Below are 101,082 nucleotides of genomic sequence, written 5' to 3'. Positions count from 1 at the left end.
GTGTTTCCGGCCGCTCCGCTTCCGTTTCGGGGGCTTCGGGCCGTCCTGCGTCAGGTTCGAGTGCCTCTGGCCGCCCTGCCCCGGCCACGGGCGTTCGCGGCGGTCCCGGGTCCGCGTCCGCCCCGGGTGTCTCCGGCCGCCCGACCCCGCCGGCTACGGGTGTTCCCGGCGGTCCCGCTTCGGGCCCGGGTGTTTCCGGCCGCTCCGCTTCCGTTTCGGGGGCTTCGGGCCGTCCTGCGTCAGGTTCGAGTGCCTCTGGCCGCCCTGCCCCGGCCACGGGCGTTCCCGGCGGGCCTGGGTCCGCGTCCGCCCCGGGTGTCTCCGGCCGCCCCGCGTCCCCGACGGGAGCTCCCGGCCGTCCCGCCGCCGGCTCAGGCGCCACGGGAGCCCCGAGCCGTCCCGCTTCCGAGCCGGGGGTTCCTGGTCGGCCTGCGGGCGGGTCGAGCGTGCCGGGCCGGTCTTCGGGTGCGTCGAGCGATTCCGGTCGTTCCTCGGGTGAGGTGCGCGGTCCCGGTCGTTCCGCTGGCGAGTCGGATGCCTCCTCCAGGCGTCCCTCCGTCTTCGGTGAGTTCGGAGACGGAGGGACGGGCGCCTCCTCCGGTCGGCCTCCCGCCGCACCGAACACGCCCCCGCGCCCCACCGTCGCGCCGGACCCGTTCGCCGCGCGCTCCGCCGAGCAGCCGGGGCCCACCACCCGCCCCACCCCCGCACGCCCCACCACCCCACCCGTCACCCCCGCCGAGCCGCCCCTCGCAGCTGGTGTCTCGCCGGATCCCGCTCTCTCCTGGAGCGCTCCCATGGCTCCGGGGAAGGCACCCGGTGCCACCCGGCCCGTGGTGACCTTCGCGCGGCCCGAGGGGATCGGGGAAGCCGGGCGGCGCGGGCGCGTTCTCGTGGCCGCCGCCTGCGTCGTCCTCGGGCTGGGGCTCATCGGCGGTGCCGTCACCGGGAGTTGGCTCATCGGGGACGCGGAGGGAAGCGGCGCGCGGGACACGTACGCCGCCGCCGGCGGGCTGTGGCACAACGTTCCCGTCGACGACCTCTTCCCGGTCACCATCGACGGCCAGGGCGCCGGCCCCGGCGGAGCCGACCGCACCTGGACCCGGATCGCCGTCGCCCCGGACAGCGGCTGCGCCGACGCCTTCGACCCGCTGCTGCGCCAGGCCCTCACCCCGGTCGGCTGCCAGCGGCTCCTGCGCGCCACCTACACCGACGCCACCCAGAGCTACGTCACCACCGTCGGCCTGCTCTTCACCACCGCCGACGCGGCCACCATGCGCGCCCTCGACACCCGCTTCGACAAGGAAGGCCTGGCCCGCCGCACCGACCTGATGCCGAAGCCGTACGCAGCGAAGGGCACCGCCGCCGCCTCCTTCGGCGACAAGCAGCGCGCCTCGTGGACGGTCTCCGTCCTCACCGACGCCCCCGTCGTCGTCTACGCCGTCTCCGGCTGGGCCGACGGCCGTACCGTCGACAGCCCCGAGCCGGCCGCCCAGGCCACCGCCTCCGGCTCCACCACGGCCCCCGCCCAGGCCGGCCTCGGCAACGAGGCCCGGGGCCTCGCCGACCGTATCGAGCGGAGCCTGCGCAAGACCGCCGTCACGCCGCCCTCGGAGCAGCCCTCATGAGCCGCCGCAGCCCGCGCAGCCGTCGTACCCGCAGGGCCGGGCTGCTCTGCTGCCTGCTCGCCGGTTCCGTCGCCCTGCTGCCCGCCGCCCCCGCGTACGCCGACGGCATCCGCGCCCAGCAGTGGGCCCTCGACGCCATGCACACCCAGGAGGCCTGGCAGACCACCAAGGGCAAGGGCATCACCGTCGCCGTCCTGGACACCGGCGTGGAGGCCGACCACCCCGACCTGGAGGGCAACGTCCTCGAAGGCAAGGACATGGTCGGCTTCGGCGCCAAGGAGGGCGAGCGGCCCTGGGCCCGGCACGGCACCGCCATGGCCGGCATCATCGCCGGTCACGGGCACGGCTACGGCGACGAGGACGGGGTCATGGGCATCGCGCCCGAGGCCAGGATCCTCCCGGTCCGCGTGATCCTGGAGGATGACGACCCCCAGCGCACCAAGGCCCGCAACAGCCGCGGCAACGCCCTCGCCGAGGGCATCCGCTGGGCCGCCGACCAGGGCGCCGACGTCATCAACCTCTCCCTCGGCGACGACTCCGCCTCCGCCCACCCGGAACCGGCCGAGGACGAGGCCGTGCAGTACGCCCTGAAGAAGGGGGTGGTCGTCGTCGCCTCGGCCGGCAACGGCGGGGACAAGGGTGACCACATCTCCTACCCGGCGGCCTACCCGGGCGTGATCGTCGCGACCGCCGTCGACCGCTACGGCACCCGCGCCGCGTTCTCCACCCGCCGGTGGTACGCCACCGTCGCCGCCCCCGGCCAGAAGGTCGTCATCGCCGACCCCGACCACAAGTACTACGAGGGCTGGGGGACCAGCGCGGCCTCCGCCTTCGTCTCGGGCGCGGTCGCGCTCATCAAGGCCGCCCACCCCGGGCTCACCCCGGCGCAGATCAAGACGCTCCTGGAGGACACCGCCCGCAACCCCCCGGCCGACGGCCGTGACGACTCCCGTGGCTTCGGCTTCATCGACCCCGCCGCCGCGATCCGCGCCGCCGCCGACCTCGAGCCGGAAGGCCTGAAGTCCGCCTCCTACGGCAAGAAGTACTTCGGCGCGGGCCCCGACGCCGCCCGCGCCGACGACGACTCCTCCAGCTGGGCCGCCCCGCTCGCGGGAGGGGCCGGAGTGGTGCTCCTGCTCGGCGCGGTCGTCCTGTGGCGCGGCCGCCGCGAACCGGACGGCTTCGGGACCTACGAGTCGTACGAGACTTACGACGTGTGAGAGGCGTCCGGGTCGGCTAGTCCGTGGCCGTCGTCGTCGCCGACGCCGTGTCGTCCGCGAACGCCGACACCGCCGCCTTCGCCGCCGTCTCCACCAGCGAGATGCCCTTCGCCTGCGTCGCGTTGCCCTTCGACAGCACCGCCACCAGGTACGTGCGCCCGCCGGACGACACCCGTCCGATGCTGTTGATGTCCCACAGCCCGGTGGTGCTGCGGGCCAGCCAGCCGTTCTTCAGCGCCCAGGACGAGCCGTCGGCCGCCGCCGAGACACCCCAGTGCTGGTCCGTCGCGATCTGCTGCATCAGGCCCTGCATGTACGCCTGCGACGCCTCGCTCAGCTCCGAGTCGTCCCCGAAGACCTGCCGGAGCAGCCGGAGCTGGTCGGCGGCCGTGGTCTGGGTCAGCCCCCACAGCATGTCGTCGCCACCGTCGGTGTTCGTGAGCCCGAACCGCTCGTTCGCCGCGTCCAGGCCCTCCGCCTTGCCGATGATCCGCCACAGCTCCGAGGCCGAGGTGTTGTCGCTGTTCTCGATCATCGCGGTGGCGTACGTCTTCTCGGTCGTCGTGAGATCCCGGCCCGCGTCCTGCGCCTGGAGCAGCAGGGTGGCCAGGATGTCCACCTTCACGATGCTGGCCGTGTCGAACGCGGCGGAGCCGTAGGTGGCGCTGTCCCCGGAGTCCACGTCCAGCACCGCCACGGACACCTTCGCGTCCGCCGGCACGGTCACCGCGTCCATCGCCTCGGCGAGCAGCGCGTCGTGGTCCACCTCGGGTGCCGCCACCGACTCCACCGTCACGCCTCCGTCCGCCGACCCCGACGCGGACGCCGACGGCTCCGCGGAGGACGACGATACGGCCCCCTCGCCGGAGTGCGCCTGTGCCTTCACATAGACGGTGCCGCCCGCGGTGGCGCCGAGGACGGCCACCGTGGCGAGCGCCGTGTAGAGGAGGGGGCGACGCCGGGACGGGCGGGCGCGGCGGCCGTTGCGGGCTCTGCGAGACTCCATGCCCGTGATGGTGGTGGCGCCGACTGTGCGGGCCGTTAGACGTACGTAAGAGGTACGTCAGCGAAGGCTGAGAATCCTGTGAAAGCCGTCTCGCTCGCGTTTCGGGCCCCGCACAAGCCCAGCAGCATCCCCCCGATAAGGTCGGTGACCGTGGCGAACAAGAACATTCCCGACCCCGGTTACTCCGACGACGACGGCTCCGCCGACCCCCGGCTGAGCGCGGCGCTCGCCGCGTGGGCCGAGGACCGCACCGCCGTCGGCCCCGTCCTGGAGGCGCTCGAGGGCACCCGGCTGCTCGTCCCGGTGGTGGCCGTGCTCGGTGAGGTCGAGGAGGACGAGAACGGGCTGCGCCGCGAGAAGACCAGCGACATGGCCGTCCCCACCCTGAAGGCCGGCGGCCGCACCGCCCTGCCCGCCTTCACCTCCACCGACTCCCTCGCCCGCTGGGACCCGGCGGCCCGCCCCGTCGCCGTACCCCTGCACCAGGCGCTGCGGGCCGCCGCGCACGAGAAGGCGGACACCGTGGTGCTCGATCTGGCGGGGCCGGTGGCGTTCGAACTGACGGGGCCGGCGCTGCGGGCGCTCGCGGAGGGCCGTACGACGACCGATCCGCTCGCCGATCCGGCCGTACGGGAAGCGGTGCGCGCGGCGGTGGCCGCCGAGCCGGACGTCGTCCGGGCGCACCTCGGTCCGGGGCAGGCGGACGGCACCCTGGCCCTGGTCCTCGACCCGGCGGCCGCGCCCGCCGATGCCGCCCGCGCGGTGGCCGGCCGGCTGGCCGCCGACGAGACGCTGAGGGCCCGCCTGGTGCGGGGTCTCGACCTGGCACTGCTGCCGGCCGGGACCACCCCTCCGGGCGAGCCCCTGTACGTACGCGGTTGAGCGGTTGGGCGACTGAACGGATGAGCCCGCGGACTAGCCGTAGACGGGTCCGGTGTACTTCTCACCCGGCCCCTGACCCGGCTCGTCCGGGACGATCGACGCCTCGCGGAACGCCAGCTGGAGCGACTTCAGGCCGTCGCGCAGCGGGGCCGCGTGGAAGGAGCTGATCTCGGTCGCGCTCGCGTCGAGCAGTCCGGCGAGGGCCGTGACCAGCTTGCGGGCCTCGTCCAAGTCCTTGTACGTGTCGCCCTCCTCGGTCAGACCGAGCTTCACGGCGGCCGCGCTCATCAGGTTGACGGCGACCGTCACGATCACCTCGACGGCCGGGACCTCGGCGATGTCGCGGGTCATCTCGTCGAAGTCGGTGGAGGCGGGGTCCGGGGAGCCGGCGGGGGAGGTCTCACTCATGCCCCACACGATAGGCGCAGGCCGCCCGGACCCCCGTACCGAGGCTCGATTCGCCGTTCCCGGCACGGGCTGGTAATCTCGATTAACGACCGGTCGGACACGCGTGCCACCCAGCAGGCGGGCCCGGCCCACAAGTGGAGGCTCCGAACTCCCACCCGACCGCCCCTCAGGGACGGCGGGTCACCCCGGTCAGGCGGCCGCCATCGTTCCGTACGGACGATGGAGTCGCCCGGTAGTGCGCCCCGCGATCCCCGCGACGGTGCTCCGGTAGTGCTTGGAGCCCCCGCATGTGATCGTTCGGGGCATTTTTTGTGCTTCGGCGTGGTTATAGGTCTAACGACACAAGACGTTACGCGGCCGTCCGCCAGACCGTCGCGTGGTGCTATCGAGGAGGATCCATCAGCGCCGAGCCCCGCATCAACGACCGGATTCGCGTTCCCGAGGTGCGACTTGTCGGTCCCAGTGGCGAGCAGGTGGGCATCGTCCCCCTGGCCAAGGCACTGGAGCTTGCGCAGGAGTACGACCTGGACCTGGTCGAGGTCGCGGCGAACGCCCGCCCGCCGGTCTGCAAGCTCATGGACTACGGGAAGTTCAAGTACGAGTCGGCCATGAAGGCCCGTGAGGCGCGCAAGAACCAGGCGCACACGGTCATCAAGGAGATGAAGCTCCGGCCGAAGATCGACCCGCACGACTACGACACCAAGAAGGGTCACGTCGTCCGGTTCCTCAAGCAGGGCGACAAGGTCAAGATCACGATCATGTTCCGTGGTCGCGAGCAGTCCCGGCCCGAGCTGGGCTACCGACTGCTGCAGCGTCTCGCGGAGGACGTCCAGGAGCTCGGGTTCGTCGAGTCGAACCCCAAGCAGGACGGCCGAAACATGATCATGGTCCTCGGTCCGCACAAGAAGAAGACCGAGGCGATGGCCGAGGCGCGTCAGGCGCAGGAAGCCCGCAAGGCAGAAGCGAAGGCCAACCCCGGCCGCTCGCAGAACCCCGCGGACGCCGAGTACACCGACGCCGAGGTCACCGAGACCGCCGAGGCCCCTGCCGAGGCTTCCGCCGAGGCGTGATCCGAGGGACGTACGTCCCCTGGATGCAACCCACACAGCAGCGACGCTCCACCCAGTGCCCGGTTTCACGACCGGGCACCGGAGCGCCACCGACGAGGAGAGAACGGCGCTATGCCGAAGAACAAGTCGCACAGCGGTGCCAGCAAGCGCTTCAAGGTCACCGGCTCCGGCAAGGTGCTCCGTGAGCGCGCCGGCAAGCGCCACCTGCTCGAGCACAAGTCGTCCCGCGTGACGCGTCGCCTCACCGGCAACGCCGAGATGGCCCCGGGCGACGCCGCGAAGATCAAGAAGCTTCTCGGCAAGTGAGGCCGGGCGCCCAGCGCCTGACCCTCGCACACCGGGACCCAATCGATTCCGGGCCGTGTGACGACACCCACGGCCCCGCTACAAGGAGTTAACAAGTGGCACGCGTCAAGCGGGCAGTCAACGCCCACAAGAAGCGCCGGGCGATCCTCGAGGCGGCCTCCGGCTACCGCGGTCAGCGTTCGCGCCTGTACCGCAAGGCCAAGGAGCAGGTCACCCACTCGCTGGTCTACAACTACAACGACCGCAAGAAGCGCAAGGGCGACTTCCGTCAGCTGTGGATCCAGCGCATCAACGCCGCTGCCCGCGCCAACGGCATCACGTACAACCGCTTCATCCAGGGTCTGAAGGCCGCGAACGTCGAGGTCGACCGCAAGATCCTGGCCGAGCTCGCCGTGAACGACATCAACGCGTTCGCCGCGCTCGTCGAGGTCGCGCAGAAGGCGCTGCCGTCGGACGTCAACGCGCCGAAGGCCGCGTGACGCTGCGCTCGCTCTGAGCCGACGTGATCGAAGGACCCGCAGGTTCCATCCTGCGGGTCCTTTGCTGCTGACGCTCGCCGAGGCCGCCGTTCGGGTGCGGGCCGGTCCGTGGCCGGTCGCGCCCACGCGGCGGAGCCGCACATCGGTAGAGTCCCGCGCCCCTTGAAACCACCGAGCTTCCGAAGGTGAACCAGAACATGCCCCCCGCCAGCCCCGAGCCGATCTCCCCCCGCTCTCCCCGTGTGGCCGCCGCGCGGCGGCTCGGGCGGCGGAACTTCCGGGGGAAGGATCGGCTGTTCCTCGCGGAGGGGCCGCAGGCCGTGCGGGAGGCGGCGGGGTACGGCGAGGGGACGCTGGTCGAGCTGTTCGTCACCGTCGAGGCCGCGGAGCGGTACGCCGACATCGTGGGGGAGGCCCGCGCCGCCGGCGCCCGCGTCCACCTCGCCGACGAGCAGGTCATCGCCGACATCTCCACGACCGTCACCCCGCAGGGGCTGGTCGGTGTCTGCCGGTTCGTCGACACGCCGTTCGAGGAGATCCTCGCCGCCCGCCCGAAGCTCGTCGCCGTCCTCGCGCACGTGCGCGACCCCGGCAACGCCGGCACCGTCCTGCGCTGCGCCGACGCCGCCGGCGCCGAGGCCGTCGTCCTGACCGACGCCTCCGTCGACCTGTACAACCCCAAGGCCGTCCGGGCCTCCGTCGGGTCGCTGTTCCATCTGCCCGTCGCCGTCGGCGTCCCCGTGGAGCGGGCCGTGGCCGGGCTGAAGGAGGCCGGGGTGCGGATCCTCGCCGCCGACGGGGCGGGCCGGGACGACCTCGACGACGAGCTCGACAAGGGCACCATGGGCGGCCCCACCGCCTGGGTGTTCGGCAACGAGGCCTGGGGGCTCCCCGAGGAGACCCGCGCCCTCGCCGACGCCGTCGTCCGCGTCCCGATCCACGGAAAGGCCGAGAGCCTGAACCTGGCGACCGCCGCGGCCGTATGTCTCTACGCATCGGCCCGTGCACAGCGCGCCTCCGGAGGGTGCCGCTCCGTCACCGAGAGCTAGTAGGGTGACGGGCTCGGGGAGCCTCTTCCGGAGGGATGGGAGATGAGGTACGGGGATGAGTGTCGGCACGAGCAGCGCACCGGGAGCGGCCCGCCCTGCCGGTGACCTGGCCGAACTCGGCATCGACCCCGACGATCTGCCCGACGGGCTGGTCGTCGCCGACGAGCACGGCCGGGTGATCTGCTTCAACGCCGCCGCCGCCCGCATCACCGCCGTGGCGCCCGAGGAGGCCCTCGGACAGCGGCTGGAGAAGGCCCTGCCGTTAGAGGACCTCGAAGGCCGCCGCTGGTGGCAGCTCACCGACCCCTACGGGGGGCTCGCCATCCGGACCGGCCAGCCCGAGCGCAACCTCCTGCTGCCCGGCGGCCGCGAGGTGCTCGTCACCGCCCGGTACGTCCGCACCGCACCCACCGGACCCGTCCGCCGGGTCGTCGTCTCCGTGCGGGACACCGAGGCCCGCCGCCGCACCGAGCGCAGCCACGCCGAGCTGATCGCCACCGTCGCCCACGAACTGCGCTCCCCCCTGACCTCCGTCAAGGGCTTCACCGCCACCCTCCTCGCCAAATGGGCCCGCTTCACCGACGACCAGAAGCGGCTGATGCTGGAGACGGTGGACGCCGACGCCGACCGCGTCACGCGGCTCATCGCCGAACTGCTCGACATCTCGCGGATCGACTCCGGGCGGCTGGAGGTGAGGCGCCAGCCCGTCGACATAGGCGCCGCCGTCGGACGGCACATCCAGGCCTACGTCGCCGCCGGGCAGCCCGCCGACCGCTTCCTGCTCCGTATCGAGCAGCCGCTGCCCGCCCTGTGGGCCGACCCCGACAAGGTCGACCAGGTCCTCAGCAACCTCCTCGAAAATGCGGTGCGCCACGGCGAGGGAACCGTCACGATTGACGTCACGCCCGCCGCGTCCCCCCGGGAAGGGGAGGACACCGGCACGTCGGTCACCGTGAGCGACGAGGGTGCCGGCATCCCGGAGGAGTCCATGAACCGCGTCTTCACCCGCTTCTGGCGGGGCAGCAAGCGCGGCGGCACAGGCCTCGGGCTGTACATCGTCAAGGGCATCGTCGAAGCCCACGGCGGCACCATCACGGTCGGCCGCGCCCCCGACGGCGGCGCCGAGTTCCGATTTACGTTGCCCGTGGGCGCCCCGGCGTATCTCGCCTGACGGCCCGCGGGCTCTTCGTTCACCTCCACCCCGTTAGACTCGGCCTTTGGCACCTTTGTGTCCCGGAAACCATGACGCACTGGCCAAGAGCACTGTCCATGAGCCGGTGACGGGGACCATCCGCCAGCAATCGGAAGCACGGGAAGAGATGTCGGCACCGAATAAGTCGTACGACCCTGTCGAGGTCGAGGCGTTGAAACCGGAAGAGATCGAGCGCATGCGGGACGAGGCGCTCGCCGCCTTCGCCGCCGCGGACTCCCTCGACGCGCTCCAGGAGGCCAAGGTCGCCCACACCGGCGGCACCTCCCCGCTGGCGCTCGCCAACCGCGAGATCGGCGCGCTGCCCCCGCACGCCAAGGCAGCCGCCGGCAAGGTGGTCGGCCAGGCCCGCGGCGCGGTGAACAAGGCCCTCGCCGGCCGCCAGGAGGAACTGGAGGCCGAGCGGGACGCCCGCGTGCTGGTCGAGGAGGCGGTGGACGTCACCCTGCCGTACGACCGCGTACCGGCCGGCGCCCGCCACCCGCTCACCACGCTCTCGGAGCGCATCGAGGACATCTTCGTGGCCATGGGCTACGAGGTCGCCGAGGGCCCGCAGGCCGAGGCCGAGTGGTTCAACTTCGACGCCCTCAACATCGGCCCCGACCACCCGGCGCGCGGCGAGGCCGACACGTTCTTCGTGCAGGGCCCGGACGGCGGCACCGAGTCCGGGGTCGTACTGCGCACCCACACCTCGCCCGTGCAGATCCGCTCGCTGCTCTCGCGCGAGCTGCCGGTCTACGTGATCTGCCCCGGCGTCGTCTACCGCACCGACGAGCTGGACGCCACGCACACCCCGGTGTTCCGCCAGGTTGAGCTGCTCGCCGTGGACGAGGGCCTGACCATGGCCGACCTCAAGGGCACCATGGACCACATGGTCCAGTCGCTGTTCGGCGAGGGCATCAAGACCCGGCTGCGGCCCAACTTCTTCCCGTTCACCGAGCCGTCCGCCGAGATGGACATGGTGTGCTACGTCTGCCGCGGCGAGTCCGTCGGCAACCCCGACCGCCCCTGCCGCACCTGCTCCTCCGAGGGCTGGATCGAGCTCGGCGGCTGCGGCATGGTCAACCCCAAGGTGCTCACCGCCTGTGGCGTCGACCCCGAGAAGTACAGCGGCTTCGCCTTCGGATTCGGCATCGAACGGCTGCTGATGTTCCGCCACAACGTCGAAGACATGCGAGACATGGTCGAGGGTGACATCCGGTTCACCCGGCCGTTCGGGATGGAGATCTGATGCGGGTCCCGCTTTCCTGGCTGCGGGAGTACGTCGACCTCCCCGCCACCGAGACCGGCCGTGACGTACAGGCCAAGCTGGTGTCCGCCGGCCTCGAGGTCGAGACCGTCGAGCAGCTCGGCGCCGACCTCAAGGGCCCCCTCGTCGTCGGTCAGGTGCTGACCATCGAGGAGCTGGAGGGCTTCAAGAAGCCGATCCGCTTCTGCACCGTCGACGTCGGCACCGCCAACGGCACGGGCGAGCCCCAGGAGATCGTCTGCGGCGCCCGCAACTTCGCCGCCGGCGACAAGGTCGTCGTCGTCCTCCCGGGCGCCGTCCTGCCCGGCGGCTTCGCCATCGCCGCCCGCAAGACGTACGGCAGGACCTCGCACGGCATGATCTGCTCCAGCGACGAGCTGGGCATGGGCGACGACGGCACCAAGGGCATCATCGTGCTGCCCCCGGAGACCGAGGTCGGCAAGGACGCCATCGAGCTGCTGGAGCTGGTCGACGAGGTCCTCGACATCGCCGTCACCGCCAACCGCGGCGACTGCCTGTCGATCCGCGGCGTGGCCCGCGAGGCCGCCATCGCCTACGGTCTGCCGCTGCGCGACCCGGCCCTGATCGACGTACCGGCCCCGAACGCCTTCGGCTACCCCGTGCGGGTCTCCGAGCCGCTCGGCTGCGACCGCTTCACCGCCCGCACCGTCACCGGTCTGAGCCCCGAGGCGCGCTCCCCGATCTGGCTGAAGCGCCGGATCCAGAAGGTCGGCATGCGCCCGATCTCGCTCGCCGTCGACGTCACCAACTACGTGATGATGGAGCTGGGCCAGCCGCTGCACGCCTACGACCGCGCGCTGGTCCAGGGCACCATCGGGGTCCGCCGGGCCGCGGAGGGCGAGCGGATCGTCACCCTCGACGGCGTCACCCGGAAGCTGCACGCCGAGGACCTGGTCATCACCGACGACCGCGGCCCGATCGGCCTCGCGGGCGTCATGGGCGGCGCCGACACCGAGATCGCCGACCACGACGACACCGAGCAGTCCACCGGCGACGTCGTGATCGAGGCCGCCCACTTCGACGCGGTGTCCATCGCGCGCACGGCCCGCCGTCACAAGCTGTCCTCCGAGGCCTCGCGCCGCTTCGAGCGCGGCGTCGACCCGGCCGCCGCGGCCGCCGCCGCCCAGCGCACCGTCGACCTGCTGGTGCTGCTCGCGGGCGGTACGGCCGACGCGGGCGTCACCGAGGTCGTCACCCCGTCCGGCCCGCACACGATCAGCGTGCCGGCCGACCACCCCGACAAGGTCGCCGGTGTCGGCTACGGCCGGGAGACCGTCGTACGCCGCCTCCAGGAGATCGGCTGCGACGTGTACGGGCAGGACGAGCTGATCGTCACCGTCCCGTCCTGGCGGCCCGACCTCACCGAGATCAACGACCTGGCGGAGGAGGTCATCCGCCTGGAGGGCTACGAGAACCTGCCCTCCACGCTGCCCAAGCCCCCCTCGGGCCGCGGCCTCACCCACCGCCAGCGCCTGCACCGCCGCGTCGGCCGCGCCCTGGCCGGCGCCGGTTACGTCGAGGCCCCGAACTACCCCTTCATCGGCGAGGGCGTCTTCGACCAGCTCGGCCTAGCCGCCGACGACCCGGCCCGCCGTGTCGTCAGGCTCACCAACCCGCTCAACGACGAGGAGCCCGCGCTCCGCACGTCGATGCTGCCGGGCCTCCTGGGCGCCCTGCGGCGCAACGTCGGCCGGGGCGGCCACGACCTCGCGCTGTTCGAGACCGGCCTGGTCTTCCACCCGCGCGAGGGCGCCGGCGTCGCCGGTCACCTCCCGGTCGACCGCCGCCCGAGCGACGAGGAACTCGCGGCGCTCGACGCCGTCCTCCCCGAGCAGCCGCGCCATGTCGCCGCCGTCCTCACGGGCGCCCGCGAGCAGGCCGGCTGGTGGGGCAAGGGCCGTCCGGCCGACTGGGCCGACGCGGTCGAGGCGGGGCGCGCGGTCGCCCGCGAGGCCGGTGCCGACCTGATCGTGCGCAGCGGCCAGTACGGGCCGTGGCACCCCGGTCGCTGCGCCGAGTTCGTGGTCGTCGCCGACGGCGCCGAGCGGGTCGTCGGGCACGCGGGCGAGCTGCACCCCCGGGTGCTGAAGGCGCTGGGCCTGCCCTCGCGCACCTGTGCGATGGAGCTGAACCTCGACGTTCTGGAGGCGGTCGGCGACGACACCCCGCAGGCGCCGAGCATCTCCACGTTCCCCGTGGCCACGCAGGACGTCGCCCTCGTGGTCGACTCCTTCGTCCCGCACGCGGACGTCGAGGCGGCGCTGCGCGAGGGGGCGGGTGAACTGCTCGAGGGGATCCGGCTGTTCGACGTGTACGTCAACGACGAGCAGCTGGGGGACGGGAAGAAGTCGCTCGCCTACGCGTTGCGCTTCCGGGCGGGGGACCGGACGCTGACGGTGGACGAGGCTTCGGCCGCTCGGGACGCCGCGGTTGCCCTTGCGGGGGAGCGGACGGGGGCGGTCCTGCGGGGCTGACGTCGTGCGCCGGGTGCGGGTGGGTTGTGGCTTGTCGCGCAGTTCCCCGCGCCCCTGAAAGAACGTCACTCATCCGAGTGGCAATGTGAGGTGACTGGTCCTTCTGGGCCATCCCCTCGACAGAATCGGACCGGCCTTTCGGGGTCGGTCCGATGTGCTGTGCGGCCTGGGACGGGGGGCCAACGACCATGTTCGGCATCAGGTAGGCCGTTGGCCTGGGGCGCCCTGGCGATCGCGTACAAGCTGAGCTGTCCGCCGGCCCGGCAGGACGGGCTCGGCGCCAGGATCGCCACGTGCGCCGTGTTCTTCGCGGTCGGCACCGGGCTCGTCCTCCAGGTCAGGCGGGCCCTGCTGCGCGAGCTGAAGCAGGTCGGCGGGCAGATCCCACGACGACATGGCCCTGCTGGCCCTGCGCAGCGAACGGCTGACGCCGCACACCGCTCCCGACCCCGCCCCGCAACGCCGGACCGCCGCTTATTGAGGGGGAGCCGACGGCCCGGCGAACCTCTTGCGAGGCATCCCAGTCAACCGGGCGGAAACTCTCCGCGACAGCGCGCACACAGCACGGATACGCGCATTCCGTTCACACCCCGTGTGAAGACGCACCCACTACTCTGGCCGCACCGAGGTACCGGGGGGCACCCAATGCAGCCCAACACTCTGCTCGACGCGATCCTGGACGAGGCGGGCATCTCGCACGCGGGCCTCGCCGCCCACGTCAACCAGGCCGGCCGGGCACGCGGACTCGCCCTGCGCTACGAGCACACGGCGGTCGCCCGATGGCTGAAGGGACAGCGGCCGCGCGGCCAGGTGCCCGATCTGATCTGCGAGGTCCTCGCGGTCAGGCTGCACCGGCCGGTCACCCTCGACGACATCGACCTCGGTGTGCCGGGTGAGCCGTCCGCCCCGCACGGCACCTCCCTGTCCGGCTTCGTCGAGCGGGCCACCGCCCTGTGGCGCTCCGACGAACAGCAGCGCCCCCATCTCCTCGGCGCCCCCGCCGTGACCGGGACGCCCGCCGTGATGCCGGTCTGGGAGTGGGAGAACCCGCCCGAGGACGTCGACGTCTCCCGGGGCGGCCGGCACCGCGTCACCTCCGCCGACCTCGAGATGCTGCGGGCCGCCCGCACCCACTACGAGCAGATGTACCGCAAGGCGGGCGGCATCGCGACCCGCAGCCGTATCGTCGGCTTCCTCAACGCCGAGGCCGCGCCCCTGCTGCGCGGCAGCTACACCGACGAGACGGGGCGTCAACTGCACCGGGCGACCGGCGGGTTGGTGGCCGTCGCCGGGATCTGCGCCTATGACTCCGACGCGCACGGCCTCGCCCAGCGCTACTTCCACCAGGCCCTCAGACTGGCCAAGGCCAGTGGGGACCGGGGACTCGGCGCGTACGTCATCGCGCTCCTCGTCAACCAGTCGCTGTACATGCGGGAGTACCGGCAGGCCGTGGCCTTCGCGGAGGCCGCGCTGCGTGCCGCGGGCAGGCACATCACGCCCGCCCTGTCCTCCGATCTGTACGCGATGCAGGCCAAGGCGTACGCCCACCTCGGCGACGGTACGAGCGCGCTGTCGTGCATCCGGCGGGCGGAGACGGCCGCCGATCGCATCCGGCGGGGCGTCGAGCCCGACGAGACCGGCTATGTCCAGCCGGGTCTGGTCAATGTGCAGGTGGCGGAGGCGCTGCTCAGCCTCGGCGAGGTCGCCGCGGCCGCCGAACACGCCCGGGCCGCCGTCGGCACGCCCGCGCACGACCGCGGCCGGGTGCACCGGCTCGCCATGCTCAGCACGATCGAACTGCGCCAGGGCCATGCCGACCAGGCCGTGGTCACCGCCGTCCAGATGGCCGAACAGGCCCGGGGAATGGAGTCCCAGCGGCTGCGCGACAGACTCCGGGCGGTGCGCGAACACCTGGTCCGCAGCGGCTGTTCGGGCACCGCCGAGGCGGCCGAACTCATCGACGGAGCACTGCGCGTACCGCTCTAGAGCTCCGGGGCGCTCCACAGTCCCTGCTGCGATATTGCCACTCACCCGACGGAAGGTGGCAGAACCGTGCAGTGGACGAAACAGAACGAACAAACTGTGTATGAAAACCGCTGGTTCAGCGTCAACCTGGCCGATGTCGAGCTGCCGGACGGCCGGCACCTGGACCACTTCCTCATACGGCTGCGGCCCGTCGCCGTGGCCACGGTGGTCAACGAGGCGAACGAGGTCCTGCTCCTGTGGCGCCACCGCTTCATCACCGACAGCTGGGGCTGGGAACTCGCGGCCGGCGTCGTCGAGGACGGCGAGGACATCGCCCGCGCGGCCGCCAGGGAACTGGAGGAGGAGACCGGCTGGCGGCCGGGGCCCCTGCACCACCTCATGAGCGTGGAACCGTCCAACGGTCTCACCGACGCCGTGCACCACATCTACTGGTCGGACCGGGGCGAGTACGTGGGACACCCCGTGGACGACTTCGAGTCGGACCGGCGGGAGTGGGTCCCCCTGAAGGTCGTACCCGACCTGGTCGCCCGGGGGGAGGTCCCGGCCGCCAACATGGCGGCCGCGCTGATGCTGTTGCACCATCTCAGGCTGACGGGGGAGTAGCGGCGGCTAGCGGGCCAGCGCCTGCCAGAGCGTCACGACGAGGGCGCCCAGCGCGGTGAGCGCCGCGAGCGAGGGCAGCGGCCAGCGTGCGTGTTCCAGCGAGACCATACGGGTGTTCAGCTCGTCCAGTTCCTTGGCGGTCTCCTCGGCGCGATGGGTGATCAGGGCCAGCCCGCCCTCGACGCGGGCGTAGGCCACGTCCAGCCGGCGACGTAACTCTGCGAGTTCTCCATGGACGACGGGATGCTCGGGATCGGCGGTCACGTGTCCGCTCCTTTCCGTGGTCGGCTCACATCCCTGCATGAGCATGGTGAGTCAACCCCCCTGGTGGGCCGGTGGGGAGCGTGTGCGCGCGGCATATGCGGGCCCGCCGCGCACACGGTGTGTGAAACACGCGGGCCCGGCACTCCGTGGAGCGCCGGGCCCGTGCCGACCACGGTGGGTCACCGGGGTCAGTCAGTAGCTGTCGTCAGTAGCTGTCGTCAGTAGCTGTAGAACCCCGAGCCGGTCTTGCGGCCCAGCCGGCCCGCGTCCACCATGCGCGCCAGCAGCGGGGGAGCGGCGTACAGCGGCTCCTTGTACTCGTCGTACATCGACTGCGCGACCGAGGCGACGGTGTCCAGGCCGATCAGGTCGGACAGCTTCAGCGGGCCCATCGGGTGGGCGCAGCCCATCTCCATGCCGTTGTCGATGTCCTCGCGGCTGGCGATGCCCGTCTCGAACATCCGGATCGCGGACAGCAGATACGGGATCAGCAGCGCGTTGACGACGAAGCCGGACCGGTCCTGGGCGCGGATCGCGTGCTTGCCCAGCACCTTCTCCGCGAACAGCTGGGCCCGGCTCAGCGTGCCCTCGGAGGTGGTCAGGGCCGGGATCAGCTCGACCAGCTTCTGCACGGGGGCCGGGTTGAAGAAGTGGATGCCGACGACCTGGTCGGGGCGCGAGGTGGCGACCGCCAGCTTCACCAGCGGGATGGAGGAGGTGTTGGAGGCCAGGATGGCGTCCGGGCGGCTCACCACCTGGTCGAGGACCTGGAAGATCTCCGTCTTGACCTGCTCGTTCTCCACGACGGCCTCGATCACGAGGTCCCGGTCGGCGAACTCGCCGAGGTCCGTGGTGAAGCTCAGCCGCGCCTGCGTCGCGTCCCGCTCCTCCTCGGAGATCTTGCCGCGCTCGGCGGCCTTGGCCAGGGAGCCGAACAGCCGGGTCCGGCCGAACTCCAGGGCCTCGCCGGTGGTCTCGGCGACCTTGACGTCGAGTCCGGCGCGGGCGCACACCTCGGCGATGCCCGCCCCCATCTGGCCGCAGCCCACGACTCCGACGCGTTCGATGTCCGTCACATCGTCCCCTTCGCTGACTTTGCCTGTGACAGGTCTGCCGGGTCCCGGTCGGCCTGCTCCGATCGTGCACGTTACTAGCAAGTATCGATGATCGATCACCGGGGGCGGTGCATGCTGTCCGCGGAGACGATCCGTGACCGAGCGGATCCATGGCGTGACACAGGGATGTGCGATGGGGCGACTGAACCGGAGGGCGTTCGCGCTGGCGGCGCTGTCGGCGTTCACCACGACGGGCGCGGCGGGCTCGGCGGCCCCCGCTCCCGCAACGGATCCCGCACCGGGCGGAGCGGGGCGGGGCCGGGCGGCGGCCGAGATGCGCGGCATGTGGCTGGCCACGGTGGCGAACCGCGACTGGCCGTCGAAGCCGGGGCTGACGGCCGCACAACAGCGCAAGGAGCTGACCGACTGGCTGGACCTGGCGGTGCGCGACCGGCTCAACGCGGTGGTCTTCCAGGTCCGGCCCACGGCCGACGCGCTGTGGCCCTCCCCGTACGAGCCCTGGTCGCAGGTCCTCACCGGCACCCAGGGCAAGTCCCCGGGCTGGGACCCGCTCGGCACCGCCGTCACCGAGGCCCACGCCCGCGGCCTCGAACTGCACGCCTGGTTCAACCCGTACCGGGTCGCCACCCACGCCGACCGCTCCCGGCTGGTCGCCGCCCACCCGGTCCGCAAGCACCCGGACTGGGCGGTGGAGTACGGCGGCAAGCTCTACTACAACCCGGGCCTGCCGGCGGTCCGCGCCTTCGTCCAGGAGGCGATGCTGGACGCGGTGAAGAAGTACCCCGTCGACGCCGTCCACTTCGACGACTACTTCTACCCGTACCCGGTCGCGGGCCAGAGCTTCGACGACGACGAGGCGTACGACGCCTACGGCGGCGCGTTCACCACCCGGGCCGCCTGGCGCCGGGACAACGTCAACAAGCTGGTGCAGGAGATGGCCGCCCGGATCAAGGCCGCACGCCCGGGCACCCAGTTCGGCATCAGCCCGTTCGGGGTGTGGCGCAACGCCTCCACCGACTCACGCGGCTCGGACACCCGCGCCTTCCAGTCGTACGACGAGATCTACGCCGACAGCCGCACCTGGGTGAAGGAGGGCTGGCTCGACTACGTCGTCCCCCAGCTCTACTGGGAGATCGGCAACTCCGCCGCCGACTACGCCAAGCTCGTGCCCTGGTGGGCGGAGCTGGTCAAGGGCACCCGGACCCGGCTCTACCTCGGCGAGGGCCTGTACAAGGCGGGCGCCTCGGGGCAGCCCGCCGCCTGGTCGGCCAAGGCAGAGCTGAGCAGGCACCTCACGCTGGCCAAGAAGTACCCGCAGGCGCGCGGGCACGTCTTCTTCGCCGCCAAGGACGTAAGGACGGACGGGATCGGGGCGATGGCGCGGGTGGTCGCCGACCACTACGGGCAGTCGGCGAAGCCCCCGCGCTGATCTACCGCCGTTCCTCGGACGTGGTCCGGTGACGGATCTCGGTGTCGGGGCCGGGTGAGCACACGCCCACGTGCCCGTCGGTGAAGCGGACGCGGAACGGCGGGTTGCCGTCCTGGCCCAGTACTTCGACGATCTCGCCGACCTTGTCGTGTTGGCCGACCACCCTGCCGTGCTGGACAAACTGGTCGCCCGCGGTTGCACGCATCTGCGGGGCCTCCTCGCCGTGTGGACTCGCCGTGTGGAAGGGAGCAGTGGTCCGTGGTGTCGATTCCCGTGGCTGCCGCCCGGCTCGCGCCGGGGTGACGTGCCGCGCCCTAGCTCCGCGTCCGCTGGGTGACGGCGATGCAGACCAGTACCGCCGCCGCGGTCAGCGGTGCGGCGGGCGTGAGGTGTTCGCCCAGCAGCAGCACCGACCACACCAGTGTGAGCAGCGGCTGCGCCAACTGCAACTGGCTGGCCTTCGGGATGCCGATGGCCGCCATGCCCCGGTACCAGACGACCAGGCCGAGGAACTGCGAGCCGGCCGCCACCCACACCAGCCCGGCCACGCTGTGCGCGGTCGCGGTGACGGGCTCGTGGGCCAGCGCGAGGGCGGCGGCGGGCACCCCGAGCGGCAGACAGAGGACCAGCGCCCAGCCGATCACCTGCCAGCCCGGCATCACCCGGGCCAGCCGGCCGCCCTCGGTGTAGCCGGCCGCGCAGACCAGCAGCGCCCCGAACACATAGAGATCGGCGCCGGTCAGCGCCCCGCCGCTCTGCTGCACGGTGAACGCCACCACCGCGGCGGCCCCCGCGAGCGCCGCCGACCAGAAGGTGCGCGAGGGCCGGATGCCCATGCGCAGGGCGGACAGCAGCGCGGTGGTCAGCGGCAGCAGGCCGACGACGACGGCGGCGTGCGCGGTGGTGGAGGTCCGCAGCGCGAGGGTGGTCAGGAGCGGGAAACCGACCACCACCCCGCCGGCGACCACCGCGAGTCCCGCCCAGTGCCGCCGCTCGGGCACCGGTATCCGCAGCGCCAGCAGACACCCGCCCGCGACCACCGCGGCCAGCACACTGCGCACTGCCACCAGCGACCAGGGACCGAAGCCCTCCAGTCCCCAGGCGGTGGCGGGGAAGGTGAGGGAGAAGGCGACGACCCCGAGGGCCGCCTGGAGGGTGCCGGAACCGCGGGCGGGCGGAGTGCTGACCGCTATCGTGGGCGATGCGATAGCGCTACTCTGTGTCTTCATGCAAGAGCGTAGCAGTGTGGGTGAACTGGCGGATCGCCTGCGAAGGGAGCTGGACCGCTACTCTCCCGGTGGAAAGCTCCCCTCCAGCCGGGCCCTGGTCGAACGGTTCCGGGTGAGCCCGGTGACCGTCTCGCGGGCGCTCGCCCAACTGGCCGCCGAGGGACTGGTGGTGACCCGCCCCGGGGCCGGCGCCTTCCGGGCCGGGCCCCGCCCCGCGACCGCGCCGGCCGGGGACACCTCCTGGCAGGAGGTCGCCCTCAGCGCCGACGGCGCCGCCGACCGCGTCCCGCGCTCGGTCGACGCCACCGGCGTCACCGTCTCCCTGGCCGTCCCGCCGCCCGGTGTGGTCGAGTTCAACGGCGGCTATCTGCACCCCTCGCTGCAACCCGAACGCGCCATGTCCGAGGCGCTCGCCCGCGCCGGACGCCGGCCCGGCGCCTGGGGACGGCCCCCGATGGAGGGCCTGCCCGAGCTGCGGGAGTGGTTCGCCCGCACCATCGGCGGAAGCATCGGCGCGGCCGAGGTGCTGGTCAGCGCCGGCGGTCAGGCGGCGCTCACCACCGCCCTGCGCGCCCTCACCCCGCCCGGCGCCCCGGTCCTCGTCGAGTCCCCGACCTATCCCGGCATGCTCGCCATCGCCCGCTCGGCGGGCCTGCGCCCGGTCCCCGTCCCGGTCGACGCCGACGGGGTGAGACCCGACCTGCTCGCCGACGCCTTCCGGGCCACCGGCGCCCGGGTGTTCGTCTGCCAGCCGCTCTTCCAGAACCCGACCGGTGCCGTCCTCGCCCCCGCCCGGCGCGGCGAGGTGCTGCGCATCGCCCGCGAGGCGGGCGCCTTCGTCGTCGAGGACGACTTCGTACGGCGGCTCGCCCACGAGGACGCGGGGCCCCTGCCGCGCCCGCTCGCCGCCGACGACCCCGACGGAGTCGTCGTCCACGTCGGCTCGCTCACCAAGGCGACCTCGCCCAGCTTCCGGGTGTGTGCCCTCGCCGCGCGCGGACCGGCGCTGGAGCGGCTGCGCGCGATCCAGGTCGTCGACACCTTCTTCGTGCCCCGCCCGCTCCAGGAGGCGGCCCTGGAACTCGTCGGCTCGCCCGCCTGGCCGCGCCATCTGCGGACCGTCGCCGCCGAACTCCGCACCCGCCGGGACGCGATGACCTCCGCGCTCCGGCTGCGCCTGCCCGAACTCGCCCTCCCGCACATCCCGTCCGGCGGCTACCACCTGTGGCTCCGGCTGCCCGACGGCATCGAGGAGACCGTGTTCACGGCCGCCGCCCTGCGCGCCGGTGTCGCCCTGACCCCCGGCCGCCCGTACTTCAGCGCCGAACCCCCGGCCGCCCACGTCCGGCTCAGCTTCGCGGCCGTCGCGGGCACGGAGGAGATCGCGGAAGGCGTACGACGGCTGCGCGTGGCCTGCGACGAGGCGTTCCCGGCAAATCGTTCGACATGACGCGCCGCCCGCTGTGAGGATCCGGCCATGAACGCCGTCACACCCCTCGCCGAGGGCTACGAGATCTCCGCCGACCCCGCCCGCATCGACGCCGGACGCGTCCACCGCTGGCTGTCCACCGACGCGTACTGGGCGCTCGGGCGCGAGCGCGAGAAGCAGGACCGGGCGATCGCCGGGTCGCTGAACTTCGGGGTCTACGACTCCGCCTCCGGCGAGCAGGTCGCCTACGCGCGCGTGGTGACCGACCTCGCGACCTTCGCCTGGCTGTGCGACGTGTACGTGGACCCGGCGGCGCGCGGCAAGGGCATCGGGACCTCGCTCGTCGCCGCCGTACGCGATCACCTGCTGCCGCACGGGCTGCGCCGGATCCTGCTCGCCACGCACGACGCCCACGGGGTGTACGAGAAGGTCGGCTTCGAGGCGCTGGAGGAGCCGGACCGGTGGATGGCGCTGATCTTCGCGAGGCTCGGAGTGGCGTGAGGCCCGCGCGAGGCTGGCTGAGACCTGGGTGCGGCTCGTTTTCGCAGGACTTGTCCGGCACTTCCTGACTCGCCGGTAAGAATTCCGGTGCCCGTCGCCCGGCGCCCCTTGACCTGCTCAGTTGGTCGGCTCACCATCACCGCATGCCACTTCGGGTGACGTTCGTCGCAGCCGCGCGCAGCTCGCCCCTGCTCGCGGAGCGCTTCGAGGACGACCGGCCGCTGGACCAGGCGGGCTGGGACGAGGTGCAGCGGGTGGTCCCCGACCTCCTGCCCCTCGCCGCCGCCGAGCTGCGCTACTGCTCGCCCACGCCGAGCAGCCGGATCACCGGTGACGCCCTCGGCTATGCCCCGCTCGTGCAGCTCGCCCTGCGTGACTGCGCCATGGGCCGCTGGCGGGGCCTGACCCTGGGGGAGGCGATGGCCCGTGAGCCGGCCGCCGTGGACGCCTGGCTGGCCGACCCGCTGGCCACCCCGCACGGCGGCGAGTCCCTGCTGGACTTCATCACCCGGGTGGGTGACTGGCTCGACACCCGGCCGCTCGGGGACGGCGACCGGATCGTGGCGGTCGCCGAGCCCGGCGTGATCCGCGCGGCGGTGGTGTACGCGCTCAAGGCGCCGCCGTCGACGTACTGGAACATCGATGTGCGCCCCCTGTCGACGACCACCGTCACCGGCCGGGGCGGGCGCTGGAACCTGCGTCTGGAAGGGGCGTCGGTTCAGCCCACGCGTGCGTAGTCCGTGGTGAGCAGCAGATCCTTGGCGGGGCCGCCGACGCGCCACACCGTGCGCCAGTGGTCCGCGTCCCGGACGGTGAACTCGCCCCGGTAGAGGTCCGCGGCACACGGGTGGCCGGCGGTGTGCCGGCCGGTCCTCAGGTCCAGGTCGTGGAAGGGCCGGCCGTCGGCGAAGCGGACGTCCGCCGTGCCCGGCACCAGCCCGGGCAGGAAGCGCAGGGTGCGCTCGGCGGGCCGGTCGACCCCCTGCCAGGTGAACGTGCCGGACTCCTCGTGCAGCAGACCCCCGCCGTCCAGCGGGCTGAACAGGGTGGTGCCCCGGAAGCGGCCCCCGTCCCCGCTCGTCGGATCCCGCACCACGCGCTCCACCCGCCACCGCCCGGCGAGATGGGCGAGGACGTCCGGAACCGGCCGGAACACCTCCACCGCCGTCACCCCCTCCTCGGCCGGCGGCGCCATCCGTCGGGGGAGTCGGTGGGCGCCCTGCGGTCGGCCTGGGCCCGGATCTCGTAGTGCGAGGCGTGGCCGGTGGCGCGGAAGGCCTCCTCGTAGGCGGCCAGTGCCCCGCTCATACCGGCCCCGGCGCCGCCGCGCCGCCGGATCAGCCGTGCCGCCCAGGTGAGGAGCCCGAGAACGGCGGCGAAACCGCCGAGCACGACGAAGGGCACGAGTGCGTCCATGCCCCGACGATACGTGCACGCCCCATTGACGCGCTCATGCCCCGTCTCTATCTTGCCGTTCGAAGTGTTGACCAGTGTTCAGTATACCGAACAGCGACCCACCGAACAGCGACCCACCGAACAGCGACACACCGACCCCCAGAGCCGCGGAGCGTACATGCCACGCACCACCCGCAACCGTCTGAGACTCGCCCTCGGAGCAAGCGCTTTCCTCCTGGCCGTCGCCGGAGTCCCCGCCACCCCCGCCGGGGCCGCCGACACCACCGACTACACCCTCACCGTCGACCCCGCCGCCAAGGGCGCGAAGATCGACGACACGATGTACGGCGTCTTCTTCGAGGACATCAACCGGGCCGCCGACGGCGGTCTGTACGCCGAGCTGGTGCAGAACCGGTCCTTCGAGTACTCCACCGTCGACAACCGCTCGTACACCCCGCTGACCTCCTGGACGGTCTCCGGCTCGGCGAACGTCGTGAACGACGACGGCCGGCTCAACGACCGCAACCGCGCCTACCTCTCCCTGGGCGCCGGTTCGTCCGTGACGAACGCCGGTTACAACACCGGGGTCCGCGTCGAGGAAGGCAAGAAGTACGACTTCTCGGTGTGGGCCCGCGCCGCGGCCGGCACGGCACTGACGGTCTCCCTCCAGGACACCGACGGCACCCTCGCCACCGCCCGCCGGGTCGCCGTCCGCACCGGCGGCTGGGCCAGGTACAAGGCGACCTTCACCGCCACCCGCACCAGCAGCACCGGCCGGCTGACCGTGGCGTCCTCGGAGGCCGCCGCGCTCGACATGGTGTCGCTGTTCCCGCGCGACACCTACAAGCACGAGCCCAACGGCCTGCGCAAGGACCTCGCCGAGAAGATCGCCGCCCTGCACCCGGGCTTCGTCCGCTTCCCCGGCGGCTGTCTGGTCAACACCGGCTCCATGCAGGACTACAGCGAGGCCTCGGGCTGGCAGCGCGCCCGCTCCTACCAGTGGAAGGACACCGTCGGCCCGGTCGAGGAGCGGGCCACGAACTCCAACTTCTGGGGCTACAACCAGAGTTACGGCCTCGGCTACTACGAGTACTTCCGCCTCGCCGAGGACATCGGCGCGATGCCGCTGCCCGTCGTCCCGGCCCTGGTCACCGGCTGCGGCCAGAACAAGGCCGTCGTCGACGACGCCCTGCTCGAGCGGCACGTCCAGGACACCCTCGACCTCATCGAGTTCGCCAACGGCCCGGTGACCTCCACCTGGGGCAGGCTGCGCGCGAAGATGGGCCACCCGAAGCCCTTCCACCTCACCCACATCGAGGTCGGCAACGAGGAGAACCTCCCCGAGGAGTTCTTCGCCCGCTTCACGCAGTTCCGCACCGCGATCCAGGCCAAGTACCCCGGTATCACGGTGATCTCCAACTCCGGCCCGGACGACGCCGGTTCCACCTTCGACAAGGCCTGGCAGCTCAACAAGGACGCCCAGGTCGACATGGTCGACGAGCACTACTACAACAGCCCCCAGTGGTTCCTGCAGAACAACGACCGCTACGACTCCTACGACCGCAGCGGCCCCAAGGTCTTCCTCGGTGAGTACGCCTCGTGGGGCAACGCCTTCAAGAACGGCCTCGCCGAAGCCGCCTTCATGACCGGCCTGGAACGCAACGCGGACGTCGTGAAACTCGCCTCCTACGCCCCGCTGTTCGCCAACGAGGACTACGTCCAGTGGAGCCCGGACATGGTGTGGTTCAACAACCACGCCTCCTGGAACTCCGCCAACTACGAGGTCCAGAAGCTGTTCATGACCAACGTCGGCGACCGCGTCGTCCCCTCCACGGCCACCGGCACCCCCTCCCTTCAGGGCCCGATCAGCGGCGCCGTCGGTCTGTCGACGTGGGCGACGACGGCCGCGTACGACGAGGTGAAGGTCACGGACGCCGACGGGGCCACGCTCCTGAGCGACGACTTCTCCGGTGACGCCGCGCAGTGGAACCACACCGGCGGCGGCAGCTGGACCCTCCAGGACGGCCAGTACGTCCAGACCGACGTGGCCGCCGAGAACACCATGGTCTCCGCCGGTGACGTGAACTGGCACGACTACGACCTGCATGTGAAGGCCACCAAGAAGTCCGGCAAGGAGGGCTTCCTCGTCGCCTTCGGCGTCAAGGACACCGGCAACTACTACTGGTGGAACCTCGGCGGCTGGAACAACACCACCACCGCCGTCGAGCAGGCCGTGGACGGCGGCAAGTCCACCCTGATCTCCAAGGCCGGGACCATCGAGACGGGCCGCGCCTACGACGTCGACATCAAGGTGCGCGGCCGCCAGGTCACCCTCTACCTGGACGGTCAGGAGTGGGGCAGCTTCACCGACGACAAGCCGGCCGAGCCGTTCCGTCAGGTCGTCACCAAGGACAAGCGGACCGGCGACCTGATCGTCAAGGTCGTCAACGCCCAGTCCGCCGACGCCCGTACGGCCATCGACCTCGGCGGCGCGAAGGTCTCCGCCAAGGCCCGGGTGACGACCCTGACCGCCGCCCCGAACGCCGTCAACACGGAGACGGCGACCCCGGTCGCCCCGGTGACGTCCACCTTCACCGGCGTCGCCGACCGGTTCACGTACACCTTCCCGGCGAACTCGATCACCTTCCTGAGGATCAGGCAGAGGTAGCCGGCCCGGGCGCGTGCGGCCGGTCCGTCCGGCCGCACCCGCCCCTCAGCCGCCGTCGGGGGCGCCGTCGAGGGCGTCGTCGTCCCAGGGGTCGAACCGCGCGAACTCGACCGGATCGTCCTCCTCGTCCGGCCTGCACAGTCCGGGCCCGCCGAGCCTGCCGCGCTGCCAGGCCAGCAGGGTGTCGATCAGCCCCCGCTCCAGCGGTGGCCCCTGGTCCGCGTGGCGCGGCCAGAACACCAGCGGCCAGGCGTCCGGGTCCTCGCCCTCGGTCAGCCAGCCCAGATGGTCCCCGTCGATGGAGTCGGCGAACGGCAGGAAGCCGCCCTGGGCGGGGAAGGTCGCCAGCGGATACAGCTCCGCGTAGCCGCCCCGCAGCGACTCGTACGCCTCCAGGACCTCGTCGACGTACGCAGTGAAGCGCGGTGCTCTCGTGCGCAGCGGCGCGGGGAAGCGCAGCCAGCCGCTCCAGGTGCCGCAGCCGTATGCCTCCATGACCTGCGTGTACTCGCCCGGGAGCCGGACGCCGAGCCGCTCGGCGAGCTGGTCCCAGGTGCCGTCGCCGAGGTGCGGACGGGCGGGCGGCGGGGTGAGCAGGCGCAGGGCGTCGAGTCCCGTGCCCGTCTCCAGGGCCCGCACGCGGTCGGCCGCGGTGAGGCGGGGCTCGACGGGGGCGGGCGGGGTCCACGGTCCGGCGCCGGGCAGGAAGGCGGTACGGGCGACGGTGCCCGGCAGCGGGCCCGGCAGCGGGCCGGGCGGGGAGGGGAGTTCCCAGGTGTCGCGGACGGTGTGCCGCAGATACGCGGTGAGGGTGAGGTCGTAGCGGTGCCAGGGGAGCAGCCCGCTGCCCGGGACGCCGTCCGTGTGCCGCACGACGACCGTCCACGCGTCGGGGTCGTCCGAGACCGAGGTGTCCCAGAAGAGGTCGTCGGTGCCGCGGCTGCATCCCCAGGCGAGCAGTCCGCCGGGCTCCGGGTGGACGGCGAACCGTTCCTCCCGCGGCAGGTCCCGCAGGGAGATCCGGGCGTCCCGGTGCGTCCGGGCGAGCCAGGTGCCGTAGTCGAACCGCTCGTCGGCGCACGGCACGTGGATCCACAGGTACTGCCCGAAGTCCAGCGGCCCGTGGCGGTCGGCGAGCCGCTTGTAGTCGGCGGGCAGCCGGGTGCCGAGCCACTCCTCCACGGCCGCCCAGTCGACGGGGACCGGTACGGGCGGGCGCCGCGCGTCCGGTGCGGTGAAGTCGGCCAGATCGTCGAGCACTGAGTCCTCCGCCTCCCGGGCATGATCACGGAGTGACCGATTCTGTCATCGACGGGGCACGGGCCCCTGTACGGATCACGCATGGATTGCATAAAAGTGCAGCGAAACGTATAGTCATGCCATCAAGGAGGAGGAGTCCATGGCGGTACGTGCGGCAGTGGCCGGAGCGAGCGGGTATGCGGGCGGCGAAGTGCTGCGCCTGCTCCTCGCGCACCCCGAGGTCGAGATCGGCGCCCTGACCGGCAATTCCAACGCGGGCCAGAAACTGGGCGGACTCCAGCCGCATCTGCTGCCGCTGGCCGACCGGGTCCTCCAGGAGACCACCGCCGAGGTCCTCGCCGGACACGATGTCGTCTTCCTCGCCCTCCCGCACGGGCAGTCCGCCGCCGTCGCCGAACAGCTCGGCCCGGACGTCCTCGTCGTCGACATGGGCGCCGACTTCCGGCTCGCCGACGCGGCCGACTGGGAGAGGTTCTACGGCTCCCCGCACGCCGGGACCTGGCCCTACGGCCTCCCCGAACTGCCGGGCGGCCGCGCCGCGCTGGAGGGGTCCAGGCGCATCGCGGTCCCCGGTTGCTACCCCACGGCCGTCTCGCTCGCGCTCTTCCCGGCCTACGCCGCCGGCATCGCCGAGAACGAGGCCGTGATCGTCGCCGCCTCCGGCACCTCCGGCGCGGGCAAGGCGCCCAAGACGCATCTGCTGGGCTCCGAGGTGATGGGCTCCATGTCGCCGTACGGCGTCGGCGGCGGCCACCGGCACACCCCCGAGATCGTGCAGAACCTCAGCGCGGCGGCGGGCGAGCGGATCTCCGTCTCCTTCACCCCCACCCTCGCGCCGATGTCCCGCGGCATCCTCGCCACGTGCAGCGCCAAGGCGAAGCCCGGCGTCACCGCCGAGGCCGTCCGCGCCGCCTACGAGAAGGCCCTCGCCGACGAGCCCTTCGTGCATCTGCTGCCCGAGGGACAGTGGCCCGCCACGGCGTCCGTCCACGGTTCCAACGCCGTTCAGATCCAGGTCGCGTACGACGGGACCGCGGGCCGCATCATCGCGATCAGCGCCATCGACAACCTCACCAAGGGCACGGCCGGTGGTGCCGTCCAGAGCATGAACATCGCCCTCGGGTTCCACGAGAACACCGGGCTTTCCACGATCGGAGTCGCACCGTGAGTGTCACGGCAGCCAAGGGATTCACGGCGGCGGGCATCGCCGCCGGGATCAAGGAGAACGGCAACCCGGACCTGGCCCTCGTGGTCAACACCGGGCCGCGCCGCGCCGCCGCGGGCGTCTTCACCTCCAACCGTGTGAAGGCCGCGCCGGTCCTGTGGTCCGAGCAGGTGCTCAAGAGCGGTCGGCTCGCCGCCGTGGTCCTCAACTCCGGCGGAGCCAACGCCTGTACGGGACCCAAGGGCTTCCAGGACACCCACGCCACCGCCGAGAAGGCCGCCGACGTACTGGGCGTGGGCGCGGGCGAGGTCGCCGTCTGCTCCACCGGCCTCATCGGCGTCCTGCTCCCCATGGACAAGCTGCTGCCCGGCGTCGCGACCGCCGCCGCCCAGCTGTCCGAGCACGGCGGCGAGAAGGCCGCCATCGCCATCAAGACCACCGACACCGTCCACAAGACCTCCGTCGCCCAGGGCGCCGGCTGGACCGTCGGCGGCATGGCCAAGGGCGCGGGCATGCTCGCCCCCGGCCTCGCCACCATGCTCGTCGTCCTCACCACCGACGCCGACGCCGACAGCGAGACCCTGGACAAGGCGCTGCGCGCCGCCACCAAGGTCACCTTCGACCGCGTCGACTCCGACGGCTGCATGTCCACCAACGACACCGTGCTGCTGCTCGCCTCCGGCGCCTCCGGGGTCACCCCGGAGTACGAGGAGTTCGCCGCCGCCGTACGCGCCGTCTGCGACGACCTCGGCCAGCAGCTGATCCGCGACGCCGAGGGCGCCAGCAAGGACATCAAGGTCGAGGTCGTCAACGCGGCCTCCGAGGACGACGCCGTCGAGGTGGGCCGCTCCATCGCCCGCAACAACCTCCTCAAGTGCGCCATCCACGGCGAGGACCCCAACTGGGGCCGGGTCCTCTCCGCGATCGGCACCACCCAGGCCGCCTTCGAGGCCGATCGGCTCAACGTCGCCATCAACGGCGTCTGGGTCTGCAAGAACGGCGGCGTCGGCGAGGACCGCGACAAGGTCGACATGCGCTACCGCGAGGTGCACATCGTCGCCGACCTGGCCGCGGGCACCGAGACCGCCACCATCTGGACCAACGACCTCACCGCGGACTACGTCCACGAGAACAGCGCGTACTCCTCATGAGCAACGGACCCACGCGCAAGCACACCGCGCTCCCCAAGGCCCAGATCCTCATCGAGGCCCTGCCCTGGCTCACCCGGCACAACGGCAGGACCGTCGTCATCAAGTTCGGCGGCAACGCCATGGTGAACGAGGAGCTGAAGTCCGCGTTCGCCCAGGACGTCGTCTTCCTCCGCCACGCCGGCCTCAACGTCGTCGTCGTGCACGGCGGCGGCCCGCAGATCAGCGCCGCCCTCGACAGGCACGGCATCGTCAGCGAGTTCAAGGCGGGCCTGCGCGTCACCACCGAGGACGCCATGGACGTCGTACGGATGGTGCTCGCCGGACAGGTCCAGCGCGAGCTGGTCGGACTCCTCAACCAGCACGGACCCCTCGCCGTCGGTCTGACCGGCGAGGACGCGCACACCATCACCGCCACCAAGCACCGGCCCGAGATCGACGGCGAGCTCGTCGACATCGGGCGGGTGGGCGAGATCACCGCGATCGACACGGGCGCGATCGAGGCCCTGCTCGCCGACGGCCGGATCCCGGTCGTCTCCTCCATCGCCCGCTCCCAGGACGACGGACATGTCTACAACGTCAATGCTGATACGGCGGCTGCGGCACTCGCTGCGGCACTGGACGCGGAGACCCTCGTGGTCCTCACGGACGTGGAGGGCCTCTACGAGAACTGGCCCGAGTCCGACGAGGTGATCAGCCGCCTCACCGCCTCCCAGCTGGAGAAGCTGCTGCCGGACCTCAGCGCCGGAATGGTCCCCAAGATGGAGGGCTGTCTGCACGCCGTACGCAACGGGGTGCGCACCGCCCGGGTCATCGACGGGCGGGTCCAGCACTCGATCCTGCTGGAGATCTTCACCGACGAAGGAATCGGCACGATGGTCGTGCCCGACGAGCAGCAGGGGGAGTCCGCGTGAGCAACCAGGAACTGACCACCCGGTGGCAGGGCTCGCTCATGAACAACTACGGCACCCCGCGGCTGCCGTTGGTGCGCGGCGAGGGCGCCCGGCTGTGGGACGCCGACGGCACGGAGTACGTCGACTTCGTCGGCGGCATCGCGGTCAACGCGCTCGGCCACGCCCACCCGGCCGTCGTCGAGGCGGTCAGCCGGCAGATCGCCTCCCTCGGCCATGTGTCGAACCTGTTCATCGCCGAACCCCCCGTCGCCCTCGCCGAGCGGCTCCTGCAGCACTTCGGCCGGGACGGCAAGGTGTTCTTCTGCAACTCCGGCGCCGAGGCCAACGAGGGCGCCTTCAAGATCGGCCGGCTCACCGGGCGGCCCCACATGGTCGCCACCCACGGCGGCTTCCACGGCCGCACCATGGGCGCCCTCGCGCTCACCGGCCAGCCCGGCAAGCAGGAGCCGTTCCTGCCGCTGCCCGGCGACGTCACCCATGTCCCGTACGGCGACGCGCAGGCGCTGGCCGCCGCGGTCACCGAGGACACCGCCCTGGTGATCATCGAGCCGGTGCAGGGCGAGAACGGCGTCGTCGTGCCCCCGGCCGGCTATCTGAAGGCGGCACGGGCGATCACCGCGGCCACCGGCTCGCTCCTCGTCCTCGACGAGGTGCAGACCGGCATCGGCCGCACCGGGCAGTGGTTCGAGTACCAGGCCCACGAAGGCGTCCTGCCGGACGTCGTGACCCTGGCCAAGGGGCTCGGCGGCGGACTGCCGCTCGGCGCGACCGTCGCCTTCGGGCGGGCCGCGGAGCTGCTCCAGCCCGGCCACCACGGGACGACCTTCGGCGGCAACCCCGTCGCCTGCGCGGCCGGCCTCGCCGTCCTCGACACCATCGAGAACGAGGGGCTGCTGGAGAACGTCAAGCGGCAGAGCGAGAAGCTGCGGGGCGGAATCGAGGGTCTCGGCCACCCATTGATCGATTATGTCCGGGGCGCGGGGCTGCTCCTGGGTATCGTGCTCTCCGAGCCGCTCGCGCCCCAGGTGCAGCAGGCGGCTCAGGAGGCCGGATTCCTCGTGAACGCGCCCGCCCCCGACGTCGTCCGGCTGATGCCGCCGCTGAATCTCGGCGACGACGCGGTGGAGGCGTTCCTCGCGGCGCTGCCCGGCATCCTCGACACAGCCAGCGGGGACGGATCCGGGGAATGAGACGACGATGAGCCAGGCGCAGGACCACGAGCAGGCCGGGGCGAACGGGCCCGCCGTGCCGCAGACCCGCACCGCCCGCCACCGCCGGATCGTGGACATCCTCAACCGGCAGCCCGTGCGCTCGCAGAGCCAGTTGGCGAAGCTGCTCGCCGACGACGGGCTGAGCGTCACACAGGCGACGCTGTCGCGGGATCTGGACGAGCTGAACGCGGTGAAGATCCGCAACACCGACGGCGATCTCATCTACGCGGTGCCCAGCGAAGGGGGTTTCCGGACCCCGCGGGCACCGCTCGGGGGGTCGGCGAAGGAGGAGCGGATGCGGCGGCTGTCCCAGGAGCTGCTGATCTCCGCGGAGGCCTCCGCGAACCTCGTGGTCCTGCGTACCCCGCCGGGTGCGGCCCAGTTCCTCGCCTCCGCGATCGACCAGGCGGAGCTGCACGACATCCTGGGGACGATCGCCGGCGACGACACGCTGCTGCTCATCAGTCGGGAGCCGACGGGTGGGCAGGCGCTGGCGGACCACTTGCTGAGGCTGGCTCAGAACGGCCACTGAGGGGGGCGGTTGCGGGGATCGGCCGACAGCGGGTGGTGCGTGGCTGGTCGCGCGGTTCCCCGCGCCCCTGAAAAACCCTGGCTCAGCCCAGACGCCGGGCCAGTCCCCCCGTGCACCGCACCTCGTCGCCCGCCGTGATCAGCAGGGCCTCGACGTCCGGCAGGGACTCCAGCCAGGCCAGCGCCTCCCGTGAACCCATCGCGAACGCCGCCGTGGCCCAGCAGTCCGCCCAGGTGAGGCGGGGCGCGACCACCGTGACGGCGACCAGGTCGGTCACCGCGGACCGGCCCGTGCGCGGGTCGACGATATGCGCCCCCCGCTCGGCCGTCCCCGATGTCGCGACCGCCAGCTCGTCCGCCCCCGCCGCCGACACGACCGCGGCGAGACCACCGGGCCGCAACGGGTCGGACACGCCGACCCGCCAGGGCCGCTCCGGCCCGGGCACGCCCAGCAGCTGCACGTCCCCGCCGCCGTTGACGCTGACGCCACACACCCCGGGCACCCCGGAGATCAGCCGCGCCGCCCGCTCGGTGGCCCAGCCCTTCACGATCCCGGTCGGGTCGAGCCGGCCCTCGTAGCGCATGCTGAACCAGCCGTCGCTGGCCCGCTCCGCCTCGGCGCCCAGCTCCAGCACCTCGGCCACCTCGGGATCGCACTCCCCGACGGTCAGCTCACCGCGCGCCATCCGGGAGACCTGACTGTCCTCGCGGTAGGTGCTGAACACCTCGTTCACCCGGTGCAGCGAGCCCACGGCCTCGTCCAGCGCCGCGCGCACCGCCTGCGGTTCCCCGCCGCGGACGTCGAAGGAGAAGACGGTCCCCATGACCTCCTCCGCGTGACGCACCGCGGCGGGAGCTGCTGCCGACTCGGCCACGGTGTCAGTCACCGGCCTGGTCCAGCGCCGACTGCAGGGACTGCTTGTAGCCCTCGCTGGTGTAGGTGGCCCCGGAGACGGTGTCGATGTCGGCGCTGCCGGCCTTCACCGCGGCCTGGTTCAGCTTCGGGACGGAGAGCTCCGTCTTCTGCGTGCTGGTCCCGCCCGAGGGCGCCTGGACCGCCTCCGCCTTGGTGATCTTGCCGCCCGCGACGGTGATCCGGACCTGCACCGGACCGTACTGCGTCTGCGCCACCGTGCCGGTGAAGGTCCCGGAGGCCTGCGCCGCACCCGAGCCGGAGCCCGAACCGGAGCCGGAGCCCGAACCGGAGCCCGACCCCGAACCGGAGCCCGAGCCCGAGCCCGACGACGAACCCGCGCTCGACTTCGCCGCCTTGTCCAGCGCCGACTGGAGCGACTTCTTGTAGCCCTCGCTGGTGTAGGTCGCCCCGGAGACGGTGTCGATGTCCGCGCTGCCGGCCTTCACCGCGGCCTGGTTCAGCTTCGGGACGGAGAGTTCCGTCTTCTGCGTGCTGGTCCCGCCGGACGGCGCCTTGACGGCGTCCGCCTTGGTGATCTTGCCGTCGGCGAGCGTGATCTGCACCTGGACGTCGCCGTACTGGGTCTTCGTCACATCTCCGGTGAAGGTCCCGGAGGCCTGCACCGCGCCCGAGCCGGAGCCCTGGGAGGAACCCGCGCTCGCGTTCGCCTTGTCGATCGCCGACTGGAGGGACTTCTTGTAGCCCTCGCTGGTGTAGGTCGCGCCCGACACCGTGTCGATGTTCGGACTCTGCTTGGCGACGACGTCCGCGTTCAGCTTCGGGATCGCCAGCTCGGACTTCTGGGTACTGGTGCCCCCCGACGGCGCCTTGACGGCCTCCGCCTTGGTGATCTTGTTGTTGACGACGGTGATCCGGACCTGGACGTCGCCGTACTGGGTCTTGACGGCGTCACCGGTCATCGTGCCGGTCACGGGCGCCCCGGCCCCGCCCTGCGCGGCCTCCTGCGCCGCCGTTCCGCCGGCCCCCGCCGCCTGGGTGGACGTCGGGTCGGTCGCCGGCTTCAGCGACAGCAGCAGCACGATCCCGGACACGGTGGCGGCACTGGCCAGCACGACCCGCCGGAGAGGGTGGCTCTTCCTCATCTGCTCCTGAGCTCCTGATTCAAGTAGAAGGCCACGTCACGGGCCGGGAGTCGTGCCGCTCACATCTCGAACGACTCGTGATGGATACGGCGGGCCGGGACCCCGGCGCCGCGCAGTGCCTCGTACACGCCCTGGGCGAAGCCGTTCGGCCCGCACATGAACACGTCGTGGTCGTCGATGTCGGGGATCTTGCGCTGGAGGGACTCCGCCGAGATGTCGGGGCGCTCCCCGTCGGGGCTGTTGACGGCGTACATCAGCCGCGCCCCGCGCTCGTCGGCGATCTTCGCCAGCTCGTCCCACAGCGCCAGGTCCTGCGTGCTGTTGGCCCGGTAGAGGAGCGTGATGTCACCGGGCGCGCCCGGCAGTGTCTCGAACAGCGTCCGCATCGGCGTGATGCCCACACCGCCGGCGACCAGCAGCACCTTGCCGCGGCTGCGCCGGGAGGCGGTCATCGCGCCGTACGGGCCCTCGGCCCACACCTTGGTGCCGGGCCGCAGCTCGCGCAGCGCCGCGGTGTGGTCGCCGATCGCCTTGACCGTGATCCGCAGCAGCTCGGGGCGCGGGTTCGCCGACAGCGAGTACGGGTGGGAGCTGAACCGCATCCCCGGGGCGAGGAACCGCCACCGGAAGAACTGCCCCGCCTCCGCGCCGATCCGGTGCAGCTTGCGGCCGCCGATCAGGACGGACACGATGCCCGGCGTCTCCTCGATGACCGCCTCGACGTACATGCGGTGCCGCAGGTTCAGCCGGATCGGGGTGAGGATCCGGTACCAGACCACCAGCGCGGTGACCGAGCCGTACAGCCCGTACCAGACGGTCTTCGCGGCGGGCTCGACGGCGAACTCGTTGCCGGTGGTGAGCTGGTGCCAGAAGGTCAGGAACACCGCGGCGTACGTCATCAGATGGATGTGGTACCAGGTGTCGTACGGCATCTTCCGGCGGACCGGGCCGATCGACACCAGGCCGATGACCAGCAGCAGACCGGTGCCGATCGCCGCCTTGCCCATGTCGGGAAGCTGGTTGATGGAGTCCATCGTCTGCTGGACGATGTCACCGAGCGTCTTGCCGGCCTGGAGCGCGTACCCCCACATGATGAGGAACACGTGCGCGAAGGTCAGACACAGCGTGTACCGGCCGCTCATCGCGTGCCAGCGTGCCACCCGGTCCGAGCCCACCCGGCGCTCCAACGCCGGCACCCGGGCCATCTGGAGCACGACGAGCGCCATCAGATAGCCGGCGAGCAGACCGGTGATCCGCCCCGCGTTGAGAATCTTGCTGTCGTTGTCCGCGATGTTCGGCGTATTGCTCCACCACAGCCACAGCACGCCCGCCGCGCCCGCCCAGACGGCGAGCAGCAACGGAACGGCGGGGGATCGGCGCGGGCGGATGCGGCGCATCGTCTGGCGGCGGGCGGCGCGTCCGCCTGCGATCGTGGTGGTCACGGTTCCTCCGTGGGGACTTGACCCTGGCGCCCACAGATACGTGCCTCGACCGCTTTGTGTTCAGAGCGGTTCAGAGCCCCGCCGAGTCCAGCGCGGACTGGAGTGACTGGCGGTAACCGTCACTCGTGTACGTCGCTCCGGAGACGGTGTCGATGTCCGCGCTCTGCGCCTGGAGCGCCTCGCTGCGCAGCTGGGGGATGGCGTACGCGTTGATCTGCTGGTCGCGCGGATTGTCCTGGGGGTAGGTCACCGCCGTCACGTCCGTGATCTTCCCGTTCCGGACGGTGACCCGGACCTGGACCGGCCCCCAGCGGGTCTGCACCGAGTCGCCGGTGACGGTCGTGGCGCCCTTGCCCGTGGAGGCCGAGCTGCCGGCGGAGGGCGCCGGGGACGCCACCGCCACCTCGGGGGCCGTGTGCGGCTTGAGCGCCAGCAGCATCACCACGGCGGAGACGGTGGTGGCGCTCGCCAGCATGATCCGGCGCAGGGGGCGGTTCTTCTTCAGGGGATGCACTGCTACGACCTCACAACTCTCACAGCTCTCACAGCTCGAACGACTCGTGGTGGATCCGCCGGTCCGGCACCCCGGCGGCGCGCAGGGCCTCGTACACGTCCCGGGCGAAGCCGTGCGGCCCGCAGAGGTAGACGTCGTACCCGGCCAGATCGGGCACCGCCGCGCGCAGCGACCCCGCGCCCAGGTCCGGGCGCTGTCCCTCGGGCCCGTTGAGCGCGTACAGCACCCTCGACCCGCGCCAGCGCGCGATCGCCTCCAGCTCCGCTCCCAGCGCGAGGTCCTCCGCCGAGCGGGCCCGGTACAGCACGGTCACCTCGCCGGGCAGCGTCTCGAACAGCGCCCGCAGCGGGGTGATGCCCACCCCCGCCCCGATCAGCAGCGACTTCGGCGCGGTACGCCGGTCGGCCGTCATCGCGCCGTACGGCCCCTCGGCCCACACGCGCGTGCCGGGCCGCAGCAGCGCCACGCGCGCGCTGTGCCCGCCGAGCGCCTTGACCGTGATCCGCATCCGCCCCGGCCGGGGCGGCGCCGACAGGGAGTACGGCGTCGAGGTCCACGCCAGCCCCGCCCCGAGGAACCGCCACCGGAAGAACTGCCCGGCCCGCGCCCCGAGTTCGTCCAGCCGCCGCCCCTGGACGACGACGGAGTACACCCCGGGGGCCTCCCGCTGCACGGACTCCACCCGCAGCCGGTGCCGCAGGTTCAGCCGTACGGGGACCAGGACCCGGAACCACAGCACCAGCCCCGCCGCCCCGAGGTAGAGCGCGTACCAGGCGGCCGTGGCGACCGGCCTGCCGTCGAGGTCGTTGCCGAGGGCCAGCTGGTGGCCGAAGGCGAGGAAGACGGCCGCGTAGGTGAGGAGGTGGACGTAGTACCAGAACTCGTAGCCGGTGCGGCGGCGCACGGCCCGCACCGAGGTCACCCCGACCGCGAGGAGGATCACCGTGCCGGCGGTCGCCTTCAGCATCTCGGGGTAGTCAAGGACCACCGTCAGCGTCTCGTCCACGAGCGAGCGGCGGTCCTGGGCCGCGTACCCGGCGAGGATCAGCACGATGTGCGCCACCAGCAGACAGACCGTGTAGCGGCCCGCCATCGCGTGCCAGCGCGCCACCCGGTCGGAGCCGATCCGCCGCTCCAGCAGCGGCACCCGCGCCATCAGGGCGACCAGCACCGCGCAGGCGTACCCGCACAGCAGCCCGGCGATCCGCCCGGCCCCCGTCAGCCAGCCCGCCGCCCCGACGACCGAGCCGGTGCCGGACCACCACAGGGCGAGCACGGCCACGGCCCCCGCCCACAGCACGGCGAGCACCGGACCCGCGGGGGAGCGCGGGGGAGCCGGCGCCGCCGGGGGTGCCGCCCGCCGCTCGTGCACGGTGGTCATGAGGAGGTCCTTTCGCCGGTCAGGGGCCCACTGTGCGCGGCGAACTTCTGAGACCGCTCTGAGCGGGCGCCCCGCACGGGGGACTCAGAGGGAACTCAGAGCATCCGCAGAGCCCGTTCCACCCGGCCGGGAGCGATCCTGGAAGCAGCCATGAACACCACCCGCTCCGGCCGCCCCGCCCTCACCCGCCCCGACGGCACCCCGCTGCGCGTCCTCGTCGTCGACGACGACCCCGACCTCGCCGAGGTGCTCTCCGGCGCCCTGCGCTACGAGGGCTGGCAGGTCCGCGCGGCGGGCGACGGCGCCTCGGCCCTCACGGCGGCCCGGGAGCTGATGCCCGACGCGGTCGTGCTGGACGTGATGCTCCCCGACACCGACGGCTTCGCCGTCCTGCGCTCCCTGCACACGGTGAAACCGGACGTCTGCGTCCTGTTCCTCACCGCCCGCGACGCGGTGGAGGACCGGATCGCCGGCATCACGGCGGGCGGCGACGACTACGTCACCAAGCCCTTCAGCCTGGAGGAGGTCGTCGCCCGGCTGCGCGGACTGCTGCGCCGCGCCGGCATGGCCCGCCAGCAGGAGGAGGGGCCCCGGCTGATCGTCGGCGACCTGGTCATGGACGAGGAGGCCCGCGAGGTCACCCGCGCGGGCGAGCTGATCGAACTCTCCCCGACCGAGTTCGAACTCCTGCGCTTCCTGATGCGCAACCCGCGCCGGGTGCTCAGCAAGACCCAGATCCTCGACCGGGTGTGGTCCTACGACTTCGGCGGCCGCGCCCATGTCGTCGAGCTGTACATCTCCTACCTGCGCAAGAAGGTCGACGCGGGCCGCGAGCCGATGATCCACACCGTGCGCGGGGCCGGGTACGTGCTGAAACCGGCCGTGTCATGAGCCGGCTGCTGCCCCGCACCCTGCGCGCCCGCCTCACCGCCGGGCTCGTGGTCCTGCTGGCGCTCGGCTGCGCGGCGGTCGGCGTGGCCGCGGTCGTGGGCCTGAACGGCTTCCTCACCGGCCGGCTGGACGAACAGCTCGCCGAGGTCGGCAACCGCTTCCCGGCCAGCCTGGAACACGGCGGCCGGCTGCCTGCGGGCCATGACGATCACGACGGTGACGAGCACGGCGACACCCGGCGCCAGTCGGCCGGCACCCTGGGCGCACGCCTGCTGAACGGGACCGTCACCAACGCGGCCGTGGTCCCCTCCTCCGGCGCCGAGACCACCGACCTCACGGTCACCCTGACCACCGCCGACCGGCACGCCCTCGCCGCCGTCCCCGTCGACGGCCGGGCCCACACCCTCCACCTCTCCGCCCTCGACGAGTACCGGGTCCGCGCCACCGAGGGCCTGGACGGGGACGTCCTGATCACCGGTCTCCCGCTGGAACCGGTGGAGTCGACGGTCCACCGCCTCGAACTGGTCGCGGGGATCGTCTTCGGCGTGACCCTGGTCATCGCCGGTGTGGCCGGAGCGCTCTGGGTGCGCTGGTCGCTCCGCCCGCTGAGCCGGGTCGCGGCGACGGCCACCCGGGTCAGCGAACTCCCCCTGGCCTCCGGCGAGGTGGCCCTGCCCCCACGGGCCCCCGAGCCGGACCCCCGCAGCGAGGTCGGCCGGATGGCCGGGGCCTTCAACCGCATGCTCGGCCATGTCGAGGACGCCCTCACCAAACGCCACGCCAGCGAGGAGAGGCTGCGCAGCTTCGCCGCCGACGCCAGCCATGAACTGCGCACCCCGGTCGCCTCGGTCCGCGGCCACGCCGAACTGGCCCTGCTCCACCCCGGCCCGGTCCCCGCGGAGGTGACCCGGGCCCTGGAACGCATCGCCGCCGAGTCCTCCCGCATGGGCGAGATGGTCGACGACCTGCTCCTGCTGGCCCGCCTGGACGCGGGCCGCCCGCTGGAGCGCGGCCCCGTGGACCTCACCCGGCTGGTCCTGGACGCGGTGACCGACGCGAGGGCGGCGGGCCCCGGCCACCGCTGGACCCTGGACCTCCCCGAGGAACCGGTCACCGTCACCGGCGACGCGCACCGCCTCCACCAGGTCCTCGCCAACCTCCTGGCCAACGCCCGCCTGCACACCCCCGAGGGCACCCAGGTCACGGTCACCCTGGAGACGGACCCCGCGGCGACCCGCCTCCGCGTCCACGACGACGGCCCCGGCATCCCCGAGGACCTCCAGCCGAGGATCTTCGACCGCTTCACCAGGGCCGACCACCGCCGCACGAAGACGGGCACGGGCCTGGGCCTGTCGATCGTGTCGGCGGTGGCGGAGGCCCACGGAGGAACCGTGACCCTGACGAGCCGCCCGGGTTCGACGACGTTCACGGTGGAACTGAGGGCGGGCGGTCCCACCTAGGGGCGCGGGGCTGTATCGATGTGCGGCTCCGCCGCGTGGGCGCGAGAAACCACGACGCACCCGCACCCTCACAACGAACCCGCTCACCCCAACGGATTCAGCAGCTCACCCTTCCCCTCGAACGCGTACAACAACAGGTCCGTCATCTGGAAGACGCCCGCATCCCGCCGCGCGTCCACCGGACTCAGGAACGGCCGCCAGAACGGATCCCGCACGATCGAGTACCGGCTCCCCTCCATCGCCCGATGGAACGTCTCGGCCACGATCCGCCCCCCGACCCCGGTCAGCCGTCCGCCCCCGTTCACCTCGGCCTCCCGCAGGACGTAGAACCACAGCGGACAGTCCGCGGCCACCCGCCTGCGCAGCGCCTCGCTCAGCTGCGCCCCGTCCCGGTTCTCGAAGTCGGACGCGTTCAGCGGCTTGACCCCGACCCCCTTGGCCATGAGGTGCTTGGCCATCTGCTGCCCGGAGGCGAGCCGCAGCATGGTGCTCCGGGTGAGGTTGCGGAAGGCGAGGTTGCGCTCGATGTCGTCGGGCGTCGTCCCGCGTCCGCCGAAGGAGCCGAGCGGCAGCTTGGCCAGCGGGTTGACCAGCAGGGTGTCGATGCGTTTGGCGACATTGGCCTGCGCGTCGGTCACCCCGAGGTCCGCGCGTCCGGCCTCGCGGAAGTCGAACAGCCGGCGCAGATCGGCGATCCAGTTGCTGGGCAGCCGCTCGAACGCGCCCGCCTCGGGGTCGTCCGGGCTGTCCGGCGGAGGCGACAGGATGCCGCTGGTGCCGGTGAACTGGAACAGCAGCGCCAGGGTGCCCCGGCCGTTGTCGAAGACGCGGTTCCAGTTGTAGGCGCCGCGCACCATGCTGTGGCCGAGCCGGTACGCGGCCACCGAGAACTCGATCGGCATGGCCGGGAAGTCGTGCTCGCCGGGCGTCGGGTCGACCACCTTGCGGCCCTTGGCGAAGACGTCCTTGACGATCGTCTCGTCGACGATCCTGGGCAGGAAGTCGGTGCGCAGCATCCACTGGTAGTGCTTGACGACGGCCTCGCGCGCCGACTCGAACAGCACCGCGCTGGAGACGCCCTTGTCGGCGAGTTCGGTGGCCAGCCGGTTGTGGAACCGGATGAAGGCGCAGTGGATCTGGGCGACCGCGAGGTTCTCGTCGTTGCGCGGGTCGGGGATCAGGGGGCGGCGCCGCTCGGACTTCAGCGAGCCGATGCCCACCCGGGGCAGGTCGAAGCCGGCGAGCGGCTGTCCGGTGATGTCGGTGGCGCCCGGGATGCCCTGGGTGGTGCCCGTCTTGAGATGGATGCCGTCCGCGTCGTAGAACCGTCCGTCGAAGCGGTGGTCCGGGCCCAGGCCGTACAGCGAGTCGAGGTCGAGGGCGGGCGAGCGGCCTTGGAGGAGCTGGCGGACGGTGATGTCGTCCTCGAGCTGCGCCGCCGTGGCGTCCAGGGTGAGGTCGTGGTCCACGAACTGGCCGAGGTAGGTGAACCCGGCGGGCACCTTCGGATTGGCCGAGTCGGGCTGGGTCCGGGTGGTGTCGGTCATCGCCTGGGCCAGCTCGGTGCGGGCGGCCCGGTCCAGCTGCCGCTCCGGCTTGGCCTGGGGGCCCAGCCGGGAGAACTGGAACCTGCGCAGCGCCTCGACGGTCGAGGCGGTCAGCGGCTCGGCGGGCTGCTTGTCCCGGGCGTCGGCGAGGACACCCTCACCGACGACGTAGTACGAGGACCTGACGTGACGTTTGCTCTGTGGTTCGCGTGCGGGTCGGAACATGATTCCCCCATGTGTTCCCGAGGTCGCGCGGGTGGATGGGGGCCACGCTAGGCGACAAGTGGCCCGGAAGGGGAAATTCCGTCACATCATCTGATGATTGATTATTTCTGTACAATCAGTCAAATCACGTAAACCGGACACGGGTCGGGGATGGGGGGTGGGGGTTGCGCGCCTGTTCACGGTGTCGGCGGAAGGGGCAGCGGCAGCCCGGGAAGGCCGTCGATGCTGCTCGCGATGTACTCCTTCTTGCCGAAGTAGGCGTCCAGCGAGGCGTCGTCCTCCCGTGCGAACCGCTTCCCGTGCAGATCCCGGTCCTGTTCGTACGTCATGAAGGGCACCGCGTATCCGCAGGTGTCCCGGACCAGCTCGGCGTGGACGACGATGACCGCCCGCAGTCCGTGCGGGGTCGGGTCGATCCCGGGGAAGTGGCGCAGGAGTTCCTTGAAGCGGGGATCGTCCCGGAAGACGGGCTCGCCCCGGCCGTGCACCCGCACGATGTTCGGCGGCCCCTGGAACGCGCACCACATCAGGGTGATCCGCCCGTTCTCCCGCAGATGCGCGACGGTCTCCGCGTTGGACCCGGCGAGGTCGAGGTAGGCCACGGTGAGTTCGTCGATCACCGCGAACGAGCCCTTGAGGCCCTTGGGGGAGAGGTTGACCGTGCCGTCGCCGGACAGCGGAGCGGTCGCGGTGAAGAAGAGCGGCTGCTCCTCGATGAAGGTGCGGAGCCGGCCGTCGATGCGCTCATAGGTCTTTCCCATGTCTAACGATTATTCGGGAAAGTGTTCCTTCGGGAAAGCATGCGTGTGGACATGCCGCAGTGGCCGCCCCGGCCGGCGCTTCCTCGGGGCGGCCACCACGCCTGTCACGTCACTTGTTCAACGTGCAGGCGGCCAGGGCCTCCAGGCCCTGCGGCTTGGTGCCGGCGCGGCCGATGGAGATGGCGATGCGGTCGATCGTGGAGACGCGCTTGTCCTTCAGCGGGCCGAGGATCGCGTTCTGCACGAAGTTCGCGCCACCCTGGCCGACCGTGTTCTGCAGACGGGTGTTGGCCTCGTCGATCTGGGTCTGGAGCAGGGTGAGGTTGCGGTCGACCTCGGCCTGGGCGCGGGCGGGGATCGCCGGGAGCTGCGAGGCGACGTCCGGGCAGGTGATCGTGCCGACACCGTTCGCGTCGCCGGCGTTGTCCTCGGCGCCCGCGCCCGCGCCCGCGCCCGCGGCCGCGTCGTCGCCCGTGTCCTGCGCGTCGCCCGCGGCGTTGTCGGCCGGGGTCTCGGTCGCACCCGCGTTGTCCTCGGCGCCCGCGGCGGCGTCGTCGCCCGCCTCGTTCCCGGCGGCCACGCCGTCGGCGTTGAGGGTGCAGGGCGCGAGCGCCTCGAGGCCCTGGGGCTTGTCGGCGGTGCGGCCGATCGCGGTGGCGATGCGGTTCACGGTGGCGATCCGCTTGTCCTCCAGCGGGCCGAGGATCGCGTTCTGCACGAAGTTCGCGCCGCCCTGGCCCACGGTGTCGATCAGGCGCTGGTTGGCCTCGTCGATCTGGGTCTGGAGCAGGGTGAGGTTGCGGTCGACCTCGGCCTGGGCGGTGGCGGGGATCTCCGGAAGCTGCGAGGCGACGTCCGGGCAGGTGATCGTGCCGGGTCCGGCGGCGGCCAGCGTGTTGGCGTTCGTGGTGCTGTCCTTGGACGACTCACCGGCGAGGGCCTGGTTCACGACCACCGCACCGGTCAGGGCCAGAGCGGCGGCGCCGCCGATGATCGCCACACGACGCTTGTTGTACTTGGGAAGAGCCCTGGACATGCGGATGCCTCACTTGGGTCAGGAGTGGGTTTACAAACGCGGCGCCAGCGTTCAGCCGTGAGTACGGGTAAGCGGTTGCGGTTGTTCAAGGTGACTTCAAAAGTCTTGGGAACTCTCCAAAATTGACGAATCATGCAATGGACTGCATACTCATGCATGACCTTGAGTGCAGCGGTGAGGAGCAACGCAGTGAGCAGCAACAGCGGTGACGTCCGGCTCTGGGGCGGCCGGTTCGCCGACGGTCCCGCCGAGGCCCTGGCCAAGCTGTCCGCGTCCGTCCACTTCGACTGGCGGCTCGCGCCCTACGACATCGCCGGTTCGCGTGCCCACGCGCGTGTGCTGCACAAGGCGAACCTGCTCACCCAGGACGAGCTGACCCGCATGATCGAGGGCCTCGACCAGCTGGAGGCCGACGTCGCCGCCGGCACCTTCGTGGGCACGATCGCCGACGAGGACGTGCACACCGCCCTGGAGCGCGGCCTCCTGGAGCGCCTCGGCCCCGACCTCGGTGGCAAGCTGCGCGCCGGCCGCTCCCGCAACGACCAGGTCGCCACCCTCTTCCGCATGTATCTGCGCGACCACGCCCGGATCATCGGCGGCCTGATCGCCGACCTCCAGGACGCCCTCATCGGCCTCGCGGAGGCCCACCCGGACGTGGCGATGCCCGGCCGCACCCACCTCCAGCACGCCCAGCCGGTCCTCTTCGCCCATCACGTCCTGGCCCACGTCCAGTCCCTGTCCCGGGACGCGGAGCGGCTGCGCCAGTGGGACGAGCGCACGGCCGTCTCCCCGTACGGCTCCGGCGCCCTCGCCGGCTCCTCCCTCGGCCTGGACCCGGAGGCGGTCGCGGCGGACCTCGGCTTCGAGCACGGCAGCGTCGGCAACTCCATCGACGGCACGGCCTCCCGTGACTTCGTGGCCGAGTTCGCCTTCATCACGGCGATGATCGGGGTGAACCTCTCCCGGATCGCCGAGGAGGTCATCATCTGGAACACGAAGGAGTTCTCCTTCGTGACCCTGCACGACGCCTTCTCCACCGGCTCCTCGATCATGCCGCAGAAGAAGAACCCGGACATCGCCGAGCTGGCGCGCGGCAAGTCCGGCCGCCTGATCGGCAACCTCACCGGCCTCATGGCCACCCTCAAGGCGCTGCCCCTCGCCTACAACCGGGACCTCCAGGAGGACAAGGAGCCGGTCTTCGACTCCTGCGACCAGCTCGAGGTCCTGCTCCCCGCCTTCACCGGCATGATGGCCACCCTCACCGTCCACCGCGAGCGCATGGAGGAACTGGCCCCGGCCGGCTTCTCCCTCGCCACCGACATCGCCGAGTGGCTGGTCAAGCAGGGCGTCCCCTTCCGGGTCGCCCACGAGGTCGCCGGCGAGTGCGTCAAGGCGGCCGAGGCCGAGAACAAGGAACTGGACGAACTGACGGACGACCAGTTCGCGAAGATCTCCGCCCACCTCACCCCCGAGGTCCGCACGGTCCTCAACGTCCCCGGCGCCCTGGCCTCCCGCAACGGCCGCGGCGGCACGGCCCCGAGCGCGGTCGCGATCCAGCTGGCCGAGGTGAAGACGGACGTGGCGGCCCAGCACGAGTGGGCGACTGCCAAGCAGGCGTGACGGCAACCCCGTAAGGGGCGCGGGGAACTGCGCGAACAACCACCACGCACCCGCACCCGCCACCCCACCGCACCACCCGAGCCCTGAGGCACAGGGCATCGCGGGTTACGTTGGTCAGGAGCCGTACCGGAGCCGACCCCGACGGAGCCCGCGATGCCCTTCGCCCGACTGGCGACAGCAACGACCCCCACCTGCCACATCGGCCTCGGCCTCGCCGCGGTCGGCCGCCCCGGCTACATCAACCTGGGCCGGGACGAGGACCTCGGGGAGAACCGTAGCGTGGAAGCGCTGCGCACCCGCACCCACGACCTCCTCGACGCCGCCTACGCCCAAGGTGTCCGCTACTTCGACGCCGCCCGCTCCTACGGCCGCAGCGAGGAGTTCCTCGCCGACTGGCTGAACACCCACCCCGGCGCCGACGACGTGGTCATCGGCAGCAAATGGGGCTACACCTACACCGCCGACTGGACCACCGACGCCGAGCAGCACGAGGTCAAGGACCACGGCGTCCGGACGTACGACCGTCAGCGCGCCGAGACCGCCGACCTCCTCGGCGACCGCCTCGACCTCTACCAGATCCACTCGGTGACCCCGGACAGCCCCGCGCTCACCGACAAGGAACTCCACGCCAGGCTCGCGGAAGCCGCCGCGCAGGGCGTCACCGTCGGCTTCTCCACCAGCGGCCCGGCCCAGGCGGACGCGATCCGCGCCGCCCTCGCCGTCACGGTCGACGGCGAACCCCTCTTCCGTACCGTCCAGTCGACGTACAACGCCCTGGAGACCTCGGCCGCCCCCGCCCTCGCCGAAGCCCATGACGCGGGTCTCACGGTGATCGTGAAGGAGGGCATGGCCAACGGCCGCCTCGCCGACCCCCACGCCCCGGACCTCCTGAGGTCCGTGGCCGCCGAGACGGGCCTCGGCTGCGACGCGGTCGCCCTCGCGCTGGTGCTGCGCACGCCGTGGGCCGGCGTGGTCCTCTCCGGCGCGGCGACCGCCACCCAGCTCGCGTCCAACCTCCACGCGGCGGTCGTGGACCTGGACGAGGACCAGCTCGCCCGGCTGGCCGCGCTGGCCGAGGACCCGCAGACGTACTGGGCCCACCGGGCCGCCCTGCCCTGGCACTGACCGCCGTACGACCCACCCACATGAGGCACTCGCGCCCCTGATGAGACAATGATGTCTCATATGGTCTATGATTGTCTCATGGCCGTCGACCGTGACCACGTACTCCGCAGCGCCGCCGCCCTGCTGACCCGCAAATCGACCGCGACCATGGACGAGGTCGCCAAGGCGGCCGGGATCAGCCGCGCCACCCTGCACCGGCACTTCGCCGGCCGTGACGCGCTCGTCCGCGCCCTGGAGGCGCTCTGTATCGAGGAGTGCGAGACCGCGCTGGGCGCGGCCCGCCCGGACGAGGGCCCGGCGGGCGACGCCGTGGAGCGTCTGGTGCGCGAGATCGAACCCGCCGCCGGACTCCTCGCCTTCCTCTACACCGAGAACCAGCTGTTCGAGGGCGAGGGGCTGAACGAGGGCTGGACCCGGATCGACGACCGCATCTCCGCGCTGTTCCGGCGCGGACAGCTCACCGGTGAGTTCCGCATCGACCTCACGCCCGCCTGGCTCACCGAGGCGCTCTACGGCCTGCTGGCCTCCGGCGCCTGGCTGGTGCAGTCCGGCAAGGGCGCCCCGCGGGACTTCGGTCCCATGGTCGTGGGCCTGCTGCTCGGCGGCGCACTACGACATCCCGCACAACCGAGAGAGGAATCATGACCAGCACCCTGCAGCTGGCGACCACGACCGAGGCGGTGAAGCGTCCGGACCGTTGGCTCGCGCTCTCCGTCCTCGTCCTCGCCGTGCTGCTGGTGGCCGTCGACGCGACCGTCCTCGGCCTCGCGACCCCGTACATCAGCGAGGACCTCCACCCCACCGGCACCCAGCTGCTGTGGATCGGTGACGTCTACTCCTTCGTCATCGCCGGTCTGCTCGTCTCCATGGGCAGCCTCGGCGACCGCATCGGACGCAAGCGGATCCTGCTCGGCGGTGCCACGGCCTTCGGCCTGGTCTCCGTCCTGAACGCCTACGCGACGACCCCGGAGCTGATGATCGCGGCCCGCGCCCTGCTCGGCGTGGCCGGGGCGACCCTGATGCCCGCGACGCTCGCCCTGATCCGCAACCTCTTCCACGACCCCCGCGAACGCAGCCTCGCCGTCGGCATCTGGGGCGCCACCGCCTCGGCGGGCACCGCCGTCGGCCCCATCGTGGGCGGCTTCCTCCTCGAACACTTCTGGTGGGGTTCGGTCTTCCTGATCAACCTGCCGGTCATGGTGGTCCTGGTCCTGGTCGGCCTCAGGACGCTCCCCGAATCCAGGAACCCGGACCCGGGCCCCTGGGACCTGATCAGCGTGGCCCTGTCCCTGATCGGCGTGATCGCCGTCGTGTACGCGGTGAAGGAGGCCGCGAGCCACGGCCTGACCCGGGAACCCCTGACGGCGGCCGTCCTCGGCGTCGCCGCGCTGTACGGCTTCGTGCGCCGTCAGCTCACGCTGCCCGAGCCGCTGCTGGACATGCGCCTGTTCCGCAGGCGGGGCTTCAGCGGCGCGGTCCTGGCCGACATGCTGACCGTGCTCGGCATGTCCGGGCTGGTCTTCTTCCTCTCCCAGTACCTGCAACTGGTGCAGGGCCGACGTCCCCTGGAGGCGGGCCTGGCCGAACTCCCCGCCGCCGTCGGCGCGGTGGTGGCCGGTCTGATAGCCGGCCGCGCGGCCCGCCGCCTCTCGGTCCGCGCGGTCGTCACCGGCGGCCTGGCGGCGATCGGTCTGGCGCTCGCGGCCCTGACCCTGATCGACACGACGACCGGCTACCCGGTCCTCGGCGCGGCCCTCCTCGCGGTCGGCGTCGGCGCCGGTCTCTCCTTCACGGTGACCGCCGACGTCATCCTGTCCTCGGTCCCCAAGGAGCAGGCGGGAGCGGCCTCCGCGGTCTCCGAGACGGCGTACGAGCTCGGCGCGGCCCTCGGTATCGCCGTACTCGGCTCGATCGTGACCGGCGTCTACCGCGACTTCCCGGCCCCGGCCGGAACCCCGCAGGGCGCGCACGAGAGCCTGGGCGGCGCGGTCGAAGCCGCCACGAGCATGCCCGCGGCCGACGCGGACACCATGCTCACCTCGGCCCGGGAGGCCTTCGTCCACGGCCTGAGCCTGGCATCGGGCGCAGGAGCAGCGGTCCTGCTGGCCACAGCGGCGGCGGCTTGGTACCTACTGAAGGGCCAACGCCTTTAGGGGCGCGGGGAACTGCGCGACAAGCCACGACGCACCCGCACCCGCACAACAACCTCAGGCCGCCTTCGCCTTCGTCGCATACATGTCCACGTACTCCTGCCCCGACAACCGCATGACCTCGGTCATCACCGAATCGGTCACCGCCCGCAGCACATACCGGTCCCGGTCCATCCCGTCATAACGGGAGAACTCCATCGCCTCACCGAACCGGACGGTGACCCGCCCGGGTCGAGGCATCCCCGCCCCACCCGGCTGCAGCTTGTCCGTGCCGATCATCGCGAACGGCACGACGGGCGCCCCGGTCATCAGCGTCAGCCGCGCGATGCCGGTACGCCCCCGGTACAGCCTGCCGTCGGGGGAGCGGGTCCCCTCGGGGTAGATCCCGAAGACCTTCCCCTCCTCCAGCACCCGCCGTCCGGTCATGAGCGCGGCCACACCACCGCGGCCGCCGTCCCGGTCCACCGGGATCATGCCGACGCCGGTGAAGAACCAGGCCATCAGCCGGCCCTTGAGGCTCTTGCCGGTGACGTACTCGTCCTTGCCGATGAAGAAGACCTGCCGGTCGCACACGAGCGGCAGGATCATCGAGTCGATGAAGGTCAGGTGATTGCCGGCCAGGATGACCGGACCGTCGCCCGGGATGTGCTCCACGCCCTCGACCCGGGGGCGGAACATCAGGCGCATGACCGGTCCGAGCACTGCCTTGATGAGCGCGAAGCGGGACAACGGGCCCTCCGATGCCAAGGAAAAACGGTATGAGTCTGTGCAGGTGAGGACGATACTCGCGGCCCCCCGGTGGACGCACATCGGGTTCACCGAGGCCTTACGCACTGTTGACGTACGTTTACCTGGATGGCGGCACCGCCACCCGCCCGTCACCTGCGCGGAACGCGGAGGGGCGGGCAACCGAAACAGCCGGTACCGACCACCTTCCCGCTCCCCGCGCGGACATTCCGACGACCCGTCACCCTCTCTCCGGCGGCTGCCCGGCACCTGCCATCCACCGTCACCCGCGTGTTAGGACCGACGTCTCCCGACAGTCATGTCCACGCCCCTACGATCGGGCCGCACGAAGGACCGACGGCAGGAGGGCCGCAATGGGATCGCAGGACGCGTGGGAGCCGAACGAGCGGATGACCACGGGCGGGACGACCGGACGCCGGGCGCTGCTCGGCGCGGCCGTGCTCGGTGCCACGGGAAGCGTCTTCGGCCTGGCCGGCACCGCCCGCGCCGCCGGGGCCGGCCGCCCCGCCAAGGGCGGGCTCCAGAGCCTGCCGGTGCCGACGATCATCGGGCACCGCGGTGCCAGCGGCTACCGTCCCGAGCACACCTTCGGCTCCTACGAGCTGGCCCTCGACCTCGGCGCCGACATCGTCGAGGCCGGCGACCTGGTCCCCACCAGGGACGGCCATCTGGTCTGCCGCCACGAGCCGGAGATCGGCGGCACCACGGACGTCGCCGACCACAAGGAGTTCGCCGACCGCAGGACCACCAAGGTCCTCGACGGCGTCTCCACCACCGGCTGGTTCACCGAGGACTTCACGCTCGCCGAGCTGAAGACCCTGCGGGCGATCGAGCGCATCCCGGCCAACCGCCCGCACAACACGCTCTACGACGGCCGCTGGGAGATCCCCACCTTCGAGGAAGTCCTCAGGTGGCAGGACGAGCAGACCCGCAAGCGCGGCAGGCAGGTCTGGATCTACCCCGAGACCAAGCACCCCACCTACTTCCGCAAGCTGGGCCTCGGCCTGGAGGAGCGGGTCGCCAAGCTGCTGCACAAGCACGGCAAGGACCGGAAGAACTCGCCGGTCATCCTCCAGTCCTTCGAGCCGAGCAGCATCCAGCGCCTGAACAAGCTGGTCGACAACCCGCTCGTGGTCCTGCTGTCCGCCGCGAGCACCCGCCCCTGGGACTTCGTCGAGGCGGGCGACCCGCGCACGGTCGCCGACCTGATCACCCGCACCGGACTGCGCGAGATCGCCGGCTACGCCCAGGGCATCGGCCCCACCCTCGACCTGGTCATCCCGAAGGACGCGAGCGGCAACCTCACCACCCCCACCACCCTGGTGAAGGACGCCCACGCCGTGGGCCTGATCCTGCACCCGTACACCATGCGCAACGAGAACCCGTTCCTCCCGGCGAACTTCCGCAAGGGCACGGACGTGGACGCGTACGGCGATGTCTTCGGCGCCTTCCGCACCTACTTCGCGACCGGCATCGACGGAGTCTTCACCGACAACGCCGACACCGGCGTCCTGGCCCGTGCGGACTTCGTCAACGGCTGAGTCCCCTTTGGAGTGACATCCGGCCGCGCGGGCAACCAGCCGCCCGCGCGGCCGCATCGTCGGGCACATGACGCACGACCTGCTCGCCGACCTGCGCCCCCTGCTCACCGCCGAGACCGCCGCCGAGGCCCACGCCACCGGCACCGAACCGGGAGACCTGGAACAGGCGGTCTGGCTCCGCCTCCTGGAGCACCTCGCCACCCACGGGCCGCCGCTCGACCCGCCGGGCTGGCTGCGCCGGGCCGTGCGCGCCGAGGTCCGCCGCACCCGCCGCCCGGCCCGCTTCGAGCAGCCGTACGCCACCGACCCGGCCGACGACCGGGAGCGCGGTCCCGAGCAGCTCGCCCTCGCCGCCGCCCGCCGCCGCGCCCTGCGCGAGGCGGTGCGCCGGCTCCCCGGCCGCTGCTCCCGGCTCCTGGAGGCGCTGCTCTCGCCCGAGGACCCCACCTACCAGGAGATCGCGGGTGAGTTGGGTATCTCACAGGGCAGTATCGGCCCGGAACGTTCCAGATGTCTGGCATGTCTCCGGCGTTTGCTCGCACCGGAGGTTGCGGCCCGCCAACTGCGGGGATAGGAGTGAGGGACCAAAGGCGATCAGGTGAGCGGGAGGCGTGCGCACATGGGCATGAGCGTGACCATCTCGGTGGCGACCGAGCAGGATGCCGAGCAGATCTTCGTGCTGCAGTACCTGTGTTTCCAGAGCGAAGCCGCGCTGTACGGCAACTACCGCATCGCCCCGCTCGTCCAGACCCTGGACTCGGTCAAGGAGGAACTCGCCTCCGACTGCGTCTACGTGGCACGGCTGGGCGACGAGGTGGTCGGTTCGGTCCGCGGGCACATCACCGAGGACGGCGCCGCCTCCATCGGCCGTCTCTGCGTCCACCCCCGCCTCCAGGGCCACGGCATCGGCGCCCGCCTCCTGCGCGCCGCCGAGTCCGCCCTCTCCGAGGAGCGCGGCGTCAAGAAGTTCCGCCTCCACACCGGCCACCGCAGCGAGGGCAACCTCCGCCTCTACCGCCGGGTCGGCTACGAGACGGTGGGCACGGCCGAGGGCACGGACGGAGTCCCGATGATCGTCCTGGAGAAGGCGGCCGGCGAGTACGCGGCTACGGCTTAGCCGTACGGGACCCGCGCAGCCAGTACAGGGCGGAGAGCGGCAGCAGCACGGGAATGAACACGTAGCCCATGCCGTAGTCGGACCAGACCGTCGCGTCCGGGAAGGCCGACGGCTCGATCAGGGTCCAGGTGCCGACGACCAGCACCCCCACGAGTTCGGCGGCACAGCACAGCTGCGCCGCCCTGCGCGCCGTCTCCCCGCCGCGCACCAGCGAGTACGTGATGAACCCGTACACCACGCCCGCGATCGCCGACAGCGTGTAGGCGAGCGGCGCCCGGTCGAACTCCGTGGCGATCTGGTACGCCGACCGCGACACAGCCCCGACGACCATCACGCCGTAGAACCACACCAGCACCAGGCCGGGCCCGCCGATCAGCCGGGCCGGCTTCTCCTGAACGGCCGTCATCTCAGCCTCCCCAGATGTCGTAGAGCCGCACTTCCAGGACCGCGAGCACGACCGCCGACGCGGCGACCGTCACCGACCCCCACCGCGTCCGCTCGGACAGCGACATGAGTGCCGCCGCCGGTACGCACGCGAACGCGCCCAGCAGATACGCCACGAAGATCGTCGTGCCCTGCACCGGCTTCTGGCCCCACGCCAGCAGCACGATCCCGATCACCAGCTGCATCAGCGCCAGCACCGTGACCACGGCCATCCCCATGAAGTGCCAGTCCTTCGTCGGCTGGTCACGATGGGCCGCCCAGCCGCACCAGGCGGCGAGCAGCAGCGCGGCGACGCCGGTCACCAGCGTCAGGACATCAAGCATGGAGCGACCTTATTACGCCGTATTCGGCGCCCCGCGCCGGGCCCCGTACCTCCCCTGCCCTCCCTGGGTGTCCACGTCTGTCCAGCATGCGGACAAGCGTTTCTTTGTCAGTACCGTACGTCTGCTTTACTGATGCACATGACCACGACGAGCAGCCGCACCCTTGCGACCGAGGCGAACCTGACGCCCGGCGTGCGCTGTATGTGTCGTATGTGTCGAATGTGCGCCTGCTAGCGGGCCCCGCACCACCCCGAGCCTCCGCTCCGCGCATCCGTCCTCCCCGGGAGACCCCGGCCGGAGACGTGCCGCGTCCTGAACGAACGCACCCGTGCGCCCGGGCACACCCACGCCCGCGCACTCGACAGTGACGGAAACCCACGTGATCACCACCACGGGCCTGACCAAGGTCTACCGCTCACGCGGCCGTGAGGTCACCGCCCTCGACGGCGTCGACCTGCACGTCCGCGAAGGCGAGGTGTACGGCGTCATCGGCCAGTCCGGCGCCGGCAAGTCCTCGCTGATCCGCTGCGTCAACCTCCTCGAGCGCCCCACCGCCGGCACGGTCACCGTCGCCGGCCAGGACCTCACCGCGCTCGCCGGCCGCGGAGCGCGCGCCGGCAAGGAGCTGCGCCGGGCCCGCAGCCGGATCGGCATGGTCTTCCAGCACTTCAACCTGCTGTCCTCGCGGACCGTCCAGGACAACGTCGAACTCCCCCTGGAGATCCTCGGCGTCTCCGGCAGGGAACGCTCCCGCAAGGCGCTGGACCTGCTCGACCTCGTCGGACTCGCCGACAAGGCCCGGTCCTACCCGGCCCAGCTCTCCGGCGGCCAGAAGCAGCGCGTCGGCATCGCCCGCGCCCTCGCCGGCGACCCCAAGGTGCTGCTGTCCGACGAGGCGACCAGCGCCCTCGACCCGGAGACCACCCGCTCCATCCTCCAGCTGCTGCGCGACCTGAACCGGCAGCTCGGCCTCACCGTGCTGCTCATCACCCACGAGATGGACGTGGTCAAGTCGGTCTGCGACTCCGCCGCCCTCATGGAGCGCGGCCGGATCGTGGAGTCCGGCACGGTCGGCGAGCTGCTCGCCACCCCGGGCTCCGAACTGGCCGCCGCGCTCTTCCCGGTGGGCGGCGAGGCCACCGGCGAGGACCGCACCGTGGTCGACGTCACCTTCCACGGCGAGAGCGCCACCCAGCCGGTCATCTCCCAGCTCTCGCGCACCTACAACATCGACATCTCCATCCTCGGGGCCGCCATCGACACCGTCGGCGGACTCCAGGTCGGCCGGATGCGCATCGAACTGCCCGGCCGCTACGAGGACAACGTCGTACCGATCGGCTTCCTGCGCGAACAGGGCCTGCAGATCGACGTACTGCTCGCGGAGGGCGCCAAGTGACCTGGTCGGAGACACAGCCCCTGCTGGAGCAGGCCTGTTGGGACACGCTGTACATGGTCGGCTGGTCCACCCTCATAGCCGTCGCCGGCGGACTCCCGCTCGGCCTCCTCCTCGTCCTCACCGACAAGGGCGGACTGCTCCAGAACGTCGTCGCCAACAAGGTGACCGGGCAGATCGTGAACATCGCCCGCTCGATGCCGTTCATCATCCTGATGGTGGCGCTGATGGGCTTCACCCGCACCCTCACCGGCACGACCATCGGCCGTGAGGCCGCCATCGTGCCGCTCGCCATCGGCGCCATCCCGTTCTTCGCCCGCCTGGTCGAGACGGCCGTCCGCGAAGTGGACGGCGGACTCGTCGAGGCCGTGCAGTCGATGGGCGGCAACACCTGGACCGTCGTCCGCAAGGTCCTGGTCCCCGAGTCGCTGCCCTCGCTCATCTCCTCCACGACCACCACGGTCGTCGCCCTCATCGGCTACTCCGCCATGGCCGGCACGGTCGGCGCCGGCGGCCTCGGCGACATCGCCATCCGCTACGGCTACCAGCGCTTCGAGACCGACCTGATGTGGATCACCGTCGCGATCCTCGCCGTCGTCATCTCCCTCATCCAGTTCGCCGGCGACTGGGCCGCCCGCTCCCTGCACCGCCGCGGCGGCCGCTCCGGCCCCGCCCCGAAGCTGCGGCTGCTGAAGACCGAGGAGCCGGCCGCCGCCGAGGTGAGCAAGGCCGCATAAGGCCTCCCCGAACTCCCCGCACACCCACCGCGGGGCCGCACCACCCCTAGGAAAGGCACTTTTCGTGCGTAACACCGCCAAGATCACCACCGCCGTCCTCGCCGCCGGAGCCCTCACCCTCGGACTCAGCGCCTGCGGCTCGGACAAGGACTCCGGCAGCGCCGACGCGAACGCCGAGCTGACCGTCGCGGCCACCCCCACCCCGCAGGGCGAGATCCTCACCTACATCAAGGACAACCTCGCCAAGAAGGCCGGCCTCGACCTGGAGGTCAAGGAGTTCACCGACTACGTGACTCCCAACACGGCCGTCCAGCAGGGCGAGGTCGACGCCAACTACTTCCAGCACCAGCCGTACCTCACGGACTTCAACAAGAAGAACGGCACCGACATCGTCGCCGTGCCCGGTGCCACCGTGCACCTGGAGCCGCTCGGCCTGTACTCCCAGGGCGTCAAGAAGCTCGACGACCTGAAGAAGGGCGCCACCGTCGCCCTGCCGAACGACACCACCAACGAGGCCCGCGCGCTGAAGCTGCTCGAGGCCAACGGCCTGATCGAGCTGAAGTCCGGCGTCGGCTACGACGCCACCCCCAAGGACGTCACCGCCAACCCCAGGAACCTCACGTTCAAGGAGCTGGAGGCGGCCCAGCTGCCGCGCTCCCTGGCCGACGTCGACGCCGCGGTGATCAACGGCAACTACGCGCTGGAGGCCGACCTCAGCCCCGCCGAGGACGCCCTCGTCGCCGAGTCCGCCACGGACAACCCGTACGCCAACTTCCTCGCCGTGAAGAAGGGCGACGAGGACGACCCGCGGATCCAGAAGCTCGCCAAGCTGCTCACCTCGCCCGAGGTGAAGAAGTTCATCGAGGACAAGTACGACGGCGCCGTCGTCGCCGCGTTCTGACCGTCCGCGCCGGACGCCACCGCAACCCACGGGGTCCGCTCCCTCACGAAGGGTGGGGACCCCGTGGTGCCGTTCGGCCCCTTCATGCTGCATGCTGGGCAGTTCAGCGGGTCCTGACGGTCCGGTAGGTACAGACCGGTCGGGCACCGACGTGTCGAAGGCTACGGAGCGGCTTCATGACGAGCACCTTCCCCACCATCTCCATCAGCACGGAGCGGTTGGTGCTGCGGCCCCTCGACGAGGACGACGTGCCCGCCCTGGCCGAGATGATGAACGACGAGCAGATCGGCGCCTGGACAGGCGTCCCCCAGCCCTACAGTCAACAGGCCGCCCACCGCTGGGTCACGGAGGACGCGCCGGACGAACGCACGGCCGGACGCGGCCTCGCCCTCGCCGTCACCGAGTTCCTCACCCAGCGGCTCGTCGGCGTCATCCAGCTCACCAGGACCGACTGGCACGTCCGGTCCACCGAACTGTCGTACATCGTCGCCTCCTGGGCCCGCGGCGAGGGCTACGCCTCCGAGGCCGCGCTCGCCACCGCCCAGTGGCTCTTCACCGACCAGAAGTTCGAACGCATCGAGCTGCGCACGGCCGCCGACAACACCGCCTCCCAGCAGGTCGCGCAGAAGATCGGCTGTATCAGCGAGGGCGTCCTGCGCGGCGCCTGCATAGCGCGGGCCCGCGCCGAGGACGACACCTGGACCGAGGTGCGCACCGACTACATCGTGTGGAGCCTGCTGCCCGAGGACATCGAGGGCGCCGGCGACCAGCTCGCCGAGGGCGGCGGCTACACCTCCTACACCGACTGGAACTGACCCCGGCCCGGTGATCGGGCGGCGGCCCGCCCCGGGTGACCAGGTACCCTCACGGAGCCCGCTGCCTGCGTGAACCCCCGGGAGACTGAGGACGATGGCCGACCGCGTCACCGTGATCGGCTGGGACGGCTCGCCGCTGACCGCCGCGGCCCGCTCGGCACTCGGCGCCGCCACGCTCGTGGCCGGCGCCGCGCACCACCTGGCACTGCCCGAGGTCCCGCCCGCCGCCGAGCGCATCCGCCTGGGCAGCGTCTCCCTCGCCGCCCGCCGGATCGCCGGCCACCGGGGCACCGCGGTCGTCCTCGCCGACGGCGACCCGGGCTTCTTCGGCGTCGTACGCACCCTGCGCGCCCCCGAGTTCGGCCTGGAGGTCGAGGTCGTCCCGGCCGTCTCCTCCGTCGCCACCGCCTTCGCCCGCGCCGGCATGCCCTGGGACGACGCCGAGGTCGTCGTCGCCCACCGGCGCACCCTGCGCCGGGCCGTCAACGTCTGCCGCGCCCACACCAAGGTCGCCGTCCTCACCTCGCCCGGCGCCGGCCCCGCCGAGCTCGGCCTGCTCCTGGAGGGCGTGCACCGCACCTTCGTGGTCTGCGAGGAACTCGGCACCGACCGCGAGCGGGTCAGCGTCCTGACCTCCGACAAGGCCGTCGACCACACCTGGCGCGACCCCAACGTCGTCATCGTCATCGGCGGCCCGGTCACCGTCGGCGACGGCGGCGGCTGGCTCGCCGGGCGCGACCCGGCCGCCGGACCGCGCGGCTGGGCCCTGCCCGCCGAGGCCTACGGCGGCGACCTCGGCGAGGGCGAGTCGGACCTGCTGCGCGCCGCCCAACTCGCCCGGCTCGGACCACGCGTCGGCGACCTCGTCTGGGACATCGGCTGCGGCAGCGGCGCCTTCGCCATCGAGGCCGCCCGGGCCGGCGCGGCCGTCCTCGCCGTCGACCAGGACCTCCACGCCTGCGCCCGCACCGACGCCGTCGCCCGCCGGCACGGGGTCCAGCTCCAGATCGTCCGCGGCACCGCCCCGCACGTCCTGGAGAACCTGCCCGAACCGGACGTCGTCCGGGTCGGCGGCGGGGGAGCGGCCGTGGTCTCGGCCGTCGCCGACCGTCGCCCGCAGCGCATCGTGACCCACGCGGCGACCCGCGACGCCGCCGAACGCGTCGGCCGCGATCTCACCGAGCACGGCTACCTCGTCGAGTGCGCCCTCGTGCAGTCCGTCCAACTCGACACCCGGCGCTGGACGGAGACCGAGCGGAGCGTCGCGTTCCTGCTCAGCGGGGTTCTTCCCGACCGCCGGACGTGACCCGATTCGCGCTCCCGGTGATCCGGTTGTCGTACCGCTCGCGGTAGGCTGAACGATCGTCGTACCGCGTCCGTTCGCCCGACTGTTCGTCGGCCAATGTCCGGAAAACGCATCCCTTTTGGGGTGACCCGTGGTACGGCAGAACCGGAGGGCGCGCAACGTGGCGCAGTCCACAGCGGAGCGACGGAGATCGACCTGTCGCGAGGCGACGACGGCCGGGACAATGCCACTGAATGGCTTTGTCGCTTTTTCGGGCGGTCGTTCGTGCCGCTGGGCACGGACGCTCGTTCTTCACTACGGGGCGATCGGTGCGCCGTTCCGGGTGAGCTGGTCGTAGGAGCACTAAACCGATGGGCGAGGGGTACGCATGACCGACACCGGCCAGGTCCCGGGCGAGGGGCTGCCGGAGAACGCAGGCACGGTGGAACAGCCGGGCGCCTCCGCGCACGGCGCGTACACCTACCTCTCCGAGACCACCGCCGAGGACGAAGACCTGTTGCTGCTGCCGGGCGCCCAGAGCGCCTGGGGCAACGAGGTGGCGCCGCCCGCGCCCGAGCCGGTCGTCGAGACGGTCCACGAACCCGGCCCGCACGAGCTCTCCGGCCGCGACAGCGGCTCGGTCGACCTCAGCGGCGTACGGCTGCCCGGCCCGGCCGCGCCCCCGCAGCAGGCCCCGCGCCGGCCCCTCCATCTGGGCCCGCCGATCCCCGACGCCTCCGCCAGCCCGGTCCGCTCCCTCGCCGACCGCGGCCCGGCCGGTGCCCCGGTGCGCCAGCCGGTCCAGCCCGCCCCCGGCCCCGAGTACCTCGACGTCCCGCACCTGCGCGAGATGCCCCCGCAGGGGGCCGCGCCCTGGGGAGCCGCGGCCCAGGCCGCCGCGCCGGTCGCCGCCGGAGTGACGACCGCCGAAACGGCCGCTCATGTTCCGGATCCGGTCGAGGCCGCCGAACCCGCCGCGCCGGGAGTCGCCGACGCCGTCGTGGCGCGCGTGGCGACCGAGGCGATCGCCGCGCAGGGGGCAGTCCGTGCCGAGGCCGCGTACGGCGGAAGCGGCGGCGGTGCCGGTGACGTCGCTCCCACGACCCCTGCGGCGCAGGTTCCCGGTGCCGCGACCGTGGAGCCCGTGCGGATGCCCGCTCCGGCGGCACCGGCCGAGCACGCGCCGTTCTCCCCGACCTCGTCCGGGGTCGTCGACCCCGGCCAGCTGCTCGGCGCCGCGCTGATCGCCGAGGGCGAGCAGGACGTCGCCGACGAGGTGGCGGAGCCGGGGCCGGCCGAGCCGGTGGCCGAGCCGCCCGTCGAGGTGACGCCCGCCCCGGAGGCGCCGGAGGCCGTCGTCGCGGCGGAAGCCGTACCGGTGGACGTCCCTGAGGTGCCTGAGCCGGAGATCGTGGCGGAAGCCGTGGCAGAGGTCGCCGAGGTGACCGCTCCGGCTGCGGAGGTGCCGCAGGCACCCCAGGCGAGCGTGCCCGAGGCGGCCGCGGTGCCGGACGGGGACGCCGCCGAGGTGGAACAGGCCGTGACCGTGTCCGTGACCGAGGCCGTACCGGCTCCGCAGGAGGCTGTTTCCCAGGTCGCGGAGGTTCCCGCTGCCGAGGTGGTCGAGGCTCCTGTGGCACCCGAGCCCGAGGTGGTCGAGGCGGAGGAGGCGGAGGAGGCGAGCCCCGTCGAGGTGGTCCAGCCGGCCGAGGCGCCCGCGCCCGAGGTCGTCGAGACCGTCGTGACCGTGTCGGAGGTGCCGGTTCCGGACGCGACCCCGGTGCCGGTCGAGGCCCCCGAGCCGGTAGAGGCCGCTGTCGAAGCCCCTGTTCCGGTCGAGGCCCCCGTTCCGGTCGAGCCGGTGCAGGAAGCCGTGGCCGTGGAGCAGGAGCTTCCGGTCCCCGCCCCCGACGCCCCCGTGCTCGCGCAGGACATCCTCGTCGCCGAGCCTCCGGCCCCCGGGGCGGCGCCGCCCGCCGAAGCCGTCGTGACGCCCGACGCCCCCCAGCCCGTGGAGGTTCCCGCCGCACCCGTCGAGGCCGTCGTCGCGCCGGTCGAGGTCGCGGCGGCGCAGCCCGCGGAGCCGGTCGAGCCCGCCCTGGCCCCGCCGGCCGAGCCGGAGGCGCCGCAGCCGCAGCCCGAGCCCGTCGCGGAGGTCCACCCCGCCCCCGAGCAGGCGGAGACGGCCCCCGAGCAGGCGGAGACCGCCGAGCCGACTCCGGACGCCCAGCCGGAACCGCAGCCGGAACCGGAACCGCAGCCGGAACCGGAACCTCAGCCGGAACCGGAACCGCAGCCGGTGGCGACCGCGGAGGAGACGGCGGCGCCCGAGCCGCTGCTCGCCCCCGCAGCCGTCCACCAGCCGGACACGGCATCCCAGCTCCCGGGCACCCTCCTCCCGGGCACTCTCCACCGGGGCACCCTCCTCCCGGACACCCTGCTCCCGGACATCCCCGCACCGGCCCCCGAGCCGGAGACCCCGGCCGAGGCCGTCGCGGCGGCCCCGGCGGAGGCGGAGGCCCCGGTCGAGCCCCAGGCGGTCCCCGCACCCCCCACCCCGCAGCCGGACCGGCCCGTGGGCACGTTCGTACCGGTCGAGGGCGCCGTGCCGACCACCCCGCACCTCGCCCCGGTCCCGCCGCAGGCCGTACCGCACCCCACGGAGGACCGGCAGGAGGCGGTCGCCGAGGCTCCGGCCCAGGTGCCCCCCGTCGCCGTGACTCCCGAGCAGCCCACCGCTCCCGCTCCCGCTCCCACCGTCCCCGCCCCCCGCGCGGCCGGCTCCGCTCCCGCCCCGGCGATCCCGGACCCGGAGCCCACGGCCGACGTTCAGGCCGACCCCGACCCCGAGGTCGCGCAGAGCCCGGAGGACCTGGAAACCAGGGCCGCCGACCAGGAAGAGAGCCCGGCCACCGTGGAAGAAGCGAGAGAGTCCACCGGCCCCGCCGCGCCCGCGTACGACGACGCCGAGCGCGAGGCGGTCCTGAAGGTCATGCGCGAACGCCGTGACATCCGCAACGGCTTCCGCGGCGACCCCATCCCGCACGAGGTGCTGCTGCGCGTCCTGGAGGCCGCCCACACCGCGCCCTCCGTCGGCCACTCGCAGCCCTGGGACTTCGTGGTCATCCGCTCCGCCGACACCCGGCGCGCGATGCACGAACTGGCGATGCGCCAGCGCGACGCCTACGCCAAGTCCCTCCCCAAGGGCCGGGCGAAGCAGTTCAAGGAACTGAAGATCGAGGCCATCCTCGAGACCCCGGTGAACATCGTGGTCACCGCCGACCCGACGCGCGGCGGCCGGCACACCCTGGGCCGGCACACCCAGCCGCAGATGGCGCCGTACTCCTCCGCGCTCGCGGTGGAGAACCTCTGGCTCGCGGCGCGCGCCGAGGGCCTCGGTGTCGGCTGGGTCAGCTTCTTCGACGAGCGCGAGATGGTCCGCGCCCTCGGCCTGCCCGAGCACCTCGAGGTGGTCGCCTACCTCTGCGTCGGGTACGTCGACGAGTTCCCGCCCGAGCCCGAGCTGATGCAGGCCGGCTGGGCCAAGCGCCGCCCGCTGTCCTGGGTCGTGCACGAGGAGACGTACGGCCGTCGCGCGCTGCCCGGTGAGGACCCGCACGACCTGCTCGGCGAGACCGTCGCCAGTGTCCGCCCGCTGGACGCCAAGGCGCTCGGCGAGGCCTGGGAGCGGCAGAAGCGGATGACGAAGCCGGCCGGGGCGCTCGGCATGCTCGAGATCATCTCCGCACAGCTGTCCGGGCTGTCCCGGCAGTGCCCGCCCCCGATCCCGGAGCCCGCGGCCGTCGCGATCTTCGCGGGCGACCACGGTGTCCACGCCCAGGGCGTCACCCCCTGGCCGCAGGAGGTGACAGCCCAGATGGTCGCCAACTTCCTCGGCGGGGGAGCGGTCTGCAACGCCTTCGCGAGCCAGGTGGGCGCGGAGGTCTGCGTGGTGGACGTCGGTGTGGCCACCGACCTCCCGGCGACTCCCGGCCTGCTGCCCCGCAAGGTGCGGGCCGGCACGTCGGACATGACCACGGGCCCCGCGATGACCCGCGAGGAGGCCAAGCAGGCCATCGAGGTCGGCATCGAGACCGCCCGCGACCTGGTGGCGGCCGGCAACAAGGCCCTGCTGACGGGTGAGATGGGCATCGCCAACACGACCGCCTCGGCCGCGCTGATCTCCGTCTTCACCGGTGCGGACCCCTCCGAGGTCACGGGCCGGGGCACCGGCATCAACGACGAGACCCTCGCCCGCAAGACCGAGGTGGTCCGCCGTGCCCTCGAACTCCACCAGCCGGACCCGGCCGACCCGATCGGCGTCCTGGCCGCGATCGGCGGTTTCGAGCACGCGGCGATGGTCGGCCTCCTGCTCGGCGGCGCGTCCCTGCGGACCCCGGTGATCCTGGACGGCGTCAGCGCCGGCGCGGCGGCCCTGGTCGCCCGGGCGATCGCCCCCGAGGTCCTCGCGGCCTGCATCGCCGGCCACCGCAGCGCGGAGCCGGGCCACGTGGCCGCCCTCAACAAGCTCGGCCTGCGCCCCCTGGTCGACCTGGACCTTCGCCTCGGCGAAGGCACCGGCGCCCTCCTGGCCCTCCCCCTGGTCCAGAGCACGGCCCGGGCGATGCACGAGGTGGCCACCTTCGACTCGGCGGGAGTCACCGAGAAGTAGGCGTGAGGGGCACCCGGGACGACGGTTCCGGGTGCTTTCTCGCTCAGGCGAGGTGCCTGACGGCCACGTGACCGCGCCGCGGTTGTGGGCAGGTGTTCCTCCCACAGTGCCCAACGGGTGGCACAACCGCCCACAGCCCGCACCCGGCTGTGCTGCCCAGCCACCGGACACCTCAGCCGCCGAAACCCCGCACACTTAAAATCTGCACGTCAGGGCAACCGCCAAGCCCCGGAGGAGCCGCACCCTCATGGCCGAACACCCCGCCTACCCCGTAGGCCTCCGCCTCACCGGCCGCAGGGTCGTCGTCCTCGGCGCCGGCCAGGTCGCCCAGCGCCGCCTCCCCGCCCTCATCGCCGCAGGCGCGGACATCCACCTCGTGTCCCCCGAGGCGACCCCCTCCGTCGAAGCGATGGCTGACGCGGGCGAACTCACCTGGCACCGGCGCCCCTACGCCGAGGGCGACCTCGCGGACGCCTGGTACGCCTTGATCGCCACCAGCGACCCGGACGCCAACAGCCGTGCCTCGGCCGAAGCGGAGCGCCACCGCGTGTGGTGCGTCCGCTCCGACGACGCCGACCGGGCGACCGCCTGGACCCCGGCCACCGGCACCAGCGAGGGCGTCACCGTCGCCGTCCTCACCACGGACGCCAAGGGCCGCGACCCCCGCCACACCGCCGCCATCCGGGACGCCGTCGTGGCGGGCCTGCGCGACGGCACGCTCGTCGCCCCCCACCACCGCACCCGTACCCCCGGCGTCGCCCTGGTCGGCGGCGGTCCCGGCGACCCCGATCTGATCACGGTCCGCGGCCGCCGTCTTCTCGCCGAGGCCGACGTCGTCATCGCCGACCGCCTCGGCCCGCGCGACCTCCTCGCCGAACTCCCCCCGCACGTCGAGGTGATCGACGCGGCGAAGATCCCGTACGGCCGTTACATGGCCCAGGAGGTCATCAACAACGCGCTGATCGAGCACGCGAAGCAGGGCAAGTCGGTGGTCCGTCTCAAGGGCGGGGACCCGTACGTCTTCGGCCGCGGCATGGAGGAGCTCCAGGCGCTCGCCGAGGCGGGCATCCCCTGCACGGTCGTCCCCGGCATCTCCAGCTCCATCTCCGTCCCGGGCGCGGCCGGCATCCCGGTCACCCACCGCGGAGTGGCCCACGAGTTCACGGTCGTCAGCGGTCATGTGGCCCCCGACGACGAGCGCTCCCTGGTCGACTGGCCGTCCCTCGCCAGGCTCACCGGCACCCTCGTGATCCTCATGGGCGTCGACAAGATCGGGAAGATCGCCGAGACGCTCGTCGCGCACGGCAAGCCGGCCGGCACCCCCGTGGCGCTGGTCCAGGAGGGCACGACCGCCGCCCAGCGACGCGTCGACGCGACCCTGGCGACGGTGGCCGAGACGGTGCGGACACAGGAGGTCAAGCCGCCCGCGGTCATCGTGATCGGCGAGGTGGTCGGCGTGGGCCCGCGCGCCTAGTCACCCCGGACCCGTGGACGCCGCCCGCCGGGCTTGGCGTAACCCCGGGTAACACAACCCGTTCGCAGCCGTTGGCACCGCACCCAGGACAAGGCAGTATCACCCTGTGGCCGATCTCATCACCGTTGAGGACCCCGACGACCCGCGCCTGCGCGACTACACCGGCCTGACCGACGTCGAGCTGCGCCGCAAGCGCGAGCCCGCCGAGGGCCTGTTCATCGCCGAGGGCGAGAAGGTCATCAGACGGGCCAAGGACGCCGGGTACGAGATGCGCTCGATGCTGCTCTCCGCCAAGTGGGTCGACGTCATGCGCGATGTCATCGACGAGCTCCCGGCCCCGGTCTACGCCGTCAGCCCGGAGCTCGCCGAGCGCGTCACCGGCTATCACGTGCACCGGGGCGCCCTCGCCTCCATGCAGCGCAAGCCGCTCCCGACGGCCGCCGAACTCCTCCAGACCGCGCGCCGAGTCGTGATCATGGAATCCGTCAACGACCACACGAACATCGGCGCGATCTTCCGCTCCGCCGCGGCCCTCGGCATGGACGCGGTCCTGCTCTCCCCGGACTGCGCCGACCCGCTCTACCGTCGCAGCGTCAAGGTCTCGATGGGCGCGGTCTTCTCCGTGCCGTACGCCCGTCTCGACACCTGGCCCAAGGGCCTGGACTCGGTCCGCGAGGCCGGCCTCACCCTCCTCGCCCTCACCCCGGACGAGAAGGCCCGCTCCCTCGACGAGGCCGCCCCGCACCGCATGGACCGGGTCGCCCTGATGCTGGGCGCCGAGGGGGACGGCCTCTCCACCCAGGCCCTGGTCGCCGCCGACGAATGGGTCCGCATCCCCATGTCCCACGGCGTCGACTCCCTCAACGTGGGCGCGGCGGCGGCGGTCGCCTTCTACGCGGTCGCGACGGGCCGCCCGGGTACCTGAGGGTCGCTAGACGGCGTCGGCGGGGGGAACGTACCCCTGCGCGTGCGACGACTGATGCCGTACGACGCCGTCCTCGCCGCCGAGGCCACGGGCCGGCCCCTGGCAGCCCTGGACGATGCCGATGCCCAGCGCGACCAGCAGCGTCACGACCACGAAGACGAACAGCCGCTGGCGCAGCAGCCGTGGATTGGCGGGCCGGCGGCCGGTTCCCGTGTTCCTCGGCCCGGGCCGTCCGGCCCCGCTCCGGGGCGCGGGCCGGCTGCCGCTGCCGACGGGACGGCCGCCGCGCGAGGCGGGCGCGGGACGGCTACCGGACCGCGACGGCGAGGCACCGCCGCCACCCCGCGAGGCGCTGCCGCCCCGTGAGGGAACTCCACCCCGGGAGGGAGCCGACCCCCGGGAGGGCACTCCACCCCGAGGCGGAGGAGTACCGCCGCCGGTCCCGGATCCCTGCCCGTGTCCCTGTCCCTGTCCTTGTCCCTGCCCCGCGCCGGTCCCGGACGGGCCCGGCTGACGCAGGGTGCGCTCCGGATAGCTGGAGTGGCTGAGCCGCCCGGTGGGCCGGTCCGCCTCCGCCGCCCTCGGCACGGGCGGCCGGGCGTCGCCCATCCCCTGGGCCTCACGGGCGGCGATCTCCTTCAGCCGCAGGGAGAGATCGAGGGTGCTGGGCCGTTCCTCGGGGTCCTTGGCCAGACAGGCCCGGATCAGCGGGGCCAGCGCGTCGGCCACACCGTGCAGCTGGGGCTCCTCGTGCACCACGCGGTACAGCATCACCTCGGAACTGCCGTGCCCGAAGGGGGAGTCGGCCGTGGAGGCGTAGGCGAGCGTGGCACCGAGCGAGAACACGTCCGTGGCCGGGGTGACGGCGGCCCCCCGCACCTGCTCGGGCGCGAGGAAGCCGGGCGAGCCGACGGCCGTACCGACATGGGTGAGGGTCGAGGCGCCCGTCGCCCAGGCGATGCCGAAGTCGATGATCCGCGGTCCCTTGGGGGACAGCAGGATGTTGGACGGCTTGAGGTCCCGGTGGACGACCCCGGCCTCGTGGACGGCGACGAGCCCCTCCGACAGCGCGGCCCCGATCGCCGCCAGCTCGGCGGCGGCGACCGGCCCCTCGTCGTTGACCTTGTCGTGCAGGGAGGGTCCGGGAACGTACTGGGTGGCGAACCAGGGCCGATCGGCGTCGAGGTCCGCGGCGACCAGGCGGGCCGTGCAGCCGCCCCGGATCCGCCGGGCGGCCGACACCTCGCGCGCGAACCGCGAGCGGAACTCCTGGTCCTCGGCCAGATCGGGCCGGATCACCTTCAGGGCGACGCGCTGCCCCTTCTTGTCGGAGCCCAGGTAGACGACGCCCATCCCGCCCGCGCCGAGCCGTCGGTGAAGCCTGAACGAGCCGACGACGCGCGGGTCCTCGCGCCTCAGGCGCATCATCGCCATGTTCATCCCCGCTGCCCGGTCCGTGTGACGTGGCACAGCTTACGTTTCCACGGCCGTTCGCGCGCAGAGGCCGCGCCCTCCGGTCCCGATCGATTGTCCGTGCCGGGCGCGAGACATGAGGAGGGGTCAGAGAGCCTGGGAACAGGCGCCTCTTGGCCGAGTGATCACCTCAACCACCGCTCACGGAAGGGAGATTGGATCGGCGAAGGGGGGCGGGGCGGAGAAGGGCGTGGAGGCCGGAGGCGTGGTCCGCACCTACCGGGCGGTAGCGGGCCGGGCGGGCCGGAGAGGGCGGAGAGCGGTCCGCCGAGGGGTGCCGGAAGTGAGCGAAGTCACGGACGGCGGGGAGAAACCGGGCCGCAGCGGGCACCCCCTCCGGGAAGACCCCGAGACCTGGGGCCGCGTCTCCACCCAGGGGAGTACTTCCCAGGTCATGGCTCATCCTCCGGGAGGCCCGGCAATCGGTACGAGGGCATGACGTGCTCCGGCCGCCCCGCGCCTAGATTTGAGGTCAAGCGGCGGGTGCAGCACTCGTCCCCCGAGGTCAGGCACCCGCCGCTGCCAGAACAACCGAAGACGGTCAGGAGAGGGACCATGGCCCACACGGCACCGCGCACGCAGTTCCGCACCCGCACGCGCCGCACGGGCCGTCGCCACCCGTTGGTGGCGACGCTGATGGCCCTTCCTCTGGCGGCCCTGCTCCTCCTCGTCTTCGACGGGTGGGAGACGGTGGCCACACAGGCGTCGTCCGTGGGTGTGATGCTGGGGCGCTGAGCGGCGACCCCAGGCCCGGAAGAGCGGTCCGGGCGGGGACATCCATCCATGAAACCCCGTGGGGACGGGGGTGCGGCGGACGGCAAATGATGCCGGCGCAGCTGGGGAGCTGCGCCGGCATTGCTTTGCCCGGATCCAACAGAGAGCCCGGATCCAACAGAGGCCCCTCCGCGACCCCACCGGCACCCTGCCGGGACCTCACCGGGATCCACCGGATGCGACCCGGTGACACCGGATGCGACCTGGTGACTACCCTCACCACGAAGCCCCGTACCGCCCAGGGAGCACCGTGACCGCCACCCCCTTGCTCGCCGCCCTCACCACCCGGGCCAGAGTCACGGCACACCCGCACTCCCTCCACCCCGACGGCTGCCCGTGCCCCGCGGGCACCCTCGCCGACCGCCCCGACGCCACCGTCGTACGCCATGCGGACACCGTCGCGAAGGCCCATGCCCCCGCCACCGTCCCCGCCGACCTCGCCCCGCGCCTGGCCGTCGCCGCCCGCCACCCGGACCTTCTCCTCGCGCCGCTCACCCCGACGCCCGTCTCCCTGCACGGCCGCCTCGTGACCTTCTGGCCCTACGGCACGCCCGTGGACCCCGACGACCCCGACTCCGCCCCCTGGGAGGAGGCCGCCACCCTCCTGGCCCGTCTTCACCGCGCCCCCGCCCCGCCCGGCCTCCCGCCGATGCGGGGCCCGGTCAAGGCCGCCCAGGCCGTGGCCCGCCTCCGGGCGGCCGCCCCGCCCGCCGCCGCCCTCGCCCCGGTCCTCCGCGCCTGGTCCACGCTCCCTGCCTGGGCCCGCGCCGAAGCCCCCCTGCCCGACACCGCCACCCTCTGCCACGGCGACCTCCACCTCGGCCAACTGGTCCGCCACCCCGCCCCCGACGGCCCCTGGCGCCTGATCGACGTGGACGACCTGGGCGTGGGGGTCCCCGCCTGGGACCTCGCCCGCCCCGCCGCCTGGTACGCCTGCGGTCTGCTGCCGCCCGAGGAGTGGTCCCGTTTCCTGCACGCCTACCGCACGGCCCGCGGCCCCGCGGTCCCCGTGGACGGCGACCCCTGGCCCGCGCTCGACGTCCCCGCCCGCGCGCTCACCGTCCAGACCGCCGCCCGCGCGGTGACGAAGGCCACCACCGAGGACCGGCCGCTGGACGAGATCGAGCAGTCGGTCGTCGACGCGTGTGCCCGAATGGGTTCGCTGCCTCCGCAGTTGCCGTGAAGCTCCACGAAGTAGGGTGCAACCGACCGCAGCCGGACAGAGTCTGTCCTGGCGGCAGGTGAAACAGGACCGACCGGCGAGGAGTTGAGCCGAATCATGCAGTGCCCGAAGTGTCACGGACAGATGCAGACATACAACCGCAATGGTGTCCAGATCGAACAGTGCGCCAACTGTCGGGGGATCTTCCTCGACTACGGCGAGCTGGAGGCGCTGACCCGTCTGGAGTCCCAGTGGACCCAGCCTGCGCCCCCGCCGCCGGCCCCGCAGGCGTACCCCGCGCCCCCGGCCCCGGCCTGGGGTGCCCCGCAAGGCGGCCACGGCGGTCATGGCGGCCACGGTGGTGGGCACTACGGCGGCCACCACCGTCACAAGAGCTTCGGCCACATGCTGTTCTCCAGCTGACCCGGACACCCGCACCGCGCACACGACGAAGCCCCCGGCCGTACGAGACGGCCGGGGGCTTGTCGGTGTGTGGACGATACTGGGATTGAACCAGTGACCTCTTCCGTGTCAGGGAAGCGCTCTCCCGCTGAGCTAATCGTCCGGGAGCACTGCGTGCGCGATACTGGGATTGAACCAGTGACCTCTTCCGTGTCAGGGAAGCGCTCTCCCGCTGAGCTAATCGCGCGGGGGATCCGAAGATCCAGTGGACGATACTGGGATTGAACCAGTGACCTCTTCCGTGTCAGGGAAGCGCTCTCCCGCTGAGCTAATCGTCCTTGGAGGTGGAGACGGGATTTGAACCCGTGTAGACGGCTTTGCAGGCCGTTGCCTCGCCTCTCGGCCACTCCACCAGGAGTGTAGGGGACCGGGAGTCCCCACTTTCCTTCGAGCGGACGACGAGGCTCGAACTCGCGACCTCAACCTTGGCAAGGTTGCGCTCTACCAACTGAGCTACGTCCGCTTGTCGTTTCCGTTCCGCTCTCGCGGCCCGGCGACGAGTTGAACTCTAGCGGATTCCTGGGCCAGTACAAAAACGCGTTTGTGCAGCGTGCGCCCCTGCGGCCCCGTCCGGACCCGCGCCGGACACGTCCCGGTCGGCCCGGGGTCGTCCCCCTGACCTGCCCGGGGTCCTACTGCGGCCCTGCTCAGGGTCGTGCCGGGGACATCCCCGAACCGCCCCGCCGGCACCCGACCTAGACTCGACACCGTGCTCGACCTCTCTCCCCTCGCCCGCTTCGGCGGCCGTGTCGCCACCGGCCTCCTGGACGTCACCGACGACCCCGCCGCCCTCGACTCCACCGGTTTCTGGGCGGTCTGCGCGGACTTCGAGGGCCGTGTCGTCTGCGCCCGCTTCGCCGACGTACGGGACGAACCGGTGCCGGCGCCCGTGCCGGGGGAGTGGTGCGGACCCGCCGCCGGTGACTGGACGTCGTCGCTCGACCGCGCCGCGTACACCGCCGGGGTGCGTCGGATACGGGAGCACATCGCGGCCGGCGAGGTCTACCAGGCGAACCTCTGCCGTGTCCTCACGGCACCCGTCGCGCCCGGCGCCGACGTCGACGCCCTGACCGCGCTGCTGGCCCGAGGCAACCCGGCACCCTTTGCAGGAACGATCCGCCTGCCCGGTCACGGTGTGGAGATCGCCACCGCGTCCCCCGAACTCTTCCTCCGCCGCGACGGACACGTCGTCGAGTCCGGCCCCATCAAGGGCACCGGCCGCACCGAGGCCGACCTCCTCGACAAGGACTACGCCGAGAACGTGATGATCGTGGACCTCGTCCGCAACGACATCGGGCGCGTCTGCGCCACCGGCAGCGTGACCGTCCCCGATCTGTGCGCGGTCGAGAAGCACCCCGGACTGGTCCACCTCGTCTCCACGGTCCGCGGCGAACTGCGCGACGGCGCCGACTGGCCCCAACTCCTCGACGCCGCCTTCCCGCCCGGCTCGGTCACCGGCGCCCCCAAGTCCAGCGCCCTGCGCATCATCGACGCGCTGGAGACGGCACCGCGCGGACCGTACTGCGGCGGCATCGGCTGGGTGGACGCCGACCGCGGCACCGCCGAGCTGGCCGTCGGCATCCGCACCTTCTGGATCGACCGCGCCGAAGGCGTGCTGCGCTTCGGCACCGGCGCCGGGATCACCTGGGGCTCCGACCCCGAGGCGGAGTGGCGGGAGACCGAACTGAAGGCGGCGCGCCTGCTCGCGATAGCGTCGGGCACGCACGAGGCGAGGGAAGGGACCCTGAGGTGAAGATCTGGCTCGACGGCGCTCTGCAGGACAGCGCGGCCGCCCGCGTCTCCGTCTTCGACCACGGACTGACCGTGGGCGACGGCATCTTCGAGACCGTGAAGGCGACGGACGGGCGCACGTTCGCACTGACCCGCCACCTCGACCGGCTGACCCGCTCCGCGCGCGGCCTCGGCCTGCCGGACCCCGATCACGACGAGATCCGCGCGGCGTGCGCCGCCGTCCTGGAGGCGAACCCGATGCCGCTCGGCCGGCTGCGCCTCACCTACACCGGCGGCCACGGCCCGCTCGGCTCCGACCGCGGCGACCAGGGCCCCACGCTCCTCGTCGCCCTCGGCGAGACCACCCGCCGCCCCGACTCCACCGCCGTGATCACGGTCCCCTGGACCCGCAACGAGCGCGGCGCGCTGACCGGCCTCAAGACGACCTCGTACGCCGAGAACGTCGTCGCCCTGGCCCGGGCGCACGAGGACGGCGCCTCGGAGGCCCTCTTCGCCAACACCGTCGGACAGCTCTGCGAGGGCACCGGCTCGAACGTGTTCGTCGTCCTGGACGGCGAGATCCACACCCCGCCGCTCGCCTCCGGCTGCCTCGCGGGCATCACCCGCCAGCTGACCGTGGAGTGGACCGGCGCCAAGGAGACCGACCTTCCGCTCGACGTGCTGGAGCGCGCCGACGAGATCTTCCTCACCTCCACCCTCCGCGACGTCCAGGCCGTCCACCGCGTCGACACCCGCGAACTCCCCGGCACCCCGGGCCCGGTGACCGCCAAGGCGATGCGCGTCTTCGACGAGCGCGCCGACGACGACCTGGACCCGTAGCCCACGGCCCGGACGACCGCCCGGAGACCGTGGAGCGCGGGCTGGGAGCGGCGCCGGGAGAAGGCGGGACGCGGGCCGGCACCGGCGCCTGGAGAAGGTGGGGCGCGGGTTGGGAGCGCCGCCTGGAGATCGTGGGGTGCGGGCCGGGGTGGGCGCCTGGGAAAGGCGGGACGCGGGTTGGGAGCGCGGCTGGGAGAAGGGCGGGTGCGTGGGCCGGCGCCCGGAGAGCGCAGGCGCGGGCCGGGGTCGTCGCCCGGAGATCGTGCTGCTTGGGCCGGGGTCGCCGCCTGGAGAAGGTGGGGCGCGGGCTGGGGGCGCCGTCGACAGAAGGGTGGGCGCGGGTCGGTGACCTGCGCCCGGAGAGCGCAGGGCGCGCCGGGGCTGCCGCCGGGAGTGCGCAGGGCGCGCAGGGGCTGCCGCCCGGAGATCGTGCTGAGTGGGCCGGGGTCGCCGCCTGGAGAAGGTGGGGGCGTGGGCTGGCACCGGCGCCTGGAGAAGGTGGGGCGTGGGCCGGGAGCGCCGCCGGCAGAAGGGTGGGCGCGCGCCGGGAGTGCGCACGGCGTGGGTCGGGGCTGCCGCCCGGAGAGCGTGGGGCGTGGGCCGGGGCCGCTGCCCGGGAGTAGGTGGGGCATGGGCCGGGGCCGTCGCCCCGGGAAAACGAGCTGACTCCGGCCCCCGTGCACGGGTAGAAACCCCCTGATGACCACGACCCTGCGGCCGACCGAGCCGCTTCAGCGCGCTGCCGACGGAGCCCTGTCCCGCCACTTCCGGGTGTGCGTGAACAGCCGCCCCGTCGGAGCGGTCCGGCTCTCCACCGACCCCGTCTTCGGGCTCGCCGTCGCCCACCTCGACGACCTGCACATCGAGGAGCCGGACCGCGGCCGGGGCCGGGGCGCGGTGGCCGCGCTCGCCGCCGAGGAGGTGGCCCGCGGCTGGGGCTGCCGGCAGATCGAGATCAGGGTCCCGGCCGACTCCGCGCCAGCGCTGCGCCTCGCGACGGCCCTCGGATACGTCCACCGCAACCGCGGCATGGAGAAGCGGCTCGCCACCACGGCGCCCGAACTGCCGCCGGGCAGCCGAGCCCGGCCCATGACGGAGGCCGAGTACGGCCCGTGGGCCGAGCGCGGCACCGAGGAGTACGCGCAGGACTGGATCGACCGGGGGATCCCCGCCGAACCCGCCCAGGCTAAGGCACGCGGGGACTACGCGCGCTCGCTCGCCCAGGGCCTCGCGACGGAGAACGTCCGGATCAGCGTCCTGGAGCACGAGGGCGTCCCGGTCGGCGACCTCTGGCTGGCCTTCACCGGCGACAAGGCGTTCGTCTACAACGTCGAGGCCTACGAGGAGCATCGCGGCCGGGGCCACGGCCGCTCCCTGATGCTGCTGGCCGAGGCCCAGACACTGGCCGCGGGCCGACCGGTGCTCGGCCTCAACGTCTTCGCGGGCAACGCCCCCGCCGAGCGCCTCTACGAGTCACTGGGATACGTGACCGTCGGTTACTCGATGTACAAGAACCTGCTCTGAGGCGCCGGCTCCCTCCCCTCGCCCTACGCGGTACCGGCCGCCAGCAGCCGGTCCGCGATCTCCTCGATGCGCTCCCGCAGCCCCTCCTGGCTCTTGCCGCCGTCGAGCCGCTCGCCGCCGATGACATAGGTCGGGGTGCCGGTGACCCCGATCGCCTTGCCCTCGGCCTGGTCGGCGTCCACGATCAGGATGTGCCGGCCGTCGATCAGCGCCGTGTCGAACTCCTCGGCGTCCAGACCGAGTTCACCGGCGATCTCGACCAGGAAGGCTTCTCCCCCGCGGTCCAGCTCCTCGACCCGCCCCAGCACGGCCTCGACGTACGCCCAGCCCTTGCCCTGCTCCAGGGCCTCCTCGGCCGCCTGGGCGCCGGCGAAGGCGTGCCGGTGCTTCTCCAGCGGGAAGTGCCGCAGGCGCAGCTCCAGCCGGTCGCCGTACCGCTCGCGCAGCGCGCGCAGATCGCCGAGGGCACTGCGGCAGTCCGGGCACTGCACCTCGCACCAGACGTCCAGGACGACGGCGGGACGGACGGACGCGGGCTCGGACACGGAGGCCGGGGAGGAGTCGCTCATGACGCCAGTCTCCCAGCCGGCGCCCGTCCACCCCAATCCAGACCTCCGTCGCGCCGACCGGGACCTGCGGAGGAGCCGACCCGGAGATGTCCCTGATGTCCCGCTCGGAGCATGGCCCGGGAGGGGGCCCAAGGTGCAGGATGGAAGGGACGAAGCGCCTGCCTGCACGAGGCGCGGAGTCGTGGTGTCCCTGCCCGAGTGAGCCTCGCCTGGAGGACCGGATGATTGCCGAGACCGTCTGTTCCGCCGTCGCCGTGGCCGGCCTGGGCATCGCGGCGGTCACGGCCTACCGCAAGCGTTTCCTGTCGGCCGCCCGCATCGCCGCCTACGCGCTCGTGCCGCTCGGACTCGTGATGACCGGTGTCGTCGAGTGGCTCGCCGACACCGCCTTCAGCCCGACCGCCTGGGCCGGCTTCGGGGTGCTCGGCTGCGCCTGGGCCCTGTTCGCGACCACCCGCGCGGTGGAGCGACGCCGGGGCGGCGGCCGTGGCACCCGGAAGGAACGCAAGGCGGCGGCCCGCTCCGCCCGGCCCGACACCGTGGCTCCCGGAGCCTCGGCCCCGTCCCTGGGCCCCGCGGCACCCCGCCCGACGTCGCGCCCCGCCGCCACCGAGGACTTCAGCGACATCGAGGCGATTCTGAAGAAGCACGGCATATGAAGTGGCAAGTGTCTGATTCTGCTCGAAACGACACAGTCGGCCGGTCCGTGCGCGGAAACGATCACGGCCTGAAACCGACGTCACGGAATACGGCGAACACCCGCTCAATCCGGGCGCGTTGATCGCGCGGGACGCCTGGCCTGCGTCATCATCGGCCCCGAGATGCTGGACACCAAACAAGGCGACCCCGCGCCGCCTCAGGACGAGCCCCGCGGGTGCCTCTTCGCCCTTTCCCAGCCACCGCTGATGATCTTCCTAGCGGTGATCGGGTGTCTTCTGCTCATTGCGTCGCTGCACGACCTGCTGCTGCTCTGAGCCGTACCCGCGGTACCCGGCGCCACCCGCCGGGCCCGCGTCGGCACCGAGACGTCCTGCGAGCAGGCCGTCCCTGACACCCAAGGAGTCCACCGACCCCAGACCGTCCCGACCCGCATCGACCCCGGACGGTCCCGACCTGTGCCTGATTTCGCGCAGCCCGACGCCGTACGGCCCCGCACCTGGGCAGTCCGTAGCCCCCGAGCCTCAGCCGTGGCTTCCGGCGGCCGGTTTCCGGTTTCCGTGCTGCCCTCGGCCCTGGTTCCTGTGCCGCGCGGCGTCCTCAGCCCGCCGCTTCCTTGCGGCGGGCTCGGTACGCGGCCACGTGGAGGCGGTTGCCGCAGGTGCGGCTGTCGCAGTAGCGGCGGGAGCGGTTGCGGGAGAGATCGACGAAGGCGCGCCGGCAGTCGGGGGCCTCGCAGCGCCGCAGCCGCTCCTGCTCCCCGGCCACCACGAAGAACGCCAGTGCCATACCGCAGTCGGCCGCGAGATGGTCGGCGACGGACGCGCCCGGCGCGAAGTAGTGAACATGCCAGTCGTAGCCGTCGTGATCCGTGAGCCGGGGCGTGGTGCCCGCGGCGGCGACCAGCTCATTGATCAGGCCGGCGGCCGTCCGGGCGTCCCGGGCCGCGAAGACCCCGGCGAACCGCCCCCGGATCTTGCGCACCGCGGAGAGGTCGAACTCGGACAGCGTCCCGACGTCACTGATGGCGTGCTTGTGTACGAACTCCGCGAGGGTGGCGACATCCGGCAGCGCGTCCGGGGTGGTCTCGTCCTCCGGTGCGGTGTTCACCAGATCCACCACGGCATCAAGCGCACACCGGGTGTCGTGGGTGATCAGCACGTTTCGCTCCCTGGCCTGGGGGTCGGGCGGGCGCCCGCCGATGCTGGCCGATGGTAGCCGCCCCGAGCGCGGAAGCCACGGGGCTCCCGCCGCGGACTGTCCGCCGCGAGGTCCGGGACTGTCGCCCGGGCGGCCGGTGACTGCCCCCGAGAGCGACCGGGGCGCTGCCCCTGGTGCCCCTCTAGGGACCGCGGCGCATCCGAGCCCCGTACGGCCCCGCGCGCGCCGACGCCGCCCCACGATGGACCGTGGCGCGGCGTCGACGTGTTCCCTGTGCGGTTGTTTTCCGCCCGAGCCGTCTCCCCGAGTGGACGGCGCCGGGCAGCTCGGTATGAGCCCCGCCCTAGCTTTCCGCCAGGATGTGCGAGAGCTCTTGATCGAGATCGAAGTGCCGGTGTTCCGTGCCGGGAGGCACGGCCGCGTCCGTCCGCTTCAGGAAGGACTCCAGGGCCCGCGCCGGGGCCTCGAGCAGGGCCTCGCCCTCGGGAGAACTCAGGGCGATGCAGACAACGCCCTGACCGTGGCTACGGGACGGCCAGACACGGACGTCGCCGGTGCCGGTCGGCCGGTGCAGGCCTTCGGCGAGGAGGTCGCGGGCGAACACCCACTCGACGGTTTCCTCGGCTCCGGTGTGGAAGGTGGCGTGCACGGCGTAGGGGTCGGCCGTGTCGTACCGCAGGCCTGCGGGGACAGGCAGGGAGGACTCGCTCGACACAACGAGGCGCAGGTGCAGCTCGCAGCTGACCGTGGTGTTCATAAGCGCCAGGGCCTTTCGCTCAGTGTGCGCTCGGGGATTCGCACGTCGGCGAAATCGACATGCCACCTACGGTGCCGTTGTAAACCCCTCTGAGTGTTTTGCGTGCCTTTACGTAACTCTTCCGGCCGAGAGCCTGTTCGCGAAGTACCACCATTCCGGTGACTTGAATCTCTCGGGTAGGGTCTGGCCGTATGAATACGGGGAGTAACGAGCCTGGCGAGGTAGCCGTGGCGGCGAACGGAGCGAACGTGGGCGGGGAGGGAGAGGCGCCTCAGGAGCAGGGGCTCGGCTCCCGGGCGCCCGAGTTCGTCAAGGCGCGCCGCGTGCTGCACCTGAGCTGGCAGGTCGGTGTCTTCGTGATCGGCCTGGCCGTGGTGGTGGCCGGCATCATCATGCTTCCGCTGCCCGGGCCCGGCTGGATCGTGATCTTCGGCGGCATGGCGATCTGGGCGACCGAGTTCGTCTGGGCCCAGCTGGTGCTGCGCTGGACCAAGCGCAAGGTCACCGAGGCGACCGCCCGCGCGCTCGACCCCAAGGTGCGCCGCCGCAACATCGTCCTCACCTCGATCGGCCTCGTGATCATCGGCGTGCTCATGGGGATCTACGTGTGGAAGTTCGGCTTCGAGATGCCCTGGAACATCAAGGACCAGTGAGCGGCCGCGGGGGCGGGGGAGCCGGGCTGCCGTGGTCACAGGCACCGCCTGACATGGGGTAATGTTCTTCCTGCGTCCGGGCGATTAGCTCAGCGGAAGAGCGCTTCGTTCACACCGAAGAGGTCACTGGTTCGAACCCAGTATCGCCCACCCCGGAACGTTGGCCCGTCTGACACAGTGCAGACGGGCCAACGTCGTTTCCGCCACGCGAACACCCCCAGACGCATTCCGGCCCCCTCCCGCGGCCAGCACCTCGCGCCAGGGCGCCGCCCCGTCGCGGCGACAGGGGCCGGACCCCACCCCGCGCCCCGCCCGGATCCCGCGCGCCGCCCCCTGAGCCACAGCTCAGCGCACATACGCCATCGGCCAAGGCTGCCCCCCCCGCAGGCCAAGCCACGCAGGTCAGGTCACTTCAGACGCCATGAGCCGGGCTGCCATCTCCACGGGTCGGCCGTGAGGCGCAGGTCGGCCGGTCGGGGTGTGATGGGCCAGGCCGTGAGCTCTGCGTGCTGGCCGTGGTGCGCGGGTCGGGTCGGGTCGGTTCGGGTGTGATGGGTGACGTGCCATCTCCGCGGGTCGGCGGTGAGGCGCAGGTCGGCCGGTCCAGGTGTGATGGGCCAGGCCCCGAGCTCTGCGGGCCGGGTGTCTTGGGTCAGGCTGCCACCTTTACGAGCCGGCCGTGCCACGCAGGTCAGCTCAGGTCAGCTCGGCTCAGGCGTCCTCGGCCAGGGCCGCCGGTTCCACCGGCCGGGCCGGGCCGCGCCCGTCAGGCCGGGCCGCGCCCGTCAGGCCGGGCCTGACCCGTCAGGCCGCGCCGCAGGCCCGTACCCACCGCCGTCTCCGCCGTACGTCAGACCGCGCGGCGCAACTCAAGTTGAACGGTGCAGCTCAGCCCACGTCCGCCAAGCCGGACGGTGCAGCTCAGCCCACGTCCGCCAAGCCGGACGGTGCAGCTCAGCCCACGTCCGCCAAGCCGGACGGTGCAGCTCAGCCCACGTCCGCCGAGCCGGACGACCACCAGAATCGCAGCCTCCAGCCCTCCCCGGCCCCCCTCCTCCGGCCAACCCCAGGTCCCCCCAGCGCCCCCGCCCCGACTCCCCGCGTAGCCCCAGTCGGCCCACTGCCACCAGGCACTCCCGCCGCGCACCCGGCGTCGCACCCGCAAACCCGGCCTCGGCCGCGCCCCCCATGTCCCACCCCCTCACGAGCATCACCAACACACCGCACGCACACCGCACGCACAGCACACGCTCAGCACACGCACGCCACACACCCCCTCCCCGCCCCCAGCGTGACCGTACGCAGTCACCCACCCACCCCCCATCCGCCCCCGACTCAGCCCCGCACCACCCCCACCCCCCTCCCCGTCACGCCCTCCCCGAGCCCCGGGAGCCACCCCCAGACCCCGCCACCCCCTCCCGCCGCCACCCCTGCCGACCCGCCCCTCCGCCCCCTCGCCCCAGCAGCCTCCCTCCACCCCACCCACCACCCCGCCCCCCACTCACGCCCCATCCCCACCCAGGCGGATTTCCGTCGCTCGGGCCGTTCTCCTCACCCCCACCTCCGGTCCGGCATCCCGAACGCACCCCGCTCACCTGCAACTTCCCCGTCCCAGAAGCGACTTGACGCGTCGTCGGCCACCGTCCCCGCCTCGCCCCCTCACAAGAAATTCCTGTCCGAATCATTGACGCTCCCTCAACCCCCTCGTACCTTTTGCCAGCAAGCGCTTTCTTGAAACGATTCATGCAGCGGCGACGACGCCGCGGGGAGGGCCCGACTGTGGGAACCAGCAGGAATGTTGAGAGGCGAACGATCCTGAAGGCGGCCGGGGCGACTGCGGCAACGCTGGGGCTGGCCGCGACGACCGGGTGCGGTGGGGGCGGTGGCAGTTCCGGGGACGGAACGGTGACACTGCGTTACGCTTGGTGGGGTGGTGAGCCGCGCACCATCGCCATCAAGAAGACGATCGCGCTCTTCGAGAAGAAGTACCCGAAGATCAAAATCAAGCCTGAATTCACCGACTACGCGGCGTTCTGGGAGAAGTTCCAGACCCAGGCCTCCGGTGGAAATCCGCCGGACGTTTTCCAGAATGCGGTCGGTTTCCTGCGCAAGTACGACAAGCGCGGCGTTCTCTTGGATCTCAAGGCGCAGGCGGACGCCGGGAACCTGAGCCTGGACAACTTCCGCAACGGTGTTCTGGCGAACGGTCAGGTCGACGGCAAGCAGCTCGGCATTCCGGTCGGCGCCAACACCATGGCGCTCGTCATCGACCTCAACGCCTTCAAGAAGGCCGGGGTGGAGGCGAAGTTCGGCTGGACCTGGGACGACTACTTCGCCGCGCTCCAGACGATCCAGGACAAGCTGAAGATCGCCGGCGACACCGGCTACTTCAGCATCATGTACCTCTACGACCTGTATCTGCGCCAGAACGGCAAGGCGTTCTTCACCGACTCCGCCCTCGGCTTCACCGAGGACGATCTGACGCAGTGGTGGGAGGACGGCTACAAGCGGGTGAAGTCCGGGCTCGTCGCCGACCCGAAGAAGATCGAACAGGTCAACCCCAAGTCGGGCCTCTCGGCGGGGCTCGCCGCCTCCGAGTTCACCTGGGACAACTTCTCGATCCGCTACGAGGGCGAGGGCGAGTCGGACTACGGGCTCGCACCGATCCCCACCACCGACGGCAAGGACACCGGCCAGTACCTCGGCTCGCTGATGCTCAGCGGCTTCTCCGGGACCAAGCACCCGAAGGAGGTCGCCCAGTTCATCGACTTCATGGTCCACGACCCGGAGGTCGGCAAGATCATGGGCTACGACCGCGGCATCCTCTCCACCACCGAGCAGTACGACGCCTTCGTCCCCACCGACGACAACAACAAGGGCGTCAAGGCGTACGAGGAGGAGGTCGCCAAGGCGGGCGTCCTCGGGAAGATCACCCCGCACCCGTCCGGCACCGATGTCGTCGAGGCGGCCTTCCTGCGCATCGGCGGTGAGGTCGCCCAGGGCAAGACCAAGCCGGCCGACGCCGCGAAGGCGCTGTTCAGCGAGGCCAAGGCCGCGTTCGCGGGCTGAGGGGACGTACCACCATGACGCTCGTCAAGGAAGCGCCCGCACGCCCGGCCGGGAAACGGTCCGCCGTTCCCGCCGCCAGGCGCCGCGGGCGGCGCCGCGAGAACCTCGCCGGCTATCTCTTCATGTCGCCGTGGATCGCGGGATTCCTGCTGCTCACGGCGGGGCCGATGATCGCGTCGCTGTACTACGCGTTCACCAGCTACAACCTCTTCACGCCCCCCAAGTGGGTCGGGCTCGACAACTTCACGACGATGTTCCAGGACCCGCGCTGGCAGAAGTCGGTCGAGGTCACCCTGAAGTACGTCGTCGTGGCCACCCCGCTGAAGCTGCTGCTGGCGCTCGGCGTGGCGCTGCTGCTCGCGCAGAAGCGGCGGGGGCAGGGCCTGTACCGGGCCGCGTTCTACATGCCCTCGCTCATCGGCGCCAGCGTCTCCGTCGGCTTCGTCTGGCGGGCGCTGTTCTCGGACGACGCGATCGTGGACCGCACGCAGAAGATCTTCGGCCTCGACGTGGGCGGCTGGATCGGCAATCCGGACTACGTCCTCTACGCCCTGGTGGCCCTGAGCATCTGGCAGTTCGGCGCGCCGATGGTCATCTTCCTGGCCGGTCTCAAGCAGGTCCCGCAGGAGCTGTACGAGGCGGCCGAGATGGACGGGGCCGGACCCGTCCGGCGGTTCTGGAACATCACGCTGCCGATGATCTCCCCGGTGCTGTTCTTCAACGTGCTGCTGGAGTCCATCCACGCGTTCCAGGTGTTCGGCTCCGCGTACGTCGTCTCCGACACCCGGTGCGGGCCCGCCGACGCCACCCTCGTCTACACCTGTTACCTCTACCAGAAGGGCTTCAAGGAGGCCCAGATGGGCTTCGCCTCCGCGATGGCCTGGACGCTGGTGGTCGCGGTGGCGCTCGTCACGGCGGTCCTGTTCTGGTCGCAGAAGAAGTGGGTGCACTACGAGGAGGCCGCCAAGTGACCACCGCCACCAGCCCTGTCGCGCGCACCGCGAACGAGCGGCGGCGCGGCGGCTCGATCGCCTGGCACCTGGGCGCGCTCGCCGTCCTCGCGGTCGTCCTGTACCCGGTGATCTGGGTGCTCGGCGCCTCGTTCAAGCCGAGCAAGGACATCGTCGCCAGCATCGACCTGCTGCCCACCAAGCCGGTCTGGGCGAACTTCTCCGGTCTCGCCGACGGCATCTCCGGCATCTCCGTCAGCAGCTTCTTCATGAACTCGCTGATGTACGCCGTCCTCGCCGTGGTCGGTGTGGTCCTGTCCAGCTCGCTGACCGCGTACGCCTTCGCCAAGATCCGGTTCGCCGGGCGGAACCTGCTGTTCACGCTGATGATCGGCACGCTGCTGCTGCCGTACCACGTCCTGCTCATCCCGCAGTACGTGCTGTTCCGCAAACTGGAGCTGATCGACACCCTGGTGCCGCTCGTGGCGGGCAAGTTCCTGGCCGTGGAGGCGTTCTTCGTCTTCCTGATGGTGCAGTTCATGCGCGGGCTGCCGCGCGAGCTGGACGAGGCCGCCCGGCTCGACGGCTGCGGACACCTGAGGATCTACTGGTCCGTCGTGCTGCCGCTGTGCCGCCCCGCCCTCATCACCAGTGCCATCTTCACCTTCATCAACGCGTGGAACGACTTCATGGGGCCGCTGATCTACCTCAACACCCCCTCCAAGTACACCGTTTCGCTCGGTCTGATGATGTTCCGCGACCAGGAGGGCATCTCCGACTACGGCAGCATGATCGCGATGTCGCTGGTGGCACTGGTGCCGGTCATCGCCTTCTTCATGGCCTTCCAGCGCTATCTCATCGACGGCATGGCCACGTCCGGACTGAAGTGAACCGAGTGAACTGAGTGAAAGGGCTGAGGCGGTCGCCATGGCGCAAGCACGGGTGAGGGCACGAGTGAAGGCGCGCAAGGCGTCCGTGTTCGGCGAGCGCTTCGCGCTCTTCGCCGAGACGCTGCTCACCGGCGTGTGGATCGCCGTGGCCTGCCTCGGCCTCGTCACCTACCCCGCGGCCCTCGCGGCCGGCGCCCGGCATCTGCGGCGCCGTACGCGCCACGAGGACGGCGGGCTGCGGGAGTTCGCCGCCGACTTCCGCTCCGCCCTGCGCGGCGGCTGGCTCGTCGGCGTCGCCGGCTGGGCCGCGGCCGCCGCGGTCCGGGTGGACGTCCAGGCCGCGCGGGCCGGGATCCCCGGCGGGCCGCTCGTCGGGGCCGTGGGGCTGTTCGCGCTGCTCGGGCTCGTGGTGGCGGGGCTGCGCGCGGCGGCGGTGTGGGAGCCGGGCCGGTCCTGGCGCACGCTGCTCGCCGAGGCGGCCCGGCGGACCGTGCGCGACCCGGCCGGATCGTTTCTGCTCGTCGCCGGACTGGCCGTCGTGGCCCTGTCCGGCTGGGTGGTCGCCCCGCTGGCCGTCCCGGTGCTCGGGGCGGTCGTGGCCGCCGCCGTCGCCGTGGAGGAGCGCCGGCGCACCCGCTGAACCCCCGAGGTCGGCGTCCCCTCCGGTGGCGCCGCACCTCCCCCTGTCATGCCCCTGATCAGCTGACCCGTCAGACTCGGGAAAGGAAAGACGATGTCTCCCATCCCCCGCAGGTCCCTCCTCAAGGCGGCGGCCGTCGCCGGCGCCGCCGCCCAGTTCTCCTGGGCGCTCGGGACCAGGGACGCCGAGGCCGCGCCCCGGGCCGCGGCGGCCGACGCGGATCCGGTGACCCTGGACTGGCTGGAGGACGGCGGCCTCGGCGCCGCCCCCGGCTCCACGCTCGGCGTGCCCTGGCCGATGGGCGCGTTCCAGGAGGACCAGACCTTCGCGCTGACGGACGCCGACGGCAAGGACGTCCCCGTCCAGTCCTGGCCGATCGCCTACTGGCCGGACGGCTCCCTCAAGTGGACCGCGCACGCCGTCAGCCAGGGCTCCGGCAAGCTCACCCTCGCCGCCGGCGCCCCCGCCGCACCCGACAAGAAGGTCACCGTCGACCGGAGCGGCGGCACGATCGACGTCTCCACCGGTGTCATCACGGTGAAGATCGGCAAGGACGGCGCCTCGCTCGTCAAGTCCGTCAAGCGCGGCTCCACCGAGATCGCCAGGAACGGGCGGCTGGTCCTGATCCGCCAGCCCGAGATCGAGGACGAGGACCAGGGCACGGTCAGGACCGAGCGCTTCGAGGGCGCCATCGGCGAGGTCACCGTCGAGCAGGAGGGCCCGGTTCGCGCGGTCGTCCGCATCGACGGCAAGCACCGCAAGGGCAGCCGCAGCTGGCTGCCGTTCTCGATCCGCCTCTACTTCTACGCGGGCGCCGACTCCTTCCGTATGGTCCACACGATCACGTACGACGGCACCCAGGAGCCCGGCAAGGCCTCCGGCGACTTCATCCGCGGGCTCGGGGTCCGCTTCACCGTGCCGATGCGCGACGCGTCGTACGACCGCCACATCCGCATCGGCGGCGAAGGCACCGGTCTGCTGCGCGAGGCCGTCAAGGGCATCACCGGTCTGCGCCGCGACCCCGGCGCCGCCGTGCAGGCCGCCCAGTACGCGGGGGAGAAGCTGCCCGACCCCGCCACCTGGGACCAGCGGGTCACCACCCGTCTGCAGTACATCCCCGAGTGGGGCGACTACACCCTCTCCCAGCTCTCCGCCGACGGCTTCACCCTGCGCAAGCGCACCAAGAAGGGGCACGGCTGGATCGGCGCCGGCGGCGGCGGGCGGGCCTCCGGCTTCGGGTACGTCGGCGGGGCGGGCGGCGGATTCTCCTTCGGGCTCCGGGACTTCTGGGAGCGGCACCCCTCCCAGCTCGACATCCGCGACGCGCACACCGACGCCGCCGAGGTCACCCTCTGGCTCTGGTCCCCCGAGGCCCAGCCCATGGACCTGCGCTTCTACCACGACGGCATGGGCCAGGACACCTTCGCCGAACAGCTCGAAGGCCTCAACATCACCTACGAGGACTACGAGCCGGAGTTCGGCACCCCCTACGGGATCGCCCGTACCTCCGAACTGCTGTTCTGGGCCAACGAGTCGACGCCGACCCCCGCGCGGCTCGCCGAACAGGTCGAGGCCGTACGGGTCCTCCCGCAGCTCGCCGCCCCGCCGAAGCAGCTCGTCAAGGCGAAGGTCTTCGGCCCGGGCCTGTACTCCGAGCCGGACCGCTCCACCCCCGCCAAGGCGAAGATCGAGGACCACCTCGACTTCCTCTTCACCTACTACAAGGGCCAGGTGGAGCAGCGCCGCTGGTACGGCTTCTGGGACTACGGCGACATCATGCACACCTACGACACGGTCCGGCACCAGTGGCGGTACGACATCGGCGGCTACGCCTGGGACAACTCCGAGCTGTCCCCGGACCTCTGGCTCTGGTTCGCGTACCTGCGCTCGGGCCGCGCCGACATCTTCCGCTTCGCCGAGGCGATGACCCGGCACACCGGCGAGGTGGACGTCTACCACATCGGCCAGTGGGCGGGCCTGGGCACCCGGCACGGGGTCCAGCACTACGCCGACAGCGCCAAGCAGCAGCGCATCGCCAACACCACCTACCGCCGCTACTACTACTTCCTCACCGCGGACGAACGCGTCGGCGACCTCATGCACGCCAACGTCGACTCCGACGAGACGTTCCTCGCCCTGGACCCGCTGCGCAAGATCCGCACCGAGCCGTACACCCCCGACCGGCACGCCCTGTCGATCGGCTTCGGCACCGACTGGAGCGGTCTGGTCTCGGCGTGGCTCACCGAGTGGGAGCGCAAGGGCCCCAAGTGGGAGAAGGCCAGGGCGCGCGTGCTGTCCACGATGGAGACGATCGCCGCCCAGCCCAACGGCTTCGTCCAGGGCAGCGGCCTGTACGACCTCGACACCGGGAAGTTCGCCGTGGCCACCACCCCGGTCGTCGGCGTCTCCCATCTGTCCGCGGTCTTCGGCCTCAACGAACTGTGCGCCGAGCTCATCCACCTCGTCGACATCCCGGCCTTCAACGCGGCCTACTTCGACTACTGCCGCTACTTCAACGCCACCAAGGCCGAGCAGGCGGCGCGCTACGGTTCCAACTTCGGCACCCTGCTGCTGTTCCAGGGCCACTCCCGCCTCGACGCGTACGCCGCCGTGCAGACCGGCGACGAGGCGCTCGCCAAGCGGGCGTGGACGAAGTTCTACAGCTCCGACGGCTACACCGAGTCCTCGCCGTGGAAGACGGAACAGGTCAGCGGCCCCGCCGCCCTGGTCGCGGGCAGCGAGGCCGCCTGGGTGTCCACCAACGACACCGCTCTCTACGGCCTCGCCGCCATCGAGAACCTGGCCCTCCTCGGCGACAAGATGCCGTAACCGGCGCTCAGTTCATCCGCCCCAGGACCTCCCGCACCTTCCGGACGTCCCGCAGCCGCCGCTCGTACGTCGCCCCGAGTACGAGCAGCAGCAGTCCGGCGAGGGCGGGGGGCACCCAGCGGGGGAGCGCGTCGGCGGCCTGGACGAGATACGGGGCGAGTTCGTGCAGCGCGTCCAGGACGAGCACCGAGCCGCCGAGCACCAGGAGCGACTGGAGCCGGTGCCGGGCGCCCAGGAGGGTGACCAGCAGCGCGGCCGCGCCCAGCAGCAGGGGGCGGGTCCACTCCGGGTCGCCCCAGGCCGCGGCCAGGCTCGGCAGGAGGGTGGCGGCGAGGCCGGGGCCGTACGCCGTCCAGGACGAGGACCGCGGGTCACGGCGCCGGCGCACCGCGCCCACCAGCAGCGCGGGGACGGTGACCGGCAGGGTGTACGCCTCCGGGACGCCCACCTGCCAGGCCGCCAGCCGCACCCAGGCGGCCAGGACGAACAGGACGACGGCCGCGTGGCCCACGCGGCGCCGGTCCGGACGGACGGCCGTGCCCGCGGCGATCACCGCGCACAGGGACAGCACCAGGGCGAGCAGGGGCAGGTCGGGGAGCGCCAGGCCGATCGCGACCAGGCCCGCGACGGCACCCGTGATCTCCACCGTGAGCGTGGTGGCGGGGTCGGCGATCCGGGGCGCGAGCAGGGCGGCCGTCGCCGGGACCACCAGGACCAGCAGGGCGATGTGCTCGGGCCGCCAGCCGGCCGAGGCGCCCACCGCGCAGGCCAGTGCCGTGGCGTACCCGAGGGCAGCGGCGGCCGGCACCGGGGCGGGCCGTCCGCGCCGGGCGGCCGCCGCGAACACGGCGGTCAGCGCGGCCAGGACGCCGAGGGTGGCCGGCTCGGCGGCCAGGGAGAGGAGGCCGAGGCTGAGCGAGGTGGCCACGGCGAGACCGGCGGCCAGGGGAGTGCCGCGCCACAGCAGCGCCGCGACCAGCAGCCCGAGCAGCGACAGGCCCGCCGGGTAGGGCAGGGCGAGCGCGGCCGGGAGGGCGATCGCCGCCGCCCAGGCCGGCACGAGCGCGTACGGACGCCACCGCGCGTCGCCGCGGGCCGCGAGCAGCGCGGCGACCACGACGAGGACCAGGGGAGCGGTGGCCGCGTGCGGCGGCCAGACCGCGTCGGCCGTCACCGCCGTCCGCGCGTCCTCGGGCGCTCCCGCCCAGACACGGCCCAGCCACACCGCCGGTCCCAGCAGCGCGACACCCGCCGCGGGCACCGCCCACAGCACGGCGCCGCCCTGCACGGCGTACGAGGCCAGGGCGAGCCCCCGGCGGACCGGCGCCGTGCCCCGCGCGACCGAGAGCAGCACGATCCCGCAGGCCAGATACGCGGGCACGACCCACGCGCCGGGCAGCGACACCCGCAGGACACCGCCGGCCCCGGCGACCGCGCACAGCCCGGCCGCCGTCGCCGTACCCATGGCGACGGTGGCGACCGGAGTGAACCGCGCGACAGCCAGGGCGATGGCCGCCGCGAGCAGGAGGAGCGCCGCCGCACGGGCGGCGGCGCCCGGACCGGACGCGTCCAGCGAGAGCACGGCGGACGCGAGCACGCCGCAGCCGCCCACCGCGAGGGCGCACACCAGGGCGACCGGCCGCAGGGGCCGCGCGGACACCCGCAGTGCGACCGCGGCGTCTCCCGCCGCCGTCAGCAGCAGCGCCGCCGTCACCGCGTACGGCCCGCCGTCCGCCGCCACCACCCAGAGCGGCAGCGGGAGTTGGCCGGCCACCAGGGCGGCCGGACGGGGCAGCCGCAGCCCGCCGAGGGCCGTGCCGTACGTCGCCCAGAGCGCCGCGAGCACCGTCGAGGCGAGAGCCGTGTACGTGACGCCGTCCGCCGTGGCGAACGCGGCCTCGTACAGGGCGTAGGCGTCCAGGACCGTGAGGGCGAGGCCGAGCCCCGCGACGGACTCGGCGGTCGAGCGCAGCCCGCGCCGCAGCAGCGCCACCGGGGCGCCCAGCACGGCCAGCGTGACCCCGCCCAGCACCAGGGAGCGGCCCGTGATGCCGAGATGGCCCCAGCTGACCAGGGTGAACACCATCGCCGCCACGGTGAGCAGCACCCCGCCGAGCAGCAGCAGGACGTTCTGCACACCGGGTGCGGTGGTCTCCGGACGGGGAGAGGGGGAAAGCGGCGCGGGCAGGGGCCGTACCGGCTGGAGCACGGAGACCAGCCAGGCCCGTCGGGCCAGCAACTGGGCGCGCCGGGCGTCCAGTCGGTACAGCTCGGCATCGAGGATCCGCAGTTCCTCGGCCGGGGGCGGAAGGGACGTCATGCCAGGAGTGTGGGGCGCGTCACTTTCGCACGGCATGCGTACGGGTACTCAGACCGTACTCAAATGCCGTCCGGCGGACCCCCGTACCGGCACACTCGGCCCATGGACTGGACCCGTTACCGCTTCCTCAGCCTGTGGGCCCTGCCCGCACCGCCCGCCGCCGTGTACGCCGAGCTGGAGCGGGCCGAGGACTATCCGCGCTGGTGGCGCCAGGTCCGTGAGGTGAACCGGCTCGACGACACCACCGGGGTCGTCCGCATCCGCTCGCTCCTGCCGTACGACATCACGTTCACCGCGCGCGAGACGCTGCGCGATCCGGCGGCGGGCGTCCTGGAGATCGCGATGTCCGGCGACATCGAGGGCTGGGCCCGCTGGACGCTCACCGCCGGCGGCCCCGGCACGCTCGCCCGCTACGAGCAGGTGGTCGAGGTGCACAAGCCGCTGCTCAGACGGTTCGCCGTGCCCGGGCGCGCGCTGTTCCGGGCCAATCACCGGCTGATGATGCGGGCCGGGCGGCGCGCCCTGGCGGCCCGGCTGGAAGCGGTTTGAAGGAAGCCTGCGGGGACCTGTATTGTTCAGTCCGTTCCCGGGCGATTAGCTCAGTGGGAGAGCGCTTCGTTCACACCGAAGAGGTCACTGGTTCGAACCCAGTATCGCCCACCGGGAAAGAGCCGGTCCGCGTATCGCGGGCCGGCTCTTCGCATGCCGGGCCCGGCTAGGCCGCCGCCGGCAGGTCCGGGCGGACCGGCCAGGACGTGTCCACCGTCTCCGGGTTCCCGCTGCGCGCGAACCACGCCTGGAGGCCGCGCGCCTGCGCCGCGAACCACGTCGTCTGGAGCGCGTGCAGCTCCGCGGGGGAGAGCCGCTCCAGCCGCGCCGAGAAGCGCCGGCCCACGGCCCGCACGACCTCCAGCGCGGCCAGCGCGTCCGCCGCCGCGTCATGCGCGTCGGCCAGCGACACGCCGTAGTGCCCGCAGAGGTCGGTCAGCGTGCGCCGGCCCTTGCGGTAGCGGTCCAGATGCTTGTCCAGCACCCGGGGGTCCAGCACCCGCAGCGGCGCCGGTTCCAGCCAGTGCCCCAGCGACGAGGCCCGGTGCCGGCGCAGCTCGCGGTCCAGCAGGGTCAGATCGAACGGCGCGTTCATCACGACCAACGGCCGTCCCGCCGCCGCCTGTTCGGCGAGCAGCTCGGCTATCTCGAACATCACCGGCGCCGGCCAGCGGCCGTTGCGCTGGAGATGGTCGTCCGTCAGCCCGTGCACCGCCGTCGCCTCGGCGGGCACCGGCACGCCGGGGTTCACCAGCCAGCGGCTCACCCGCGGCCGTACCCCCGGCGCGTCCTGGACGACGAGGGCGGCCGACACTATCCGGTCGGCCTCCACGTCGACGCCCGTCGTCTCCGTGTCGAAAGCGGCCAGCGGGCCCTCGTACCAGTACGACATACCAACACAACCCCTCGTTCACCCACGGCAGCTGACGCACCGTCTTCTGCCCGTTTGGTGATACCCGGGCTGTTTGCGCACTACGCCGGAAGGACACAACAGGAGTACGGGTCTTTGCAGTTCAGCGGCCCGCGGCGGGATTCACTCGGTATTCCATTCGATTTCACTCGGCCCGGTTCCGGGCATCTCACTTGTCGTGGAAGGCAGTTGGTCATGGCGATAGCGCAGCCCGAGCGGGGCGGGCTGCTGCCCGAACAGACGGGCCCCCATCGCGGCACACTCGCCACCACCGCCTGCATGGAGACACTGCAGGTCGGGTACTTGCACGCGGTCGCGGCGGCCGCCGGCTGCTCGCTGTCCCAGCCGTTCCCGGACAACGGCATCGACTGGCACGTCAGTCACAGCGCCCCCGGGCACACCGTGGACGACGAGGTCACCATCAAGGTGCAGCTCAAGGCCACCTACCAGATCCCGCCCGGTCCGCCGGGCCGGTTCTTCTCCTTCACCCTCGACAACGACCACCTGCGCAAGCTCGCCCGCACCCCGGTGTCGGTGCACAAGATCCTGGTCGTGATGATCGTGCCCCGCTCGCAGGACCAGTGGCTGCGCGCCGGACACGACCGCCTCGACCTGCGGCACTGCTGCTACTGGGTCAATCTGGCCGGCCACCCGATCACCGGGCGGACCCGGACCACCGTGCGGATACCGACCTCACGCATCTTCGACGACCGGGCCCTGTGCGAGATCATGACGCGGGTCGGGACGGGAGGCAGACCATGACCCACCGGCCCCACGACGAGCCCCTGAGGGCGGTACGGCCGCACCCCGAGCTCTGCTGGGACCGGGCCCCCGAGCCCGGCGAGGTCGACCCGGCCGTCCTCGGCGCCCTGCTGCGCCGGCACGGCTGGCAGCGGCGCGGCGGCGCCGCCGGACGCTACGGCCGCTGGACCCCACCCGGGCCCGGCGCGGGCGGCACGAGTCTCCTCGTGCCCGAGAGCCGGGCCTTCCCCGACAGCGACGACCTGCTCGGCGAGGCGCTCCAGGCGCTCGCCCGCAGCGGCACGCCCTCCGCGCGCGAGGTGCTCGTCGGGCTCGCCGTGCCCAGCGACGAGATCCGCTGGTGGCGCGACACCCCGCACGGGCCCGCCGGGGCCGCGCCCTGGACCGTCGAGGAACAGCTGCGCGGCGCCGCCCGCCAGATGCTCCTCGCCGGCGCGCTCGCCACCCGCGCGCGGGCCGGCTACTACGGAGCCCGGCACCGCAGGGCCGCGTCCGCGCTGCTCGACCAGGTCCTGGTCGGCTCCGGGAGCGGCGGGCGCCGGCTGACCGCCTTCGTGCCGGCCGACGCGATCCGCCCCCTCGCCGTCCGTCTCCACCAGGCCCTCTACGCGGTCCGCGAGGCCATCGACTACCAGCGGGCCACCGGCGGCATGGACGCCTTCGACGGCGCCGTGGAGGCCGGCGCGAGCCGTGAGCTCACCGACGCGCTGATCGCCCTCGTGCGCGGCACCGAGGGCGCCCGGGTCGCGGTGGAGTGGTCCCCGGCCGCCGGAGTGCCCGAGGACTGCGCCGCCACCAACGAGCCCGTCGAGTTCTCGCCCGGCGACCTGCCCGTGCTGCGCGAGGCCGGCGCCCGCTATCTGCGCGAGGAACCCGCCGTGTCCGTGCGGATCACCGGCACCGTGGTCCGGCTGCGCCGGTCGGGGCCGCGCGGAGAGGGCAGCGTACGGCTGCGGGTGCTCGCCGGCGCCGAGATCCCGCACGTCCGGCTCACCCTCGACGAGGAGGACTACCGCACCGCCGGCCAGGCCCACCTCGTCGGACTGCCGGTACGGGTGCAGGGGCGGCTGGAGAGCCGGGGCGGCTTCCGCAGGCTCACCGGCGCCTGCGGGGTCGTACCCGTCCAGGTCGACGACGCCGAGCGGGACCGGCTGATGAAGTCCCTCCAGGAACATCTCGACTTCTTCGAGGAGGCCTGCGGCGGGGAGTACGACGGGGACTGAGCCCGCTGCGGGGCAGGGAGGACAGGGGCTGATTTCGCGGTCGGGGGGTCGCGGTCGGTACGATCCCCTATTGCGCGCGCTCCCGGTATGGCGCCGCACCCACCTGCAGTCAGGAGAGACCGGTGTCAGACGTCCGTGTGATCATCCAACGCGATTCCGAGCGGGAAGAGCGCACGGTGACGACGGGCACCACGGCCGCCGACCTCTTCGCCGGCGAGCGTTCCGTCATCGCCGCGCGCGTGGGCGGCGAGCTCAAGGACCTGTCGTACGTGCTCACCGAGGGCGAGGAGGTCGAGGGCGTCGAGATCTCCTCCGAGGACGGCCTCAACATCCTGCGCCACTCCACCGCGCACGTGATGGCCCAGGCCGTGCAGGAGATCTTCCCCGAGGCCAAGCTGGGCATCGGCCCGCCGGTCAAGGACGGCTTCTACTACGACTTCGATGTCGAGAAGCCGTTCACGCCCGAGGACCTCAAGGCCATCGAGAAGAAGATGCAGGAGATCCAGCGGCGCGGTCAGCGCTTCGCCCGCCGGGTCGTCACCGACGAGGCCGCCCGCGAGGAGCTCGCGGACGAGCCGTACAAGCTGGAGCTGATCGGCCTCAAGGGCTCCGCCTCCTCCGACGACGGCGCGGACGTCGAGGTCGGCGCCGGTGAGCTGACGATCTACGACAACCTCGACGCCAAGACCGGCGAGCTGTGCTGGAAGGACCTCTGCCGCGGTCCCCACCTGCCCTCCACCCGCCTCATCCCGGCGTTCAAGCTGATGCGCAACGCGGCCGCCTACTGGCGCGGCAGCGAGAAGAACCCCATGCTCCAGCGCATCTACGGCACCGCCTGGCCGTCCAAGGACGAGCTGAAGGCGTACCTCGACTTCCTCGTCGAGGCCGAGAAGCGCGACCACCGCAAGCTGGGCGCCGAACTCGACCTGTTCTCCATCCCCGAGCAGATCGGCTCCGGCCTCGCCGTCTTCCACCCCAAGGGCGGCATCGTCCGCCGCGTGATGGAGGACTACTCGCGCCGCCGCCACGAGGAGGAGGGCTACGAGTTCGTCTACACCCCGCACGCGACGAAGGGGAAGCTCTTCGAGACGTCCGGGCACCTGGACTGGTACGCCGACGGCATGTACCCGCCCATGCAGCTCGACGAGGGCGTGGACTACTACCTCAAGCCCATGAACTGCCCGATGCACAACCTGATCTTCGACGCGCGGGGCCGCTCCTACCGCGAGCTGCCGCTGCGCCTGTTCGAGTTCGGGACGGTGTACCGGTACGAGAAGTCGGGCGTGGTGCACGGCCTCACGCGCGCGCGGGGCTTCACCCAGGACGACGCGCACATCTACTGCACCCGTGAGCAGATGTCGGAGGAGCTCGACAAGACGCTCACCTTCGTCCTCGGCCTGCTGCGCGACTACGGTCTGACCGACTTCTACCTGGAGCTGTCCACGAAGGACCCGGAGAAGTTCGTCGGCTCCGACGAGGTCTGGGAGGAGGCCACCGAGACCCTCCGCCAGGTCGCCGAGAAGCAGGGCCTGCCCCTGGTGCCCGACCCGGGCGGCGCTGCCTTCTACGGGCCGAAGATCTCCGTCCAGACCAAGGACGCCATCGGCCGCACCTGGCAGATGTCGACCATCCAGCTCGACTTCAACCTGCCCGAGCGCTTCGACCTGGAGTACACCGGCACCGACGGAGCCAAGCAGCGCCCGGTGATGATCCACCGCGCCCTGTTCGGCTCCATCGAGCGGTTCTTCGCGGTGCTCCTGGAGCACTACGCGGGCGCCTTCCCGGCCTGGCTCGCGCCGGTCCAGGCGCTCGGCATCCCGATCGGCGACGGGCACGTGGAGTACCTGGAGAAGTTCGCCGCGGCCGCCCGCAAGCAGGGGCTGCGCGTCGAGGTCGACTCCTCCTCCGACCGGATGCAGAAGAAGATCCGCAACGCCCAGAAGCAGAAGGTGCCGTTCATGGTCATCGCGGGCGACGAGGACATGTCGAACGGCTCGGTGTCCTTCCGCTACCGCGACGGCTCGCAGGAGAACGGCATCCCGTTCGACGAGGCCATCGCGAAGATCGCGAAGGTCGTCGAGGAGCGGACCCAGGTCTGATCCGGCCGTGGGAGGGCCCCCGGGGAGTTCAGCTCTCCGGGGGCCCTCCGCCGTTCTCCCGGTCGCTCTCCAGGGAGAACACCTGGACCAGCCACGACGAGAACGAGCCCGTCACCGCGCCCAGCAGCGCGAGACCGCACGCCATCAGGCCCACCGCGATCGTCCGGCCGCCGGTCGTGACCGGGACGACATCGCCGTAGCCGACCGTGGTGAGCGTCGCGCACGCCCACCACAGCGCGTCCCCGAAGGTGTGCATCTCGGTGCCCGGAGCGTCCCGTTCCCGGTCGTAGACGGCGAGCGAGCACGCGAAGCCGAGCAGGACCGTCGTCAGCCCGGCATACGTGATCACCCGCGCGTACAGCGACAGCCGGGGCTCTCCGTGCCGGTGCTGGACGGCCTCGTACACCTTGACCACCCGCAGCGGGCGCAGCAGGGGCAGCAGGACGACCACCGTGTCCAGCTTGTGCGTGGGGACGAACCGCAGCCCCTGGCCGCTGAGCCGCCAGCGCACCCCGTAGTCGGCGGCGAACAGCGCCCAGGTGAAGGACAGCACCGCCGTGCACAGGTCCCGCCAGGCCTCCGGCAGACCCTGGGCGAGGACCAGGATCGCGTACATGGCGAGGAACACCAGCGAGGCGAAGGCGAGGGGGAGCTCGGTGCGCTGCTCCCAGCGGGCCTGACGGCTGAGTTCGTCCATCGGGCCAGCTTGGCCCGCCGGGCTTTTCCCCCAGCCCCGGCGACACGCCGCGAACGGGCGAAGCCATATGCTGCCTTGCATGACGAGTGAGCCGGAGCAGCAGATCGGAGTGGGGACGCAGGACGCGTTCCAGCGCCTGTGGACGCCCCACCGGATGGCCTACATCCAGGGTGAGAACAAGCCGACCGGCCCGGGGGCCGACGACGGCTGCCCTTTCTGCTCGATCCCGGCGAAATCCGACGAGGACGGGCTGATCGTCAAACGGGGCGAGCACGTGTACGCGGTGCTCAACCTCTACCCGTACAACGGCGGGCATCTGATGACCGTGCCCTACCGGCACGTCGCCGACTACACCGAGCTGACCGGTCCCGAGACCGTCGAACTGGCCGAGCTGACCAAGCAGGCGATGACGGCCCTGCGCACCGCGTCCGGCGCGCACGGCTTCAACATCGGCATGAACCAGGGGACCGTGGCGGGCGCGGGCATCGCCGCCCATCTCCACCAGCACCTCGTGCCCCGCTGGGGCGGGGACACGAACTTCATGCCGGTGGTCGGCCACACGCGCGTACTGCCGCAGCTGCTGGCGGACACCCGGAAGATGCTGGCGGAGGCCTGGCCGGCGTGAGTGTCAGCCCGGCCGGCGTTTGAGGACGAGGCCCCTTCAGGGCCGAAGCGGGGTCCGGGGGCGCAGCCCCCGGGGTCGGCCGCCCGGATCACCCGCACGGTTCGGCCTGACCGCCGGAGGCTCACGCGTCGTAGGTGTCGGCCTTGCGCGGGGACACTTCCTGTACGCCGCCGCTCATGACCGACGAGCGCGAGGTGAACTTCTCCAGGTCCACGTCGTGCTCCTTGAGGACCCGGAACGCGGCCCGGTGCACCGCGCGCAGCACCGGCGTGGCCGTGCGCAGCGCGTCGTCGGCCATGAAGCGGTGCCGCCAGGGCTGGTCGGCCCAGGCGTGCCGCAGGCCGAACGGCTCGGGCAGACCGATCGAGCCGCCGAGCCACTTCAGCAGCGGCGGGTACCAGCTGATCGTGGCACGCGCGGCCAGCCGGACCACCTCGTCGGTGGTGACCAGAGGCAGCTTGATCGTCCGCGTCTCCCAGAAGCGGACGGTCTTGGCGACCTCCTTGGTGGGGGCCTCCGGCTTGCCGCCGAACAGACCGTTGACCGGGCCCAGCGCATGCCCGGTGACCTCGATGCGCAGGGTCTCCTTGAGCACGGTCACCGTGACCATCATGGTGAGGACCAGGCTGCCGTTGTACAGATGCGGCCACTGCACGCCCAGGTAGTGACGGTCGCCGCCGTCGAACTGCTTGCCGTTGCAGATGTCCTCCACGGCCCGCGGCTTGACCTGGTACGCCTCGACGTCGGTCCCCTCGGGCCGGGTGACCTCCTTGGCGCCCTCGCCGACATGCGTGACGATCCAGTGCCGCACCTGCGGCTCGGGGAAGCCGCCGGTCTTCAGGCGCTGCCGGTGCAGCACCGTCAGCTCCTCGTGGATGGCGCGTACCACCGTCCAGCTGCGGAACTCGTGGACGCCCTTCACGGGGTCGACCGGGGTCAGCTCCTCCGCCAGGGACCACGAGCCCCAGCGGGTGCCCATGCCGAGTATGCCCTTGGGGCCTGCGTAGAAGACCGAGTTGGACTGCTGCTCGGCGCTGAGCCGGGCCAGGGACTGGCGCAGCTGCTCGGCCGCGGCCTGGTCGGGGCTGGTCGGCACCGCCTCGGGGACCTTCGCGCCGATACTGCCGCCGGACAGCAGCCCGCCCCAGCGCTCGCGCAGATCCTTCGCGGTGCGTTCGCAGACCCGCTGGGCCAGGAACCAGCCGGCCACCGGGGCCACGATGCAGCCCCGCGCGTACCAGCCCCAGAAGCCGGTGAACGGCATCCGGACCAGGAAGATCACGGCGAGGGCGGCGACCGCGACGAGGAGGCCGGTGCCGAGTCCGGACATCCGCTTGTTGTCCGTCTTGGCCATGCCGGCCCGGAGCTGGAAGACGAGCAGCCACACCAGCAGGCCGGGCAGGAAGAGCACCCCGCACAGCAGCATGATGCCGGTCAGCGTGATGTCGCGCTGCCGGCGGATGCGGGTGGCCGCGAGGCAGTGCTCGACGACGACCTGCGGCTCGCTGCCGAAGGACTGGATGAGCGGCTTGCGGCCGACGCCCAGCATGCGGTCGATCACCGCCTGGGAGTACGCCTCACCGAAGTTCGGCCGGAAGATCTTCGCCCACTTGCGGCCCTCGTTGACCGTCGACTGGTGCCATTCGTTGTCGGCCTTCTTGATCTCCTCCATCGGGGTGTCCCGGTACGCCGCCGAGGCGAGCGCGAGCGTCGGGCCCTGCCCCGCTCCAGCCGTCCGGGGCACCTGTGGCCCGAAGAAGTCCTCCACGGTCATTCCCGCCCCCACTCGCCGCGATCCCGCTCCTGCGGCCTTCCCGACTTCCGTACTCCGCACACCTGTTGATCAGGTCATCAGCGTATCTCCAGCCACCGACATCCGTCGGCGGACGGCCGAAGCCGCCCGCCGAACCGGAGGATCACCTTCCCCTCTGGTCACTTGAGACTCACGCGGCCCCAACCGCTAGCCGGCCGCCGCCTGTTGCCTGACCTTCTCGGCCACCTGCGGAGGCATCGGCTCGTGGCGGGCGTACGCCCGGTGGAAACGTGCCGTGCCGTGCGACAGCGAGCGCAGATCGACCGCGTACCGGCCGATCTCGATCTCGGGCACCTCGGCCCGTACGAGGGTGCGCCCGCCGGCCGTCTGCTCGGTGCCCAGCACCCGCCCGCGCCGCCCCGACAGATCGCTCATCACGGCGCCCACGTAGTCGTCGCCGACCAGCACGCTCACCTCGGCCACCGGCTCCAGCAGATGGATCCGCGCGTCGGCCGCCGCCTCGCGCAGCGCCAGCGCGCCGGCCGTCTGGAACGCGGCGTCGGAGGAGTCCACCGAGTGCGCCTTGCCGTCGAGCAGCGTGATCCGCACGTCGACCAGCGGATGCCCGCCCACGACCCCCCTGGCCGCCTGCGCCCGTACGCCCTTCTCGACGGACGGGATGAACTGCCGCGGCACCGCGCCGCCGACGACCTTGTCCACGAACTCGATGCCCGCCCCGCCCGGCAGCGGCTCCACCTCGATCTCGCAGATCGCGTACTGCCCGTGCCCGCCGGACTGCTTCACATGCCGCCCGCGCCCGGCCGACCGGTCGGCGAACGTCTCCCGCAGGGAGACCCGGTGCGGTACGACGTCCACCTGCACGCCGTAGCGGGCCCGCAGTCGCTCCAGGGCCACGTCCGCGTGCGCCTCGCCCAGACACCACAGCACCACCTGGTGCGTGTCCTGGTTCTGCTCCAGGCGCATCGTCGGGTCCTCGGCGACCAGCCGGGAAAGGCCCTGCGAGAGCTTGTCCTCGTCGGGCTTGCTGTGCGCCTGGATGGCGAGCGGCAGCAGCGGGTCGGGCATCTGCCAGGGCTCCATCAGCAGCGGGTCGTCCTTTGCGGAGAGCGTGTCGCCGGTCTCGGCGCGGCTGAGTTTCGCCACGCACGCGAGGTCGCCCGCGATGGCGTGCGTCAGTGCCCGCTGCTGCTTGCCGAAGGGCGCGGACAGGGCCCCGACGCGCTCGTCGACGTCGTGGTCCTCGTGACCGCGGTCGGCCATCCCGTGCCCCGAGACGTGCACCGTCTCGTCGGGGCGCAGGGTGCCGGAGAAGACCCGCACCAGCGAGACCCGGCCGACGTACGGGTCGGACGAGGTCTTCACGACCTCCGCGACCAGCGGCCCGGCCGGGTCGCAGAGCTTCAGCTCGCGCGGCCTGCCGTCGACCGTCGTCACCTGGGGCGCCGCACGCTCCAGAGGCGTCGGGAAGCCCCTGGTGATCAGCTCCAGCAGCTCGACCGTGCCGATGCCCTGCCGGGCGCCCTCGGCGGCGGGAGCGGCCGCCAGGACGGGGAAGAACGTGCCGCGTGCCACGGCCCGCTCCAGGTCCTCGATCAGCGTCTTCACGTCGACCTGCTCACCGCCGAGATAGCGGTCCATGAGGGTCTCGTCCTCGCTCTCGGCGATGATCCCCTCGATCAGCCGGTTGCGGGCCTCCTCCAGGTCCGGCAGCTGGTTCTCGTCCGGTTCGGCCTCCTTGCGCTCGCCCGAGGAGTAGTCGAACAGTTTCCGCGACAGCAGCCCGGTCAGCCCGGTCACGGGCGCGTGCCCGTCGGGCGCCGCGGCGCCGTGCAGCGGCAGATACAGCGGGAGCACGGCGTCCGGGTCGTCGCCGCCGAACGCCTGCGCCAGGAGCGGCGTCAGCTCCTCGAAGTCCGCGCGGGCGGCCTCCAGGTGCGTGACGACGATGGCGCGCGGCATGCCGACCGCCGCGCACTCCTCCCACACCATGCGGGTCGAGCCGTCCACGCCGTCCGAGGCCGAGACGACGAAGAGGGCCGCGTCCGCGGCGCGCAGACCGGCCCTGAGCTCCCCGACGAAGTCGGCGTATCCGGGGGTGTCCAGCAGATTGATCTTGATGCCGTCCCAGTCGACCGGCACCAGGGAGAGCTGTACGGAGCGTTGCTGCCGGTGCTCGATCGCGTCGTAGTCCGAGAGGGTGCCGCCGTCCTCCACGCGGCCCGCCCGGTTCACCGCTCCCGCCGTCAGCGCGAGAGCCTCCACCAATGTCGTCTTGCCCGATCCGGAGTGGCCGACCAGCACCACATTCCGTACGGACGCGGGATGGTCGGCCGCCGTAGCCCTGCCGGCGGCTCCGGGGTGGGTGTGTACCTTGTCGCCCATTTCTTGCCTCCCGTGCACGGTGAGGTCCTTGGGGGCGCGGGCACGACGGCCCCGCGTGCGATGGCGGCTCCGGCGACGCCCGCGGTCCTTCGAGCTTTCCACTCCCGTCACCGCGCGTCCATACGGCGGACCGCACGCCGGAGGGGACCGCCGCGACCGGGCCGTGACCCGGATGCCGTCGTGCTGTGACACGGGGTGCGGGTGCCCGCCCGTCGCACACACGCGCGCGTGGCTACGATGGGCCAGCCGGTGGCCAGCAGGGGCCACGCGGCCACACCGACCCTCGGGAAGGCCATGCTGAACAAGTACGCGCGTGCGTTTTTCACGCGTGTCCTCACGCCGTTCGCCGCATTTCTCATCCGGCGGGGGGTCAGCCCGGACACGGTCACCCTGCTCGGGACCGCCGGTGTGGTCGCGGGAGCGCTGGTCTTCTACCCCAGGGGCGAGTTCTTCTGGGGCACGATCGTGATCACGCTGTTCGTGTTCTCCGACCTCGTCGACGGCAACATGGCCCGCCAGCTCGGCCGGTCCAGCCGCTGGGGCGCCTTCCTGGACTCCACCCTCGACCGGGTGGCCGACGGCGCGATCTTCGGCGGCTTCGCCCTCTGGTACGCGGGCAACGGCGACGACAACGTCCTGTGCGCCGTCTCGATCTTCTGCCTGGCCAGCGGCCAGGTGGTGTCGTACACCAAGGCCCGGGGCGAGTCGATCGGCCTGCCGGTCGCCGTCAACGGGCTCGTCGAACGGGCCGAACGCCTGGTGGTCTCGCTGGTCGCGGCCGGGCTCGCGGGGCTGCACACCTTCGGCGTGCCGGGCATCCAGTACCTGCTGCCCGTCGCCCTGTGGATCGTGGCCGTCGGCAGCCTGGTCACGCTGATCCAGCGGGTCGTCACGGTCCGGCGGGAGTCGGCCGAGGCGGAGGCCGCGGCGGCCGTGCAGGACGATGCCTCGCAGGGGAGCGAGGCCGCGAAGTGAGCCCCCAGGAGCGCCTGACCGACGCGCTGTACGGCCTCGGCTGGAGCACCGTGAAGAAGCTCCCCGAGCCGGCCGCGGTGCGCCTCGGGCAGACCGTCGCCGACCTGGCCTGGAAGAAGCGTGGCAAGGGCGTACGGCGGCTGGAGGCCAACTACGCGCGCGTGGTGCCGGACGCGAGCCCCGAGCGGCTCGCCGAGCTCTCGCGCGCGGGCATGCGCTCGTACCTGCGCTACTGGATGGAGTCGTTCCGGCTGCCCGCGTGGAGCGAGGAGCGGATCAGGACCGGCTTCGACCCCAAGGACGTCCACCACCTCACCGACGGCATCGCCTCCGACCGGGGCGTCATCCTCGCCCTGCCCCACATGGCGAACTGGGACCTCGCCGGCGCCTGGGTCACCACCGCGCTGGAGACGCCGTTCACCACGGTCGCCGAACGCCTCAAGCCCGAATCCCTGTACGACCGTTTCGTCGCCTACCGCGAGGGCCTCGGCATGGAGGTCCTGCCGCACAGCGGCGGCACCGCCTTCGGCACCCTGGCCCGGCGGCTGCGCGACGGCGGGCTGGTCTGCCTGGTCGCCGAGCGCGACCTGTCCGCCTCGGGCGTGGCGGTGGACTTCTTCGGCGACACCGCGACGATGCCCGCGGGCCCGGCCCTGCTCGCCCAGCAGACCGACGCCCTCCTGCTCCCCGTCACGCTCTGGTACGACGACTCGCCCGTCATGCAGGGCCGCGTCCATCCCCCGGTCGAGGTACCCCAGTCAGGTACGCGGCCGGAGAAGACGTCTGTCATGACACAGGCGCTGGCGGACGCCTTCGCCTCGGGCATCGCCGACCATCCGGAGGACTGGCACATGCTTCAGCGGTTGTGGCGCGCGGATCTCGACCCCGCGCGCCCCGGTCCCGGGGGGACCGCGTGAGGATCGGCATCGTCTGCCCGTACTCCTGGGACGTGCCGGGCGGCGTCCAGTTCCACATCCGCGACCTCGCCGAGTACTTCATCCGGCTCGGCCACGAGGTGTCCGTCCTCGCCCCGGCGGACGACGACACCCCGCTGCCGCCGTACGTCGTCTCGGCCGGCCGCGCGGTCCCGGTGCCGTACAACGGCTCGGTGGCCCGGCTGAACTTCGGCTTCCTGAGCGCCGCGCGCGTGCGCCGCTGGCTGCACGACGGCTCGTTCGACGTCATCCACATCCACGAGCCGACGTCACCGTCGCTGGGCCTGCTGACCTGCTGGGCGGCGCAGGGCCCCATCGTGGCCACGTTCCACACGTCGAACCCCCGCTCCCGCGCGATGATCGCCGCGTACTCGATCCTCCAGGCCGCCCTGGAGAAGATCAGCGCGCGGATCGCGGTCAGCGAGTACGCCCGCCGCACGCTCGTGGAGCATCTCGGCGGGGACGCGGTCGTCATCCCCAACGGCGTCGACGTCGACTTCTTCGCCCGGGCCGAGCCCAAGTCCGAGTGGCAGGGCGACACGATCGGCTTCGTCGGCCGGATCGACGAGCCCCGCAAGGGCCTGCCGGTGCTGATGAAGGCCCTGCCGAAAATCTTCGCCGAGCGGCCGCACGCCCGGCTGCTGGTCGCGGGCCGCGGCGACGCGGAGGAGGCGGTGGCCGACCTGCCCAAGGAACTGCACGCGCGCGTGGAGTTCCTCGGCATGGTCAGCGACGAGGACAAGGCGCGTTTCCTGCGCAGCGTCGACCTGTACGTCGCCCCCAACACCGGCGGCGAGAGCTTCGGCATCATCCTCGTCGAGGCCATGTCGGCGGGCGCCCCCGTCCTCGCCTCCGACCTGGACGCCTTCGCCCAGGTGCTCGACCAGGGCGCGGCGGGCGAGCTGTTCGCCAACGAGGACGCGGACGCGCTGGCCGAGGCGGCCGTACGGCTCCTGGGCGACCCGGAGCGCCGTGCCGAGCTGCGGGAGCGGGGCAGCGCCCACGTCCGCCGCTTCGACTGGTCGACCGTCGGCGCGGACATCCTGTCGGTGTACGAGACGGTCACGGCGGGCGCGGCAGCGGTCGCCGCCACCGACGACGACCGAGGCGGCCCGGGCCTCAGAGCCCGCCTGGGCCTGGCCCGCGACTGAGGCGGAGCGGGCGGCGGCGGGCCACTTCGCCGCGGCCCAGGCCTGCGGTCCCTCGGTGTCGAGTAGGCCGCGGGGTTGCGTGGGGCGGGGTTCGGTCGGTGGCCGGCTGGGGCTTGGTCCGCGACTGATGTGGGGCGGGCGGCGGCGGGGTTGCGTGGGGCGTGGTTCGGCCGGTGGTCGGCT

General features: G+C 72.2%; 91 protein-coding genes and 7 tRNA genes. 64 read left to right on the top strand and 34 right to left on the bottom strand.

Going from position 1 to position 101,082, the window contains the following annotated elements:
* Nucleotides 1-797: 797 nt before the first annotated feature.
* A complete protein-coding gene (locus tag ABZ490_RS27180; RefSeq protein WP_358995025.1) occupies nt 798-1,628 on the top strand; it encodes a hypothetical protein in 831 nt (276 codons plus the stop codon).
* Nucleotides 1,625-2,848: a type VII secretion-associated serine protease mycosin gene (gene mycP, locus ABZ490_RS27175; protein ID WP_358995022.1), complete on the top strand. Its 1,224-nt coding sequence runs from the start codon at nt 1,625-1,627 to the stop codon at nt 2,846-2,848. The genes ABZ490_RS27180 and mycP overlap by 4 nt, the downstream gene beginning before the upstream one ends.
* A gap of 16 nt (nt 2,849-2,864) precedes the next feature.
* On the opposite strand, the gene ABZ490_RS27170 is transcribed toward mycP, so the two are convergent.
* Nucleotides 2,865-3,854 (bottom strand): serine hydrolase, encoded by a 990-nt coding sequence (locus tag ABZ490_RS27170; protein ID WP_358995020.1) that lies wholly within the window; start codon nt 3,852-3,854, stop codon nt 2,865-2,867.
* Nucleotides 3,855-4,004: 150 nt separating this feature from the next.
* Here ABZ490_RS27170 and ABZ490_RS27165 point away from each other — a divergent pair, with 150 nt between their 5' ends.
* Entirely contained in the window at nt 4,005-4,736 is a 732-nt protein-coding gene (locus ABZ490_RS27165; RefSeq protein ID WP_358995017.1) for an SseB family protein, read from the top strand.
* A 33-nt stretch (nt 4,737-4,769) separates the two neighbouring features.
* Here the strand turns inward: ABZ490_RS27165 and ABZ490_RS27160 are convergent, their stop codons facing one another.
* Complete coding sequence (locus ABZ490_RS27160) at nt 4,770-5,144, bottom strand: DUF1844 domain-containing protein (protein ID WP_358995014.1); 375 nt, start codon at nt 5,142-5,144, stop codon at nt 4,770-4,772.
* Nucleotides 5,145-5,542: 398 nt separating this feature from the next.
* Between ABZ490_RS27160 and infC the strand changes: the two genes are divergently transcribed.
* The 9 genes from infC (at nt 5,543) to ABZ490_RS27115 (ending at nt 15,591) form a co-directional block, all read left to right on the top strand.
* Nucleotides 5,543-6,214, top strand: a complete 672-nt coding sequence (infC, locus tag ABZ490_RS27155) for a translation initiation factor IF-3 (RefSeq protein ID WP_358995170.1) — start codon at nt 5,543-5,545, stop codon at nt 6,212-6,214.
* Nucleotides 6,215-6,325: 111 nt separating this feature from the next.
* On the top strand, nt 6,326-6,520 hold the full coding sequence (gene rpmI, locus ABZ490_RS27150) for a 50S ribosomal protein L35 (protein ID WP_004933563.1): 195 nt from the start codon (nt 6,326-6,328) through the stop codon (nt 6,518-6,520).
* 95 nt (nt 6,521-6,615) lie between these two features.
* Complete coding sequence (gene rplT, locus ABZ490_RS27145; RefSeq protein WP_358995009.1) at nt 6,616-6,999, top strand: 50S ribosomal protein L20; 384 nt, start codon at nt 6,616-6,618, stop codon at nt 6,997-6,999.
* A 197-nt stretch (nt 7,000-7,196) separates the two neighbouring features.
* Entirely contained in the window at nt 7,197-8,048 is an 852-nt protein-coding gene (locus tag ABZ490_RS27140; RefSeq protein WP_358995006.1) for an RNA methyltransferase, read from the top strand.
* 55 nt (nt 8,049-8,103) lie between these two features.
* A complete protein-coding gene (locus ABZ490_RS27135; protein WP_358995003.1) occupies nt 8,104-9,219 on the top strand; it encodes an ATP-binding protein in 1,116 nt (371 codons plus the stop codon).
* 148 nt (nt 9,220-9,367) lie between these two features.
* A complete protein-coding gene (gene pheS / locus ABZ490_RS27130; protein WP_358995000.1) occupies nt 9,368-10,489 on the top strand; it encodes a phenylalanine--tRNA ligase subunit alpha in 1,122 nt (373 codons plus the stop codon).
* Nucleotides 10,489-13,002 (top strand): phenylalanine--tRNA ligase subunit beta, encoded by a 2,514-nt coding sequence (gene pheT / locus ABZ490_RS27125; RefSeq protein ID WP_358994997.1) that lies wholly within the window; start codon nt 10,489-10,491, stop codon nt 13,000-13,002. Before pheS ends, pheT begins: the two co-directional genes overlap by 1 nt.
* Before the next feature lie 645 nt (nt 13,003-13,647).
* Nucleotides 13,648-14,988: a transcriptional regulator gene (locus ABZ490_RS27120; protein WP_358994994.1), complete on the top strand. Its 1,341-nt coding sequence runs from the start codon at nt 13,648-13,650 to the stop codon at nt 14,986-14,988.
* A gap of 66 nt (nt 14,989-15,054) precedes the next feature.
* Complete coding sequence (locus ABZ490_RS27115) at nt 15,055-15,591, top strand: NUDIX hydrolase (protein ID WP_358994991.1); 537 nt, start codon at nt 15,055-15,057, stop codon at nt 15,589-15,591.
* Between the two features lie 6 nt (nt 15,592-15,597).
* On the opposite strand, the gene ABZ490_RS27110 is transcribed toward ABZ490_RS27115, so the two are convergent.
* Nucleotides 15,598-15,855, bottom strand: coding sequence for a hypothetical protein (locus ABZ490_RS27110; protein ID WP_067250344.1), 258 nt, complete (start codon nt 15,853-15,855; stop codon nt 15,598-15,600).
* A gap of 218 nt (nt 15,856-16,073) precedes the next feature.
* Entirely contained in the window at nt 16,074-16,931 is an 858-nt protein-coding gene (locus ABZ490_RS27105) for a 3-hydroxybutyryl-CoA dehydrogenase (RefSeq protein ID WP_358994986.1), read from the bottom strand.
* 172 nt (nt 16,932-17,103) lie between these two features.
* On the opposite strand from ABZ490_RS27105, the gene ABZ490_RS27100 reads away from it, so the two are divergent.
* Nucleotides 17,104-18,360 (top strand): family 10 glycosylhydrolase, encoded by a 1,257-nt coding sequence (locus ABZ490_RS27100; protein WP_358994983.1) that lies wholly within the window; start codon nt 17,104-17,106, stop codon nt 18,358-18,360.
* Nucleotide 18,361: 1 nt separating this feature from the next.
* On the opposite strand, the gene ABZ490_RS27095 is transcribed toward ABZ490_RS27100, so the two are convergent.
* Complete coding sequence (locus ABZ490_RS27095; protein WP_340382228.1) at nt 18,362-18,565, bottom strand: DUF1918 domain-containing protein; 204 nt, start codon at nt 18,563-18,565, stop codon at nt 18,362-18,364.
* A gap of 109 nt (nt 18,566-18,674) precedes the next feature.
* On the bottom strand, nt 18,675-19,589 hold the full coding sequence (locus ABZ490_RS27090) for a DMT family transporter (RefSeq protein WP_358994980.1): 915 nt from the start codon (nt 19,587-19,589) through the stop codon (nt 18,675-18,677).
* Between ABZ490_RS27090 and ABZ490_RS27085 the strand changes: the two genes are divergently transcribed.
* From ABZ490_RS27085 to ABZ490_RS27075, 3 genes are all read left to right on the top strand, one after another.
* Nucleotides 19,588-21,039: a PLP-dependent aminotransferase family protein gene (locus ABZ490_RS27085; RefSeq protein ID WP_358994977.1), complete on the top strand. Its 1,452-nt coding sequence runs from the start codon at nt 19,588-19,590 to the stop codon at nt 21,037-21,039. The genes ABZ490_RS27090 and ABZ490_RS27085 overlap by 2 nt on opposite strands.
* Nucleotides 21,040-21,066: 27 nt before the next feature.
* On the top strand, nt 21,067-21,519 hold the full coding sequence (locus tag ABZ490_RS27080; protein WP_358994974.1) for a GNAT family N-acetyltransferase: 453 nt from the start codon (nt 21,067-21,069) through the stop codon (nt 21,517-21,519).
* Nucleotides 21,520-21,662: 143 nt separating this feature from the next.
* Complete coding sequence (locus tag ABZ490_RS27075; RefSeq protein ID WP_358994971.1) at nt 21,663-22,256, top strand: histidine phosphatase family protein; 594 nt, start codon at nt 21,663-21,665, stop codon at nt 22,254-22,256.
* On the opposite strand, the gene ABZ490_RS27070 is transcribed toward ABZ490_RS27075, so the two are convergent.
* Nucleotides 22,238-22,681: a DUF6314 family protein gene (locus tag ABZ490_RS27070; RefSeq protein WP_358995167.1), complete on the bottom strand. Its 444-nt coding sequence runs from the start codon at nt 22,679-22,681 to the stop codon at nt 22,238-22,240. The genes ABZ490_RS27075 and ABZ490_RS27070 overlap by 19 nt on opposite strands.
* Nucleotides 22,682-22,686: 5 nt before the next feature.
* Nucleotides 22,687-22,935 (bottom strand): hypothetical protein, encoded by a 249-nt coding sequence (locus ABZ490_RS27065; RefSeq protein ID WP_358994968.1) that lies wholly within the window; start codon nt 22,933-22,935, stop codon nt 22,687-22,689.
* A 157-nt stretch (nt 22,936-23,092) separates the two neighbouring features.
* On the opposite strand from ABZ490_RS27065, the gene ABZ490_RS27060 reads away from it, so the two are divergent.
* Nucleotides 23,093-25,582 carry an alpha-L-arabinofuranosidase C-terminal domain-containing protein gene (locus ABZ490_RS27060; RefSeq protein ID WP_358994965.1) on the top strand — a complete coding sequence of 830 codons (2,490 nt, stop codon included), beginning with the start codon at nt 23,093-23,095 and terminating at the stop codon, nt 25,580-25,582.
* A 45-nt stretch (nt 25,583-25,627) separates the two neighbouring features.
* Here the strand turns inward: ABZ490_RS27060 and ABZ490_RS27055 are convergent, their stop codons facing one another.
* Nucleotides 25,628-26,842, bottom strand: a complete 1,215-nt coding sequence (locus ABZ490_RS27055) for an SMI1/KNR4 family protein (protein WP_358994962.1) — start codon at nt 26,840-26,842, stop codon at nt 25,628-25,630.
* A 139-nt stretch (nt 26,843-26,981) separates the two neighbouring features.
* Between ABZ490_RS27055 and argC the strand changes: the two genes are divergently transcribed.
* From argC to ABZ490_RS27030, 5 genes are read left to right on the top strand one after another with little or no spacing between them, the layout of a single operon-like run.
* Nucleotides 26,982-28,010 carry an N-acetyl-gamma-glutamyl-phosphate reductase gene (gene argC, locus ABZ490_RS27050; RefSeq protein ID WP_358994959.1) on the top strand — a complete coding sequence of 343 codons (1,029 nt, stop codon included), beginning with the start codon at nt 26,982-26,984 and terminating at the stop codon, nt 28,008-28,010.
* Nucleotides 28,007-29,158, top strand: coding sequence for a bifunctional glutamate N-acetyltransferase/amino-acid acetyltransferase ArgJ (gene argJ, locus ABZ490_RS27045; RefSeq protein ID WP_358994956.1), 1,152 nt, complete (start codon nt 28,007-28,009; stop codon nt 29,156-29,158). The genes argC and argJ overlap by 4 nt, the downstream gene beginning before the upstream one ends.
* Complete coding sequence (gene argB, locus ABZ490_RS27040) at nt 29,155-30,069, top strand: acetylglutamate kinase (RefSeq protein ID WP_358994953.1); 915 nt, start codon at nt 29,155-29,157, stop codon at nt 30,067-30,069. Before argJ ends, argB begins: the two co-directional genes overlap by 4 nt.
* Entirely contained in the window at nt 30,066-31,259 is a 1,194-nt protein-coding gene (locus ABZ490_RS27035; protein ID WP_358994950.1) for an acetylornithine transaminase, read from the top strand. The genes argB and ABZ490_RS27035 overlap by 4 nt, the downstream gene beginning before the upstream one ends.
* A 7-nt stretch (nt 31,260-31,266) precedes the next feature.
* A complete protein-coding gene (locus tag ABZ490_RS27030; RefSeq protein WP_358994948.1) occupies nt 31,267-31,812 on the top strand; it encodes an arginine repressor in 546 nt (181 codons plus the stop codon).
* A gap of 82 nt (nt 31,813-31,894) precedes the next feature.
* Here the strand turns inward: ABZ490_RS27030 and ABZ490_RS27025 are convergent, their stop codons facing one another.
* The 5 genes from ABZ490_RS27025 to ABZ490_RS27005 all read right to left on the bottom strand — a co-directional run bounded on the left by ABZ490_RS27025 (nt 31,895) and on the right by ABZ490_RS27005 (nt 37,167).
* The gene (locus ABZ490_RS27025) at nt 31,895-32,698 is read right to left on the bottom strand and encodes an FAD:protein FMN transferase (RefSeq protein WP_358994945.1); all 804 of its coding nucleotides are present in this window, start codon (nt 32,696-32,698) and stop codon (nt 31,895-31,897) included.
* On the bottom strand, nt 32,691-33,830 hold the full coding sequence (locus tag ABZ490_RS27020; RefSeq protein WP_358994942.1) for an FMN-binding protein: 1,140 nt from the start codon (nt 33,828-33,830) through the stop codon (nt 32,691-32,693). The genes ABZ490_RS27025 and ABZ490_RS27020 overlap by 8 nt, the downstream gene beginning before the upstream one ends.
* 59 nt (nt 33,831-33,889) lie before the next feature.
* Nucleotides 33,890-35,272: a ferredoxin reductase family protein gene (locus tag ABZ490_RS27015; protein WP_358994939.1), complete on the bottom strand. Its 1,383-nt coding sequence runs from the start codon at nt 35,270-35,272 to the stop codon at nt 33,890-33,892.
* Between the two features lie 70 nt (nt 35,273-35,342).
* Nucleotides 35,343-35,786, bottom strand: a complete 444-nt coding sequence (locus ABZ490_RS27010) for an FMN-binding protein (protein WP_358994936.1) — start codon at nt 35,784-35,786, stop codon at nt 35,343-35,345.
* 28 nt (nt 35,787-35,814) lie between these two features.
* Complete coding sequence (locus ABZ490_RS27005; protein ID WP_358994934.1) at nt 35,815-37,167, bottom strand: ferric reductase-like transmembrane domain-containing protein; 1,353 nt, start codon at nt 37,165-37,167, stop codon at nt 35,815-35,817.
* A gap of 150 nt (nt 37,168-37,317) precedes the next feature.
* On the opposite strand from ABZ490_RS27005, the gene ABZ490_RS27000 reads away from it, so the two are divergent.
* Both ABZ490_RS27000 and ABZ490_RS26995 read left to right on the top strand, forming a co-directional pair.
* Nucleotides 37,318-38,058, top strand: coding sequence for a response regulator transcription factor (locus ABZ490_RS27000; RefSeq protein ID WP_358994931.1), 741 nt, complete (start codon nt 37,318-37,320; stop codon nt 38,056-38,058).
* The gene (locus tag ABZ490_RS26995; RefSeq protein WP_358994928.1) at nt 38,055-39,518 is read left to right on the top strand and encodes a HAMP domain-containing sensor histidine kinase; all 1,464 of its coding nucleotides are present in this window, start codon (nt 38,055-38,057) and stop codon (nt 39,516-39,518) included. The genes ABZ490_RS27000 and ABZ490_RS26995 overlap by 4 nt, the downstream gene beginning before the upstream one ends.
* 83 nt (nt 39,519-39,601) lie before the next feature.
* Here ABZ490_RS26995 and ABZ490_RS26990 read toward each other — a convergent pair whose 3' ends face one another.
* The 3 genes from ABZ490_RS26990 to ABZ490_RS26980 all read right to left on the bottom strand — a co-directional run bounded on the left by ABZ490_RS26990 (nt 39,602) and on the right by ABZ490_RS26980 (nt 43,087).
* Nucleotides 39,602-41,290, bottom strand: a complete 1,689-nt coding sequence (locus ABZ490_RS26990) for a heme peroxidase family protein (RefSeq protein ID WP_358994925.1) — start codon at nt 41,288-41,290, stop codon at nt 39,602-39,604.
* Between the two features lie 176 nt (nt 41,291-41,466).
* Nucleotides 41,467-42,051, bottom strand: coding sequence for a pyridoxamine 5'-phosphate oxidase family protein (locus ABZ490_RS26985; RefSeq protein WP_358994922.1), 585 nt, complete (start codon nt 42,049-42,051; stop codon nt 41,467-41,469).
* Nucleotides 42,052-42,160: 109 nt separating this feature from the next.
* On the bottom strand, nt 42,161-43,087 hold the full coding sequence (locus ABZ490_RS26980) for a hypothetical protein (protein ID WP_358994919.1): 927 nt from the start codon (nt 43,085-43,087) through the stop codon (nt 42,161-42,163).
* A gap of 189 nt (nt 43,088-43,276) precedes the next feature.
* Here ABZ490_RS26980 and argH point away from each other — a divergent pair, with 189 nt between their 5' ends.
* The 4 genes from argH to ABZ490_RS26960 all read left to right on the top strand — a co-directional run bounded on the left by argH (nt 43,277) and on the right by ABZ490_RS26960 (nt 47,985).
* Nucleotides 43,277-44,707, top strand: a complete 1,431-nt coding sequence (gene argH, locus ABZ490_RS26975) for an argininosuccinate lyase (protein WP_358994916.1) — start codon at nt 43,277-43,279, stop codon at nt 44,705-44,707.
* A 153-nt stretch (nt 44,708-44,860) separates the two neighbouring features.
* Nucleotides 44,861-45,832, top strand: a complete 972-nt coding sequence (locus ABZ490_RS26970; protein ID WP_358994913.1) for an aldo/keto reductase — start codon at nt 44,861-44,863, stop codon at nt 45,830-45,832.
* 78 nt (nt 45,833-45,910) lie between these two features.
* Nucleotides 45,911-46,477 carry a TetR/AcrR family transcriptional regulator gene (locus tag ABZ490_RS26965; RefSeq protein WP_358994910.1) on the top strand — a complete coding sequence of 189 codons (567 nt, stop codon included), beginning with the start codon at nt 45,911-45,913 and terminating at the stop codon, nt 46,475-46,477.
* Nucleotides 46,474-47,985 carry an MFS transporter gene (locus tag ABZ490_RS26960; RefSeq protein ID WP_358994907.1) on the top strand — a complete coding sequence of 504 codons (1,512 nt, stop codon included), beginning with the start codon at nt 46,474-46,476 and terminating at the stop codon, nt 47,983-47,985. The genes ABZ490_RS26965 and ABZ490_RS26960 overlap by 4 nt, the downstream gene beginning before the upstream one ends.
* A 54-nt stretch (nt 47,986-48,039) precedes the next feature.
* On the opposite strand, the gene ABZ490_RS26955 is transcribed toward ABZ490_RS26960, so the two are convergent.
* Entirely contained in the window at nt 48,040-48,711 is a 672-nt protein-coding gene (locus ABZ490_RS26955) for a lysophospholipid acyltransferase family protein (RefSeq protein ID WP_055631585.1), read from the bottom strand.
* Between the two features lie 371 nt (nt 48,712-49,082).
* Between ABZ490_RS26955 and ABZ490_RS26950 the strand changes: the two genes are divergently transcribed.
* The 3 genes from ABZ490_RS26950 (at nt 49,083) to ABZ490_RS26940 (ending at nt 51,387) form a co-directional block, all read left to right on the top strand.
* Entirely contained in the window at nt 49,083-50,270 is a 1,188-nt protein-coding gene (locus tag ABZ490_RS26950; protein ID WP_358994904.1) for a glycerophosphodiester phosphodiesterase, read from the top strand.
* 67 nt (nt 50,271-50,337) lie between these two features.
* A complete protein-coding gene (locus tag ABZ490_RS26945; RefSeq protein WP_358994901.1) occupies nt 50,338-50,844 on the top strand; it encodes a sigma-70 family RNA polymerase sigma factor in 507 nt (168 codons plus the stop codon).
* A gap of 45 nt (nt 50,845-50,889) precedes the next feature.
* Entirely contained in the window at nt 50,890-51,387 is a 498-nt protein-coding gene (locus ABZ490_RS26940; RefSeq protein ID WP_358995163.1) for a GNAT family N-acetyltransferase, read from the top strand.
* Here ABZ490_RS26940 and ABZ490_RS26935 read toward each other — a convergent pair.
* Nucleotides 51,377-51,793, bottom strand: coding sequence for a hypothetical protein (locus ABZ490_RS26935; protein ID WP_358994898.1), 417 nt, complete (start codon nt 51,791-51,793; stop codon nt 51,377-51,379). The two genes, ABZ490_RS26940 and ABZ490_RS26935, sit on opposite strands and share 11 nt — an antisense overlap.
* A gap of 1 nt (nt 51,794) precedes the next feature.
* The gene (locus ABZ490_RS26930; protein WP_358994895.1) at nt 51,795-52,154 is read right to left on the bottom strand and encodes a hypothetical protein; all 360 of its coding nucleotides are present in this window, start codon (nt 52,152-52,154) and stop codon (nt 51,795-51,797) included.
* Between the two features lie 379 nt (nt 52,155-52,533).
* Between ABZ490_RS26930 and ABZ490_RS26925 the strand changes: the two genes are divergently transcribed.
* From ABZ490_RS26925 to ABZ490_RS26890, 8 genes are all read left to right on the top strand, one after another.
* Complete coding sequence (locus ABZ490_RS26925) at nt 52,534-53,550, top strand: ATP-binding cassette domain-containing protein (RefSeq protein WP_358994892.1); 1,017 nt, start codon at nt 52,534-52,536, stop codon at nt 53,548-53,550.
* Complete coding sequence (locus ABZ490_RS26920; protein WP_358994889.1) at nt 53,547-54,284, top strand: methionine ABC transporter permease; 738 nt, start codon at nt 53,547-53,549, stop codon at nt 54,282-54,284. The genes ABZ490_RS26925 and ABZ490_RS26920 overlap by 4 nt, the downstream gene beginning before the upstream one ends.
* A gap of 64 nt (nt 54,285-54,348) precedes the next feature.
* Nucleotides 54,349-55,185, top strand: a complete 837-nt coding sequence (locus tag ABZ490_RS26915; RefSeq protein ID WP_358994886.1) for a MetQ/NlpA family ABC transporter substrate-binding protein — start codon at nt 54,349-54,351, stop codon at nt 55,183-55,185.
* A 176-nt stretch (nt 55,186-55,361) separates the two neighbouring features.
* Nucleotides 55,362-56,000, top strand: coding sequence for a GNAT family N-acetyltransferase (locus ABZ490_RS26910; protein ID WP_358994882.1), 639 nt, complete (start codon nt 55,362-55,364; stop codon nt 55,998-56,000).
* A gap of 94 nt (nt 56,001-56,094) precedes the next feature.
* A complete protein-coding gene (cbiE, locus tag ABZ490_RS26905; protein ID WP_358994879.1) occupies nt 56,095-57,306 on the top strand; it encodes a precorrin-6y C5,15-methyltransferase (decarboxylating) subunit CbiE in 1,212 nt (403 codons plus the stop codon).
* A 367-nt stretch (nt 57,307-57,673) separates the two neighbouring features.
* On the top strand, nt 57,674-61,957 hold the full coding sequence (gene cobT, locus ABZ490_RS26900; protein WP_358994877.1) for a nicotinate-nucleotide--dimethylbenzimidazole phosphoribosyltransferase: 4,284 nt from the start codon (nt 57,674-57,676) through the stop codon (nt 61,955-61,957).
* A gap of 247 nt (nt 61,958-62,204) precedes the next feature.
* The gene (cobA, locus tag ABZ490_RS26895) at nt 62,205-63,431 is read left to right on the top strand and encodes a uroporphyrinogen-III C-methyltransferase (RefSeq protein ID WP_358994875.1); all 1,227 of its coding nucleotides are present in this window, start codon (nt 62,205-62,207) and stop codon (nt 63,429-63,431) included.
* Between the two features lie 106 nt (nt 63,432-63,537).
* Entirely contained in the window at nt 63,538-64,356 is an 819-nt protein-coding gene (locus ABZ490_RS26890) for an RNA methyltransferase (RefSeq protein ID WP_358994872.1), read from the top strand.
* 6 nt (nt 64,357-64,362) lie between these two features.
* On the opposite strand, the gene ABZ490_RS26885 is transcribed toward ABZ490_RS26890, so the two are convergent.
* Complete coding sequence (locus ABZ490_RS26885; RefSeq protein WP_358995160.1) at nt 64,363-65,796, bottom strand: serine/threonine-protein kinase; 1,434 nt, start codon at nt 65,794-65,796, stop codon at nt 64,363-64,365.
* Nucleotides 65,797-66,019: 223 nt separating this feature from the next.
* Between ABZ490_RS26885 and ABZ490_RS26880 the strand changes: the two genes are divergently transcribed.
* The 4 genes from ABZ490_RS26880 to ABZ490_RS26865 all read left to right on the top strand — a co-directional run bounded on the left by ABZ490_RS26880 (nt 66,020) and on the right by ABZ490_RS26865 (nt 68,188).
* A complete protein-coding gene (locus ABZ490_RS26880; RefSeq protein ID WP_358994870.1) occupies nt 66,020-66,268 on the top strand; it encodes a hypothetical protein in 249 nt (82 codons plus the stop codon).
* A 116-nt stretch (nt 66,269-66,384) separates the two neighbouring features.
* Nucleotides 66,385-66,564, top strand: coding sequence for a hypothetical protein (locus ABZ490_RS26875; RefSeq protein ID WP_358994867.1), 180 nt, complete (start codon nt 66,385-66,387; stop codon nt 66,562-66,564).
* Between the two features lie 289 nt (nt 66,565-66,853).
* Nucleotides 66,854-67,786 (top strand): aminoglycoside phosphotransferase family protein, encoded by a 933-nt coding sequence (locus tag ABZ490_RS26870; RefSeq protein WP_358994864.1) that lies wholly within the window; start codon nt 66,854-66,856, stop codon nt 67,784-67,786.
* A gap of 96 nt (nt 67,787-67,882) precedes the next feature.
* The gene (locus ABZ490_RS26865; RefSeq protein ID WP_358994861.1) at nt 67,883-68,188 is read left to right on the top strand and encodes a zf-TFIIB domain-containing protein; all 306 of its coding nucleotides are present in this window, start codon (nt 67,883-67,885) and stop codon (nt 68,186-68,188) included.
* A gap of 70 nt (nt 68,189-68,258) precedes the next feature.
* Here the strand turns inward: ABZ490_RS26865 and ABZ490_RS26860 are convergent.
* The 5 genes from ABZ490_RS26860 to ABZ490_RS26840 form a co-directional block, all read right to left on the bottom strand.
* A tRNA-Val gene (locus ABZ490_RS26860) sits at nt 68,259-68,330 on the bottom strand.
* A 12-nt stretch (nt 68,331-68,342) separates the two neighbouring features.
* Nucleotides 68,343-68,414: transfer RNA gene (locus tag ABZ490_RS26855), tRNA-Val, on the bottom strand.
* 19 nt (nt 68,415-68,433) lie between these two features.
* Nucleotides 68,434-68,505: transfer RNA gene (locus ABZ490_RS26850), tRNA-Val, on the bottom strand.
* Nucleotide 68,506: 1 nt separating this feature from the next.
* Nucleotides 68,507-68,580, bottom strand: a tRNA-Cys gene (locus ABZ490_RS26845).
* A 37-nt stretch (nt 68,581-68,617) separates the two neighbouring features.
* Nucleotides 68,618-68,690: transfer RNA gene (locus ABZ490_RS26840), tRNA-Gly, on the bottom strand.
* Between the two features lie 246 nt (nt 68,691-68,936).
* Between ABZ490_RS26840 and ABZ490_RS26835 the strand changes: the two genes are divergently transcribed.
* The 3 genes from ABZ490_RS26835 (at nt 68,937) to ABZ490_RS26825 (ending at nt 72,322) form a co-directional block, all read left to right on the top strand.
* Nucleotides 68,937-69,980: a chorismate-binding protein gene (locus ABZ490_RS26835; RefSeq protein WP_358994858.1), complete on the top strand. Its 1,044-nt coding sequence runs from the start codon at nt 68,937-68,939 to the stop codon at nt 69,978-69,980.
* Nucleotides 69,977-70,798 (top strand): aminodeoxychorismate lyase, encoded by an 822-nt coding sequence (locus ABZ490_RS26830; protein ID WP_358994855.1) that lies wholly within the window; start codon nt 69,977-69,979, stop codon nt 70,796-70,798. The genes ABZ490_RS26835 and ABZ490_RS26830 overlap by 4 nt, the downstream gene beginning before the upstream one ends.
* Before the next feature lie 699 nt (nt 70,799-71,497).
* Nucleotides 71,498-72,322, top strand: a complete 825-nt coding sequence (locus ABZ490_RS26825) for a GNAT family N-acetyltransferase (protein ID WP_358994852.1) — start codon at nt 71,498-71,500, stop codon at nt 72,320-72,322.
* A gap of 23 nt (nt 72,323-72,345) precedes the next feature.
* Here ABZ490_RS26825 and ABZ490_RS26820 read toward each other — a convergent pair whose 3' ends face one another.
* Nucleotides 72,346-72,891: a DsbA family protein gene (locus tag ABZ490_RS26820; protein WP_358994849.1), complete on the bottom strand. Its 546-nt coding sequence runs from the start codon at nt 72,889-72,891 to the stop codon at nt 72,346-72,348.
* A gap of 221 nt (nt 72,892-73,112) precedes the next feature.
* Here ABZ490_RS26820 and ABZ490_RS26815 point away from each other — a divergent pair, with 221 nt between their 5' ends.
* Both ABZ490_RS26815 and ABZ490_RS26810 read left to right on the top strand, forming a co-directional pair.
* On the top strand, nt 73,113-73,550 hold the full coding sequence (locus tag ABZ490_RS26815) for a hypothetical protein (RefSeq protein ID WP_358994846.1): 438 nt from the start codon (nt 73,113-73,115) through the stop codon (nt 73,548-73,550).
* Nucleotides 73,551-73,712: 162 nt separating this feature from the next.
* A complete protein-coding gene (locus ABZ490_RS26810; RefSeq protein ID WP_358994843.1) occupies nt 73,713-73,865 on the top strand; it encodes a hypothetical protein in 153 nt (50 codons plus the stop codon).
* Nucleotides 73,866-74,148: 283 nt separating this feature from the next.
* On the opposite strand, the gene ABZ490_RS26805 is transcribed toward ABZ490_RS26810, so the two are convergent.
* Nucleotides 74,149-74,709, bottom strand: a complete 561-nt coding sequence (locus ABZ490_RS26805) for a CGNR zinc finger domain-containing protein (protein WP_358994840.1) — start codon at nt 74,707-74,709, stop codon at nt 74,149-74,151.
* A gap of 343 nt (nt 74,710-75,052) precedes the next feature.
* The gene (locus ABZ490_RS26800) at nt 75,053-75,466 is read right to left on the bottom strand and encodes an SsgA family sporulation/cell division regulator (RefSeq protein ID WP_004002642.1); all 414 of its coding nucleotides are present in this window, start codon (nt 75,464-75,466) and stop codon (nt 75,053-75,055) included.
* Between the two features lie 191 nt (nt 75,467-75,657).
* Between ABZ490_RS26800 and ABZ490_RS26795 the strand changes: the two genes are divergently transcribed.
* The 7 genes from ABZ490_RS26795 to ABZ490_RS26765 all read left to right on the top strand — a co-directional run bounded on the left by ABZ490_RS26795 (nt 75,658) and on the right by ABZ490_RS26765 (nt 84,497).
* Nucleotides 75,658-76,119: a TIGR02611 family protein gene (locus tag ABZ490_RS26795; protein WP_358994837.1), complete on the top strand. Its 462-nt coding sequence runs from the start codon at nt 75,658-75,660 to the stop codon at nt 76,117-76,119.
* Between the two features lie 78 nt (nt 76,120-76,197).
* Nucleotides 76,198-76,269, top strand: a tRNA-Val gene (locus ABZ490_RS26790).
* Between the two features lie 1,629 nt (nt 76,270-77,898).
* Entirely contained in the window at nt 77,899-79,188 is a 1,290-nt protein-coding gene (locus ABZ490_RS26785; RefSeq protein WP_358994833.1) for an extracellular solute-binding protein, read from the top strand.
* A 14-nt stretch (nt 79,189-79,202) separates the two neighbouring features.
* Nucleotides 79,203-80,159, top strand: a complete 957-nt coding sequence (locus ABZ490_RS26780; protein WP_358994830.1) for a sugar ABC transporter permease — start codon at nt 79,203-79,205, stop codon at nt 80,157-80,159.
* Nucleotides 80,156-81,028, top strand: a complete 873-nt coding sequence (locus ABZ490_RS26775; RefSeq protein ID WP_358994827.1) for a carbohydrate ABC transporter permease — start codon at nt 80,156-80,158, stop codon at nt 81,026-81,028. Before ABZ490_RS26780 ends, ABZ490_RS26775 begins: the two co-directional genes overlap by 4 nt.
* Nucleotides 81,029-81,065: 37 nt before the next feature.
* Nucleotides 81,066-81,668, top strand: coding sequence for a hypothetical protein (locus ABZ490_RS26770; RefSeq protein WP_358994824.1), 603 nt, complete (start codon nt 81,066-81,068; stop codon nt 81,666-81,668).
* Nucleotides 81,669-81,761: 93 nt separating this feature from the next.
* Entirely contained in the window at nt 81,762-84,497 is a 2,736-nt protein-coding gene (locus ABZ490_RS26765) for a Tat pathway signal sequence domain protein (protein WP_358994821.1), read from the top strand.
* 7 nt (nt 84,498-84,504) lie between these two features.
* Here the strand turns inward: ABZ490_RS26765 and ABZ490_RS26760 are convergent, their stop codons facing one another.
* On the bottom strand, nt 84,505-86,817 hold the full coding sequence (locus tag ABZ490_RS26760; protein ID WP_358994817.1) for a hypothetical protein: 2,313 nt from the start codon (nt 86,815-86,817) through the stop codon (nt 84,505-84,507).
* A 102-nt stretch (nt 86,818-86,919) separates the two neighbouring features.
* On the opposite strand from ABZ490_RS26760, the gene ABZ490_RS26755 reads away from it, so the two are divergent.
* Both ABZ490_RS26755 and ABZ490_RS26750 read left to right on the top strand, forming a co-directional pair.
* Nucleotides 86,920-87,366 carry an SRPBCC family protein gene (locus ABZ490_RS26755; protein ID WP_358994814.1) on the top strand — a complete coding sequence of 149 codons (447 nt, stop codon included), beginning with the start codon at nt 86,920-86,922 and terminating at the stop codon, nt 87,364-87,366.
* Nucleotides 87,367-87,405: 39 nt separating this feature from the next.
* Nucleotides 87,406-87,477: transfer RNA gene (locus ABZ490_RS26750), tRNA-Val, on the top strand.
* A 55-nt stretch (nt 87,478-87,532) separates the two neighbouring features.
* On the opposite strand, the gene ABZ490_RS26745 is transcribed toward ABZ490_RS26750, so the two are convergent.
* Nucleotides 87,533-88,258 (bottom strand): 3'-5' exonuclease, encoded by a 726-nt coding sequence (locus ABZ490_RS26745; RefSeq protein ID WP_358994811.1) that lies wholly within the window; start codon nt 88,256-88,258, stop codon nt 87,533-87,535.
* 213 nt (nt 88,259-88,471) lie between these two features.
* Between ABZ490_RS26745 and ABZ490_RS26740 the strand changes: the two genes are divergently transcribed.
* From ABZ490_RS26740 to thrS, 3 genes are all read left to right on the top strand, one after another.
* The gene (locus tag ABZ490_RS26740; protein ID WP_055633424.1) at nt 88,472-89,038 is read left to right on the top strand and encodes a DUF4365 domain-containing protein; all 567 of its coding nucleotides are present in this window, start codon (nt 88,472-88,474) and stop codon (nt 89,036-89,038) included.
* A complete protein-coding gene (locus ABZ490_RS26735) occupies nt 89,035-90,261 on the top strand; it encodes a hypothetical protein (RefSeq protein ID WP_358994808.1) in 1,227 nt (408 codons plus the stop codon). Before ABZ490_RS26740 ends, ABZ490_RS26735 begins: the two co-directional genes overlap by 4 nt.
* A 122-nt stretch (nt 90,262-90,383) precedes the next feature.
* Nucleotides 90,384-92,360: a threonine--tRNA ligase gene (thrS, locus tag ABZ490_RS26730; RefSeq protein ID WP_358994805.1), complete on the top strand. Its 1,977-nt coding sequence runs from the start codon at nt 90,384-90,386 to the stop codon at nt 92,358-92,360.
* A gap of 28 nt (nt 92,361-92,388) precedes the next feature.
* Here the strand turns inward: thrS and ABZ490_RS26725 are convergent, their stop codons facing one another.
* Nucleotides 92,389-93,057, bottom strand: a complete 669-nt coding sequence (locus ABZ490_RS26725) for a potassium channel family protein (protein WP_358994802.1) — start codon at nt 93,055-93,057, stop codon at nt 92,389-92,391.
* Between the two features lie 67 nt (nt 93,058-93,124).
* Here ABZ490_RS26725 and ABZ490_RS26720 point away from each other — a divergent pair, with 67 nt between their 5' ends.
* Nucleotides 93,125-93,682, top strand: a complete 558-nt coding sequence (locus ABZ490_RS26720) for an HIT domain-containing protein (RefSeq protein WP_358994800.1) — start codon at nt 93,125-93,127, stop codon at nt 93,680-93,682.
* A gap of 121 nt (nt 93,683-93,803) precedes the next feature.
* Here ABZ490_RS26720 and ABZ490_RS26715 read toward each other — a convergent pair whose 3' ends face one another.
* Both ABZ490_RS26715 and ABZ490_RS26710 read right to left on the bottom strand, forming a co-directional pair.
* A complete protein-coding gene (locus tag ABZ490_RS26715; RefSeq protein ID WP_358994797.1) occupies nt 93,804-95,456 on the bottom strand; it encodes a hypothetical protein in 1,653 nt (550 codons plus the stop codon).
* A 186-nt stretch (nt 95,457-95,642) separates the two neighbouring features.
* Nucleotides 95,643-97,838: an elongation factor G-like protein EF-G2 gene (locus tag ABZ490_RS26710; protein ID WP_358994794.1), complete on the bottom strand. Its 2,196-nt coding sequence runs from the start codon at nt 97,836-97,838 to the stop codon at nt 95,643-95,645.
* Between the two features lie 237 nt (nt 97,839-98,075).
* On the opposite strand from ABZ490_RS26710, the gene pgsA reads away from it, so the two are divergent.
* Genes pgsA through ABZ490_RS26695 form a run of 3 tightly spaced genes read left to right on the top strand, consistent with a single transcriptional unit; the run spans nt 98,076 to nt 100,899 of the window.
* Nucleotides 98,076-98,813, top strand: a complete 738-nt coding sequence (gene pgsA / locus ABZ490_RS26705; RefSeq protein ID WP_358995157.1) for a phosphatidylinositol phosphate synthase — start codon at nt 98,076-98,078, stop codon at nt 98,811-98,813.
* A complete protein-coding gene (locus tag ABZ490_RS26700) occupies nt 98,810-99,730 on the top strand; it encodes a phosphatidylinositol mannoside acyltransferase (RefSeq protein ID WP_358994791.1) in 921 nt (306 codons plus the stop codon). Before pgsA ends, ABZ490_RS26700 begins: the two co-directional genes overlap by 4 nt.
* Nucleotides 99,727-100,899 (top strand): glycosyltransferase family 4 protein, encoded by a 1,173-nt coding sequence (locus ABZ490_RS26695; RefSeq protein WP_358994788.1) that lies wholly within the window; start codon nt 99,727-99,729, stop codon nt 100,897-100,899. The genes ABZ490_RS26700 and ABZ490_RS26695 overlap by 4 nt, the downstream gene beginning before the upstream one ends.
* The last annotated feature ends 183 nt before the right edge of the window (nt 100,900-101,082 follow it).

It is taken from the genome of Streptomyces sp. NPDC005811 (assembly GCF_040630405.1).
GTDB lineage: Bacteria > Actinomycetota > Actinomycetes > Streptomycetales > Streptomycetaceae > Streptomyces.
This window is presented reverse-complemented; position numbering and strand designations above follow the sequence as displayed.

Coding starts and splice junctions, on each gene's coding strand:
- ABZ490_RS26940 (WP_358995163.1), top strand. CDS start 50,890: ATGGGCATGAGCGTGACCATCTCGGTGGCGACCGAGCAGGATGCCGAG.
- ABZ490_RS27170 (WP_358995020.1), bottom strand. CDS start 3,854: ATGGAGTCTCGCAGAGCCCGCAACGGCCGCCGCGCCCGCCCGTCCCGG.
- ABZ490_RS27060 (WP_358994965.1), top strand. CDS start 23,093: ATGCCACGCACCACCCGCAACCGTCTGAGACTCGCCCTCGGAGCAAGC.
- ABZ490_RS26765 (WP_358994821.1), top strand. CDS start 81,762: ATGTCTCCCATCCCCCGCAGGTCCCTCCTCAAGGCGGCGGCCGTCGCC.
- ABZ490_RS27065 (WP_358994968.1), bottom strand. CDS start 22,935: ATGGACGCACTCGTGCCCTTCGTCGTGCTCGGCGGTTTCGCCGCCGTT.
- ABZ490_RS27020 (WP_358994942.1), bottom strand. CDS start 33,830: ATGAGGAAGAGCCACCCTCTCCGGCGGGTCGTGCTGGCCAGTGCCGCC.
- ABZ490_RS26800 (WP_004002642.1), bottom strand. CDS start 75,466: ATGAACACCACGGTCAGCTGCGAGCTGCACCTGCGCCTCGTTGTGTCG.
- ABZ490_RS26760 (WP_358994817.1), bottom strand. CDS start 86,817: ATGACGTCCCTTCCGCCCCCGGCCGAGGAACTGCGGATCCTCGATGCC.
- ABZ490_RS26745 (WP_358994811.1), bottom strand. CDS start 88,258: ATGTCGTACTGGTACGAGGGCCCGCTGGCCGCTTTCGACACGGAGACG.
- ABZ490_RS26960 (WP_358994907.1), top strand. CDS start 46,474: ATGACCAGCACCCTGCAGCTGGCGACCACGACCGAGGCGGTGAAGCGT.
- ABZ490_RS26825 (WP_358994852.1), top strand. CDS start 71,498: ATGACCACGACCCTGCGGCCGACCGAGCCGCTTCAGCGCGCTGCCGAC.
- ABZ490_RS26720 (WP_358994800.1), top strand. CDS start 93,125: ATGCTGCCTTGCATGACGAGTGAGCCGGAGCAGCAGATCGGAGTGGGG.
- ABZ490_RS26820 (WP_358994849.1), bottom strand. CDS start 72,891: ATGAGCGACTCCTCCCCGGCCTCCGTGTCCGAGCCCGCGTCCGTCCGT.
- ABZ490_RS26710 (WP_358994794.1), bottom strand. CDS start 97,838: ATGGGCGACAAGGTACACACCCACCCCGGAGCCGCCGGCAGGGCTACG.
- pheT (WP_358994997.1), top strand. CDS start 10,489: ATGCGGGTCCCGCTTTCCTGGCTGCGGGAGTACGTCGACCTCCCCGCC.
- ABZ490_RS26990 (WP_358994925.1), bottom strand. CDS start 41,290: ATGTTCCGACCCGCACGCGAACCACAGAGCAAACGTCACGTCAGGTCC.
- ABZ490_RS27085 (WP_358994977.1), top strand. CDS start 19,588: ATGCAAGAGCGTAGCAGTGTGGGTGAACTGGCGGATCGCCTGCGAAGG.
- ABZ490_RS26755 (WP_358994814.1), top strand. CDS start 86,920: ATGGACTGGACCCGTTACCGCTTCCTCAGCCTGTGGGCCCTGCCCGCA.
- ABZ490_RS27030 (WP_358994948.1), top strand. CDS start 31,267: ATGAGCCAGGCGCAGGACCACGAGCAGGCCGGGGCGAACGGGCCCGCC.
- ABZ490_RS27090 (WP_358994980.1), bottom strand. CDS start 19,589: ATGAAGACACAGAGTAGCGCTATCGCATCGCCCACGATAGCGGTCAGC.
- argB (WP_358994953.1), top strand. CDS start 29,155: ATGAGCAACGGACCCACGCGCAAGCACACCGCGCTCCCCAAGGCCCAG.
- pgsA (WP_358995157.1), top strand. CDS start 98,076: ATGGGCCAGCCGGTGGCCAGCAGGGGCCACGCGGCCACACCGACCCTC.
- ABZ490_RS27135 (WP_358995003.1), top strand. CDS start 8,104: ATGAGTGTCGGCACGAGCAGCGCACCGGGAGCGGCCCGCCCTGCCGGT.
- ABZ490_RS26810 (WP_358994843.1), top strand. CDS start 73,713: ATGCTGGACACCAAACAAGGCGACCCCGCGCCGCCTCAGGACGAGCCC.
- ABZ490_RS27160 (WP_358995014.1), bottom strand. CDS start 5,144: ATGAGTGAGACCTCCCCCGCCGGCTCCCCGGACCCCGCCTCCACCGAC.
- ABZ490_RS26715 (WP_358994797.1), bottom strand. CDS start 95,456: ATGACCGTGGAGGACTTCTTCGGGCCACAGGTGCCCCGGACGGCTGGA.
- cobA (WP_358994875.1), top strand. CDS start 62,205: ATGGCCGAACACCCCGCCTACCCCGTAGGCCTCCGCCTCACCGGCCGC.
- ABZ490_RS26950 (WP_358994904.1), top strand. CDS start 49,083: ATGGGATCGCAGGACGCGTGGGAGCCGAACGAGCGGATGACCACGGGC.
- ABZ490_RS26795 (WP_358994837.1), top strand. CDS start 75,658: ATGAATACGGGGAGTAACGAGCCTGGCGAGGTAGCCGTGGCGGCGAAC.
- ABZ490_RS27075 (WP_358994971.1), top strand. CDS start 21,663: ATGCCACTTCGGGTGACGTTCGTCGCAGCCGCGCGCAGCTCGCCCCTG.
- pheS (WP_358995000.1), top strand. CDS start 9,368: ATGTCGGCACCGAATAAGTCGTACGACCCTGTCGAGGTCGAGGCGTTG.
- ABZ490_RS27080 (WP_358994974.1), top strand. CDS start 21,067: ATGAACGCCGTCACACCCCTCGCCGAGGGCTACGAGATCTCCGCCGAC.
- ABZ490_RS26770 (WP_358994824.1), top strand. CDS start 81,066: ATGGCGCAAGCACGGGTGAGGGCACGAGTGAAGGCGCGCAAGGCGTCC.
- ABZ490_RS26965 (WP_358994910.1), top strand. CDS start 45,911: ATGGCCGTCGACCGTGACCACGTACTCCGCAGCGCCGCCGCCCTGCTG.
- ABZ490_RS26910 (WP_358994882.1), top strand. CDS start 55,362: ATGACGAGCACCTTCCCCACCATCTCCATCAGCACGGAGCGGTTGGTG.
- ABZ490_RS26935 (WP_358994898.1), bottom strand. CDS start 51,793: ATGACGGCCGTTCAGGAGAAGCCGGCCCGGCTGATCGGCGGGCCCGGC.
- ABZ490_RS26815 (WP_358994846.1), top strand. CDS start 73,113: ATGATTGCCGAGACCGTCTGTTCCGCCGTCGCCGTGGCCGGCCTGGGC.
- ABZ490_RS26985 (WP_358994922.1), bottom strand. CDS start 42,051: ATGGGAAAGACCTATGAGCGCATCGACGGCCGGCTCCGCACCTTCATC.
- ABZ490_RS26875 (WP_358994867.1), top strand. CDS start 66,385: ATGGCCCACACGGCACCGCGCACGCAGTTCCGCACCCGCACGCGCCGC.
- ABZ490_RS27005 (WP_358994934.1), bottom strand. CDS start 37,167: ATGACCACCGTGCACGAGCGGCGGGCGGCACCCCCGGCGGCGCCGGCT.
- ABZ490_RS27180 (WP_358995025.1), top strand. CDS start 798: ATGGCTCCGGGGAAGGCACCCGGTGCCACCCGGCCCGTGGTGACCTTC.
- cobT (WP_358994877.1), top strand. CDS start 57,674: ATGACCGACACCGGCCAGGTCCCGGGCGAGGGGCTGCCGGAGAACGCA.
- ABZ490_RS26865 (WP_358994861.1), top strand. CDS start 67,883: ATGCAGTGCCCGAAGTGTCACGGACAGATGCAGACATACAACCGCAAT.
- ABZ490_RS26885 (WP_358995160.1), bottom strand. CDS start 65,796: ATGAACATGGCGATGATGCGCCTGAGGCGCGAGGACCCGCGCGTCGTC.
- ABZ490_RS27120 (WP_358994994.1), top strand. CDS start 13,648: ATGCAGCCCAACACTCTGCTCGACGCGATCCTGGACGAGGCGGGCATC.
- ABZ490_RS26970 (WP_358994913.1), top strand. CDS start 44,861: ATGCCCTTCGCCCGACTGGCGACAGCAACGACCCCCACCTGCCACATC.
- ABZ490_RS26995 (WP_358994928.1), top strand. CDS start 38,055: ATGAGCCGGCTGCTGCCCCGCACCCTGCGCGCCCGCCTCACCGCCGGG.
- cbiE (WP_358994879.1), top strand. CDS start 56,095: ATGGCCGACCGCGTCACCGTGATCGGCTGGGACGGCTCGCCGCTGACC.
- ABZ490_RS27100 (WP_358994983.1), top strand. CDS start 17,104: ATGGGGCGACTGAACCGGAGGGCGTTCGCGCTGGCGGCGCTGTCGGCG.
- ABZ490_RS27095 (WP_340382228.1), bottom strand. CDS start 18,565: ATGCGTGCAACCGCGGGCGACCAGTTTGTCCAGCACGGCAGGGTGGTC.
- ABZ490_RS26780 (WP_358994830.1), top strand. CDS start 79,203: ATGACGCTCGTCAAGGAAGCGCCCGCACGCCCGGCCGGGAAACGGTCC.
- ABZ490_RS26725 (WP_358994802.1), bottom strand. CDS start 93,057: ATGGACGAACTCAGCCGTCAGGCCCGCTGGGAGCAGCGCACCGAGCTC.
- ABZ490_RS26945 (WP_358994901.1), top strand. CDS start 50,338: ATGACGCACGACCTGCTCGCCGACCTGCGCCCCCTGCTCACCGCCGAG.
- ABZ490_RS27140 (WP_358995006.1), top strand. CDS start 7,197: ATGCCCCCCGCCAGCCCCGAGCCGATCTCCCCCCGCTCTCCCCGTGTG.
- rpmI (WP_004933563.1), top strand. CDS start 6,326: ATGCCGAAGAACAAGTCGCACAGCGGTGCCAGCAAGCGCTTCAAGGTC.
- ABZ490_RS26980 (WP_358994919.1), bottom strand. CDS start 43,087: ATGTCCAGGGCTCTTCCCAAGTACAACAAGCGTCGTGTGGCGATCATC.
- mycP (WP_358995022.1), top strand. CDS start 1,625: ATGAGCCGCCGCAGCCCGCGCAGCCGTCGTACCCGCAGGGCCGGGCTG.
- ABZ490_RS26740 (WP_055633424.1), top strand. CDS start 88,472: ATGGCGATAGCGCAGCCCGAGCGGGGCGGGCTGCTGCCCGAACAGACG.
- ABZ490_RS26735 (WP_358994808.1), top strand. CDS start 89,035: ATGACCCACCGGCCCCACGACGAGCCCCTGAGGGCGGTACGGCCGCAC.
- ABZ490_RS27000 (WP_358994931.1), top strand. CDS start 37,318: ATGAACACCACCCGCTCCGGCCGCCCCGCCCTCACCCGCCCCGACGGC.
- argC (WP_358994959.1), top strand. CDS start 26,982: ATGGCGGTACGTGCGGCAGTGGCCGGAGCGAGCGGGTATGCGGGCGGC.
- ABZ490_RS26930 (WP_358994895.1), bottom strand. CDS start 52,154: ATGCTTGATGTCCTGACGCTGGTGACCGGCGTCGCCGCGCTGCTGCTC.